Origin of the sequence: Enterococcus sp. DIV1279b (genome assembly GCF_050531515.1) — a bacterium.
Taxonomy (GTDB): Bacteria; Bacillota; Bacilli; order Lactobacillales; family Enterococcaceae; genus Enterococcus_D; species Enterococcus_D casseliflavus.
On the sequence record NZ_CP172891.1, the window covers coordinates 3091124 to 3206466 of the forward strand.

The window sequence follows — 115343 nt, forward strand, 5'->3', positions numbered from 1 at the left end:
GCAATCCCCCAACCGAAAATACTATTGGTAAAAGGCAGTGGAACATTCATGCCAAAGAAACTGGTGACGATGGAAGGCACAGTCAATAAGAGAGACCAAACGGTCAAAAACTTCATGGTATCATTCAAGTTATTGTTTAACAGATTATTATAGGTTCCAGATAGTTGCTCTAAAATTTGAAAAGCCAGCAACGTCATTTCCACTGCCTGTTTGGCTTCGATCAGGGCATCATCCAGCTGTTCCCGCTCGTCATCATCCATCAAGCGATAAATGGATAACGCTTTGATCTGCTCCAAGAGGACCGCATTTTGTTTCGTAGCAGACACTAAAAAGACTAAACCAACTTCCAAATCGGACATTTGCAGCAGGTTTTTATTGGTGGTTTTTTCCCGTAGTCGCTGATTCAAGCGAATCCGTTCACTATTGACTTCTTCGACTAGCGGAAAAAACGTGCCTGAAATCAAGAATAAGCTTTGAAACAAAAAGTGCAGCGGTGTTTGCTGCGGCTTTTGCAGGATCAAGCGCTCCATCATCGGAATCACATAACGGGTATCATGGGAGGCAAAAGTAAAGATCTGCTTCTTTTTTAAAATAAACGTCATTGGGCTGGTCTCAAAATGATTGTCTCGCTTTTCTTGCTGAGGTACGTTGAAAACCAGCAGCAATGCTTCTTCTTCGGCATCGTATTCGACTCGTGCGCGTTCGTTTTTATCTAGAGAATACGTAAGCATCTCATCCGAAAGATGATATTGTTTTTGTAGTGCCATCACGCTTTTTGCGTCTTGCTGGTCGACTTGAATCCATTCATAGTTTCCATCATAAAAGACATGTTTGTTTTCCACAGTCCATCCTCCACTCTTGCTTTCTTCTATTATAAAAGAAAACAGCCAGAAGCCCAATCAAAGGACTTTTCTGGCTGTATCGGCTATTGCTATTTGCGGGCGTCTTTCAAAGCATCTTCCACCATTGTTAAAACGGCCTGTGCCGCTTGCGGGTCTTCGACAAAATTGAATTGATCGCCATCGATCTGAATCTTTGGACTCTCATTGTACTCTTCGTACCATTGATCGTAGCGTTTGTTCAACTCTTTGTAGTAGTCGTATAACGAAGGATCAAAGGTCAATTGTTCGTATTCCCGCCCGCGTTTTTCAATACGCTCCAACATCGTTTCAAAAGAAACGCGAATATGCACCAAAAGATCTGGATGCTTTTTGTGGGCTGCATACGGCAGCTCTTCCAACATATTGGCTAACAATTCATCATAGACTTTGACCTCGGTATCGGTTGCTCGCCCAAGGTCCGCATTTAAATGGAACAACAGTGAATCCTCATAAATGGAACGGTCCAAGACGTTATTGTCGTCTTTCATAGCTTGCTTGATACTTTCAAATCGTTTATTTAAGAAATAGATTTGCAGTAAAAACGCATATTTATTTGGATCTGCATAAAATAATGGTAACACTTCATTGTCATCGATCGATTCATAAAAGGCTTGACTGCCAAAATGATTGGCGATCAATGCGGTCAAACTTGATTTACCGGCACCAATCGTTCCTGCTAATACGATCACGCTCATATCCCCCAACTCACTCATCACTAAATATTGTATGTTGCATTTGCGATATCAACTATACAATACTATATCTTGTGCCGTCAACTGAAACTTTTGAAGCACAGATCAAGAAGTTTTTCAATAAAAGTTTAAAGATTTTTGCTTTTTTTTGAAATCTCATACGGAATGCTTAACGAAAGAGCCTTCTTCTAGTAAAATAGGAAAGGATCTTTAATTAAATTGTGTTTTTGTCAGGAGATAGTTACAATTGACTGACAAACGATAAATGAATCATGTGGGGTAAGCTCCCTAGAGAAATGAGGAAAATAATGTCAATTGGTACTGGCATAGCTACAGGAAAAATCATCTTAATGGGTGAACATTCAGTTGTTTACGGTGAACCAGCAATTGCTTTCCCTTTTGCGGGAGCAAAAGTACAAGTCGAGATCACAGCAAATGAAACAAACACCTTGATTTCAAGTTACTATCACGGTCTGCTTGAAGAAGTCCCCAGCCACTTAAAAAATGTCAAAGACTTGCTGCATCGTCTGCAACAAGATTTCCACACGGGTCCTTTTGCAACCTCCATCGTCAGCACCATCCCTTCTGAACGGGGAATGGGTTCTAGCGCGGCGGTCGCTGTTGCACTGACTCGCGCTTTTTTTGATTGGATCAAAAAAGATTTTACAAAAGAAGAATTGATGACCTATGTCAACTTTTCTGAAAAAATCGCTCACGGCAATCCTAGCGGGATCGATGCTGCGGCAACCAGTGGGACGGATGCCATTTACTTCATCAAAGGGCATCCCATCACTTCGTTTCCCCTCACGATCGACGGTTATTTGCTCGTCGCTGATACTGGCATCAAAGGGCAAACGAGAGAAGCTGTCAAAAGTGTCGCCCATCTTTTTGAAACCAGCAAGCAGCTGGCTAGTCAAGCGATCCAGCGTTTAGGGATCGAAACCAAAAGAGCCAAAGAGGCCATCATAGCCAATCAATTAGAAGTATTAGGCGAAAGCATGAACAATGCCCATCAGGCACTGCAGCAGTTAGGAGTCAGCAATCAGCAACTGGATCAGTTGGTTTCCTCAGCATTGGCACACGGGGCTTATGGGGCGAAGCTGACCGGCGGGGGCCGAGGCGGCTGTATGATCGCACTAACCAAAACGAAGGAACAGGCTGAGAATATCAGCCGTATTTTATTGTCCGATGGCGCTCGTGCGGCATGGATACAAGGATTAGGAGTTTATGAACATGTATAAGGGAAAGGCTCGCGCCTACACGAATATCGCATTGATCAAGTATTGGGGAAAACAAGACGAAACTTTCATTTTACCGATGAACAATAGTTTGTCCCTGACCCTCGATGCTTTTTACACAGAAACAACGGTGGCTTTTTCACCCGATTTTACACAGGATCGCTTTACATTGGATGGTGTGGTGCAAACAGACGCTGCCACAAAAAAAGTTGCGGACTTTTTGGATCTGGTACGAAAAAAAGCGGACTGCCCGTGGTATGCCACGGTGGAAAGTCAAAACTTCGTCCCAACCGCTGCTGGACTTGCCTCTTCTGCCAGCGGATTAGCGGCATTGGCGGGTGCCTGTAGTGAAGCACTGGACTTAAACTTGTCGGAGCAAGAGTTATCCCGTTTGGCCCGTCGCGGTTCTGGTTCGGCTTGTCGGAGTATCTACGGCGGTTTTGCTGAATGGCATCAAGGCACCGATGAGACTTCTTTTGCCACCCAAGTGCCGTCGAATGGCTGGGAAGAAGAATTGAGTATGATTTTTATTTTGATCAACGCACAAGCCAAAGAAGTCTCCAGTCGTGAGGGGATGCGCCGAACCGTTGAAACCTCTAGCTTTTATCCAGGCTGGCTTTCTGCCACTGCGAGCGATCTCGTGAAAATGAAACAAGCGATTGCCGAAAAAGACTTTACTGCTTTAGGTGAAACGACCGAGGCCAACGCCTTGAAAATGCATGGAACGACCTTAGCCGCCGAACCACCTTTTACTTATTGGTCTTCTGAATCTTTGCGAGCCATGGAATGTGTCCGAATGCTGCGAAAAAAAGGATTGGCTTGCTATTTCACGATGGATGCTGGTCCCAATGTCAAAGTTTTATGCCAAAAACAAGAAGAACAAACGATTTTACGTGAATTAAGTGCTCACTTTGCCTCAGAACAATTAGTAACTGCTCATGCGGGCAAAGGATTAGCCTTTTTACCGGTGGAAGAATCTTCCCCTATCAACTAAGAAGCCATTAAGAAGCCATCGATTAGGAGTGTCGAAATGATTGAACTATCCGTTCCTGGAAAACTATTTATTGCTGGTGAATACGCCGTTGTCGAACCTGGTCATCCTGCAATCATCGTTGCCGTTGACCAATTTATCACGGTCACTGTTGAAGAGGCCCGTAAAAACGGCAGCATCCAGTCTGCCCAATACAGCGACCTGCCGATTCGCTGGACGCGTCGCAAAGGCGAATTAGTCTTAGACCACCGGGATAACCCGTTCCACTATATTTTGGCAGCCATTCGTCTGACGGAAAAATATGCCCAAGAAAAAGGCATCCCCCTTTCCTTTTACGATTTAAAAGTGACCAGTGAACTGGATAACTCGAATGGTCGCAAATATGGCCTCGGTTCCAGCGGTGCCGTGACTGTTGCCACGGTCAAAGCATTGAATCTGTACTATCAAATGGAAATGGATCGGTTGACCCAATTCAAAATTGCGGCTCTTGCCCATCTCGCTGTTCAAGGCAATGGGTCGTGCGGTGATATTGCGGCCTCTTGCTATGGCGGCTGGATCGCTTTTTCAACCTTCGATCACGACTGGGTCTTAGCCAAACAAAAAGACCATACCTTAACAGAATTGATCGCTTTCGATTGGCCAGGATTATCGATCCGTCCCTTGACGGTTCCGAAATCTCTTCGACTGCTGATTGGCTGGACAGGCTCTCCTGCCTCCACCTCTGATTTAGTGGATCAAGTCTATCAATCCAAAGAAGAAAAAGAAAACGCCTATGCTGCCTTTTTAGCAGCCAGCAAAGACTGCGTCAATCGATTGATCGACGGCTTCTTAAATGAAGACAGTCGCACGATCAAAAAAATGATCACGGAAAATCGAAAGCTCCTGCGAGAGTTGTCTGCACTAACTGGTGTACCGATTGAAACCCCCGCACTTAAAAAGCTTTGTGATCTAGCAGAAAATTATTGTGGCGCAGCCAAATCTTCTGGTGCCGGCGGTGGCGATTGCGGCATCGTGATCGTTGACCAGAAAACCGGTATTTTACCATTGATGAGTGCGTGGGAAAAAGCCGAGATCACCCCATTGCCGCTGCATGTTTACCATTACCGGGAGGACCTATCATGAATCGAAAAGATGAACATGTTTCCTTAGCAAAAGCGTTTCATAAAGAACACAGCAACGATTTTGATGCAGTTCGCTTGGTCCACCAGTCCTTTCCGCAAATTGACGTGGCTGATGTGGCAATTACGACGACTGTCTTTGACCGCTCATTTTCCAGCCCTTTTTTCATCAATGCCATGACAGGCGGCAGTGAAAAAACCTTAAAAATCAATCAAGAGTTAGCAGAGATCGCGCAAGCCTGTGATTTGATGATGGCAACCGGCTCCGTTTCGGCTGCCTTAAAAGACCCAAGTGTCGCCGATTCTTTCCGCATCGTCCGCAAAGCCAATCCTGACGGCTTCTTATTAGCCAATATTGGTGCGGGCAGTCCCGTTGAAAATGCACAACGGGCAGTAGAACTGTTTGGCGCCGACGCCTTGCAGATCCATCTTAATGCACCACAAGAATTAGTGATGCCCGAAGGCGATCGTCAATTTAGCCAATGGCTGTCCTTATTGGAAAAAACGATTGCTTCCGTTGCCGTTCCGGTTGTCATCAAAGAAGTCGGCTTTGGGATGTCCCGTGAAACGATCCAGCAGTTACTGGCGATCGGCGTACAAACGATTGATGTTGCTGGTAGCGGCGGCACAAGTTTTACGCAAATCGAAAATGCTCGTCGAAAAAAACGTGAATTGGCGTATCTTGATACCTTCGGCCAATCCACCGTGATTTCCTTGCTGGAAGCAAATGAGATCCAACAGCCCTTTACCCGCATCGCTTCAGGCGGCGTTCGGGATGCTTACGATATCTTCAAAGCACTTTGCCTTGGTGCGGATAGCGTAGGACTATCCGCCACGATCCTCGTGCTGCTTTTGTCAAAAGGCAAAGAAGAAACCATCGCCACCTTACAATCATGGAAGGAACAGCTGCAGCTGCTCTACACAATGGCAGGACAGACAAGCACTAAAGACCTCACCAAGGTTCAGCTGATTTTTTCTGGCGCTGTCAAAGAGTGGTGTGAAGCACGTCAAATTCCCTTAGCAAAGTATAGTTTGCGTTGAGAGATCCAATCGCTGACTACCACATCAAATAAGTAAAAGCAGTACAATTCGTTTTTTATTGTGCTGCTTTTTTTGTGTTCTTTTTTCTATAATAGTAAGTTTCCATTTATCATTTGGATAGTAGCGTTATTTAATCGCTACTTGATAATCACTTTCATTATCAGGTACGTTGTTTTTTTACCATCTTGTTTTCGAATGTGCTATGCTCAAGTTGAGGGAGGAACAATCGATTATTTCTTGAGAAAAGGATCGGTTTTTCATTCCTAGACTACATTCAAAAGGAGGCGTTTCTTATGAGTAAATCAGAATCGTCGGCTGTTTTTTCAACGATCGCTTGTTTGCTATTGATGGCAACTGGCTTTCTTATGGCATCTTTTTCCATTCCTTATAGCTTTGTCCCTTATCTGTTAGCGATTCTTGCTGGTGGTTGGAAACAAACCTGGGAAGGCACGCAAGAATTGGTGCACGACAAACGGTTAAACGTCGATCTATTGATGGCATTAGCCGCCATTGGTGCCTGTATCATTGGTCATTGGTTTGAAGGGGCGATGTTGACCTTTATCTTTTGTTTGAGCGGTGCCCTTGAGGAATATACGACCAACAAAAGTACGCGAGAAATTAGTTCATTAATGGCACTGCAACCAACGACTGCCTTAAAAATGATTGAAAGTGGAGAGCTCGTCGAAGTACCAGTGGAAGCCCTTCAGTTAAAAGATACGATTATGGTGGCAAAAGGCAGTGCGATCCCGATCGACGGTATCGTGATCCAAGGAAACAGCAGCGTTGATGAGGCGGCCATCAGTGGCGAATCCATTCCTGTCGAGAAACGTTTGGGCAGTGAAGTATTTGGCGGAACCATCAACCTCGGTCAGCCATTGTACATTGAAGTTACCCAAACGAGTGAAAACACCCGCTTTGCAAAAATCATTCAATTGGTGGAAGAAGCACAGCAAATGCCAAGTCAAACGGCGACCCTGATTGAAAAAATCGAACGGATCTATGTGCCGATCGTCTTGATCGCCGTCCCGCTAATGATCGTTTTGTGTACGTTTTTCACGAATTGGGGGTTCCAAGAAAGCTTTTATCGCGGCATGGTCTTACTGGTGGTGGCATCTCCTTGTGCCTTAGTCGCCTCTGCTACTCCTGCGACCTTAGCAGCCATTTCTCACGCTGCTCGTTTGGGCGTTTTATGCAAAGGCGGACAAGCCTTGGATGCCTTTGCCAATGTCAAAGCGATCGCTTTTGACAAAACCGGAACGCTGACTCGTGGCAAACCTGCTGTCACTGATGTCCATCTGTTGCTGGATGAACCCTTTATTCCCCAACTGATCGTCGGGATGGAAAAACAATCAAATCACCCATTGGCTGAAGCGATCTTGGCGTATTTTCACGATGAAAAGCCATTGGAATTAGCCGTGGAAGAACAAGCGGGGGTCGGTCTAGCCGCCACTTACCAAGCTGCCCATTGGACGATTGGAAAAGAAGTCGATCTAACATCTGTTGCTGCCAATGAGCAAACTCGCATCCACGAATTGAAAGCAGCTGGAAAAACCTTGATTTATATCAATCGTGACCGTGTGTTAGCAGGGTATTTAGCGCTATTGGATCAGCCCCGTCCTGAAGCTCGTGAGAGTCTTGCCTACTTCAATGAGCAGGGGATTCACACGACGATGCTGACGGGTGATCATTTAGGTACTGCTAAAGTGATCGCAGCAGAAATCGGCTTGTCTGACTACGAAAGTGATTGCCTGCCTGATGAGAAAACCACTCGGATCAAAGAAATGAAAGAAACCTACAAAATCAATGCGATGGTCGGTGATGGGATCAATGATGCCCCCGCCTTAGCGACCGCAAGTGTAGGAATCGCGATGGGCGAAGGAACTGACGTCGCAATGGATGTGGCGGACATCGTCTTGATGAAAAATGATTTGCTGCGCTTGGTCGACAGTCACCGTTTGGCTAAAAAATTACAGCGGATCATCAAACAAAACATCGTCTTTTCTATCAGTGTCATCTTGTTGCTGATTGCTTCAAACTTCCTTGAATTTCTCACGCTGCCTCTAGGGGTCGTGGGTCATGAAGGAAGCACGATCTTAGTCATCTTAAACGGGTTGCGTATGCTTTTGCCATTACACAAAGAAACACCCCAGCAAGCCAAACCAACTCGCAAAGATTGTGATGATTGCGTTTTGTATCAACAGTCTTTGCATACGTGATCACTACTTGCATTAGAAAAAACGCCCGTTGTTGGCACTTCACTAGAAGTCCATCAACGGGCGTTTTGCTGTTTTTTCCTATTTATGCGTGATTGGCAAGTTGTTCCGTGTAGAGTTTGCCATCGTACATCTTAAAGAATGGATAATAGCAGAGAATGGAAACCCCTAAGTTGATCAAAGCGATCAGGATGGCTCGGAAATCACCGCCAGTTCCTAAAAACGCCCCAATTCCGACTGGCGAGATCCAGGGAATGCCAGTAATGACTTTATCGACAAAGCCAAATGAGCTAGCAAAGTAAGCAATCGTGACGTTGATCAAAGGGGTTATGATAAAGGGGATGATCAAATACGGATTGTAGACGATCGGTGCCCCGAAGATCACTGGTTCATTGATATTAAAAAGCCCTGGTAAGATCGCTGCTTTTCCTAAGACTTTGAGCTGTTGTGATTTTGCCACAAACAGCATCAATAAAACCAATCCAAGCGTACTGCCTGCGCCGCCCATAAAAATATACATGTTCACGAAATCCCCAGCAAAAATATTATTGGCACCATCGATATTTTCCGTTAGAGCCACCAAAAGGATGGGATTGATGAAACTATTTTTAATAACAGCCGTCCCATGAACCCCCACTGCCCATAAGAGATGGATAAGGAGCATAATCACGATGATTCCTAACCAAGAACCCGTCAACTCTTTCACGAATTCAAATGGTTTGGACAGCAATCCGTGAAGATCCGTGTGGAAAACCGCCAGTACCCCGTTGATCGCCACCATCAAAAAGGCGATCAAAATCGCTGGGATCAATGACGCAAATGCTTTGCTGACTCCATCAGGAACCCCTTCAGGCATCTGGATGGTGATCTTTCTTCTTACACAAAAACGATAGACCGACGTAGCAAGCACTGCGGTGATAATCCCAATAAAGATGCCTACCCCGCTAAAGCGTGTGATCCAACCGCCTATGGCGATTCCATTGTAAACAATGGCAGTTTCGCTGTCTGACTGCAGCAATTGAGCTGCCCCATCGGTAATGTCGACTTGGACGATCGTCATTAAAAAGGCAAACAAACTTAATAACGCCCCTACAAAACTGCTCATAGTCAAATGATCTTCTTTATGATAAATCTCAGTTAAATAATACCCTGTTGCTAAACAATAAAAAACAGCAATCGAGCCGACAGACATCGTGGTCACGACACTATAAAGCGGTGAAAATCGTAAAATCGTTTGTTCGAAAAAGCCAGCCAGTGGTGGAATGATCTGCGGTAAATTATTGATGATCAAAAAGATCGATCCGACGATCGTAAAAGGGACCGTAATAATCCCTGCTTGCATGATTGCGCGAATAAAGCGTAAATTCGCCAACTTATTCAAAGGCGGCATCAAACGCGTTTCTAAAAAGGTAAAAACACTTGTCATCGTTACTCCTCCAACGAAGGGATCGCCCCTTCTTCAATCAGCTTTTGATACCAATAAAAGCTGTCTTTTCTCACTCGTTTTTGTTCTTTTTCCTGTGCATCATTGCGATCCACGTAAATAAAACCATACCGTTTTCGAATCCCCTCATGTACACTGATCAAATCAATGGCAGACCACGGACTGTATCCGATCAGATCCACCCCAGCATTGATCGCGGCTAAGCATTGGCTGATATGCTGCGACAAATAATCGATACGGTACGGATCATGAACCGTGCCATCTGCTTCTAGATGATCTTCTGCCCCTAAGCCGTTTTCGGTAATGATGATCGGCAAGTGGTAACGATCATAAAGAGTCTGCAACGTCGTTTTCAGTCCCAAGGGATCGATGGTCCAATTGAAGGCATTTTTCTTCAAGAACGTATTGGTGAACCCTTTGTAAAAACCACGTTCCATAATGTCTTCACTTTGCTGATCGCTGATGCCGTTTTTCATGTCCCCAGCTTCCGTCGGCTGCTCCACTGTCACCGTGGTGTAGAAGTTCATCGCGACAAAGTCAGGCAAAGCCCGTTTCATCAACGCCTCATCCTCCGGACCAAAGTCAATCGTGAGCCCGTTTTGGTTCAAATAATCTTGAAAGACCGTGTTGTAACGACCGAAGCAGGCAAAATCAAGGTAAGCCCAGTTCCGGACACTGTTGAAGTACAACGCTGATTGGTTGTCTTCTGGTCGACTAGTCGCCGCATAGACCAACGAAATATTTGGCACCGGTCCGATTTTGCCATTTGGAACGATTTCATGACACGCTTCGAAGGCATATTTTTCAGCGATCATCAGGTGATGAAATTGCTGGTATTTTTCTGATAATGGAATCTTTTTCCCTAATATTTTTTGATCCACCAGCAGCATGATATTTGGTTCATTGATCGTCAGCCAGTGCGTCACTCGATCCCCATAGGCCGTAAACAGCGTTTTGGCATATGCGGCAAATGCCTCAACGGTGCTGCGTTTTGTCCAGCCGCCTTCGTCTTCCAATGCTTGCGGCAAGTCAAAATGGTTCAACGTCACAAAGGGCTGAATCCCGTGTTTCAGCAATTCATCAATGAGATCGCTGTAATGATCCAATCCTTTTTGATTGACGGTACCGCGCCCTTCTGGAAAAATTCGCGACCAAGCGATCGAAAAGCGGAAAATTTTGATCCCCATTTCTGCTAACAAGGCGATATCCTCTTTGTACTGGTGGTAATGGTCGACAGCCACTGTAAAATCTGCGATCTCATGGTTGTCTCTTGGACGAGTATCTTGGACACTCAGCCCCTTACCGTCGGTTTGATACGCCCCTTCGGTTTGGTGCGCGGAAATCGATGCTCCCCACAAAAAATCGGTTGGAAATGTTTGTTTCATATCGTACTCCTTATCCTAAATAAGATGCGTTTGACATCTTAGAATTATTGCTTGCATAGCAAAGACAATATTCTGAATTATCTCTTATTTTTCGCGGTAACGCAAAAAATAACTCCTGTCAAGTAAGACCCTCTTGAAGAGCTGCTACTTAGACACAAAAAAAGCAAAGTCCAGTTTCCTAGACTTTGCTTATGATTTAGAAGTAGCAGCTTATTTTTTCTCTGCTTTGTCTTCGTTCAATAGTGCTTTTCTTGAAAGGTTCACACGACCTTGTTTGTCGATTTCTGTAACCTTCACTAAGATTTCGTCGCCTTCTTTGACAACGTCTTCCACTTTGTTGACCCGTTCGTTCGCAAGTTGTGAAATATGAACTAAGCCGTCTTTGCCTTTGATCAAGTTGACAAACGCACCGAATTTTTCAATACGGACAACTTTCCCAAGGTACACTTCGCCAACTTTTACTTCTTTCGTCAATTCTTCAATGATCTTGATGGCTTTTTGGATCATTTCTGCATCAGCAGAAGCAATCGAAACTTTTCCGTCTTGATCGATATCGATTTTCACGCCAGTTTCATCAATGATGCCATTGATGGTGTCGCCGCCTTTACCGATTACATCTTTGATCTTCGCAGGATCGATTTGGATCATTTCGATCTTCGGTGCGTATTGGCTTAACTCTTCACGAGGAGCAGCCAATGTTGATGTCAATTCATTTAAGATTTCCATCCGTGCTTTTTTCGCTTGATCTAATGCTTCTGTCAAGATTTGTTCAGTGATTCCTTGGATCTTGATATCCATTTGTAACGCAGTGATCCCATCTTTGGTTCCAGCAACTTTAAAGTCCATATCGCCAAGGTGATCTTCTAAGCCTTGGATATCCGTTAAGATCGTGTAGTTTTCACCATCAGATACAAGTCCCATTGCGATACCTGCAACTGGTGCTTTGATTGGCACCCCTGCATCCATCAATGCTAAGGTTCCTGCACAAATACTTGCTTGAGAAGAAGAACCATTTGATTCTAATACTTCTGCAACAAGACGGATTGTGTAAGGGAAGTCTGTTTCATCAGGAATCACTTGTGCTAAGGCACGTTCGCCTAATGCACCATGACCGATTTCACGACGCCCTGGTGAGCCAGCACGACCAGTCGAACCAACAGAAAATTGAGGGAAGTTGTAATGGTGGATGAATCGTTTTGATTCTTCAACCCCTAATCCATCAATGATTTGGTGTTCACCTAAAGGTGCCAACGTACAAGCAGACAATGCTTGAGTTTGTCCCCGAGTAAATAGACCAGAACCATGAACACGTGGCAATAAGCCAACTTCTGATGCCAATGGACGGATTTCGTCTAATTGACGGCCATCCGGACGAATCTTGTCGATGGTGATCAATTCGCGTACCACATCTTTTTCAAGATCTTCTGCGATTTGTTTCACTTCTTTCAAGAATTGTGCTTCCTCTTCATGTCCAGCAAATTTTTCTGCATATACTTCTTTCACTGTGTCTTTGACTTTATCGATCTCGTCTTCACGAGCCAATTTTTCTTCCGTCATAACAGCAGTTTTCATTGTTTGGTAGTAGCCGTCGAAAATTTCTTTTTTCAAGTCAGCATCTACTTGTAACAATTTGACTTCCATTTTTGGTTTGCCCACAGCTGCGACAACTTCTTCTTGGAAGGCAACCAATTCTTTGATAGCATCAAAACCGAATAATAACGCACCTAACATGTCTTCTTCAGAAACTTCTTTCGCTCCTGATTCAACCATGTTGATGGCTTTTTTCGTTCCAGCTACTGTCAATTCGATATCAGTTTGTTCTGCTTGTTCTACTGTTGGATTCAAGACATATTCGCCATTGACCCGACCGACATCGACACCAGCGATCGGTCCGTCAAACGGGATATCTGAAATAGATAACGCTAAAGAAGAACCTAACATTGCTGCCATTGCTGGCGTACAATCTTGTTCAACACTCATTACGATGTTTGTAACTTGTACTTCGTTACGGAAGCCTTCCGCAAACATTGGACGGATCGGACGGTCGATCAAGCGGGCAGTCAATGTTGCTTCCGTACTTGGACGTCCTTCACGTTTGATAAAGCCACCAGGTACTTTCCCTACGGCATACATTTTTTCTTCGTAATTGATCGTTAATGGGAAAAAGTCGGTATCTTTTGCTTCCTTAGATGCAACCGCTGCACTTAGGACAACCGTGTCGCCATAACGAACCAATACAGCTCCGTTTGCTTGCTTGGCTAATTGGCCAACTTCTACTTCTAATGGGCGGCCGCCCCAAGTTGTTTTGAATACTTGTTTTTCTGTCATGTTCTGCTCCTTTTCATCGGATCCCAGCAAGTCACTACTAAACAAATGAAAAAATCGGAATGTCGTTCCGCTGCTTTCATTTGGTTAGTAGGATGCTGCTTACAAGGACCCAAAATTCTTTTTGGCTGCGCTTTTTGATTCACCAGTCAAAAGGCCGCTATTTCGGTGTTTCACTTTTTAGATGGCTCGAGATCACCTGTCAGACTGCATCAGCTGTTTTAGCCGACAATGCAGTCGCAGTGATTCCGCTGCTTGGTTACTACGCTCGCTGCTCTCGCCTAGTAGGTTTCATCATCTGCTCTGTGCGGCTTACGCCGCCCAGTCGCAGTGATTCCGCTGCTTGGTCACTACGCTCGCTGCTCTCGCCTAGTACTATTCATCATCTGCTCTGTGCGGCTTGCGCCGCCCAGTCGCAGTGATTCATAGCAAAAAAGTGAGATTCGGGTTGAACCTCACTTTTCTTTGTTTGATTAACGACGTAATCCTAAAGCTTGGATTAATTCGCGGTAACGTTGTACGTCTTTTTGACGTAGGTAAGCCAATAAGTTACGACGATGTCCAACTTTTTTCATCAACCCACGGTATGAATGGTGGTCTTTTTTGTGCATACGTGCATGTTCGTTCAAATGGTTGATTTCTTCTGTTAAAACAGCGATTTGAACTTCTGGAGAACCAGTATCTCCTTCATGACGTGCAAATTTGTTGATGATTTCGTTTTTGCGTTCTTTTGAAATTGCCATGTTTTTCACCTCTTTTTCTTTTTCCCCTGCGACTGAGTAAAACGTTGGTGATTCGTTAAACCAAGTAACAGGTACTGTGCTTTTCACACGTAATTACTTTACTTGATTCTAAGTAAAAAAGCAAGTTTATCTACCTATTCTTTTCGTTTCTTTTGAAAGCTCCTCCAAAACTTATGTTATACTTAGGATACTACTCTATCTAAAGGAAGTGTAAGGATGAGCGTTCTTTCCCGAATCGAGAGCATGAAAAATGAATTATCGCTTTCTGAGAAGAAACTCTTCGCATTCATGGAGGCCAATCCTGAAAAAGTGCCGTCGATGACTGCGAGTCAATTAGCAGAAGCCACTGGGATCAGTGCACCAACCGTTGTCCGTTTTGCGAAAAAAACCGGCTTTGCTAGTTTGACAGATTTAAAAATACAATTATCTGCCGAATCCGGCTTGCGCCACAATGCCAATGAGCATTTAGGCTATGCCGATGTTGAATTAAACGAGCCCTTTCATGCCATCACCTCAAAATTGAGCCACAATGCCCAGGTGACTATGAATGAGACGGCTCAATTATTAGAAGAACAGCTGATGTTGGCTGCCGCTGAACTGATCGCGACTCGTGAACGCATCTTTGTCTGCGGGATCGGTGCTTCCTCATTGATCGCACAAGATATCCAACAAAAATGGACTCGTTTAGGCAAGATCGTCGTGTTTGAAAATGACTACAATCTCTTGTTGCCGCAACTTGTCAAAAACGAGAAAAAAAGTCTGGTCTGGGTCATTTCCAACAGTGGACACACGCCTGAGATGGTTCACTTAGCCGAAATCGCTAAAAATCTTGGCGTTCCGATCCTGTCACTCACCCGCTTTGGCAGCAACCCGTTGACGAAGTTGGCGGATGTTCCCCTACAAGTGTCCCGTTCCAAAGAAGCCAACCAGCGGAGTGCCGCTACCAATTCAATCATCGCCCACCTATTGGCGGTCGATGTCCTTTTCTATGTCTTTTTAAGTAAAAATGAAAAGTTGGCACGAAATATCTATGCGTCACGCCAAGCCATCGCTGATTTTCGTGAGAAGTATTTGTAAAATGTTCATACCCAAAAGAAATCCGCAGGAACATGTTCCTGCGGTATTTTTGCTTCTAATCGGACACTTTGATCAATCAATGGCATTTTTAGCAGCTACTTCTGCCAACCAAAAACTGGATGCTTTGGGATAACGCTCGAAGTTATTCTTCAAATCTACTCGATAAAAACCATAGCGGTTTTTATAAGCGTTCAACCAGCTCCAGCAATCCATAAAGGTCCACATATGGTAGCCGAAACAAGGTGACCCATCTTCGATCGCGCGATGCAGCTGACGCAAATGGTCTTCAACAAAGGTAATCCGGTACGTATCATTGACCTGTCCCGTGGCGTCCATGAACCGTTCTTCCTCTGACACCCCCATGCCATTTTCGGAAATAAACCATGGCATGTTTTGATAGTCATTCTTCAGACGCATCGCAATATCGTAGATCCCTTCTGGATAGATTTCCCAGCCACGATGAGGATTGATTTTTTTCTCTGGCCAATCGTACCCACGAAACAACTGACGCGGCTCAAAGGGATGGGATGCTGCATTCTGCGGAAGGGGCGCTTGGATCCGCAACGGTTGATAATAATTGCAACCGATAAAATCTACGGTATTTTCACGAAAAATTTCCGCATCTGCTGCCTCATATTCAGGGGTCAATTGATGCTCCTTGAACAAGCTCGTTAGTTTTTCAGGAAATTGTCCATAAACGACACAGTCCAAAAAACTGCGAATATACAAGAGGTCCGCCCATTCAGCGGCTTCTCGATCAGCCGCTTCTTGGCTTTTTGGATAAACAGGTGACAAATTCAAGATGATACAGATTTCTCCATCAGGAAGTGCGAGTTTACGAAACTCAGCAACTGCCTTCGCATGAGCTAGCAAAGTATGATACCCCACTTGGATCGCCCGCTTGAAATCACGCACTTGCGGCCAATGAGCATCTCCGTAATACCCACATTCAATATGCACCAATGGTTCATTAAAGGTCGCCCATTTTTTCACTAAATCGCCGAATTGTTCAAAAGCAGTTTTTGCATAAAATGCAAAATGGTCAACGGATTCCCTGGCTTCCCAGCCTCCTTTCTCCATCAGCCACCAAGGCATGTCAAAATGAAACAAATTAATGATCGGTTCGATGCCTTGATCCAGCATTTCCTGAAAATATGCCCGATAAAACTTTACTGCCGTCTGATTCAATGTTTTTCCGTCTGGTAATAAGCGGGTCCATGCAATCGATGTCCGATAGGAATTTAAGTTCATGGCCTTCATGTTTGCCACGTCTTCACGGTATTGATAGTAGGTATTTGAAGTGTCGCTTGGTCCGACACCATCGTAAAAGCGTGACGGCTCTAACTCAAACCATTTGTCCCATGTAGAGGGACTTTTGCCGTCAACAGCCGCAGCCCCCTCGGTTTGCGGTGCTGACGCGGCCGCTCCCCATAAAAAGTTTTTTGGAAAGTGAATCATTCTTTTGCTCCTTTCTGAGTTACCTGCCACGTACGGTCAGGGTTGGATCGTTGAAATAAAAATCGATACTGCTGACCTGCTGTTTCGACTTCCAGACAAAACGATGCAGTATCTTTCAAAGAAATTGCCAGCTGCTGCAATGATGCTTCATCGATCACGAGTTGAAAAGCTACTTGCCCTTGATTAGGCACCCATACTTTTTGAAAGCCACACAGGACTTTTTTTCTCGGCACATATGCTTTTGTGTACTCTTTTAGATAACATTGAATGACTTCTTTGCCAGAAACTGCAGAATGATTTTCGAGTGTGCCGCTAACGATAATGCCTTCACCTGCATATTCAGCCGAAACCGCGCTGCAAGTAAAAGAGGCATAACTAAGACCATAACCAAAAGAATATACTGGTGCGCCGTTTTGATCGAGGTAGTCTTTTTGAAACGCTGTGTTGCGATAATTATAACAGACTGGCAGCTGTCCAACCGTATCAGGAATAGAAACTGCTAATTTCCCACTAGGAACCGTTTCGCCAAAAAGAATCCGAGCAATCGCTTCCCCTCCATATTGGCCGGGATAGCCAGCGTAAAGCAGTCCATCGAATACTTCTTTCAACGGAGCTAAGCAATGCGGTCGTCCAGAAATCACGATCCCAATCAGCGGCTTTTTCCTCTTCTTCAACGCAAACAGTAAATCCAACTGGCATTGCGGCAAATCGAGGGTAGCTAAGTCGATGTTTTCTCCGCTGGTCATTTCCTGAGATCCCCTTAAGGCGGCGCCGTTCTTGTCAAAATCCGTTGTGAAATCACGGGCACTGGAGCCACCAATCGTCACTAAGATGACATCAGCGTCTTCTGCGATCTGACAAGCCTGCCGTCGTTGCGCCGTTGTTCCATTGGCGATTTCGCAGCCTTTTTCGTAGGCGAAATCCACTTGATGCGTATTTAATTTGGTCAACCCTTCCCAAAGAGTCATACACATTGCTTCCTCCTTAAATGGGGTATAATCCCCCAGCTGATGATACAGCTGTTTAACGTGAGGACCAATGACAGCAATTTTTTGTCGCGTTTTCTTCAAAGGCAAAATGCCATTGTTTTCTAGTAAGACGACGGATTCTTCTGCTAATTTTAAGGAAGCTTGTCGGGCCTTTTCTTTGTCTGGCAATGAAACGTGGGGCGTTGCTTCTTTAAACAAGCCAAGTTTTTCTTTCAAAAGAAGCACACGCCGGACCGCCTCGTCGATAACCGTTTCCGCAATCAATCCGTCAAGGACAGCTTCTTCCAATACAGGGAAAACTTCGTCCCATAAACTAACATCTACACCGCTGGTCAAGGATTTGGCGGCTGCTTGCGAGCGACTTCCCAGCCAGTCAGCAATCCGATCCAACCCACACCCATCAGCCATAACGATTCCCGCAAAGCCACTTTCTTCTCTTAAAACATCTTGCAGCAAATACGCATTGGCATGGCAAGGAACGCCATCTAGATCATTGTATGCAGCCATACACCCCAAAGCCCCAGCAGCAATCCCCGCTTTCATTGGTGGCAGATGAATTTCACGGAATTCCCGATCACCGATCGCCACTGGTCCTGCATTGTGCCCCCCCATTCCTGCACCTTGGGCAGCAAAATGCTTCAACACCGCTAAAACGTTCTGTTTTTCTATCGTTGTTTTTGATCCTTGCAATCCTCTGACGGCCGCTTTGGTAAAGCTGCTGGTTAAAAATGGATCTTCACTGAAACATTCTTCAGTTCGTCCCCAACGCGGATCTCTAGTAATGTCCAATGCGGAAACTAAGCCGACATGGGCCCCTTTTGCTCGAATCTCTTGAGCAGTGATAGTTTGGGCCGCTTGATACAGGTCGGGATTCCAACTAGAACCGACACTAAAATTGACCGGAAATGTCGTGGCTTCCAAACCTTGGTGCCCGTGGGGACACTCTTCACTGAGAAAGGCTGGAATCCCCAACCGAGTGTGCTCCTGCAAATAAGTTTGAATCATAAGGGATAGCTCATAGGACTCCGCGGTCGTCAGGCCTGTTTGCTGATTTCTACCTGACCAAGGATCAGCCCGAAACACGCCGTAGATCCAGCCAAGACTGCCAAAACGAGCTACTTCTTTTTTAAAGGTTTCAGTCAACATAATTTTTCCGTTAGTTTTTTCATAAACTTCCCAACCATACAGACGCTGATTCAGCTGGCCGATTTTTTCTTTCAACGTCATTTGCCGTAAAAGTGTCTCAATCATATGCTTCTCCATTTCTATTTAGTCTTCTAAATAAAGCATGATGGTCTGGATTTCAAATGGCTGGAAATGGATTGTGATGCTTTGGGCATCCAGCGGCTCGATCGGCAGTTCAGCGACGGTTTCTTCCAAAAGATTCGTTAAAACCGCTTTTTTGATTCTTTTTTGGCAACGCAATTGACAGGCGGTGGTTTGATTGTGATATTCGTACAACCGCACGATCAGTGCCTCTTCATCTTCGGCTTTTTTCACCGTATCCAGCAAGACATTCTTTTGATCGACTGCTAGAAAAGCTTCTGTTGATAGTTGTGGCACACCTGGAACGGTTAGAACGGGAACATTCAATGCCAAAGCTTCTTCCATCGTTTGCGCTTCTTGCCAAGTCCCTTCGTGGGCGTACAAGGAGTAGGTAAACTCATGAAAGTCTTGATCCGCTTCTGGATACGGATCGATCGGCGATTTGATCAAAGAAAGCCCGATCTTTTGATAATCCGTATTGAACCCATATTTCGAATCTGTCAAAATACTAACCCCATAATTTCCTTCTGAGAGATCAACCCATTTTTGACCACAGCTCTCAAAACGTGCTTGGTCCCATGTCGTGTTTTGATGCACAGGTCGTTTTACCTGCCCAAACTGAATATCAAATGTCGCTTCCAATGTGTTGACATCAATCGGCAGCAATGCCTTCAGCAGCAATTGATGCTGTTGCCAATCAACCGCTGTTTCAAAATCGATTCTTCCGGTGCCATGATAAAAATGTAGCCATTGGGTAATAAAAGAATCTTCAAACTGACGTTTGATTTTCAAGGTATCACGAATCTCACCTTGCTCAACGACCTCAGTTGAGAGAACTTGCTTCAAAGGATAAGGCTTCTTCTGGTAATAAATATCAATATCCCACGCATCATAATCCATCGGCAGATCTTCATAAGCCACTAACTGATTCAACCGCTCGCCTTTTGGTACGATCTCTCGTTGATACCGTTTGTCAAATAAAGAGATGATGTCAAAGTGTTCGTCAAAAATCACTTTAAAATCAACCGTTTCAAACGATTCCGTCAGCCGCATTGCCACTTGCTTTGATTGAGGCACAGCTGAGACAGGGGTCAGTGTTTTGCAGCTCAAGCCAGCCATGGCGGGAATTTTGACTAAAAGCCGGTCATCATGGGTCCGCTGAGTCGAGTAAGCTTCTTTGACCCCTGTTTGATCGTCTAAATAGACCAGACCCGTCCGCTCTTGTCCCAGCGGATTAAAGACATGCCATGGAGTAGCTTTGGGTGCTTGTGTTTCTGGAAGCAAAGCTTGGATCAGCTCGCAGCCTTTTTCAAAGAGCTGCCGATACTCTTGATCCGTCTGATCATAGACTTCTTTGATCGAGCTTCCCGGCAGAATATCGTGGAATTGATTGAACAGCAGCTGTTTCCAAAGTTGTTCTAATTCAGCTTGTGGATAGCGATTCATCCCACAGATACTATAAAGTTTTTCGATCGTCTGTAAGAAAAATTCTCCTTGGCGATTGGCCTTCTTGTTTTTGCCAATCGAAGTCAGTGTTCCACGATGGTATTCAAAGTACAATTCGCCGTACCAGACCGGGCCAGGTTTTTCCTTAAAAGAATCTGCCAGTCGATCAAAAAAGCCCCCCACATGATTGCCAGTAATCGTCGGCATATCTGGCAGTGTCTTTTGCAGCCGTTTCTGGACTTCTAGCATCTCTTTCGTCGGGCCTCCGCCACCGTCACCGTACCCATAGGCAATCAAAATTTCGTCGTGCTGATCTTTTTGCTGATAACGTTCAAAACTCCCCTTAATCGTATACGGATCTAGCAATCCATTATACGTCGTATAATAATCTCTTGGACTGTATCCTTCACTGATGGTGGTAATAAAATGCGTCAAAACGCGGCTGCCATCAATTCCTTGCCAATAGAAGGAATCATAAGGAATTTGATTGAACTGGTTCCATGACAGCTTCGTCGTCATAAAGTAGGGCGTATTTGTTTTGCGTAAAATTTGCGGCAAGGCGGCTGAATAACCAAAGACATCCGGTAGCCATAAGATGCGGCTATCGACTTGAAATTCCTCTTTCATAAACCGTTTGCCATAAAGGATCTGACGAACCAGCGATTCCCCTGAAGTCAAATTGCAATCGGCTTCTACCCACATCGCCCCGTCAACTTCCCATCTTCCTTCTCGAATTTTTGCTTTGATTGCAGCGTAAAGTTCAGGATAATGGGTTTTCATGGAGAGATACAGTTGTGGTTGGCTTTGAAAAAACGTGTAATCTGGATACTCCTCCATCAATTTCAAGACCGTCTGGAAACTGCGCTCGCCTTTTTCAATTGCTTGCTGCGCCGTCCAAAGCCACGCCAGATCGATGTGGGTATGGCCGACAGCCGTCACCTTTTGTTTTGGTGTATGCGCTGGTAGGTAACACGATGAAAGCAGCTGCTTTGCTTTTGTGAGACTTTCATAGAATGCCGTTGAGTAGGGGGTACGAAAATCCAAGACATTGGCGACTTGACCAAGGACTTGTTGATAAAATGCTTCGTCACCGCCAAACGCACGAATGGCACGCCAACTATCAAACAGCGTATAAAAATCATACCAGACATCATTAACTGCAGGATCCAACGCCAATAAATTGACCTGCAGCGGGAATGGTTTTTCGGATCGGCCGGAGAACAAATCGATCTTCAGTTTGACTTCTTTTTGTAGAAATTGTTTTGTCAATGTAATTTCTCGATGATTGACATCGATGGCTTGGACATAGGTATCGTCCAAATAGATTTTTATTTGGGGATTGGTGGTATTGTCCCACTCTGAAAGGCTTGAGTACACTTGCAGGACACAAAGATTTTCCACCCAGTCAGCGGGAACTTGAAGGCTACCTTGCAATTGGTAATAGGAATTTTTTTCTCCAAAATAGGTCCCTTGCTCATACGGTACCCAAGTCTCTCGTTTTAAAAAAAGTGGGGTTACCGGTTGCTGATGGCGTACGCGGTATTGTTTTAATTTGTATAAAATTTTTCGAATGCGTTCAAACTCATAAGGCTGCATAACTCTCATTTTTCTTTGGACTCCTCTAGCAGATTTTTGAAAAAAACGGGTTGAGATTGATCATCTCGGCCCGTTTTCCACTTATCACTTTATTTAGTTTGCTTTCCAACGGTCATAAGCCGCTTGGTAGACTTCGACGTATTCGTCAATGCCCATTGCTTCGATCGTTTTCACATAGTCGTCCCAATTATCTAACGGTTCGACACCTGTGATAAACTTGGCTTCCATTTGTTCTACATAAGTTGTCAAATCAGTGGCAGTTGCTGCTACCTTATCGTTTTCTTCAATCGTTAAATACAGTAGCGGAAATGGTACTTCAGCGATGTCTTCCATCTTCTCAGCTGTTTCTTTGGCAACCCAATCGTTGAAACGAGTATCCGGTTCTTCATTCGCCGTTTTACGGATATGGTATTCGCCGGTTGTATCGATAACAAGGTTTGGCGTTGTCAATCCGTATGCTGGTGTGATCTTGCCACGTTCGTCTTCGGTATTGTTGGTATCGATGCCGTCTGCATAGACACGAACTTTTTCACCGTCCGCATTTTCTTGGTACTCCCATAAAAACCCTTCTGGTCCTTGTTCGATATATTTTGAGCCTTCTTCTGAATAGAAGTAATCCACCCAGCGCATAGAAGCTTCTGGAGAAGGATTGACATTGGTCAAAGCAAAGGTCCCTCGTGAAATTCTTGGACTACCGGGAATCTTAGCTTCTGGAGCCCATTCAGAAGTCACTGGTTGGAACATTGGATCATTCATAGCCTCTTCCTCACTGCGACCAGTAGTAAAGAAGCTGAAATAGTCGGCAAAAAGCCCAAGTTGATTGTTTTCACCCTTCGCTTTTTTCTGTTCATCTGACTGTCCATAAACTTCTTTATCCAGCAAGCCTTCATCGTACAATGTATTCATATATTCCAAGAATGCTTTGTAGTTTTCTGAAGTCGGTGTGTAGGAGACCACATCATCATCCACTTGGATGCCGCGGGTCCGTAAGCCAAAGGCAGCCATCAACCAAACTCGTGTCGAGTTCATATCAACATCCGTCAATGGGATCTCGTCTGCTTGACCATTGCCGTTAGGGTCTTCGTTTTTAAAACGTGTCAGAAGCTCTTGCAATTCGTCTGTGGTTTTTGGCAGCTCTGATACACCTAAATTATCGAGCCACGTGCCGTTGTACCACATCGGACCTTGCCACCAGATCGATGTCGCATTCCGTGAGATCATCGGCAGAGAGTAGATGTGCCCATCCGGTGTTGTGATCGACTTCAAGATTGAGGGATCTTCTTGCGTCAGTGCATACAAGTTTGGCATGATTTCCGGCGTGATATACTCCTCTAAGGGAAGCAAGATCCCTTGTGAACCGTAATCGATCTCCATCGAAGCAGTCAATGCTTGCGAACCAGCACCGTAAACGATATCCGGTAAATCTCCAGAAGCAAAGGCTAAGTTCAGTTTCGTACTAAAGTCAGCGGATGGCGGTGTCGTATAGGTCAGTTTGATGCCAGTTTTTTCCTGATAATCCTGTAATGTCGGCATGTCTTCCCATTCCGCCAACCCTACACCAGGTGCCATGATATTCAGTGTCAGTTCTTCCCCTTCTTTGATGATCGGAAACTGACTGTCATGATTGATGGCCACTTCTTTCTTTTCCCCAGTACCTTCATCTGAAGAATTACCGCACGCACCTAAGACGAGCATACTGCACAAAGCAACACCTGCTATTCCTAAAAGTTTCTTTTTTACTCTCATTTTCTTCCTCCTTTAAGTTTTTTATCCTTTAATTGAACCAACCATCATGCCCTTGACAAAATACTTTTGTAAGAACGGATAGACGATAATTACCGGTAATGAAGAAACGATCATGACGCCGTACTTGATGACTTGAGCAAGTTGTTGTTTGCTATATAGCATATTCGCCATTTCTGAAGTCACATTATTGACGGTATTTGATGACATATCTTGAAGAATCAATATTTCTCTTAAAATCATTTGTAACGGATACATTGATCGATCAGAAAGATAGATCAATGCGCTAAAAAAGCTGTTCCAATGTCCGACGCCATAGAACAAAGCCATTACCGCAATGATCGGCGTTGATAGTGGTAAAACGATCTGCATGAATAGCCGAAAATCAGAACAACCATCCACAATTGCTGCTTCTTCCATCTCCCGTGGAATCGTGGATTGAAAAAATGTTCGCGTGACAACGACATTGTAAACCGAGACGGCTCCTGGAATCACTAGTGCCCAGACAGTATTCAGCATGCCTAAGCTGCGAATCAACAAGTAGCTGGGAATCAAGCCACCGGACAAGAACATGGTGACCAACATAAAATTGGTGAAGGCGCGTCGCCCATAAAAATCCTCTCGTGATAAGGCGTAAGCGCAAGGTAAGGTCACTAAGAGATTGATCGATGTCCCTAAAACCGTATAATAAATCGTGTTCAAATAGCCACGCCAGATACTGCTATTGCCTAGTAGTGTTCGATAGCCTTCAAAGGTGATTCCTTTTGGCAAAAGCCACATTTCACCAGAGTTTACCAGATGCGGATTTGAGATTGAAGCACTGATGATATAAATCAGTGGATACAAAACGATCAGCAAAGAAATTGCTAAAAACACATAAACAAAGATCAAAAAGATTTTATCAGCACGGGTATCTTTTATTAAAGACGTTGTTTTCACTTTTGGTCCTCCCTTCTACAATAAACTAGAGTTGCTTAAACGTTTGGCGATATGATTGACTACGATCAACAAGACTGAATTGATCAATGAGTTAAATAGGCCGACTGCCGCAGCAAAACTGTACTGCGCATCTAACAGCCCTTGCTGGTAAACAAAGGTCGCAATCACATTCGAGGATTGCATATTCAAAGGATTCTGCATCAAGATGATTTTTTCAAACCCAACTGACATCAAGCTGCCGAAGCTCATGATCAATAAGATCACCATCGTGGGCATGATCGTTGGAATATTGATATACCAAACGCGTTGCAGACGAGAAGCGCCATCGATCGTTGCCGCTTCGTGCAGTTGCGTATCAACTCCAGATAGGGCTGCCAGATAAATCACAGACCCCCATCCCGTTCCTTGCCAAACGCCCGACAGTACATAAATCGTTTTAAACCAGCGGGGATTGGTCATAAAGCTGATCCGCTCGAAACCCAAAAATTCTAATAGGTGATTGATGATCCCTGTTGAGGGAGATAAGAAAGCAATGACCATACCTACCATGACCACCACAGCAATAAAGTTTGGAGCATACGTGACTGTTTGGGTAATTTTTTTAAACGGGCCGTCTTTGATCTCATTCAAAGCCAATGCCAGGATGATCGGCAGCGGAAAACCGACAACCAATGAATAGATACTGATTCCTAAAGTATTTTTGATGAGTTCCCAAAAATAATAGGAATCGAAGAAACGTTGAAAATGTTTAAACCCAACCCAAGGACTGCCCATAATCCCTAATGAAGGCATATAATCCTTGAATGCAATAATGATTCCATACATCGGTCCATACGAGAAAATCAAAATAATCAAAAACGCTGGCAACACAAACAAGTACAATTGCCGATTTTTCTTGATCTTCATTTTTATATCTTGTTTCTTTGTTTTAGGTACTGAAACGGTTTGTCTGATTGGCGCTGTTTCCATTCTTCCTCCTCCTTGCTTGGTGTTAGCCTTATCATGAATTGTATTCGCTTTCAAATCAATGTGTATTTTTTTCCCTATGTGTCGAAACGCGAATCCCAACTGCCCCAACGTTCGGGTGACTGATATCCGACCATAAGAGATACGGTTCATCCGCATTTTTATAGACTGGTAACGGTTTTTTAGTGGCTAGATCAATTAGCTCGTCTTCTTCAGTTGCTCCGATCTCTGTTAAAGGAATCTGTTCGCAAGCGACTGCAGCGATACTGCGAAATGCAAAATGAGCCTTGCCGTCTTTTTGATAGGTCAAATACCATTCATTTTTCCAAGCTGTTGGTCTTGCCCGCGTTTCATAGATGCCTTCACCATATAGCGCCAACCAATGGCCGATTTCTTCTAAGCGTTGGGTCTCTTCGAATGTAAATTCGCCATCAGGTGTTGGTCCGACGCCTAAAATCAAATTCCCCCCTTTACTGACTACATCAATCAAGGTTTCCAGCAGTTCTTGGCTGCTCTTAAAAGTATCATTCGGCACATAGCCCCAATCATTTCCAATCGGGATATTGCTTTCCCAAACTTTTTTAGGAATTTCCGCTAATGCAGGAATTTTGCGTTCTGGTGTCACATAATTTTCATGACGGCCCCCCATCATCCGATCAACGATGATCAATTCCGGCTGTTTCTTACGCGCAATCTCAGCTAAACGATCCATTTGTAGGTCTTCTTTGCCTTGTCCGCACCAACCGGCATCTAACCAAAGAAAATCGACTTTTCCGTAATTGGAGGTAATCTCCGCAATCTGGCGATGCACAAACGACACATAGCGTGCCCAAATTTCTGGATGAAGATGGGTATCGTAACTGGCATGACGGCCTTTGACGGTATCATCATCCAACCAGTAAAAAGGAGAATACCAGTCAGCTTTAGAATAATAGGCTCCTGTGGCGATCCCTGCTTCTCGAAATGCCGTAAACACTTCTTGCAATATGTCGCGTTTAAAGGGACTTAATTTCCCGCCGATTTTAAACTCTGATTCCATTGTATTGAACATCGAAAACCCATCATGATGCTTTGTTGTGAATAAACAGTATTTAAACCCTGCATCCTTACAGATTTTTGCCCATTTGCGGGTATCCAGCTTCTTCGGTTCAAACTGATTGATCAACTGCCAATAATCCAAACGCAGTGCTTCGATGGTTTCTCGATAAGGGTGGTTTTCTCTAGCCCATTCATCTTTTTCAGATAATTGCCAAGACTCAACGATCCCCGCTTCGGCATACAGCCCATAATGGAAGATCACTCCGAATTTCAAGTCTTGAAACCATTCCAGACGTTGCTTGAGCATTTCTGTTTCTGGGACTAGTTCTTCTTGAACGTTCCCTTTGGCTTCTTCAATATCACCGCGAATCTTTGTCATTCATTTGCACTCCTTTCTTTGTTCTAAATGTAAGCGAAAAAAATGTCCTATAACAATATGTAAGTTTTTTCGCTATGTTAAAACGAGCAACTTCGTCTATAAAAGGTGCAAGGAATAAAGCTTGATTTCGATGAACGTTTTTGGAAAAATGTAGCGTTTCAAATACATTTGCTGTGTTTTTCTTGTTTTCGATGTGTGATTTTTCCATTTACTCCCACTCGCTATATATCAATGATACGATTAGAACAACAAATAAAGCGGATACAACAAAACTTGTATCCGTAAGAAAGTGAGGGGCTTATGAAACAAACGAATGGTATTTATCATGTTTCCTATCAAGTCGGCGATTGGTTACTTCATTGCCTGAAGTTGCAGTTACTCTGGTTTTATTGGGTATTTCGATACGGGATATTTTTAGGTATTTTTCCTGCCACCGCTACGATTATCCAAGCTTTTTTCGATAGCTTCCAAAAAAAGGAACGACCAGCGTCTTTGAAGACTTGGTTCAAAACTATCGTGAAAAAAAATTTCCGTCGTGCCAATCAATTAGGCGCCATGCAAGCGGGTTTGTTGTTGTTCTTATGGTTGGAATTACGTATCTCTAGTACTTTTATCCAAAATAGCTTGATTCACTTTTTTTTGCTGCTGCTATTTATCAGTGCCCTTTTGATCAGCTTGTACCTTCTGCCGGTCTATTTGCGTTATGATTTGACGCTTCTTCACTATTTTAAACAAGCAATATTACTAATGGTTATCAGTGTTCCCCAAACAATTGCGATGATTTTGGGAATCTTAGTGACTACTATCATTTTGACTTTTTTGCCAATCTTATTAGTCATCGGCTTTGTTCCCTTTTTCCTATTCCCCAGTAGCTGGTTCTCTTTTCAAGCGATTCAGCGCTCGGAATCACTGATGAAAGAAGGACGCTCGTGATGAAGGACATTTTTATCCAAAGTAATGAAAACCTCGATGATTTTTTTAGTCACGCACTGCAAGAACTAGAATTGAGGGAAACGCCGAATGGCCATCCCTTGCGCTTGATTCATCGACCCGGTTCCCTGAAAATTTGCCACGGCCCACTAGAAACGATCATTTACTATCAAGAAAAAGCGCATTTGTTTCGGGCATTAACTTTATGGGTGCATGAAGACCGCCCAGTCTATGTCTTAGAAGAACAGCCGCATTTTGAAGCAATTGGACCAATGATCGATCTGTCCCGCAATGCGGTGATGACCGTCAAAAAGCTGGAACGGTTCATTTTATTAACAAGTAAGATGGGTCTCAATCGCCTCATGCTCTATATGGAAGATACTTATGAAATTCCAGAGTACCCTTATTTCGGACATTTGCGCGGTCGTTATACCCAAGTAGAGTTAAAGGCTCTAGATACCTATGCCCAAGCCGTAGGAGTAACTTTGATTCCAGCGATTCAAACATTGGCACATTTGACGAATCCTTTAAAGTGGCAGTTCGCTGGAAATATTCGGGACACAGAAGATATTCTACTGGTGGGAGAAGAAGAAACGTATACTTTTTTGGAAGCAGCGATCCGTTCGATCCGTTCGTGTTTTGCAACTGATCAACTGCACATCGGTATGGATGAAGCACACCAATTGGGGAAAGGAAAGTATTTAGAAATACACGGGTTAAAAGACCGTTTCACGATTATGGCCGCACACCTAAAGCAGGTAGCTGCGCTTTGTCAAAACATAGGTTTTGAGCCGATGATGTGGAGCGATATGTTTTTTAGAATCGGTGCGCCTACGGGTGATTACTACGATTCAGACGTGTGTTTTCCGACAGAATTATTTTCTGACCTTCCTGCGGTCAAAATGGTTTACTGGGATTATTATCACCATGATCATGCCTCTTATCAGCGAATGTTTGCGAAACATCGGGAATTAAAACAGCCGATCGTCTTTGCTGGAGGTATCTGGACGTGGAACGGTTTGGCGCCGAACTACGGCAAAAGTTTCGCCACCATGCGTCACGCCTTGCAAGCCGCCAAAGAAAACGATGTCCAAGAAGTCTATGCCACACTTTGGGGCGACGACGGAGCTGAAACACCATTGATTGCTGCGCTACTAGGTTTGCAATATTTCAGTGAAGCGCAGTTTGGAAACGACCTTTCGTTAGAGAATTTAACTAAAAAATTTCAGCTTTTTCATCAATCAATAGCCAACGACTTTTTACTGCTTGATCGCTTTGATCAAACTACAGGTGTGCCAAAAAACAATCCTCACGGAGAAAACCCCAGCAAGCTGTTGCTCTACCAAGACTTGCTGTATGGCTTGTATCAAGAAAATTTAACTGATCTTTCTTTAGCATCCCACTATCAAACATTGGCTCAAGAGTTGGCTGCTGTGAAAACAACACGGGACACACAAACGATGTTTGCCTTTTATCAGCAGCTGGCTGATGTTTTGGCACAAAAAGCCTGTATTACCAACCAGATCACTAGTGCCTATAAAAGCAAAGATCGCACCGGACTGCACCAAGCAGTAGATAAGCTCAGTGTCTATAAATCCACCTTGCAATCCCTTTATGAAGCCCATCGTCAAGTCTGGTTTGACTGGAATCGACCTTTCGGTTTTGAAATTATCGATCTGCGATACGGCGCCTTGCTGATGCGCTGCGATACGACACTCTGGCGGCTTACTGCCTTCTTGGACGGGGAGCTCGATACGTTGGAAGAATTGACTCAACCGTCCTTACCAATGGTGACCCCTTTCAGCGGCAGTACTTCTGTGGGTCGCAATTTATTTCATGGAATCTATAGTGCGGGGAAAATTTCTGATGTTTAAAAGAAGGAGTGAGAACTTATGAAAACATCCTTGCTGCGCCGAACCGTCATCGTGAGTCTGCTGGCTATTGTTAGCCTATTCTTTCTCTATTTTCTAACAACCGATTCTTCTGCTCCAGTTCATGCCCAACCTTCAGAAAAACTGGAGATGACAGGCAATATTACAAATCAAGCAGCGGCGGAGGCTTGTTTGGCAGTGCTGAAAGAAAATTTACAAGCAGCCTCTGACCAAGACGCGACAGCCTATGCCGCAACGCTAGTGGCAGCGGCACGAGCAGAGACGACCCAAGAATTAGCTGATTTTTTTGCAGAAGAACAGCTGCAGCACACGCTGCTTTCTTTTGAAGTTGTTAAACAAGAGACAGGATCCATGCTGGTCGCGGCTCAACAGAAAACGATCAGCCCAAAAGACTCTTCTTACCGTGACCACATCACAGAGGCTTACCATACCTTTGTCAAGGAAGCAGATGGCTGGAAAATTCAAGAAACAGTCATGACGAATACAGAATTTCTTTAAGTGATTGAAAAAGGAGTTATTTTTAATGAGAACGTATAAAAATTGGCCTGCCGACTACCCTGACCCAAACTGGTTCCTCCATGATCGGTTTGGCTTATTCATCCATTTCGGCCTTTTCAGTATTGGCGCTCGACACGAATGGTTTATGACGACAGAAAAAATTGAACCCACCACCTATCGCGAGAACTATTTTTCTCAGTTTGATCCTGATCTTTTCAATGCAGAGGAATGGGCTCAAACCGCAAAGAAGGCCGGTTTTCAATACATGGTCTTCACGACGAAACATCATGAAGGCTTTGCCCTTTGGGATACCGCTCTCAGCGAATACAAAGTGACCAATACCCCCTTCAAGCGTGACCTCTTAGCAGAACTGCTGCCGGCATTTCGTAAGGTCGGCATTAAGATTGGGCTGTATCATTCGCTGATCGATTGGTATCATCCAGATTTCACGCTCGATGGGCTGCATCCGCAACGAGAGACTATTCAAGCCCGTCAGACGAATAACCAGCGTGACATGCGCCGCTATCAAGATTTTTTAGCTGGTCAAGTCACTGAACTATTGACTAACTATGGAACCATCGATTATATGTGGTTTGATTTTCCATATAGTCATCGAGATTGGGGATGGTCTAAAGGCAAAGGTGCCGCCGATTGGGATAGTAAGCGGATCGAAGAAATTTGTCGAAACCTGCAGCCGAACATGCTGCTGAATGACCGTCTGGATTTGGGCCGAGGGATTACCACCCCTGAGCAATTCCAACCAGACAAACCATTAGAAGCGGATGGATTGCCTTTGATATGGGAAGCGTGCCAAACGATGTACGAAACGTGGGGCTATGATCGTGATGCTCAGCACTGGAAATCCAGTGAAATGATGACCAAAATGCTGATTGACACAGTGGCAAAAGATGGGAACTTTCTTTTAAATATCGGCCCAAATGCTCGTGGAGAAATCAGCTTACCAACTCGCAGCCATTTAGAAGCCATCGGTTCATGGATGCATTATCATCAACAAGCGATTATCGGCTGTGGTACCAGCTCTTTTCAACCGCCTATTGACAGCCGCTACACCCAAAACGGGAATAAACTTTACTTGCACCTCTTTTCTTATCCATACAAATCCTTGCATCTTCCAGGGCTTGCAGGACGCGTAAAGCATATCCGTTTCTTACATGATGGCTCCGAATTGTTTTATCGAGGATTTGATCCCGAAGAAGTTCTCACTTCAACGGAAGCCATCATCAACAAAGAGGACCTTGTTCTCAGCTTACCCGTCTGCCCACCAGATGTGTTGGTACCAGTGGTCGAGATCACTTTAAGAGAAATGTAAGCACCCGTTGCACTGTCCTAAATGAAGAATTTATTTATATAAAGACGTTGCCCTTACTTTCTTTACAAAAAAATGACTAGAAGCGGATCGCTTTTAGTCATTTTTTATGGCTATTTGTTCAAGAACTCCTACAAATTTGCCTATACGAAAGTAGCCAACCAGCTTGTTGAACAGGTGATGAGAACATCCAAACGAGTTGCGTGCTTAATCCATTCTTAACGGTACTTACCACAGGAGGTTCAAAGTTCCTTAGACAAATAAAGAACAAGATCGTCATTGTTGCAGCAAGGCGCATTCATCGCACAATTCTGATTATTGAACCAAACACCAGATCCATCTGGAATATAGCCTTGTTTTACATACAGTCTCTGGGCCGATCCATAACCATTATGCAAGCCTACCCCCAATGTCATCACGGCAGCTATTTCTCGTGCCTTTCCTTCGGCTGCTTTTAAAAGCTGACTGCCTACCCCTTGTTTTTGATAGGATTCAAAAACATTAAAATCCACAATTTCTGGATACAAGCCTTTAAATGGTCCATGCTTTGCTAGAGGAACCAAGGTCAAATACCCGGCAGTTTTGTTGTTTATTTTGGCAAGCAAAACGCATCTCTCCCCCGCTTCTTGCTCGTTTAAATAATCAATCAAGAGCTGCTGGCGAGAAGGCCACCCTTGCTTTAAAAACATTTGATCCATTTCAAGGATATCTTTTCTCTTCAACGGTTGAATGTCTATGACCACTTATTTGCTCCATTTCTCCCCCTCACTCGGGGCTATGTTCATTCTATACAGTGTGTCGCTGGCATTGATTTGCCTTATCGTTAAACTTATTCATCATAAAAAAATAATAGGGATTATCAGCGATTGCTGCTTCACCCAATTCCTCTAGCAATCAGCTGAATGCCGCTTCCCACCCATCATAGAGCTTTTGTACTGTCTCTTTTGGCCGATTGGGTTCATTATAAACTTTTTGGCTAATAGCCGCTTGGAGCCAAAAAATCGCTTGGATCACTTCACGACTAGTCTGAGCCTCAGGCACATCCGCCCAGACGGATAAAGCGATCGCCTGTGTTTGGGCAAGCTGTTCCTGTGCAACTTGTTGTCCATTGGCAAACGTCGTCAACTGGAATTCATTGCTGATTTTTTCGTAGGTTGGATAAGTATAGCCTGCCGCTTCTCCTAAGACATAATAGAAAAAATTATCATTGTGATTGATCATGGTATAGCCTTTTTCAAAAAAGACATCTGCCGGCGCCATATTCTGGTTCCAACGGGTCCAATAGGAGATTTGGCAATTCTCCGTCAACGTTGTCTGCTCTTGGCGATTCAAGCGGTAAAACCCATCATTCCAGACCCGCACAACAAAGCCGAGACTTTCAACAAAGGCCGCCAGTTCATTGACATAATCAATAAAGACTTCGATTCCGCTAGCTTTTTCCCCATAGCGCTCGCGGGCTGCTTCAATCATTTGTGGAAAATTTTCTAAATGATCAAAATCAATAAACTCATCGGCACCAATATGAAAATAGGTGCTGTCTTCAAACAGTTGCGCATATTCCCGATAAACTTCCTGAATAAAAGCTACCGCTTCTGAATCCAAAATGTTCAGTGCTCGATCATCACGCGTGCCATCGGCTGTCGGTAATTGCCACTCGGGCTTTTGAGCCAACACTTGCCGCAAATGACCAGGAGAATCAAAATCAGGGATAATGGCAATTGCATGATTTCGAGCATACGCAATCAATTCACGAATTTCCTGCTTGGTCAAATATTCTTCCGAAACGATTTCTGGAAATTGCTGGGATTCAATCCGAAAGCCTTCGTTTTCCGAAAAATGAAGCTGCAGATGCGTAAATTGGAAGCAAGCCATACTGCGGACGATTACTTTCAAATCAGTTAGAGAATAAAATTTACGCCCGATATCGATCATCAGACAGCGTTCTTTAAGCGCTGCTAGATAGCTTTTCTGTGCTAATTGACCTGTCGCTTGATCTCGGCCATATTTGGTTAACGCGTAAAAGACGTGTTCTGGCGAGGACACACTGATTGTTTGGTTTTCAAATCGAAAATCAGCATCCAGCTGCGGATCAACCACTATTTGCGGGAGCGGATCCTTCGCCGACTGCCAACCTATCTCCTCAAAAAAGACGGCAGCTCGTTGCTGAGCTTCTTTCAAATCAACTGGTTTATTCATCTCATTCTTCCTCTTACTTTCAATAATTTCTCATTTTTTGGTTCATTTCACGGTATTGCCCTGGGGTCACACCCACTATTTTTCGGAACTTTCTCGTATAGTTGGAAACATCATAATACCCATTGTTACGAATAATTTCTTTGATCGGCAAATCTGTTTCAATCAGTTCTTCTTTGATTTTTTTCAGCCGTAATTCTTGAATATATTTGGAGAAGGTTTTGCCGCTTTCTTTTTTTACAAAACGGCTGACATAAGAGACAGATACACCCACTTCCTCTGCCACCGATTCTAGCGATAGCTGAGAGGAATGATAATTTTCTTGAATAAAACTGAAGATTTTCTCATTCATTTCCGACTCGTCATCCAGCGGCTGTTTCTGCACCTTTGTACAAATCTGCTGGGCAATCGTTAACAAGGCCGTCTGCAATTGGTTCAAGTTGTTGAAATCGGCACTTTCAGAAGCAGTATGCAGTACCTCTGCCCCCACCAATTCACCGCCGACTTGCGCGATCGTATTCAACAAGTAGTAGCCGTACATTTTTTGGACACGAGGCGAAGTCTGCTTGCTTTCGCCTTCTTCAATCAAACGTTGGATCGTTTCACTGGCAATCTCAATATTTCCTTGATTCAAGGCTTGGATCAATTTTAATTTTTGATTGTCTGGATAATTGATCGGTAAATGTTTGGTCTCTTGGGAAAGCTCCGCATAGTAGCTGATTTGCTTCCCTTGACTTCCTTGATTTTCCAGTGCCGCCAATCCTTCGATATACGATTCATTAATAGCCGTTAGTTGATCGACCGTCATCCCGACACCCATTGCGGGTGTTAGGGAGATCGCTTGGGTAATTTTTTCCGCGATAGCATCTACAATTTCTTTTTGTTCTTTGCCATCAACAAAGCCAACGGTCAATGCCAGCATTTCTGTGGACAAAATTTCAGTGGCATATGCCGTATAATCAGCTTCTTTGATTTCTTCGATATAATCAATTAAAAATTTCTTATCCCCTTGCTTGGCTTTGGTATCAACAGTTTTCGTATCAATGGCGATCACAAAGTAATTCGAGTTAGGAAAACAAACATGGACAGCTTCCAAAAGCAGAGCCAATTCTTGTTCTGATCGGAAACGTCCACTCATTAATTTGCGCAACACTTGCTCTCTGGCATGAGGTGTTTGCAGGCGGACTTCCTGATGCAGTTCTTGGTGCTCTACCAAAAATGCCGCTAGCGTATTATGGACATCATCCATCGAATGAAGAGTCATTTTTGGATCACGATGAAACTCCTGAACCAGATTTTCTATTTTGCGAATCGGCCGATAACTGCGTAAACCAAGCATCACGACTGCGGTGATACCCGTAAACAATATGGCGATAAATACTAGGACGAACTGTTCTTGCACACGGTTGACTGAAGCCAATGCTTGATTCGGATTGGCGACAGCTACGACCGAAATATTCAATTCTTTGTTGGCAATTGCTTGAACAAAATACGTCGATTGTTCAAACCGCATTCGTCCTGTTTGAATGCCTTTTTTATTCGCTCAGGATGATTTAAAAAGCGTGCTAACTCATCATTGGTGGTACTGGCTAATAACTGATACTCACCATTGATGATATAGGTATTGCTGAGCCCATCACTATTGCTTAAATCAAGGATTCTCTTCAAATTGTTTTCTTTGATTTCGTAGATTGCTGCGCCGTAAACGGTCATTTCTTCACTTTGAATTGGAACGATATAAAAGAAACGCGAATATCGCTGTTCTCCACCAGCACCTTCCAATGTCAGTAACGTCGGCGCTGGAGAGTCCAATTGTGCGACCAATTGAACTTGGTCCATATCGTTTTTTGGCAGTACCTTATTCAAGAATGTGTCGACTGACAGTGAGCCAACGGTTGAATAAAGGGTCGCCGGAGCTTCTTTATAATATAAATAGACTTCTTCGACTAGATCGTTAGTGATTTTATATGTCTGCATCGCTTCTTTTGCTTCTTTAGTCAAGTAAGGATGCTGTAGGTATTTCAATGAAACAACATGATCATTGGTCATTTTTTGGGTCAGATAATTCAATTGAATAAATGTATTTTCTAATGAATATTTCAATTGGATCAATTGATTTCTGGCCGTCAGCAGTACTTGTTCATTGATACTTTTGACAGAGGTATCATACCAAATCCATGACACGGCTAAAAAAGGCACTAAAAACACGATTAAATAAGAGCTGATGGCACGAATGATTCCCCTAAATAGTTTTTGACGATTCTGTTCCGTGTACTTTCTCACTTGCATCACCTATTCTCTGTTATTTCAAAAGCTCAAAAACGCTTTCATTTATCGGTACTTATTTAGGAGAAAAGAATGTATGATACTCTAATAAAATACGCTTTATTTTAATAAAAAACAATGCTTTTTTACAAGTTAGCTATCAGGCTTGTATTTTCTTAACCAGTTATAACAAGCGCCTAATAAATTTGATTCATTGCCAAAACGACAGGCACAAATGTTTGGCACGATAACAGTACTTGGAATCTGTTCAGCAATCACAGCCAATCGTGCGTTTACTTGAGGGATCAAGAAACGGCTAGCACTGATTCCACCACCAATCAAGATAATTTCCGGATCAATCATGTACTGTAGGCTATAGCAAGCTGCCGCCAGCTTATCGACAAAATCAGCGACCATTGGCAGACATCGCGGATCTTGTTCTTGAACCAGTGTATCAATGCGCTGCCCATTGATTGTGGGATCTCCGATACGCTCTGCTGTTTCTTCCACAAGAGTTCTGGTTGACCCTGCGATGCTCCAAAGTTCCCAATCCTTCGTTTCGGTCGGAAAAAGCATATAGCCAAACTCTCCTGCTAGTAAGTGTTTGCCGCGAACCAATTGATGGTTAATCATTAAGCCACCGCCAACGGATGTACCTAGGACAATTGTCGCAAAGGACGCACAATTTTGAGCGTGACCTAACCACTTTTCTGCCAATAACGCACAGTTGCCATCATTTTCGGCAGCCACTGGACATTGGTATGTGCTTCGCAAATGCCTAACCAGTCTTTTGCCAAATCCTTCATACAAAGGTGATGTCATCCCGATTTCTTGGCTTCGTGGATCAACCAGTCCCGTTGAGCTAATAGCAATACCATCAAATGTTGCAGCATAGAATGCATCGATGTGTCGACATATGCGTTGCGTGACTGTGGCATATTCCTTGTTCATAGGAAATTGAGTCAATTGTCTGCGTTCCCCTTGACTATTCACTAACCCACATTTAATAGCAGTACCGCCAATATCAATTGCTAAAATCCACATTTTCTTGACCTCACAAGGCTTTCTTTTATCTTGCATTTAGTATACGCAACCAATGTTTTCGGCGACCATATGTATTTCTTGCAACAGTGTGTCAAATCCGCCCAAGCCATAAAAAACCCCGCAACGAAAGATATCTTGCATTTAGAAAGAATATACGTTGTACAGAAAGTGATAGCTTATCTGCTTATTTTTAAAACACTAAAAAGATCAGGTTTAACGCTCAGCTTCACAAAACTGTTCATCCTGCAAAGCAAAAAAGAAATCCATTAGATACGGTGCCTGAGAATTTTGTCAGCAAAGGAAACAGCTACCCATTTTTTGAGATAAGCTATCTAGTTTATAAAACAAAAAACCGTCACGCATAAGACATCCTCTCATGCGTGATCGGCATTCTACTTAGTCATTGCTTTTTAGAAATAGATCGAACGATTTTTTAGAACTTAGTTGCTGACTCTGGGTGTCACAACAGAAAATCTATTAGCAATAAGCTAACTTTGTTCTGTTCTTACACTCTGGTCACTCATTGCTCATTTGAGTCATAAAACCTCAATAAACGCTTGTGCTCGTTCAATACAGTCCCTGCTCCAAATAATCCACCAACGGACCCAAGTACTTTTTATCTGTCCAATCACAATCTTGTCCGTTGGCTTCCATGAGTGCCTTCGTCTGTGGGTCATAGGTGTGCGGCGCTTTCTTAGCCGCAGCTTTTCTTAACATTTTCACTAAGTTTCGATCAAAGAAATTCATTTTGCTTTCCTGCCATTGTCCTCTGCCGTAAAAAAGGGGGATGTCCTTTATTGGACCCGTGAGATTCTGTTCTCTGAGTTTTTTCACAACATCTTCTTCAGGAGCAGAGGCTCCCACACAAAAGATAAGTATCTCTTTGTCTTTTAGCTGGTTGGTATTCTTTTTTAAAAAGGACAGTCCAGCAATACCCGATGCATAGATTCCCCCACAGAAGATAATTGTGTCATAATCCATTACTTCAGCTATTTTCGCTTTTGGGGTTTCTAGGCTGGAAAAACCTGTTGCATCTTGAAGCCAGTGGACATACTTTTTGACAGCGCCGTATTTCGATTGATAAACAATCATGCCGTTTTTCATGGGGGAACTCCTCTCTGCAGTTAGGACTGCACCTTATGGTTTTGTGCCAGCTATTGCTTGTTCTAAAAACGTTTCGTACGCTTTTTCCTGTTGTGCATAGATTTCATCTAGTGGAATACCAGGTGTCGTTACTGAGAAAATCGTACCGATTCCGATCGTGTAAATGAGCATATGCATGTGTAGCTGTTTGGCGGTTTCTATACTGATAGTCAAATCGGCGGCAATCCTTTGGGCTACTTGAGGATTCGTCTCCAACTGATACAGATCTTCTAATGACGAAACATTCGCTCTTTTTTGTAAGACAAAAATACTCAAAATATGGGGTTCTTCTTTCGCCAATTGCAAATACGCGTGTCCGGTACTGCGAAACAGATCCTGGGGGTCGCTATGGGCTTCTAGATACGCTTGTAAAAATTGCCGTGCTTTCTGCTCTACTTCTGTTCGCAGGCCCTCCATATTGGTGCAGTAACTATAGATGGGCTGGACTGAACAGCCTAACTTCTCGGCAATGTTCTTGACGATCACGTGCTCCATACCGCCTTTTCGAGCAATCTCAAAGGCGGCATCAACCACCATTTCCTTTGTTATTCGTTGTTTCGGCATTCATTGTCCTCCTTAAGCACAAGTTTCGTTATATAAACTCTTTATATAAATCGATTATATTCTTTTGTTCCTTCGAAGTCAATTGGATCCAAGCCACTATCCCTCGCTCTTTCTATTGAATAAAGAGCTGTCTATTTCTCAAAAATCATCGTTCATAGGTTGTAAATCTTCCGTTACTTTCCAATGATTGCTGGCTCTTTTATCCGCATAAAAAAGGTACAGCCCACAGAAAAAGGCTGTACCGTAGATAATACGTATGGGCTCTTTTACACTCGAAGCTGCTACACTTCTGGGGTGTCCTCTGGTGGCGCTTCGGGGATCGGTTCTTCCTCTTCATACAAGGAGGAAACCCGCGTATACCATTCAAACACATGGGTAATGACCACTTTAGCTGCCGCATACACAGGAATCCCTAAAATGACCCCAACAAGGCCAAACAGTTTTCCTGAAGTCAAGAGGACTAACAGGATCGTGACAGGATGAATCGACAACTCGTTTCCTAGAACTAATGGCGAAATCAAGCGGCCTTCAATGGTCTGCTCAATGACAAAGACGATCAGCACTTGGATCAGTAACACGGGTCCACCGACGATTCCTAAAAAGACCGCAGGGATCATGGCCAAAAAAGATCCTAAATAAGGGATCAAATTTAGAAATCCCGCTGCAATCCCCAGTGTGATGGCATAATCTAAGCCAATGATACTAAACCCGATCATAAACATCACTGCGACCGCAAACGCCACCGTCAGTTGTCCCCGAATATAGGAGGATACTTGATCGTTCATCTCTTTTAAGACGACCAGTGATGGCTGGCGCATTTTGGTTGGCAGAAATTTAACAAAATAAGGGGCTAGTTTACGGCCATCTTTCAGTAGGTAGAACAAAATAAATGGCATGGTAATGACCGCTAAAACGATCGTTGCAACGGCGCCGAAGAAACTGCCTAGATTTTGAATCGTGCTGCGGGAAAGGTTTTGGACGATATCCGTCAAAGAAGAAATCAACTTCTCATTGGAGGCTTCGATCTGCTCTTGGACTTGTGAGAAGATTGGATCAGAGAGGATCTCATTCACCTTATTCTCGATGATCGTCAAGTAGCCTGGCAAATTATCCGCAAAGCTCATGGATTGCTCTTGGATCTTAGGGATGATCACCACCACACCCCAGACGATCAGACCAACCACTAAAATAAAGAGACCGAAAATACTGTAGATTCGTTTGATTCCCTTGCGTTCTAAGTAGTCGACGGTGGGGTTCATCAAGTAATACAAGATCCCCGCCAAAATGATTGGCAATCCGACGATGGCTAAAAATTGCCAGACGGGTTCAAACAAATACGACACTTTCGTAAAGAGCAGCAAAATCAAGAGAATCAATAAAATGACCAGCAAGCTGGTCACTGCTTGATTGTTTAAAAACCATTTCCAAAACCAGGAATGCGGCTTTTTCTGCGTTTCTTTCATGACATTCTTTGCCTCCTAGTCGTACGTCACCTGCATGCCGACTTCTAGTTTCGGCAGAACAGTTGGCGTTAAATAAATCGCACTTGAAAGCTGATCTTCAGCCGGCACTTCGTCAAAGACAAAGGTCACATGCTGGATCGTTTGCAGGATTTGGTTTACGACCGTCCCTACATATTGGACTTGATAGGTCTGATCACCAAAAGTGATCTGGTCCCCTTTTGTGACGACTAACGCTTGCGAATCAGGAATCGTTTGGATGACTGAATATTCTCGCAGTGTGTCGGTCGCTTCTTCCCCAAAAAAGATGATCATTCTTTCTTGCGAATCGATCGCTTGTGGACCGATTTCTTTGATCGTCCCTTTTTTCATATGACAAACTCCCCTTTCTATCTTCTTGTTTATTATAACATAAAGAGTTTTTCTACCCGCCCAAAACCGCATTCTATGGTAGAATTAAATAGGAATGAAACTATTAGGAGGTTTTTTTATGTTGCAAACGATTTATTTAGGTACGTACACTCGTCGCGAAAGTAAAGGGATCTATTCGATCGCTTTAGATACGGAAAAAGGAACACTGACCGATTTGACCTTATGCGCGGAAGAAAAAAGTCCGACTTATCTTGCCCGCAGTAAAAAAGAAGCAGTTTACAGCGTCACAGAAGTAGATGGCAACGGCGGCGCAGCTGCTTATACCCCAGACTTTACCTTGCTGAATACCGCAACGGAAGAAGGCGCACCACTTTGCTATGTAGCAGTTGATGAAACCCGTCAGCTTTTATATGGTGCCAACTACCATAAAGGTGAAGTGAATGTTTATAAAATTCTAGAGGATGGCAGCATCGAAGCAACGGACAGCATCTACCATGATGAACCCGTCGGCTCTCATGAAAACCAAGACAAACCTCATGTCCACTATACTGACTTAACACCAGACCAACGTTTAGCAGTTTGTGACCTTGGAACAGACCGGGTCTATACTTATGATATTTCAGAAGATGGCAAACTGACAGAAGTTGCCGTTTACGTGGCAGAAGACGGAACTGGTCCACGTCATTTGGTCTTCCATCCAAATAACCAATACGCTTACTTAGTGGGCGAATTAGACAGCTCATTGACTGTTTTACGCTACAATGAAGCAGATGGCAGTTTTGAGAAAATCCAAAAGGTGCCAACGATCCCTGCGGACTTTACGGATTTCAACAGTGGCGCTGCGGTACGTATCTCGAACGATGGCCGTTTTGTTTACAGCTCAAATCGCGGCCATAATTCAATCGCTGTTTTTGAAGTAACCGATGAAGGCGCTGGCCTGACTTTTGTTCAATCAATCTCGACTGAAGGCGACTTCCCTCGCGATTTCGATTTGGACCCGACAAACGATTATCTCGTTTGTGCCAACCAAAATTCTGATAACCTAACGTTATACAAACGCGATGAAGCCACTGGCAAATTGACTGTCTTAGAAAAAGACATCTACGCACCAGAATGTGTCTGCGTCTTATTCAAAAAATAAAGTTTTGGAGGATTCCCCCATGTTTGATAAAACACCAAAGGAACTTGTGCTCAAAGATTTTTCTAATATCTACAATAAATGTCAATCAACCTTTGAACTAGTGACGAGCCGCAAATACAATGAATCATTGGTCCTATTAACGACTGCAGAAACGTATGCGATCGCTGAAAAAGCCTATATTCGCTGCGATACTGCCAAAGAGCTGCAAACAGCGGAAGTCATTGCTTTCTTTGATGCTTTTGAGATCTATTATTTTGAATTAAAACAAGTCCTTTTTCATGATGACGATGATTTTGTTTCTTTAAAAAATCGTTTAGAAAAAATGAAAGACACTTACGAAGCATTGACAGCCTCATTTCATTTGTTATGATGAAATCAAATCAAATGTGAAAAAGGTGACGTTATGAACCAAGAACAAGTGTTGGATCGTTTACGAGAAGAATTGGCCATGCCGTTTTTCGAAGCAAAACTAGAAGACAAAGAGTATTCCGAAGAAGACTATCAACAAGTCAAAGCGGATTTGGTAAAATACTTTGATGACTATGTACGCAATGTAGAAAATTAAGAAACAGCCTGCGATGATTCCTTCATCGCAGGCTGTTTTACTGTTATAACGTCACTAGAAAGTTTTGATTCGTCGTAGCTTCGATTTGAGGATGCTGTTTTAAATAGTCAGCAATCAGTTCCGTCATATCGACTTGAATCTCACGAACGATTTTTTCGGCAGAAAACATGGCGTAGTTGCCGCCACCTACTGCACGGTATTGGTTAATGACGATCTCTAATTCTTGATCCATCGCAATGGCTTTTTCTTCAAAGTCCAAGCGGGTGATTCGCTGACCGACGGGTTGACTAAGATCGATCGTATACTCGATGCCTTCATACATATCGTAGTTATAATATTGCGGTTTTGGCTCAATAAAAGCAGGATTGAAGACGATCTGACCGTCAACAACGGCTAAATAATCCGCCGTTTGTTCTAAAGCGGCTTTTAATTCGGCACCTGTTATTTTGACTACAGCTAACGTATTTGGGTAAATATAATTAGTGATCACATCTCGCATCGTGATGGTTGCGCCAAAGCCTTTGCCCTCATTGTTGAAAAGAGCAGTACCAGAAATTTTGGCGCCGCTGGCAGCCATCTGAACACGATTGATGAATTCAATATAAGGATGCTCTTTCAAGCGTGCCCCCATCGGATCGGTGATTCGCATATCCCCACTGACTTTGCCTAACGGCTGATCTAGCCAGGTTTGTAATTCTTCTTCGATGGGTGCTAACAAAGCCAACGTCTCTTGATCTGGGACAGCATCTGCAACAGGGATCAACGCAGCCGTACTGTTTGTGACATGAACCCCTGTCTGATTTTTTTCAACCGTCAATTCGATGGCGCCGATAAAGCTTCCACGATAACCGGGCTGTACAACGGGGACACCATTGATTTTTGTGGCGATCTCACGGTGCTGGTGTCCTGTGAAGAACGCATCGATTCCTGAGACTTCCTGCAATAATTGATAGCCCTCATTTTCACCAGTCAATAATTCGGTCGGTTCTCCAGTGACTAAATCACGCTCGAAGCCGCCATGGTAGCTGACGACAACGATATCGGCTTTTTCTCTTAAGTAAGGCACATAGTTTTTCGCTGTCTCAACGATGCTGACAAACTGCATCCCGCGAATCGTCGCAGGCTGTTCCCAATGAGGAATATATGGCGTCACCATTCCTAAGATCGCGATCTTTACCCCTTCTTTTTCAATGATGGTGTAAGCTTGGCCAAAGAATGGTTCTCCCGCTTCATTTAAAATATTCGCTGCGAGTACTGGTGTTTGGTAGCTGGCGATCGCTTCTTGCAAATAAGGCAGACCGTAGTTGAACTCATGATTGCCTAAGACATGGACATCAACGTCTAGGTGGTTGACGACAGCGGTCAATGCGGCAACGGAGTGCTGGCTTTTGGCGATGTAATAGCTTAAGGGCGAGCCTTGGATAAAGTCGCCATTTTCGATCGTTACGACCGGCCCGGAGGCTGCTTGACGTAGCTCTTTCATTTTGGTGGCAACTTTTGCCACGCCGAATCCTTGTTCCGTATCATCGGCAAAATTGGTTGGATAGACATAGCCATGCATATCGCTCGTTTCTAAAAACGTGATTTTCATTCAAAAGACTCCTTTTCCCCTCAATAGACCAAAAGGGCATGCGCATAAGTCGAAAACCCTCGAAAGCCAGCATTTTCTGCTTCCTTGTGTCTTCAAACCTTATGGCACAAACCCTTTTGTCTTTCATTCTCAGGTGTTTCCCTGATTATACCCTATTTTGACGAAGAAATTCAGAATTATTGGTTCCAAGCATCTTCTAATTGTGGTTTCGCGTTTTCAATCAATTGATCGACATCTTGATCTGTATTAGACAAAATGTTTTCCATGATTGAACGCATTTCATTGTAAGCAGGATCAGCATTTTCAATCACTGGGATCGAGAACAATTCTTTGGTTGCATCTTCTAATTTGGCAGCGACTTTTGTTTCAGGATTGTTTTTGTATTCATCGCTTTCCAAAACAGATTCAACAACTGGCATGTAGCCGGTATCGATCGCCCATGTTTTTTGCGCTTCTGGCGAAGTTAGGTATTTCATGTATTCAAAAGCAGCGGTGCGTTGCTCTGGTGTTGCGCTGTTGAACATATACAAGTCAGTTCCTTGTTGCAAGTTGATTGGTTCTGGACGAGCTGCTACGTCATATTCAAATTTGCCTTCGGTATCTTTTTTAACAAAGCCTTCCCCTGCGATTGAGCCGACATACATTGCGATTTGCTCGTTGGCAAATGGACCAGACAAGTATTTGTCAGAACCAGCGATTCGGAAGTAGCCGTCTTTAACACCATCTAGGTAGTAGTTGATGACTTCTTTTGATTCATCGCTGTCTAATTGCAAGTCTTTGTCAAAATCAACGCCTTGATTTTTCATTGCGATGGCATAGTAGTTGTTTAATGAGTCAAAACCAGCACCTACGACTTCACCGTTTGATTTTTCATAGATTTCTTGAGAAGCTTCTTTTAATTCTTCCAGGTTTGTTGGTACGTCAATACCATACTCGTCTAACATGTCTGCATTGTAAAACAGCATTTCTGTAGATTTGTTGAAAGGAATCCCGTATTGCACGCCGTCGATTTGTGCACCATCTAAAAGGGCACTGCGGATCTCTTCTTGGTCACCCCAACCGATAGTATCATCGTTGATGTATTCGCCAAGGTCAACTAGCATGTCATCTTGGGCAGCATTCCATAACCAACCAGGATATGCTTGGGTGATAGTTGGCAGATCTTTTGGTGAAGGCAAGGTTGAATTCACCTTTGCTTGCAAATCAGGATAGCTTGATTGGTTTTGCAATTCGATCTTGATGTTTGGATTTTCGTCCATGAATTGCTCGGTCAATTTCGTCAATGATTCTTCTTGCGCACCATTCATTGCATGCCAAAAGGTGACAGTCGTATCTTCGCTTAGCTCTGTAACGATTTCATCACTTTCCGTAGAACCAGATGAATCGTTGTTGTTTCCACAAGCCCCTAATACCAATGTCGCGGCTGCAGCTGCTGCAAATGCAAGTTTCTTTGTTTTCATTTTTTCCTCTCCTCTATCACTCTAAAATAATTTTTTCACCGCGTTGCGGCAATATTCTTTCACCATACGGATTCACCAGATTTTCTGGTTTCAGCGTATGGATTGGAACCAATCGTTGGGGCTCGATCCATGCAATGATCTGATCTAAATCAGCTGGTTTCGCATGTCCCGAGTTTGGCAAACGGACAAATTCGATGTCCAGTGCTGCCAATTGATCCAAAAAGACTTGATAAGCTGGATCAAAATCGCCTAACGGCTGCGCATCACTGTGAATATACAAACCACCCGTCTGCAAGTTTTCAAAATGCGCGACTGCTTGCCAAAGGTACTGGCTCGTGTCGGCACATAATGCCTGATAAGAAATGGCGAAGGCTGGATCGAGCGTCGCTGGTACTTGATCATCGATCGTATAGAACGGTACATCTTTATTGAAAATTTCTTTCAACAAAGCAGCTTGCGTCGCCTCTAAAACAACCGTCCGCGGCGCGGCTTCAACAAGCGCCATAAAGCGCTCGACATTGGCTGGATAGCCATTGAAAGTAATTTGTCGTTGGGGATTTTCTTTGACCAGACGCACGAAGGTCTCGATCAATTCTGTTTCACTTTCCACTGTGATCGCTTTGGGGTCCGGTTCTCTTTCTGGAAAGCTGATGCTGACCCCTTCCATCATCAATAGATCCGTGTGTTTGGCTAACTGACAGAATTCTTTGGTACGCTCTGGATGATAGCCATGCAAACGCAAATCACCGGTATAAGCGATAAAATGATCTGGCGTGCGAATCAACAAAGCTGCCGCACCGTACGCATCATGATCGACTGGAATGATCTCGACTTTGATTTCCCCGACCCGAATCACATCATGGGGTTCTAAGCCGATCAATTCACGGACAAAGCTTTTTTCTTCATGAGGAACGGGCAGCAAGAAGTCCCCTTTTTGATTCAACACTTCGAGGATCGCTTTGGTTTCCTTCAAGGTGTACATAGGAATATTTGGGTCTAAAAAGTTGATCATCTTGGAATGATCCAGATGGGCGTGGGAAAGAAAAACTGCTGTTTCTTGGTATTCTTTCGTTTCGCTTCCTTGGTACGTGTAGTCTAAGCGTGGATCGTAGACATTTTTCAGTTCTGGTATCCAGCGATGCGCAACTAACGTTTGTAATTCTTCATCTGGTAAGGGTGTTTCTGGATGATACTCCGAACCGAAGTCAAAAAAGATATGGGCATCTTTGTACGCAACTTCGATGACGGTCCCTCCAATCGTTAAGATCCCGCTATGAAAGGTAATCGTCGTTTTATCCTTTGATGCCATCTTTAGCCACTCCTTTGATAATTTCTTTTCTAAAGATCAAGTAAATGATCAGAATTGGAATGACGGTCAAGGTCGCTGCCGCCATCTGTAAATGAACATCGCTGCCGCTTTCTGTGGTAAAGGCAGCCAACCCATTATTTAAGAGGCGGTATTTTTTCTCATTGGTTACTAGCAACGGCCATAAGAAGGAATTCCAGCTAGAGATGAAAGTCAAGATCCCGACTGTCACTAAGGCTGGTTTTGACATGGGGATCAAAATCCGCCGAATGTAAGCCAAATCGCTAGCACCGTCGATTTTGGCCGCTTTGTAAAAGGTATTGGAAATACTTTGCAAATAACCATTTAAATAATAGATGTAAAAAATACTGGTCAGAAAGGGAATGATCAACGCACTATACGTATTCAATAAGCCCATTCGCGCAATCGTATTGTAATTGGTGAAAATGATCGATTCATAAGGAACCATCAATAACGAGATCATCAATCCGATAACTAACCGTTTGTATTTGAATTCAAGACTAGTCAATGCAAAGGCAGCTAGAATCGCAGTGATCAGCGTCGCGATAGTCGTCACCGCGGAAACGAAGACCGTATTAAAGAAGTAGCGTAAAAACGGTGCTCGGGTAAAAACTTCCCCGTAGTTGCTCCACTGGAAAGACTCTGGCATGATCGTCGGTGGAATACTGGTTGCTTCACTGTAGGTCATTAGACCAGCTAAAATCATATAGACAAAGGGAAACAGCGTGATCACTGCTAAAATTGCTAAAAACAGCATCGAAACAATCGTGACAATTTTTTTCATTCGTTTATTCGCCCACTTTCTTCAAAAGTTTATTTTGGATAAAGGTGACGAGCAAAATAATGATGAACAAGATCACGGTTGCCGCCATTGCAATCCCCGGACGTCCGGCGATATGGAATTTGTCATAAATATAAAAGACTGCCGTGGTTGCACTGCGGGCGATCCCTGGCTGTCCGCCAAACAAGGCATATACTTGAGTATAGACTTTAAAGGCACTGATCAGATTGACCGTTAACAAGAAGGCAAAAGTCGGGATCAACTGCGGAAAGGTGATTTTCCGAAAAATCTCGCCATCGGTGGCGCCAAACATTTTTGCGATTTTGTAGTGTTCTTTGTCGATGTTGCGCATTCCTGCCAACAAGATAATAATGTTGAAGGCAAGGCTCGTCCAAACGCCAAAGATGATCAAGGTCGTCATACTCATATTGACATTATCCAGCCAGTTGACTGGTGGAATGCCGACAAGACTCAACAAATAGTTGATGATCCCGTAAGAGCCATTGAAAAAGTAGCGAAACACGATCCCGATGGCAATCGTACTCGTGACATAAGGCATAAAGAAGATCGTTTCAAAAAAACTTTTATATTTGACTTTTTCAAAAATGATCCACGCAATCGCTAAAGAAAGGATCAACGCGATCGGTACGACCGCAAAAGCAAAGAGCGCCGTATTTTGCAGTGCTCGAAAGAAGACTGGGTCCGTTAAAACCCTTTGATAGTTCTCAAGCCCAGCATACTGTTGGTTAATCAAGGTTCCTTTTTGGAAACTCATGATGAAGGAACGAAACAGCGGATATACACTGAATAAGAAAATAATGACCAGTGAAGGCAGTAAAAACAGCCATGCTTTCGGTTGGTTCTCAGGGTTATAATTTTTTTTGAACATTAGTAGACCCGCTCTCCTTTTTCATCAAAGATAAAGGCTTTTTTGTAATGAAAATCAAATGACACTTGCGCGCCTTCTTCAATGATTTCTTCAATACTAACGATCGATTTCATATGTTTGTCAGCCAGATCAAAGTTCAAGATTCGTTCTCGTCCGATCAGCTCCACACTCTTGACTTCCGTTTGGAACAAACCTGCTTGCAAGGTGGTCAGCACATCTTCTGGACGAATGCCTAACGTGTATTGGCCGTCTGTTAATGGTTTCTTGAAGCGAAGGTCAGTAAAACGGTCAACTGGTACAGTGAAGGCAGGATGGATCATTTGGCCATCTTTGACTTCTACTGGCAAGATGTTGATGATTGGATTACCGATGAATTTCGCTACAAAAAGATTGTTTGGTTCTAAGTAAAGGTTTTGCGGATCATCATTTTGTTGAATGATCCCCTCGTTCATCAAGATGATCTTATCACTGATAGAAAGAGCTTCTTCTTGGTCATGAGTCACGAAGATCGTGGTGATGCCCACTTCTTTGACTAACCGACGGATCTCTTCACGGATCTTCAAGCGCAAACGGGCATCTAAGTTACTCAATGGTTCATCCAGTAGTAAGACTTCTGGACTTTGCACCAAGGCACGCGTGATCGCTACCCGTTGCTGCTGTCCGCCAGAAAGGGTTCCTGGTTTTTTCTGACTTAACTCTTCAATATTGGTCAGTTTCATGAACTTTTCAGCAATTTTCTGTGCTTCGTTTTTCTTGATCTTTTTCTCTCCGACTGTCAGTGGAAACATGACATTTTCTAAAACAGTCATATGGGGATAAAGGGCATAATTCTGAAAAACAAACCCGATATTGCGGTCTTTTGGCTCGGTCTTAACAACGGAAGAACCATTAAAGCGGATATCGCCATCGGTGGGACTCAACAACCCCGCGATCAAATTCAATATCGTCGATTTCCCACAACCACTTGGTCCCAACAAACAAACCAAATCGCCTTTTTCTATTGTAAAATCTACTGCTTTCAAGGCTTCAAACTTATTATCGAAAACCTTCTTCAACCCGACTACTTCTATCAAAACTGCCCCTCCATTTTCTCTTTTTCCTCCGAATAGTTGACTGGCATTTCAAGTCACAAAAAAAACGAACTCTTGATGTTTCGGTCAAACGCTCAAAGAAATTCGATTTTAATCATAACAAACGAATGTTTTTATTCGATACCATTATTGTAAATGTTTTGTAAAAATCATTGGGAATTATGAAAGAATTTTTAATTAATTTACCTTTTAATGAGAAAACAATGAGCCAAACAACGCAGTTTCTAGCCAGTAAACACGAACATTTTACTGTTTTTAGAAAATTTTCATGAAAAACGGGTAAAAATTTTCAATCCTTTAGTATCCATTGATGTTAACACTATTTTTACGCGACTTTTTGTCCAAAAGCACCTTTAGTAATTGTTTACTAAGACCATCAGTATTTCTTCTTTTAAAATAACAAAAAAAGGATGATTATTAAAAAAACAATCATCCTTTTTCATTCTCTCCTTCGCCTCAGTCACCCGTCAGCGTCAGCAATTTCGTTGAAACTTGCTCAAGAAAATAACGGTCGTGTTCAATGATCAGCATAGAAGGCTCCACCAAATGGATCACTTCCTCTAATTGCTTCTGATTGAAGACGTCCAAATAATTTAGCGGTTCATCCCAGATAAACAATTCTGCTGGTGTCGCTAATGATTTGGCTAGTTCCACGCGTTTACGCTGCCCCATGCTCATTTGCTGGATCGGCGTTTGAAAGACAGCTCTTTCCAAGCCAAGCTTTTTTAAATTATTTAGCAGATCTTGATAATTCAAGCCATGCTCTTGGGCAAATTCTGTCAGCATCCCACAGTTGTCCTCGTAGTTTTGTCGGACATAACTGATGGTGATCCCATGGGCTGTTTTGATCGTCCCTGTCTGCTGTCCATCGAAAGTACCTAAAATACTCGCAATCAAACTGGACTTGCCAGATCCGTTGGCCCCTTGAATCCCCAAGCGCTCTTTTTGACGGATCGCAAACGTCAGCGGTTTAAACAAAGGCTGCTCATAGCCGAGCTGAAAATGCTCTGCTTCCAGCAACACATCATGATGGCTAACAAGCGGAGTCATTTTCAGAGGATCAATCCACTCAATGTCTTTTAACAACGCAGACTTGTCTTGAATTTGATCTTCCATCCGTTTAACGATCGCTTTCGAGCGCTTCATGGTCCGTGCCGCTCGGGCACCGATCGCCCCCGTATCATAGATTGCCCCGCTGCCTTTTTTGGTCGGCGACCCTAATTTGTCCCGTTCGCGTCCTCGGGACCACTCCGCTTTCTCGGCTGCCGTCTGCTTCAAACGACCGATTTCTTTTTTCAACTTGCTGTTTTGTTCTTGCTCATACGCATCTTTTTGCTGCTTTTGCAGCTCATAGACTGAATAATTCCCTTTGTACAGCACCAAGCGGCTTTTTTCGATCGCCAATACATGATCGACGACGTCATCGACAAACTGTCGATCATGGCTCACAACGATAAACCCGGTTTTTTGCTGCAAATAGCGGGCAACATGTTCGCGAGCGGTCACATCCAAATGGTTGGTTGGTTCATCGATCAAAGGAAAATTCTCTTCATCAACGAACAACCGCGCCAACAGGACTTTCGTTTGCTCGCCGCCAGATAAAGTGGCAAAGGGCCGCCAAAGAACTTCTGGATCAAGCTGCAGCAGGTTCAATTCCCGTTCCAAACGCCACTGCTCAAATTCGCCAGATTCCTGTAAAACAAAAAGCGTCAGTTGCTGATCGTCAGCGACGGTTAAGGGAAAATAAACGAATTGCTGCTCATGGGTGATCGAGCCGCTATAAGGCAATTCATTGAGCAGCAGACGCAGCAAGGTCGTTTTGCCGCGACCATTTCTGCCAATCAACCCTAATTTCCATTGTGTATCAAGGTTCAAGTTGGCATCCTCAAAAAGCAACCGTTCTTGGCTGTCAAAGCCAAAAGTTAAATGATTAATACTGATATTCGACATAAATATACCTCGTCTCTATTCACGGAATAGAGTAGACCTAAAGCTATTTTCAGAATCAGTTTTTAGAGGTACACAAAAAGATCCCCCATCGAAAAAGTCAACCAATCCTGAAAATCTGCAGACTATCCCCTTGGAGGAACAGTTTCATGCAGCTTTCAACAAATTGGTTAATTTTTCAATGGAGGATCCCTCATTTCGTTTAATAGTGCCCTAAGTATAGCATTGATCGGCAAAAAAGCGCAAGTTCAGTACCCCCTGCTGCTTTTCCTTTATATTTTATTCACAAACTAAACCCGTTATCGCTGGAAACGTTTCATAAAAAAACACTTGAAACACAAAAAAACCATCAGGTTGGTTAGTCCTGATGGCAAAAGGAGTAAAATGAAAAATAAAAAGGTTGTTGGTTGTGAATTCATTATACCTCCGATAAAAAAACTTTACATGTGAAAAACATAACAGTTAAATTAAATAACTCTTGTTTAACTTGAATGTTTATCATTTTTTTAACAATAAAGCCGTCATCCGTTGAATGGCAAAAGAAATTTCGTCGGTTGCTTCATCTTGTTTGGCTTCTGCCGCATCAAAGGCCTCTTGGTCGATTTTGTTATCGAGACTCAAAATCATCTCATCACAGCCAGCAACATATTTCATATACGCCCGTTCAAATTTTTTATGGATCCCCATTACATTCGCTGGGGGACGCAATTTGCTGATTTTTTCCAGCATCAAGCGGTATTTGTCCGTGCCTTCTTTAAAAATTCTAGTAATCTCAGCTAGCCGCTCAGGTGTTACCTCGGCTTCTTTCTTCTCGTCGATCGCTTTGCGGATCTCTTCATAATTGGGATTCATTTTCTCCCCGATCGCTTCTGTTTCTTTGACAAGATCGTTGATTGTTTGTACATAAAAACCTAAGTTTGGTCGCACAGTGGGTCCCCTACTTTCTTTGTTATTATCTCCTATTTTACCGTTTCTTACTGCAAATGAAAAGGTCAAGTAACAGCCGCAGGGTTTATCGAAAATAAGCCAGCAAAAAAAGGCCTGCTGCCCAGGGAGAAGGACAGCAGACCATTGATTGATTTTCCGTTTATTTTTGGCTTATTTGCGTCCCATTGCTCGTTGGATCGCTTTGACGATCTCAACGACTGGAATGATCGCAAAGGAGGCGCCTAAAACGATGCCCCATTGATACAAGTCAAGGTGTGCAACACGGAAGATATCATTTAATCCTGGCACGATGAAGATCACCAGCATCAACGCAAAGGACAACAGGATCGCCCAGTTGAAGGCTTTGTTTCTAAATGCCCCTACTTTAAAGAGCGACTGATGGATCGATTTGACGTTGAAGGCATGGAACAACTGCATCAATCCTAACGTGGCAAAGGCCATCGTTAAGGCATCGGCATGGATCGCATCGTACGTATTGTGAACGGGCCATTGGATCGCTGACCAATAAACGAACAGCACGGTTGCCGCTTCTAAGATCCCTTGGTAGATGATACTGCTCATCACACCACCAGAGAAGAAGTTGGAACTGCGTCCCCGCGGTGCATGTTTCATTAGATCTTTTTCAGCAGGCTCCATTCCTAAAGCAATTGCTGGGAATGTATCCGTTACTAGGTTGATCCAAAGCAAGTGGATCGGCAATAGCGAGTCCCAACCCCACAAGGTTGCTAAGAACAAGGTCAAAACTTCCCCTAGGTTAGCGGCTAGCAAGTATTGAATCGCTTTTTGAATATTGGAGAAGACTTTTCGTCCTTCTTCCACTGCTACGACGATCGTAGCGAAGTTGTCATCTGCTAGGACCATATCGGAAGCACCTTTAGAAACTTCGGTACCTGTGATCCCCATGCCGACACCAATATCGGCTTGCTTCAGTGACGGTGCATCGTTGACCCCGTCACCAGTCATGGCAACGACTTTGCCTTCTTGTTGCCAAGCTTTGACGATCCGAACTTTATGTTCAGGTGATACCCGTGCATAGACTGAGTAGTTCGCTACCTTTTGGGCAAACTCTTCTTCGCTCATTTTATTGAGTTCAGCGCCAGTCAAGACGGCATCATCATCGCCCGGTTTGATGATCCCTAAACGTCCCGCAATGGCTTCAGCTGTATCGCGGTGGTCTCCGGTGATCATGATTGGACGAATCCCAGCTTCTTTGGCTAAACGTACCGCATCGGCTGCTTCTGCCCGTTCTGGGTCGATCATTCCGACTAAGCCAGCAAAGACCAAATCATTTTCGACGATTTCTGATTCTAAGTTTTCTGGTACTTGGTCTACATATTTGTAGGCCATCCCCAATACCCGCAGTGCTTGTTTTGCCATATCGGTATTGTTGAATAAGATTTTTTCTTTTTCTTCATTGGTCATCGGCAGCTCTTGGCCGTCCAGTAGTACTTTTGAGGTTCTGCCTAGCAAGACATCTGGTGCGCCTTTGACAGCAACTAAATAGCGACCGTCTTCTTGTTGGTGGATCGTACTCATAAGTTTTCGGTCAGAATCAAATGGCAGATCTGCTACCCGTGGTTCTTGATTGACAAGATCTCGCACATGGAATCCTTGATCCATCCCGAATTGCACCAATGCGGTCTCAGTCGGATCACCGATCAAGTTGCCTTCTTCACCAAATTTTGTATCATTGGCAAAGTTCATGACTTTTAATGCCATGTTGTCTAACGGAATATCTTCTGAAGCAGCATGTTGCTTGTCATTGACATACAATTTTTCCACGGTCATTTGATTCAACGTCAACGTACCAGTTTTATCAGAAGCGATAATATCGGTTGCCCCAAGGGTTTCAACCGCTGGCAATTTACGGATCACTGCATTTCGTTTCGCCATTACTTGCGTACCTAAGGCTAAGATGATCGTTACGATCGCTGGTAGCCCTTCTGGGATCGCCGCTACTGCTAATGAGATCGACGTCAATAGCATGTCGACCCATGACGTATTGTTAAAGATCGTTCCAACAAAGAACATGATCACTGCAATGATAATGATGGCGATCGTCAGGAATTTTCCTAATTCATTTAAGTTACGCTTCAATGGTGTTTCGGTTTCTTGGGCGCTAGCCAGCATGCCAGCGATTTTCCCAACTTCAGTTCCCATCCCTGTATTGACCACGACCCCTTTGCCGCGTCCATAGGTCACATTACTGTTTGAATATGCCATATTGACGCGATCGCCGATCCCGACATCCGTCCCTTCGATGACGGTCAATTCTTTTTCGACTGGTACGGACTCACCGGTCAAAGCAGCTTCTTCAATTTTTAAAGAACTTGCTTCTAAAAGGCGTAAATCTGCCGGTACGACATCGCCAGCTTCTAATAGGACAATATCCCCCGGCACCAATTCATCGCTCTTGATGGTGACGGTATGACCATTACGCAACACATTGGCATTTGGTGTAGACATTTCTCTTAGTGCTTCGATCGCCTGCTCCGCCTTCGCCTCTTGAACGACACCCATGATCGCGTTGATAATGACAACTGCTAAAATAATAATTGAGTCCACGACTTCATGGGAAACGACTGCTGAGATAATCGCCGCCGCTAGCAAAACAATGATCATCAAATCTTTGAATTGTTCAAAGAATTTTTGTACCATCGATTTCTTTTTGCCTTCTTCTAATTCGTTGGGACCGTACTCAGATAAGCGTTTTTGTGCTTCATCGTTCGTTAATCCATTGGCATCTGTTTGCATTTCTTCCAGAACATGCTGCGCTTCTTGCGCATAAAACGCCTGCGATAGCTGTTCCTTTTTGTTTTCTTCTGACATGTTTCTCCTCCTTTTATATTTACTCTTCCTTTATTGTACATGATATGAAAAAAAATAGACTTATGTATGCACTGTCTAAGCATACATAAGTCTCACTGTTTAAGACAGCACCAGAAATTTCTTTCAGGATGGTGATACTGCCGCAGATAAAATCCGCCAATTACTCCCTCATGTTCATGTCAATAACCTACATTATACAAAAACTTTTCAGGTCTGGCAATTTTATTTTTGCTGAAACTAGCAGAAGGATTTCTCCTATGAATCAGGCGATGATCGAGCCGTTTGGCATGCCTTTTGGTGCTTCCACGATTTGCAGACGACCGTCATTGTCTTCTGCTGAAAGGATCATTCCTTGGCTGACTTGTCCCCGCATTTTCCGCGGTTTCAAGTTAGCAACGATCACGACTTTTTTACCGATCAAATCTTGCGGTTCTGGATAAAATTCAGCGATCCCCGATAAAATTTGACGATCTTGATCATCTCCCGCAGCTAAGCGGAATTGCAGCAACTTGTCGGCGCCTTTGACTTTTTGACAGTCAACGACTTCTGCCACTTTTAATTCGATCTTGTCAAAGTCTTCGTATTTGATCTCGGCTTTTTCGGATTGCAATGTGGTTTCTTCTGGATTCCATTTGACTGTTTCTTCTGGACTTTGCGTCCCTTCAGCCATTTTCTTTTGGATGTAGGCTACTTCTGTTTCAAGTTCCAAACGAGGGAAAATCGGTGTGCCTTTGGCAACGACTTTCGTACCGCTTGGAAATTCACCAAAGCGTAAATCTTTCAGATCCATGGCAACAGAAGCCAATCCTAATTGTTGGAAAATATTGGCTGGTGTTTCTGTCATCACCGGTTGCAATAAGATCGCAACGATGCGTAAGCTTTCCGCTAAATGAACCATTACACTGTTTAATTCAGCACGCTTTTCTTCTTCTTTGGCTAATACCCATGGTTGAGTTTCGTCAATGTATTTGTTGGCACGGGAGATCAATGTCCAAACTTCTGACAATGCCGTACTGAATTCCATTTTATCCATGGCTTCATGGTAACGACCAACCACATTGGCCGCAGTCGTTGACAGCTCGCTATCAAAAGGCGTCACTTTTGAGGCATAATCTGGGACTAAGCCATCACAATATTTATTGATCATAGCGATCGTCCGATTCAACAGGTTGCCTAAGTCATTGGCTAGATCGTAGTTCAAACGAGAAACGAAATCTTCTGGTGTAAATACACCATCGCTACCAAAAGGAACCGCCCGTAATAGATAATAACGCAACGCATCTAAACTGTAGCGCTCCACTAACATTTCTGGATAAACGACATTGCCTTTAGATTTCGACATCTTGCCGTCTTTCATCATCAACCAGCCATGACCAAAGATTTTTTTCGGCAATGGCAAGTCTAATGCCATCAGCATGATTGGCCAATAGATTGTATGGAAACGCACGATTTCTTTCCCAACCATATGCACGTCAGCTGGCCAGTATTTTTGGAACAAGGAATCGTCGTCTGAGCCATAGCCTAATGCCGTAATATAGTTGGATAACGCATCGATCCACACATACACCACGTGTTCAGGACTAGCAGTGACTGGGATGCCCCATTTAAAGGTCGTTCTGGAAACAGCCAGGTCTTCTAAGCCTGGTTTGATGAAATTATTCAGCATTTCATTTTTACGTGATTCTGGTTGAATGAACTCGGGGTGCTCATCATAGTATTCAACCAAACGATCGGCATATTTGCTCATGCGGAAGAAATAAGAAGATTCCTTCACCAATTCTACCTCATGACCGCTTGGCGCTTTACCGCCGATGACTTTGCCCTCTTCATCTCGGTAAACTTCTGCTAATTGCGTTTCAGTAAAGTATTCTTCATCAGAAACGGAATACCACCCTTCATATTCACCAAGATAGATATCTCCTTGATCAAGCAATTGCTGGAAGATTTTTTGAACGGCTTTTTTATGGTAATCATCCGTTGTGCGGATAAATTTATCGTAACTGATGTCTAGTGTGTTCCATAGTTTCTTGACGTCAGCTGCCATTTTATCGACGTATTCTTGCGGATCTACGCCAAGTTCTTCTGCTTTTTTCTCAATTTTTTGACCGTGCTCATCGACACCCGTCAAATAAAAGACATCAAAGCCCATCAATCGTTTGTATCGTGCTACCGCATCACAAGCGATCGTCGTGTAAGAATTCCCGATATGCAGTTTGCCGCTTGGATAATAAATTGGCGTCGTAATATAGAATGTTTCTTTTTCAGCCATGGACGCAAGTCCTCCTTTTCACTAGTAAAGTGTATACTTAGGTAGTATACAGTTCGCAACCCAAAAATGCTATAATTTTAATCAAAAAAGCGGATAACCTAAGACCTTTTTCCATGGTCTACAAGGAACAAAGGAATCGTTTTGGTCCTTAACACGCAGCAAATAAACCAGCAGATTTGAGCATTTCTTTTCTACTAGTTATCATAGCGCAGATAGCCGTTCACTTCAATGTTCTAGGGGAAGAATCTTGCTTAGATACAAAGAGTGCTAGTGAGGGAGTTGCTTCTTTTTTCTGATCGTTTTGTGTCTTCCAAGCGGCAACTAGCGATTATTCGATCATAAATTCTATCATCAGCGTTTGTGGTCCCTCTTCTTCAATGGTCACTTCTTTGATCAAGCGATAGGTTCCTTTCGGCAAGGTGCCAAAATACTCCGGCCAATTGATTAGTAAAGTTGTTTGACTGTGGACAGAGGCATAAAGACCGATGTCTTGAAAAACCACGTCTTCTTTAAAAAGGAGTTCCCGCCATTCATCCCCCTCGAAAACATCCACTGCAAAATAGTTGTCGTAGATCACCCTCTGATCGGAATGATTGTACAGTTTGAAGCGTCCGGATGTTGCTGTGCTGGTTTCCACTTCCAGACGAAGGGTTGCTTGTTGAGGGAATGGGGGCCCCATAAACGTATCGGCAGGGACTCGATTGACACTTTGCCCAACCATCAAATCCGTCGGCTGCTCTTGCAGCTGACGGAAACGGGTACAGCCACTAATGATCAACAACAGCAATAGAAAAACGAGAAACTTGATCGTCTTCACCTCTTTTCCCCCTCTCGAAAGAATTCTCTGCGGCTCGCCTTCTTTCCTCTAGTATACCTATTTCGTGCCTTTTCAGCAGCATTTCTAGTCATTTATTGCTTTTTTTGAGAAAAAGGATCTGAAAAAGCTTCTTGCAGACGGGCTTTGATTAACAGGTGCTTCTTTTGCTATAATGAGGAAGACTTCACTTATAGAAAGGAACGCTATGACTCGAAAAAACAAACAGCATTTTTTGCTTTTAACTGTGCTTTCTGTGGGACACTTGCTTTTTTCAACCACAAGTTACCCCTTTTTGTTTGCGTACTTCAATAGCCATGATTATGCTGCGCTCTTTGCAACAGCGATGGCAGTCCTCCGTGTGCTTTTTTTGCTCTGGATCGCTCTTTGGGGCTATTCAGCACTCAAGGAACACCCGCCGTCTTCTTGGCTTTATCTCGTATTATTTTTCCTTAATTTGATCGTTCCTTATTTTTTCCGTTAAGGAAAACCGTCGCGTTCAGCTACTTACTTTATCTAAGGCAGGAGAAACCAATGAAAGAATTTACCTCAAAATCAGCTGAAAAACACTACTATGAAAAAGAAGCGTCAGAAGCAGAGTTTCTTACATGGTATCAGGCGCAAGATCAGCCGAAATACGAGAAACCTTCCGTAACCGTCGATATGGTTTTGATGTGTTACAACAAAGAAGAAGAACAATTAAAAATTGCGCTGATCCAAAGAAAAGGCCACCCTTTCCGTAATTCTTGGGCATTGCCGGGAGGCTTCGTCAATCCCAATGAATCGACGGGGCAAAGTGTGATCCGTGAGACGCAAGAAGAGATCGGGGTCACCATCTCCAAACAAAACATCGAACAGCTGCATACCTTCAGCACCCCAGATCGCGATCCTCGCGGTTGGGTGATCACCGTCAGCTATTTGGCTTTTATCGGTGAAGAACCCTTAAGTGCCGGTGACGATGCGAACCAAGTACGCTGGTTCTCTTTAGAAAGAAAAGCCAATCAAATTTATTTGACCAGCGGCGAGATCGAGATCATTCTTGACCTAGTGACTGGCGCCTCTGTTGGAAAAGATACGTTGGCTTTTGACCACAGCGCGATCATCCTCAAAGCTTTCAAACGGGTTGCCAACAAGATGGAACACGAGCCACAAGTGCTGCTCGTGTTAGGCAAAGACTTTACGATCACGGAAGCCCGTAAAGTATTCGCCAAGTTTTTAGGGATCGATTTTAAAATGATCGATCATTCCAACTTTAAAAAATCCATGCTCCAATATTTTACGGAAGTTGGCGAAAAGCCCGTCGGCATCGGGCGTCCCTCAAAGATCTATCGCTTAAATGACGCATTTTTAGGTGACAAAATGTAAAAAAATACAACCCCCTGTCAGACCATAGTTTGGCAGGGGGTTGCTGGTTAATCATAATTAGTGAACGTGGTTCCTAGAAACAAAAATCAGAAAGATTTTTTCTATACCCTAGGCGATCCCTGGCGTTCCTTCCAGTTCAAGCGGCTCAGCTGCTCATTTCGCCTGAGAGCCGTTCTAGCTTCTGTTGGTCCTGCGTATCCAACGTGACAAACTGCAGTTCTTTGCCGTACCACTGCGCTTTGTACTGGATTTTGCGAACGAATTGATGCCAATCACTGATGCTGTAATGACCAGCTTTTAAAACCGTATCTTCTGCGATTTGTTCCAAATAGATCGTATCGTACTGTTTTACGAGATGGTAGCTGACTTGATCGATGAATTCCCGCTTTTGACAGCAGTGAAAACGATAAAGGCGAGCGACCTTTCCTTTTAGCTTCTGATAATTTCGCGCCTGGGTCAAAAGGATTTTTTTCCGTTTGACCGCCGTCGCTTTCACCTGAAGCTTGCGTTCTGCTCGCGTCAGCTTTTGCTTCGTTTGGATGGCATGTTCACAGGTGATGGGTATCGGCTGGTTGGCTTTGACCAACTGCTGCGGATCATAAACAACAGCGACAGAGGCTTGCTGCTTCGGCAATGGCGGGATCTCTTCCAAGCAAAGGATCGAGATGTAAAACTCTTCGTTGTTTTTTGCTGAGATCGTTGCCGATTTGATCTTCCCTTTGATCGCCCGATGCTTTTTTACGGGAACCAATGTTTTAAGCTTTGGCAGCTTGATTTGATCGTCTTCAAAATAAATGGTGTGCTGCTGATTATTGGTGGTATACGATTGCCAGATACTTTTTTTGGTTTTCATTTTTGGAAAGCCAGCCCGCTTTTGAAAGTAATTTCGAAACGCTCGGTCCAGATTCCGTTGTGCATTCGCCAATGCCAAACTATCGGTCTCCTTCAAAAAAGGATACTCCTTTTTTAGTTTGGCTGGCGTCAACCCTTGCTTTGCTTCATTGTTGGCCAGCTCCTCCATCTTTGCCTCCAGCAGTTGATTGTACGTAAAACGTACACAGCCGAAGGTTTCGATGAAAAACTGTCTTTGCTGTCCATTAGGATAGATCCGAAATTTGTATGCTTTTAAAACACCCAGTTTCATCTCCTCCTAACACTCCCTATACCTTTGACGCTAGTTCCCCTTTTTTTGTGCTAACTTTTCTTGATAGATCTTGGCTTCTTTTTTCGTGGCATAAACGAAATGTCCTGGTGCGATCTCTTCCATTGCTCGCTCTTGGTTATCGTTTGGTTCGCTGACGTATTTGATCCGTTTGCGTTGACGCTCATGGTCAGGATCTGGCAGCGGAATCGCTGATAAAAGACTTTCAGTATACGGATGGACCCCGTAATGATAGATTTCATCGCTGGTGCCTACTTCTAGCAGTTTGCCGTTGTGCATCACGCCGATCCGATCGCTGATGTGTTTGACCATCGATAAATCATGGGCGATAAACAAGTACGTCAATTTATGTTCTTCTTGCAGATCTTGCAACAAGTTGACGACTTGGGCTTGGATCGAAACATCCAATGCCGAGATCGGTTCATCACAGATGATGAATTTTGGATCGACAGCTAACGCGCGGGCGATCCCGATCCGCTGACGTTGTCCACCTGAAAATTCATGAGGATAACGGGTCCCGTGACTTGGGTTTAGTCCGACGGTTCGCAAAAGTTCATCCACCCGATCATTGCGTTCTTTTTCATTTTTGGCTAGTCCGTTGATATCGATCCCTTCGGCAATAATGTCCCGAACTTTCATCCGTGGATTCAAGGAAGCATAAGGATCTTGGAAGACCATTTGAACTTCTCGACGAAAATCAGCCAGTGGTTTCTTGCCTTTGATTTTCATAACATCTTGTCCATCAAAAAGAACTTCGCCTCCGGTAGGGTTATTCAAACGAATCACTGTCCGTCCAGTAGTCGATTTTCCGCTTCCGGATTCACCGACTAGACCAAAGGTTTCCCCTTCATAGATTTGGAAGGAGATATCATCGACGGCTTTGACTTCGTCTTTGCGGCCAACGTTAAAATATTGTTTGAGATTCTTTACTTCAAGTAAAACTTTTTCCAACCGTTTCTCCTCCTTTAGACAGATGCCTGAGTATTTTTTTCTTGGAATTTTTTCCAGCGAATCAAGATCTCATCCGGCGGAGTCACTTTCGGTGCTTGTGGCGCTAACAGCCAAGTGGCCGCTTTGTGCGTCGGTGAGACGTCAAAGAATGGCGGTTGCTGTTCAGCATCGATCTGCAAGGCAAACTCGTTCCGTGGATAAAAAGCATCACCTGTTGGCGGATCTAACAAATCTGGAGGTGAACCAGGAATCGCGTACAAGCGATCGCCTGTTCCTTCTAACGTCGGCATCGAACCTAACAAGCCCCAAGTGTATGGATGTTGTGGGTTATAGAAGATCTCTTCTGCGGTCCCCACTTCGACGATTTTCCCACCGTACATCACGGCCACCCGATCCGCCACATTGGCAACGACCCCTAAGTCATGGGTAATGAAGACGATGGACGAATTGATTTTCTTCTGGATATCTTTTAATAACTCTAAGATTTGTGCTTGGATCGTTACATCCAATGCAGTCGTTGGTTCATCTGCAATCAAGATCTGCGGGTAACAGATCAACGCGATCGCAATGACGATCCGCTGCCGCTGACCACCAGAAAATTGATGCGGATAATTTTTCAAGCGTTTCTCAGCATTCGGGATGCCGACAAGGTTCAATAGTTCCAACGCTTGTCGCAAGCCTTCTTTTTTACTGATTTTGTTGTGCTTCATCAATGATTCTGCTACTTGCTTGCCAATCGGCATCGTTGGGTCCAATGAAGTCATTGGATCTTGGAAAATCATGGCGATTTCCTTGCCACGGATTTTTTGCAGTTCTTTTTCGGATTTTTTCAAAATGTCCGTCCCATTGAAGAGGATCTGGCCATTATCGACATTGGCATTGCTGGCTAACAACCCCATGATACTGCGGGTCGTCACGGACTTGCCGCTCCCAGATTCGCCCACGATCGCCAAGGTTTCTCCTTTGTATAGATCGAAACTGACATCGCGGATCGCTTGGACTTTCCCAGCAAAGGTGTCAAAAGAAATTTCTAAGTTTTTCACTTCTAAGACTTTTTTCATAGCAATCACTCTTTCATTTTCGGATCAAAGGCATCACGCAAACCGTCTGCCAGCAAGTTGAACCCAATCATAATCACAGACAAGGTCACAGCTGGTACCCACATTTGGTAAGGCAGGAACAAGAAGGTTTTGTAGCCATCGCTTAGTAACATCCCTAAAGATGCTGAAGGTGGTTTTAATCCTAGCCCAATAAAGCTTAGGAAGGCCTCGAAGAAAATCGCCGAGGGGATACTGAACATCATTTGTACGATGATCACGCTGGAAATATTCGGTAATACGTGTTTCATCGCAATCTTGAGGCGACTTTCCCCCAGCGTCGTTGCGGCTAAAACGAATTCTTGATCTTTTAGTTTCATCGTTTGGGCCCGTACGATCCGCGCCATTGGAATCCAGTTAGTGATCGCCATTGCTGCCACGATCGAGAAGATCCCAGGTTCAAAAACCACCAACATCAAGATCATTACCACTAAGTTGGGAATACCAGATAAGATTTCTAGAAAACGTTGCATCACATTATCGATCCGTCCACCTAAAAGACCAGAGATCAGGCCATAGGTTACACCAAAGATAATGTCAAGCATTGCCGCGATAAACGCGATCAACAAGGAAATACGTGTTCCTACAAATAGACGACTCAATAGGTCACGCCCCAAGCCATCCGTTCCTAAAAGGAAATACGTCCCGTCAGGAACATTGGCAGCTGCATACTTATCTACTAGCTCGCCTCCCACCATCGCATAGCCGTTTAAGCCATTGATGTTGATACCAGGAATTTTCGGCGGCAGATTTGTAAAGGTCACATTTTGCGCAGTTGGATCATGTGGCGAGACAAAAATCGTAATGATTGAGATCGCGATAATGATCAGCAACAAAATGATTGAGAAGACCGCGGCTTTGTTCTTTTTCAAACGACGCCATGAATCTTGGAAAAACGTTAATGAAGGGGTTGCGATCGCTTCACGCTCTTCATTGGTATTTTTTTGTAACGGTTGAAATTTGGCTGCATCGATGGCAGCAACATCATTTGCTGTGTAAGGTTTCTCTGCCATTAGCCACGACTCCCTTCTGAAACTCGGATCCGCGGATCAACGATTCCATATAAAATATCAACAACAAGAATAACAAAGACCAACATTGCGGAATAAAGAATTGTTACCGCCATGATCGTTGGATAGTCATTGGTCATGATTGATTTTACGAACTGTTCACCGATACCTGGGATCGCAAAAATATTTTCTACGACAAGAGAACCCGTCATCAAACCGACAGCTAGCGGCCCTAACAGCGTTAATAACGGAATCAAACTATTCCGCAAACCATGCTTGAAGGCAATTTCCCAGCGGCTTAACCCTTTTGCTCGTGCCAACTCGACATAATCACTATGCAGCACTTCCACCATCTCGGTTCGAATAAACCTGGCGGAATCCGCTAATGGCGACATCGCCAAGGCGACGGTCGGTAGGATCGTGCTGGCAAAAGTCTCCCACTTAGCAATCGGTAAGATCCCTAGTTTGATGGCAAAAATGTATTGCAGCAACACGGCAAAGACAAAGTTAGGGATCGAACGTCCTAAGATCGCCACTAAGGTAGACGTTGTATCGATCCAAGTATTTTGTTTCATCGCAGAGATCGTTCCTAAAATGATCCCAAAGAACGTACCAAAGATGATCGCTTGTAGCCCTAGTTGCAGTGAAGGTCCGATTCTTCCTGATAATAAATTCGCTACTGGCTGGTTTTTAAATTGGAAAGAGATCCCAAAGTCACCTTTTAGTAAATTGGTCAAATAAAGCCAATATTGGGTAATGATCGGTTTGTCCAATCCTGCTTGCTCATTTAGCAAGGCAATTTGTTCTGGACTTAATTTTTCAGCATTCGTATATGGTGTTCCTGGCAAAAATTGCATCAAGAAAAAGGTGATCGTGGCAATCAGCCATAATGTTAAGACCATGTAGAACACTCGTTTCAATAAATATTTCAAAAAGCTGTTCACGCAGTTTCCCCCTTAAGTATTTTGACTTCTATTCAATAATTATGTAAATTAACATAGTACGAATCATTAAAAAGGAGTCAGATCATGAAAATAAAAAAAAGTAGTGGGCTCATACCCCTCCTATGCCTCGCAATTTCTGGCGGATGGTTAGCCATAAAAAATGAATTTTCCATAGCAGCTCTTTCAGATGCCCTTTTCTTGTGGGCGCTGTTCTTTTTGATCATTGGCGGTTTTTTATGGGTATTTGCTTCTGGTTTCTTTGACCATTTTCAATACTCCATGAAGAAAGCTTTTTCCAAAAATAAAACAGATTATCTGAAATTATCCCAAGTCGGCAAACAGAGCTACGCCTTTTGGTTATGGCCTGGTGTCTTCTTGTTATTCCTTTCATTGCTCTTTTTAATGATTGCTACTAGTTAATTTCATTCTTATAGTTTTACTCATTGAAATGAGAAGCAAAAGGCTGAGACAAGAAATTGTCCCAGCCTTTTCTTCGGCATTTCAAGTCAACTACTCGTGATTATTCGATTGATGTCCACTTGTAGTCGTATTGTGCGCCCGCTGCGTGAGCAACAACACCTTTGACTTTTGTTGCACGTAAGTGTGCTTCCGCTTTTTGATAAACTGGAATGACACCTTGTTCATTCATAATGATTTTTTCTGCATTGACTAGATCTTCCCAACGTTTGTCAGGGTCATTGGCATTGGTCGTACCCGCTGCTTCAACTGCTGCATCGTATTCTTCGTTGCTCCATTGCCCACGGTTGTATGAGTTGCCTGTCGTAAACAAGTCAGTAAAGCTACTTGCATCGGCATAGTCAGCACCCCAACCGCCCATTACTGTATCAAAATCACCAGCGTTTGAACGATCCAAACGAACAGAGAATGGTACTGGACTTAACGTGACTTTCACACCGTCCAATGTTTTTTCGATCGTATCTTGCAAGTACTCAATGATTTTCTTCGTTGAGTCTGTATCAGAAGCTAAGATATCAAATTCTAATGAATCGATCCCTAATGCTTCTTTTGCTTTTTCCCAATGTTCTTTGGCTTGCTCTTCATTGTATTCAATGACGCTGCCAGCTGCTTCCGTGAAGTCCGTATGATCGCCAGGGCTGAAGGTCATACCTTCTGGTACCAACCCAGTTGAAGCAATCGAACCATCCCCTAAGATCGATGTCACTAAGGCATCACGGTCGATCGCATAAGAGATCGCTTTACGTAAGTTTTCGTTACGGAAAGGTGAATCTTCATCACGTTGGTTCAATTCTAGGTAAGAAGTCGTTGCTTCTGGTTGAGAAACGAAGGCTTCATCGTTAGCCATTTGTTGCGCTAATTCACCTGTTAGGATGACATCATCTGCTTGACCATCTTGGAAAAGGTTCAAGGCAGTTGAGGATTCTTTCACGACGCTTACGTTGATCGTTTGTAATTTAACAGTATCTTTGTCCCAATATTGGTCGTTCTTTTCATAAGCCCATTCCGTATCCGTTCCTGGTCCATCAAACCCAGTCAAGACAAACGGTCCATTATAGACAGCATTGTCGCTAGTTGACGCATATTGATCACCATTTTCTTCTACCACTTTTTGATTTTGTGGGAAGAAGGATGGGAATGCTAATAAGTAGTCAAAGTAAGGTGTTGCTTTTGCTAGGGTGATTTCTAATTCATAATCCCCCACTGCTTTGATGCCTAGCTCTGATGGATCCGTATCGCCTGCTGTGATGGCATCTGCGTTCTTAACTGGTGAAAATAGATACGCGTATTCTGATGCTGTTTCAGGTTTGACTGTCCGTTGCCAACCATAGACGTAATCTGCTGCTGTAACAGGGTCACCATTTGACCATTTCGCATCTTCACGTAATTTGATCTTGTAAGTCAGTCCATCCTCGCTGACTTCAGCTGCTTCAGCTGCACCAGCAGGTTGTGGTGTACTGTCAGCATCCAAACGATACAGTCCTTCATATACATTGTTCAATGCACTGAAGCTGATCGTATCGGTTGCTAATGAGAGATCCGCACTTGGCATTTCTTGTGAAACCACTACGTTAAACACTTGTTCTGCACTGCTGTCGCCGCTTGCTGCTGTGTCATTGCTTGAACTACTTGTTCCGCCCGTTGTACAACCGGCTAACGCCACGCCACACACAGCCACTAAACCATAGGCCCATTTATTCTTCATCCTGTCCTACCCCTTAATTGAATTAATTTTCAGAATAATCATGCGATTTCTGAAGTTAGATAAGATTTTAATTAATAATTATTAAAAAAGCAATCCTTTTTTCGATAAAAAACACCTCTGGCAGAAAGTTTTCTTGGTATTTACTTACCTTACTCTCATCAAACATTCGTTAAATGCTATTTTTCCTTTCTTTATTTATAAGAAACAAAGCAAAAAAAATAATAAAAAAACATGGTTAAATGTAAATTACATTCGTTTTCTGTCTTTCTTTTTCATTTGATCCGTCAAAATGAGAAATGTCTGATAGAAGGGTAAACATACAGAAATCGCCAATGATTTTTATCAAAACAGGCCAAAAAAAGACCTGATCGCATGCTTGCTGATCAGGTCTTCTCGCCTTAAAGACATTTGTTTCATCCCCGAAAGGATGTCCTCTTTAATGATTAATGGATCGCGCCGCCAATTGCTTTTAGATCTTCTTTGTCGGCATAATCAACGATGGCTTCCACCGCTGCAGTCAATCCTTTGGCGATGTCTTCGATGCTCATTGCAGGCTGTCCTGCTTTATCGACGACTTGCTGAGGAATAAACGGTACGTGGATAAAACCACCCTTCATTTCAGGGTATTTTGTATCGATCATGTATTGTACTTGATACATGATGTGGTTGCAGACGAAGGTTCCAGCAGTATTAGAAACGGCTGCAGGTATTCCTGCTTTTTTCATGTTTTCTACCATTGCTTTGATCGGCAGTTGTGTGAAGTAAGCAGGCTTCCCTTCTGTTTGGATCGCTTCATCGACGGGTTGATTGCCTTCGTTATCAGGAATCCGGGCATCATCCACATTGATCGCCACTCGTTCTGGTGAGATGGCAAACCGTCCACCCGCTTGGCCAATGTTTAAAACGACATCTGGGTGGATCTCTTCAATTTTCTCTGCGACGATCGCTGCTGATTTCCCAAATACAGTGGGGATCTCTGCTTTCACGATCTGTGCACCATGAATTGTATCTGGCAGTAATTTCACTGCTTCTAAGGCAGGATTGATTGCTTCTCCGCCAAATGGATCAAATCCAGTAATTAATAGTTTCATTTCCATCATCCTTCCCTCTTTGTTTTACCACTAAAATGCCCAAAAGTACATTAAAGCGATGTGGATCACTAACAATAATAAAGCAATTGGGGCTTGTGCTTTAATGACACCATTGGGGTCTTTCATCTCTAACAAGGCCACTGGCAGTGCATTGAAATTGGCTGCCATCGGAGTCAGCAATGTGCCACAAAAACCAGCGGTCATTGCCAATGCACCAGCAACGACTGGGTCGCCGCCTTGCGCCATCACAAAAGGTACACCGATGCCTGCAGTAATAACGGTAAATGCCGCAAAACCATTTCCCATAATCATAGTAAAGATCATCATTCCTAAACAGTAAGCCACGACACCGATAAAACGATTGCCTTCTGGCACGACACCAGAGATTCCTTGAGAAATCACATCACCGACACCAGCAGCGTTAAAAATGACACCTAATGCTGCTAATAACTGCGGCAAGATACCGGCAGTTCCGACTTGACGAAGCATTCGATCGGAATCGTCTAGCACTGTTTTTGGTTTAGCGGAAGTCAACACGACTGCCAACAAGAGTGCTAAGATCGATGCGATCCCGATCCCAACTTGGCCCCCTAATGGCGTATAAGAAATCACTACAGCGATCAATGCTAAACTGATACATGGCACGAAGATCGTACTACCGATCCGTTTAGCCGATGCTTCTGCTTTTTCATCATCCACGTCCACGATTTTACCGATCTGTACTTGTTTGAAGAAGGTCAAACAGCCCATCAAAACGATCAAAATCCCGTCCACAAGATACGGCAAGAAATTCCCGAAAGCAAAGACGACCCCTAGCAGTAACCAAAAGGCAGAAGTGCCTAATCGGGTGGGATGATCCGCTTCACGAAAAACCCGTACAGCCGTCATGATCGACAGCAATCCGATCAAGATATAAAAGAATTCCAGTAATCCGTTAACGATTCCTTCCATCTATTTGTCCTCCTTCTTGCCATATTTTTTTGCTAATTTACGATCAAAGAGCAGGTTCGACAATGTAGCAATGACTAAGACGATCAATGCGATCGGCAATGAGGCTTGCGCGATCGAACTAGCTGCCACATCGTAGCCAAGAGATTGCAATGTTCCTACGATCAATAGCACACCAGAAGCAGCCACGAAGGTATTTTGCGCAAAGAAATTCCCGAAGTTTTCGTTAGCGGCAGCCCGAGCTTTGATTTTTTCCTGATCTTTTTCATCCAGTTCCCCAAATTTGTTTTCCCCAGCAGCTTGCGCCATCGGGTTAACGATCGGGCGGATAAATTGTGTATGTCCTTGGATCCGAATAGAGAAAAAGCCAGCAAGTTCTCGAATAAACAAGTACAAGCTCAAGAACTTCCCTGGTGTTAAGCCTTTGATCTTTTCAATCAATATGACTGCCTGCTGCTTCAAGCCAAAACGTTCTGACAAGCCGACCATCGGTAGTGTCAGTAAGAACAATGTAACGAGTCGATTATTGACAAACGCTTCTCCTAACATTGTTAAAAAATCAACAACAGAAATCCCCGACACAAGCGCGGTGACAAAACCAGCAACGATTACGACAGCAATAGTATCTAGCTTCAGCAAAAAGCCGACTAAAATAACTAGAATACCAATTAATTTAATCCATTCCATCAAATCATCCTTTCACGATAAGTTATTTTTAATGGATACCAGCTTTTAGTATAATCTATTTTTTTCTTGTAAAACAATGTTTTTTGAATTTTCTTTCGAGGAATACGCTTTCTTTAATGTGTTTTTTAATTACTTTGATAGTAAATAACAAAAAGAAGAACTGCGCTTGTGCAGTCCTTCTTTTGCTTTTTACGTTTAAGAAGCGGAGGCTTCTTTTTTCATTTGTTTGCTTCGCAGCTGTCCGCAAGCTGCGTCGATATCTGTCCCATGTTCTTTACGAATCACGCAATTGATGCCGTTTTTCTTTAAAATGTCATAAAAGGCTAACACATCCGCTTTTTTACTTCGAGCGTATTGGTCATGTTCATTCACTGGGTTATATGGGATCAAGTTGACGTAGGACAATTTCTTTTTATCCTTCAATAAAGCTGCCAACTGACGGGCATGTTCTGGCCGGTCATTGACATGATCCAGCATGATGTACTCAAACGTGATCCGACGATTGGTTTTTTCTAAATAATAATCGACTGCTGCCATCAGCTTTTCAATCGGGAAACTCCGATTGATCCGCATCATGGAGGTTCTGACTTCGTTATTTGGGGCATGCAGCGAAATCGCTAGGTTCACTTGCAAGCCGTTCTCCGCAAACTCTCTAATTTTATGCGCTAAGCCGCTGGTTGACACAGTAATATGCCGCGCGCCGATCGCTAAGCCTTTCGGGTCATTGATGATCTGTAAGAAATGCATCACATTGTCATAGTTATCAAAGGGTTCGCCGATCCCCATGACCACCACGTGAGAGACTCGTTCCCCCTCATTGCGTTCATCAAAATAGTGTTGTACTAACATGATTTGAGCCACGATCTCGCCTGCCGTTAAGTCTCGTTGCTTCTTTAATAACCCACTGGCACAAAACGTACAGCCGATGTTGCAGCCGACTTGGGTCGTCACACAAACGGACATGCCATATTCTTGACGCATCAAGACCGTTTCAATCATGTGATTGTCTGGCAATTGGAATAAATACTTGACGGTTCCGTCACTGGCTTCTTGTACCACCATCTGTTTCAGAGGATTGATCACAAAGGCTGCCGACAGTTTCTCAATCAAAGGTTTCGGTAGGTTGGTCATTTCTTCAAAGCTGGTTACTCGTTTTTCATAGAGCCACTCCCACACTTGGTTGGCACGGAATTTCTTTTCATTTTGTTCAGTTATCCACAAAGATAGATCTGATTTGGTAAGTCCATAAATCGATGGGTTCACTTTTTTCCCTCTTTTCAAACTAGTCGCTACATACTATAACTGAATTCTTTGTGAAAAGCAACCGTACATTACCTGATCTTCAAAGCATTCTAGCCGCACGCTTTTGTGGTATTCCTCTTTTTTGAAGATGCTCTTTCTTCCATTCATTGAATCTGAATCCATAGGAAACCTCTCACAAAGACCTGCATGAAAAAAACAAGCAGTGGCAGAACCTGCTCCGATGTACGAAACGGAGCGGCTCTTTCCTGCTTGTTTTCATGAGGGGGCTGTTTCCTGGTGCGCGTTACTTTCATTACATGATCACATTTCAAAAGAAAGTACTTTGCCTTCTTTGGCAGTCAACATGCCCCGTTGCGGCGGCTGCAGTTGCAAATAAAGTTGTAACGACATTTCTAGTATCAGCTCTTTGTCTCCCTGCTGAAAAACGCCGTAATAATGTGTCTGTTCCCGCTTTTCTTCATATGTATGACTGACAAGGTAATACCCTTGTTCCATGGTTTCGTTGCGCTTTTTGGTTTCTGAAAGAAAACGGCGAATATGTTTATAAGTAAAGAGAATCAATAAAATGACAACTACTATTAATACTACATACCCCATTGCTTGTTTTACACCTCGATCGTTGATGTAGCAAAGGTCGGCTCCACACCAATACTGATCATCAAAGCAGCATCGACTTCACACATCACTTTATCGTCTAAATGACAAACTTTTTCTTTCAACCGACTTTTGTCGATCGTGCGGATCTGTTCCATCAAAATGACGGAGTCTTTGCCAATCCCTGTGCAAGAAGCGGAAATTCCAATGTGGGTTGGTAATTTCGGCTTCGCCATTTTTGCCGTGATCGCCGCAATGATCACGGTGGGACTGAAGTGATTGCCCAAGTCATTTTGAATGATCAAGACCGGTCGTATTCCGCCTTGCTCCGATCCAACGACTGGTGAAAGATCGGCAAAATAAATATCTCCCCTTTTTACCATAGGACCACCCTAACTTTTATATTCTCGCGGAACCCTTGCTGAGAGGGTGCACGCTACTTCATAGTGAATCGTTTCTAACTGGTCTGCAACATCCTGCATCGTAATTCGTTTCCCATGATTCTCACCAATCAACGTGACCGTTGTACCGACAGCAAATGCTCGCGGCAAACGAATCATCAGTTGATCCATACACACCCGACCGACGATTTCACAAGGTTCGCCTTCTACTAAGAGTGAGAAGCCTTGCATTTTTCGTAACCAGCCATCCGCATAACCGATAGGCACAGTGCCGATCCATTCCTGACGGGGCGTGATATATGTCTCACCATAGCCAATCCCCGCTCCTTTTTCAAGTAATTTCACTTGGATCAGTTCAGAAACAAGTGAAAGGGCTGGTTTTAAGGAAAATGGTTCCTTCAATGCATGACCTGACGGATTCAATCCATACATCGCGATCCCAAAACGGACCATATTCCCAACGGCCTCTTTGTGCCACAAGGAGGTCGCGCTATTGCCTGTATGTATATATGTCGGCAAATAAGGCAAAACAGTTAAGACTTCTTTAAACCGCTGGTGCTGTGTTTCCCAATAAGTTGTATCAGCTTGATCGGCTGTGGAGAAATGGGTAAAGATTCCTTCCCAATCAAAAGAGGGGTGATCTTCTAACCAAAGAACGGCTTGGCGCACTTCTTCGGCAGTCAAAAAGCCGATTCTCCCCATACCAGTATCCACCTTGATATGCACTTTAAGCGGCTTATTTAGAGGGTTCTCCTCTAAATAAGCGCCTGCTTCTATCAACCAGTCCATCGAAGCGACTGGAAATGACAAATCATAGGTCGTCAGCAAGGAAATATCACACACGTTCACGACACCTAAGATCAAAATCGGGTCAGTGATCCCTGCTTCTCTCAATTCGATCGCTTCATCGATCGTCGCAACGCAAAAACCATCTGCGCCGCCTTCTTTGGCTGCAAGAGCGGTTTGAACCGCTCCGTGTCCGTAACCATTCGCTTTGACCACCGCAAAAAGAAATGTCTCGCTTGGTAAGTGAGCAATCTCATGTTTGATGTTTTCGGTAATCGCAGTTGTATCAATTATCGCTTTCGTTGGTCTATGGTAAGCAACCACCATTTCCAGTTCCTTCTTTCTACTAGTGCTTGATCAGATGAACAAATTAAGTTGGTTTTATGTAGTCGGCTGTTCGTCCATGAAGTATCAAAGTCTTCTTGACTGACAGACTACTTCAACTTGGTTTATTCACTATCTAGTACTTCTAAAATAATTTGTGCAAAAGCAGTATCATTTGTATGGGTGATACTGACAAACGTTTTTTCTAAAGGATGCGGTGCTTTAGTAACGATCGGTGCACCGAATTCATTGGTCAAGACTTCAATATCATGAAAAGAAACTTTGCCGATCCCTGTCCCCCAAGCTTTCGAGAACGCTTCTTTGCAGGCATAGCGCCCACCAAGGAACTCTACCTGACGTTTCAGAGGCAAACGTGCAAATAATTTTGCTTCCTTCTCTGTTAAAATACGCGTTATAAACTGAGGTTTTTTTTCAATTAATTCTTTCATTCGAGGCAGCTCGACTGCATCGATCCCGATTCCTTTGATCATTCTTTTCTCTACCTTCACCTAAGATAGGGTTTTCCAAATTGGAAATACCCCTTGTTCAGCTAGTTACCATTCTACCAAAAAAATGGCGAATTACCATTCAAATCTGACGAGTTTATACGGAGATTAAGATTTTCAATCGCTCATATTTGTTTTTTATATAAAAAAGACCTTGCAAGTTTCCTTACAAGGTCCACAAACTTAATTAGTCTTGGTTATTTCTGATTACGAAACCGCGTTTTTTGTCGTTGCTACGGCGATTGTTTTTACGGGCACCATCTTTTGAATAGTTACCACGGGCTTTATTGCCGTTGCCGCCGCCACGGTTCCCACCGTTTTCTTTACGGTTACGATTGCCGCCATTGCTGTTATTGCTGCGACGTCCGTTTTTATTGAATGATTTTTTTCCTTGAGGTAATGGGCGTTCTGGTGTGATTTTGACTGGTTCTAAATCAGCTGGATCTTTCGCCATTGTTTTTAGAAGCAGTGCTGCTAAATCTTGTGCAGAATAACGTTCCAAAAGATCGTCGGCTGCTTGCAAGTATTTATCCAAACCATTTTCATCCAATTTTGTTTCAACGGCTTCGATTGCGGCACCTAATTGACCTTTAAATGCTTCTTTTTCGGTTGGTGGGCGCATTGGTGTCATCCGTTTTTTCGTTAAGTTTTCAATGACATGCAAGTAGCTCATTTCGTTTGGTGTAACGAAAGTCACTGACATTCCGCCTTTTCCGGCACGACCTGTACGTCCGATCCGGTGAACATAGCTTTCAGGATCTTGAGGGATATCGTAGTTGTAAACGTGTGTAACACCAGAAATATCTAATCCGCGAGCTGCTACGTCTGTGGCAACTAAGATATCTAATTGACCACTCTTAAATGAACGCAAAACGCTCATCCGTTTTTGTTGAGAAAGGTCCCCGTGAATGCCTTCAGCTTTGTAGCCACGGGCTTCTAAACCACGTGCCAATTCATCAACGCGACGTTTCGTACGACCGAAAACGATCGTCAATTCAGGTGATTGCACATCCAACAAACGAGTCATGACATCGAATTTTTCGTAATCTTTTGAGCGAACATAGTATTGATCAATCAAATCAGCGGTCATTTCTTTGGCTTTGATTTGAACATGTTCAGGCTCTTTCATGAATTTCACGCCGATATTTTTGATTGCTGGCGGCATTGTTGCTGAAAATAGCAACGTTTGACGAACATCTGGCACTTGGCTGATGATTTTTTCAATATCTTCCAAGAAGCCCATGTTCAACATTTCGTCTGCTTCATCTAATACAAGCGTTTCAACCGTACCTAATTTTAAGGTGTGGCGGTTGATATGGTCTAACATACGTCCTGGCGTACCAACTACGATATGGGGACGATCTTTTAATTGACGGATTTGACGGCCGATATCGGCTCCACCGTAAACTGCTTGAACGCGAATTTTTTTGTCTTTACCAAGACGATACAATTCTTCTTGGGTTTGGATCGCTAATTCACGGGTTGGGGCAATCACTAATCCTTGTAGTTGATGGTTCGCTGGGTCGATTTTTTCTAACATTGGCAAACCAAATGCGGCGGTTTTACCAGTACCGGTCTGTGCTTGACCGATCACGTCTTTGCCTGCTAAGGCTAATGGAATCGTTGCTTCTTGGATGGGTGTTGCTTCTTCAAAGCCGGCACGCTCAACAGAAGTCAATAATTCGTTGGATAATTCTAGATCTTTAAATTTCAAATGGATCCTCCTAGGCTGGTCATCTTTTCGATGCCTGTTTTTCTATCATCGAAGCGTAGGTTAGTTCTTCAGAAACACAAGAGTAGTCCCATTTACTCTTATCTTTCTCTCGGTACCGAAAAACCGCTTCACGAAGGCATTATAAAAGGCTAAAACAAGTGTTGTTTGTCTCAGCCATCATTTTATCTCAAAACGTCAATGTTTTTTACAGTAATCATTCTGTGCTTCATCTTTCGGCGTTAGATAAGTATAACACGTTTTGAAAGTTTCAGCAAGATTTCAACTCCGCTTTACATTCCTTTTAGTGCATCAACGACTTCACTCAGGCCCATGCCATTGCTGCCTTTGATCACTAGGCTATCGGAAGGTTCTAAAGTTTCTATTAAGGAGGCGATCAGCTGTGGTTTTTCATCAATCGCAAAATAGCGCACCTTGTCAGCAAGGGCAGTGTTCGCTAGTCGTTTTTGCAATGCCTGCATTTCTTTGCCATAAAGGAAAACTAGCTGGAACGAGTCATCCAAGTGTGCGGCCATCTGCTCATGCATTTGTGCAGAATCTGGTCCTAATTCAAGCATATCTGCCAATACGGCGATCCGTCGTCCTGCTAAAGGCAATTTGCGGAAGCTATCCAATACAAGACCCATGGCCGTCGGATTGGCATTGTAAATATCGCTCAAAATCGCTGCCCCATTACCAGCAGTCACCCATTGGGTCCGATTTTTCGTCAATTGAAAATGCGCCAAGCCTTCCTTGATCGCTTCATCTGCTACACCAAAATGACGTCCTATCCCAATCGCGATCAAGGCATTTTTGACATTATAGCCGCCTAAGACCGGTAAGGTAAAGGTGGTACCTGCAACCGTAAAAATCGTCTGATCTTGCGATTCCTCCACGATATCTCCTTGTAGATCTCCCTCAGTTAAGCCAAAAGTTTCAATGGTCTGCATTAAATTGGGAACAAAGGGCTCTAACAATGGTTCATCAGCTGGCAGCATAAAGAAGCCGTCTTTTTTCAATCCTGCGGTGATCTCCATTTTGGCTTTGGCGATCCCTTCTCTGGACCCTAAGTTTTCAATGTGGGCTTCGCCAATCAACGTGATAGCGGCAGCGTCAGGTTCTGCTAAGCGTGAAAGGACTTCGATTTCACCTGCATGATCCATTCCCATTTCTAAAATCAATACTTGGGTATCTTCTGGCGCATGCAAGATAGTCAAAGGCACGCCTAGTTCATTGTTGTGGTTGCCTTGGGTTTTATAGGTCTGGTACTTTTGGGCCATGACCGCTTCCACCATATCTTTGGTGGTCGTTTTCCCGTTACTTCCAGTAATACCGATGATTTTCGGTGCAAGCTTTTCTTTATACGCTCGTGCCAATTGTTGGAACGCTTTGACGTTATCCGTGACAGGAATCACAAGGATGTCTTGCGGCGGTTCGATCGTAGGGTGGCTCCACAGTGTGGCGATCGCCCCATTGTCTTTGGCTTGTTGGGCAAATTCATGTCCGTCACGGGTACCCGCTAAGGGAACAAAGAGACTGTTTTCTTTGATCAGACGGCTGTCGAATTCCACAGAGGCAAGTGGCGTTTCATTTTCAATTTGCTGACCAAATACGGCAGCGGCTTCTTTTACAGTAAAATTCATCAGGTTCGCTCCTTTTTCCTAAAAAAAGAAAGCACAAGATCGCTTCAAGTATTTTCCTTGAGTTGAGCTGGCTTTCTTCCTGCTATTTATTCTGCTTCGTTTTCTGTTGCTTCTACATTGGTCAAGAACGAACGTCTTTGATTGAAACGATTCATCCCTAATTGGATCAATTCTTCGATCAAATCCCCATAAGGCAAGCCGGTCTTCTCCCATAGCAGTGGGTACATGCTGAATTCAGTGAACCCTGGCATCGTGTTCAGCTCATTTAAAAAGAGCTCATTTTTATTGGTCAAAAAGAAATCACAACGGCTCAATCCGCTGCCGCCTAACATCGTATAGGCTTTTTTCGCAAACTCTTGAGCTTTGGCTTGTGTTTCTTCTGGAATTTGTGCAGGAATCTGCATCTCGATTCGGTTGTCAATGTATTTGGAATTGTAATCATAAAAGGCAACATCTTTTACGATTTCTCCCGGCATTGTGGTCCGAACGTCTTCGTTTCCAAGAACGGCTACTTCGATCTCACGGGCTTCGATTCCTTGTTCAACGATCGCTCGGGTATCGTAGCGATACGCTTCTTGTAGCGCATTTTGCAGTTCTTCACGGTTCTCGGCTTTCGAGATACCGACACTTGAGCCCATGTTGGCAGGTTTGACAAACATTGGATAAAGCAGACTACCTTCACATTGATCGAAAATCTTTTTCGGATTTTCTTTCCACGCATTTTTCAAGACTGGTACATAGGGAACTTGCGGAATCCCCGCAGCTTGCAAGATATACTTGGTCATGATTTTGTCCATCCCACAGGCACTAGTCAAGACACCGGCTCCGACATAAGGCATTCCGATGGTTTCTAAAAACCCTTGGATCGTGCCGTCTTCGCCATTTGGTCCGTGAAGTAAAGGAAAGACGATCGCGTCTTCTTCGTAGATTGCCCCAGGTGAAATTTCTTCCCCTTTGGTTTCTTCATTGGTCAATGCCAAAGTAACTGGAGACGTTGGCGCCTCAGTCAATAATGGGCCTTTTAACCAGCGTCCTTCTTTGGTGATCATTACTAATTGAACTTGGTAGTAATTATAATATACAGCATTAACAACTGAAAAAGCGGATAACAGTGATACCTCATGTTCTGCACTGCGTCCCCCGTATAATAAAATGATTTTCAAAAGAATTTCCTCCTGTATTCATTGATTCTACCAAACTAAGTCTTCCACATTTTAGCACAAAATCGACCAACCGGCATTAAATCTTGCAGAAATTTCTTTAAGCTTACACAGTCGTTAGTTGAATGTTTTTCATTTTGTCAGTACTATGAATATATCACGGCACGTTTAAAGAGGTGGGACCTATGACAGAACAAACCGCTCCTTCTAGAAAAGGACGATTAAAACAAATCGTTCAAGTCTTTTTGAAATACAAAGTCGTTCAAAATATCAGCAAACAGCAGCACCCCGAAATGGTGCGTCAAGCGTTTGAAGAATTAGGACCAACATTTATCAAAATCGGGCAGATGCTTTCGGTCCGCAATGATCTGCTTTCCAGCACCTTTGTCGATGAATTCAAGCAGCTGCAGGACAATGTCAAAAGCGATCCATTTCCCAAGGTCAAAGCACTGCTGGAAACAGAACTGCAGCAGCCGCTAACGGAAGTTTTTTCCGCTTTTGATGAAATTCCGGTCGCCTCAGCTTCCATCGGACAAGCCCATCGAGCAAACTTGCTCAGCGGCAAAGAAGTGATCGTCAAAGTGCAGCATCCAGGGATCATTGCGGCAATTCAAGTGGATCTCGATCTTTTTGAAAAAGCCCTGCCGTTGGTTCGCGCAATTCCAGAAGCCAATGTGGTGGATTTAAAAAGCGTGCTAAGCGAAGTCCGACGATCACTTGCCAATGAAACAAATTTTTTACAAGAGATGAAAAACGCACAGGAATTCTACCGCAACAATCACCAAGACCCGCAGTTGGCATTGCCAAAAGTTTATCCCGAATGGTGTACCCAAAAAGTATTAGTCATGGATTACATGGCAGGTGAAAGCTTGAATTGCTTACTGACCCGCAAAAATCAAGACATCGTTTATGACAATCAGTCCGTTAAAGCAGTGAAAAAACAAGTGGGGACGCTATTAGTCGAAAACTTTATGAAACAAGTCTTTGAAGATGGCTTCTTTCACGCTGATCCACATCCTGGCAATCTTTTCTTGCATGTCTTCACGGATCAAGCCAACCGCCCACAACCATTTCAAGTCAAGCAGCGCGTCGGTGTCCTCGGCGGGGTCGATTATTCGTTGAAATGGCAAGAAGAAGCTGTCATGCCGCCTTACCAAGTGATTTTCTTGGACTTTGGGATGATGGGTCATTTGGATCAGTCTTTACGCAGCCGTTTAGCCGATGCGTTGATTGCTCTTTATACCCAAGACACCCAAGAAGTCGGCAAAGCCGTCTTGCGGTTGTGCAACAGCAGCGGCAGTTCCTTTGACGAAGTCGCCTTCTACCAAGATCTGCAAAAATTTGTTGAAAACTACTATAATATGCCGCTAAAGGATATCGACTTGCAAAAAGTGATGGCGGAAGTCATCACGATCTGCCATGATAACCAACTGCAGATGCATCGAGACATCACCTTGCTGATCAAGGCTTTTGGTACCTTGGAAGGTGTGATCAAAGCCTTAGATCCCGAATTATCAATGATGGAAGTCACTCAGCCTTTTGCACAAAAATATTTCCTGCAGCAGCTGAGTATTGAAGACGAGGTGAAAAAAAGCGCCTTGGCAACCGCAAAAAGCTTGCGGGCACTTAGCCATCTTCCCGATCGGACCTTGGCTGTCTTAGACACTTTTGCGACTGGTAAACACCGACTGAATCTAGAGATCCGCGAACAAAAGCAGCTATTGGACCGCTTTGATCAGATGGTCAATCGACTGGTGATCGGTATTATTCTAGCTGCGGTCATCCTTGGCTCTTCCTTATTGGTGGTCGCCAGCCCGCAACAAGGAGCCTTCGTCCATCAGATGGGAATCTTCGGATATACCTTAGCATTTTTCGCGATCGTGGCTTTAGTCAGCAAATACTTCTATGATCGTTTTCGCAAGAAATAAATAAGCACCTTCAATTCCCGTGGTTCATGCAGAAGCTGGGTCTTGAGGGTGCTTATTTTGCAAGAGTCTGTCGCAATTCGTTTTCAAAGATTCGTTTGAAGGCTTCCCGATCCTCTTTCGTAAAGGGCTTCGGTCCTTTTGTACGCTTGCCTGCTTTACGCATCTGCGCACCTAAGTAGCGTTGTCCAAGTAAAAAATCGATCGTTTCTGGCAAATACTCTGTGCCGTTATGGTGAAAAACCCGCGCTTTTTTCGGCAAGACCAAAGAGGCTAACCCATAATCTTGGGTAACGAGAAAATCACCGGGCTCTATTTCCTTCACGATTTCATAATCCGCACGATCCGAGCCTTTGTCGACATAGACAAAGTGAACATGGGCAGGATAATCTTTGGTCGTGTAATGATCGACACTGGTGACGATCACCACCGGCAGCTGATATTGCTGAGCCAGCTCGATCACTTCGTTTTTCACTGGCGATCCATCGCCGTCAATAAAAAGTCGCATCTTTACACTCCCCTCACAAGTTTCTTCGTTTACAATTACTTCTATTGTAAGAGGAGCAAGGCGAAGATGCAAGCAGACTTTACAGCCGTTTCCTTGAGGATGTATTTAAAGCCTCAAGAAGAGCAACTGCCTCCGCCCTAATAACTAGCAGCTACCCTAAGCAAAGCTTATCCTTCAACTTTAGAAAATGCTCGCTCTTTTAGCTCATAAACGACATCGCAAGCCTTGGCTACTTCTTGCTCATGGGTCACTAAGATAATACATTTTTTTTGCTCATGAGCAATTTCTTGAAATAGTTTGACGATCTCTTTGGACGTCGTTTCATCCAAGTTTCCAGTCGGTTCATCGGCTACGATCAGCTCATGCTCACAGCACAATGCGCGAACGATCGCCACCCGCTGCTGTTGCCCACCCGATAATTGGGTCACTTTTTTCAGTGCCAGCTCTTCCGTGATGCCAACTTTGGCTAAGTTGGCTAAAGCATAGGCCTTTTTATCGGCTTGCTGCGACTTCGCGATCGCCATCGCTGTGATCACATTGTCCAGTGCCGACATATAAGGCAATAGATTATACGCTTGGAACACGATGGAAACATCTTTGCGGCGGTATTCTCGCAATCCGATTTTTGCTAACGTTTCTTCATTGTAGAAAATCTTTCCTTCTTTCGGTGTATCTAGGCCCGTGATCAGTGACAGGAAAGTTGTTTTCCCCGATCCGCTAGAACCTAAGATCGCATACATCTTGCCAGGTTCAAAGGTCAAATCAACGTCACGAAACAGCGCTTCTGCTTCGCTTTGATACCAATATCCTAATTGTTCTGTTCGTAATGTCATGTCGTTCCTCCTAAGAAACCAAGATTTTTTTCGGATTCAACCGCAAAATGCCCGCGGAAGAGAGTAAGATCGAGCCAAAACTGATCCCTAGACCGAGTAATGCCAATAAACCAATTTGTTGAGGGGAAACGGTGATTTCTAAGGACTCCACTTCTGCTGATTGGGTGAAGGATGGGAAAGAACCACCACGATTTCCGCCCATTTGCGGCATCTCCCCGCCTCCAGGACCAGCGTTTTCAGTGGCTGCTTGATCAGTCGTTGTCTCTGTTTGTTGTGCCAATAATTGCTCTCCGACGGCATTCCCGACAAGATTGCCGCTAGCGGCCGCGATCCCTAAAGCAAATACCATACAGACAAAAATCTCTGTGAAAAACTGTAGGATCACTTTAGCCCGTGACTCGCCTAAAGAGAGCAATACACCAATCTCATAACGACGTTCCCGAATCGACATCATCACGATCAACGTCAAAATAATGATACCGGCAGCAGCAACTAACACAATAATATTTTTTGCAAAGCTAGCGACATTATTTAATGGTGTCAGCATCGACTGATACATTTGATCGTTGGTTTGAATGCTGTAGGTTTCTGTATCGATCAACCCTTCCGCTTCTTCCACGAATGCTGTCATCTCAGACGGATCACTCAAGGTATAGGTTGCCGAGTCAATGGTGTCCTCATTGCCGCTCAACGTATTGGCAAGGGTATAAGAAGCAAAGATCGTGTTGGCTGGATTGAGAAAGTTGAACATTTGGCTCATGCTGTTGCCTACTTCACTCGTTTCATAGATTCCCTTGATCGTCACTTCGACTTCATTGTCCTCTGCATCAGTAATCGAAAACGTATCTCCGACTGCCAAATCATTTGCTTCGGCTAGTGAGGATTCGATCAGGACTTGGTTCGTACCTTCATCCTCAGAAGTAATGCCTTCTCCATCCGTGATTGTCGCTGTTCCTTCCGAAAAAGTCGTATACGCCGCACTGCTTGATACACCAGTGATTTGGAAATCACCCGTACTCATATTCCCGCCAGGCATTCCTCCTGGCATACCGTCCATTTGCCCCGTCTCGCTGCTATCGGTTGCTTCTGACTCTGTCGATGAGTCACTGCTGGAGATCGGTTCGATCCCGCTGACGGCATCAGCAGAGGTGCTGACTTCAAAACTATATGAGGCAACCCCGTCTAAATCGGCGATCGCTTGGGCATCAGTAATCGCTACTGGTGTCGATTGAAAACTCCCTGGATCTGGTCGGGTGCTTTGGTCATCGCTGTCAGAAGAAGAGCTCCTTTGCTGAAAAGCCTGCTCGCGGTTTGCTTGCAACGTCACAGTTGCGCCAACACTTTTCTGGGCATTTTCAGTCGCTACTAGTGCCGCACTGCGAATCGTCAGACCCGCCAATACAAAAATCAAGATTGCAGAAAACACGGCGATCAGCAACAGGCTCCGGCCTTTTTTCGCCCATAAACTTTGGAGACCTCGTTTCAAAAAATTCATCTTTGTTCCTCCTGAATGGCAAATTATTGTATTTCGACTATAAGAACCTTAGCTTAAATTGAACTTAAATCTTCCCCTGATTTTTCAAAACGTTGGAACAGACCGCAGCTGTCTTCTGCGATCTGCACGTTTTATTGATGACCCCAAGGGAATGATCGAGGAACCTTCAACTAACGGCCAAAGCCGCCGCCCATTTGATTGGTTGTCGCTGTAGCTCCTGATTGGGTCAAGTTGGCGATCGTTTCCGTGACGGGCAACGTTCCTAATTCCGTCCCATCACTAAGGGTCCCACCAGCATAATAACCAGAAACAGCTTGCGCATCATTCGTTCCCCCACTGACCAATGTATAGCTGCTATCCGTCAAATCTGGGCTAGAAAGAACCACATGTTGGTAGCTTTTACTTGGTGCATAGGACAAGATCGTCTGTCCTTGACTATCCTTTAAGGTCATAAGGGTCTCTGCTGCTTGGGTTTGATCGAAACTGATCCCGATCGACTGTTGACTTCCCCCACTGACATTCATGGCCATATCGGTCGTACCAGCAGCTAACAAGACACCGCCAGTGATTTCAAACGTCCCGTTATAATCCAAAGCGCCATTGCCACCGGTCGTTGGACCATTTACGATGACGACCCCATCACTCATAGTGACATTGCCGTTACTGTCCAGGCCATCACCTTCGGCATCGACCACCAACGTCCCGCCAGTGATTGTGATTTGTTTGCTGTCATCTGCGGTATCGCCACCGCCAGGACCGCCACCAAAGCTGTCTTGCCCAAATTGGCCAGTGGTTTCCTCTGTATCACTGCCGCCACCGGCATTGATCCCGTCATCGCTAGCCACGACGTGTGTCGTACCACCAGCAATCGTGATCACACTTGCTTCTAGTCCTTCATAGGATTCTTCGATAGCAATCGTCCCATCGGAGATCGTCAATTCATTGTCCGCATGTATGCCGTCGTCACCACTGTTGGCAGTGATCGTACCACCTGTGATGTTGATGGTATCATTGGCATGCAGGCTATCATCTGCACTATCGATCGCAAAGGTACCGCTGCTGATGGTCATCACACCGCCAGCTTTCAATCCTTTGTAGCTTTCATCCGTCACTAGCGACTGACTTTGTGCCCCGTCAGCCGTTTTGATCGTGAGATCGGCTGATTGGATGCTTAAATTTGTTTCTGCTTGGATGCCATCACGCCCACTTTGGATCGTAAAGGTACCGCCATCGATCGCAACGTAGCCTTTTTCCGCATCTTCCGAATTATTCGCTTGGATGCCATCTCCTTCAGTGGTGTTCAGCGTGTAGTTCCCTGCCAAGATCGACACGGAATCTTTTCCTTTGATGGCATTGTTTTTCGCTGTGATCTCAATCGTGCCACCAGCTAAAACCAAATCATCTTTGCTGCGCAGCCCGTTGCTGTAATTTCCTGTGATCACCAACGTTCCATCACCGTTGATGGACAAATCTTCTTTACTATAAAAAGCGGCATCTGGTTCCGTCTCACCTTCCGCCAAGGTGTAGCTGCTGCCATCTATCAGAGTATTTGTCGTATCACTGGCTAAGGTCGTGATGACTTTTTCTGCTTGTTCGATGACGACTGCCGCCCCATCTTCATTGGTGATCGTGACACCCGCAAAGATCAGATGGACTTTTTCTTCTTTATTGACGTTGACAACCAGTTGACCATTACTTAAGGAACCGCTGACGACATAGGTACCAGCTTGCGTGATCGTCACCGTTTGGTCTTCCACTGCAACGCCATCAACAGCCGTCGTATCGCCGTCATTCAATTCAAGTTGCGTGGCGGTCGCCTCATCGTAGGAGGCATCCACGTCTTCTTCTTCGTAACTGCCATAATAGTCCGTAGCATCATCAAGAGTCGTTGCAACGTTGGTCACTGCGGCAGAACCTGAAACAGCCGCTGCAGAACTGGAGCTGCTGCTCGTGCTACTACTATCGGTTTGCCCACAAGCGCCTAGGAGCAGCGATGAGAGTAAGAGCGGATAAATGAGTTTTTTCATAAGAGGTTCCTCCTTCTACAGCTCATCGCGGTTAGCGGTGAGCTTGCCTAAAACAACGGGTAAATTGCCATTACGAACCCGAACTTCATCAATGATTTGTTTTTCTTGCGCTTGGTCTTTTAACAGCAACTGATAACGCAACTCATATAAGCTCCCCATCGTGGTCGTTCGAACCGATGTCAGTTTGGCAGAATGCGTATATTTTTCAAAGAGATCATCGAATAGTTGCGGATAATCCAAATCTTCTGGAATCGTGACTTTCAGTTCTCGTTCACTCGTGGCTTGTCGATCGCCAAAGGGCACCGTGTATAAAAGGGTCAAGAAAAGCGCCACGATGATGGAAAAAATCACGACATAGCCGACATAGCCCATCCCAGTTGCCAGACCGATCCCCATCGACCAAAAGACGCTGGTGATCTCTCTAGACCCTCCTGGAACCGAGCGGAAACGAATCAAACTGAAGGCGCCTAAGATCGCCACACCTGTGCCAAGATTGCCGTTGACTAGCATGATCACGGATTGAACGAGGATCGGTAAAACAGCCAAGGTAATGACGAAGTTTTTTGTGTAGACATTGCGGATCATATGGATCGCAGCTACCAATATTCCTAAAAGCAATGAGGCGGCGATACAGATCAATAAGCTACGCCATTCAAGGGTGCTCGTATCGCCAGAAAACAGACTAGATAACATGTAACCATTCCTCCTTCTTGAACAAATGCCGTTGATACGTTTGGGCATATTTCGAAAAGCTACCTTTGCGCACGCTGTATTTGTTCAACAGCTCCACAAACCATAACGGATAAGCACCGAGGGCTTTCACTTCCATCAACACCCCGATTTCAGGTGCTACCAGCGCCCCCTCACTGCCAGAACCGAACATAAGATCATAGGTGCGAAAGCGAATGTTTTGGTCGAATGTCACGCGAAATTCACTATCATCATCAATAAACAGCGACAAGCGATCATAGGCAATCAACACTTTCGGCAGCAAGTCTGGGTTTTGCTTAAATAGCCAGTGGATCTCTGCAGCGATTTGCGGTGCTTCTGCCATTGACGGCAAGACCCCTGTTTGCAACCAGCCGCAATAGTCAGCATAGGGCAGCGGGATTCGGCGTTTGTAGACCACGCCATTGACTTTCTTTTTGATCTCTAAAAAAATCAACTGCTGCTCTGTCGGTATGCCATAGCTGCGGACCCGAAATTTTTCTTTGTATTTCGGTTTGTCCATCGAATGACGAATAAAGCGGTAATCGTGGGTATCGTAATACAAGGACATAATCGTGTGCTGCCCATATTCATCGATCGCCATTCTTTGCTGAAGCTCAGCAAGAAATGCAGGAAATTGCTCCTTGGCTATTAAATATTTTGTCTCTTTTCTTTGAAAGACTTTTTTCAATTTCATAAAAATGTTCCTCCCTTGAAATCCATGCACTGAATTTACGGCAGCTATCTTAAATGCAGCTTAAGGCAAAACAGTTTTTTTAAGCATTTTTTATGCTATTCGTGCTATTCTTATCCTTAAAGAGGTGGGAACATGATTAAACTATTAGTGATCGAAGATGACAAAACATTATCTGATAATATGAAAGAAATCGTCAGCGAGATCGGTGACGTCACACAAGCCTATGATGGCAGTGAAGGCTTATACGAGGCAGAAACGGGGATCTATGATTTGATTATTCTCGACTTGATGATGCCAGAGATGAACGGTTATGAGGTGCTTTCTGCCCTAAGAAAAAAAGGACTCCAAACACCCGTCCTGATTTTAACAGCCAAAGACGGCTTAGAAGACAAAGTGACCGGTTTTCAAAAAGGGGCAGATGATTATTTGACCAAGCCTTTTTATCGGGAAGAATTATTGATGCGGATCAAAGCGTTGCTAAAACGCTCCTTAGGTTTGTTCAATGAAAATACCCTGGAATATAACGGATTGCTGTGCAACCTTGGCACCAATGAGGTCAGTTACCAAGGGCAGCTTTTGCCGATCCAAGGGAAAGAATTTGAGCTGCTGCTTTATTTTCTACAAAATAGAAACATTATTTTGACTAAGGAACAGATTTTTGATCGCATCTGGGGATTTGATTCAGAAACGACCTTGACTGTCGTCGAAGTCTATATGAGCAATCTGCGGAAACACTTGCGCCAGACAGGGATCGACAAAGAGATCCGTACGTTGCGAAATGTCGGCTATATTATGCAAGGAGCCTAGTCTATGAATAAAGAACGCTCTAAGAGACAACGACTGCACTCCTTTCTCCTAAATGTCAGTGCCTTTGCGTTGGTTTTCTTACTTTTAGGAACCATCGTCCTCCAATTGTTCAACCAATCGGCTTATCGGCAAACCGACATTTCTTTGGAACAAGCAGTCAAAGATACCCGCTTGATCCAAGCAGAGATCAACGCTTCGCAATCCAATCTAGAGGTATTGCCACCAGATAGTGCCATGCCAAAGATCCCTGGGACCAATCGCTTCAATACCCAGTTGATTCTCTGGTCTGAAGACGGTGAGATATTAAACAAGCAGACCTTGGGCGGCCGCTTTTCACAACTGGCAAGTTTATCTTTAGATACAAGCCACTTAGACAGTATCACATCTTTTTCAGTGGTGGATCAGTCCTTGTCAGAGGAAGAAGAGACCCTTTTGTTTCGTTCGATCACCACCAAAGCACCAACAAATGATGCTGGTGTCGGCTATATCCAAGTCTTGGCGAACACTAACCAAATCAAAAATGCGATGAACAATTTCCAAACGATTTTGATTTTATCGATGATCTTTTTCTGGATTCTTTCGATCGGGATCAGCTATTTGCTTTCCAGCTTGAACATGCGCCCCATTTTAGCCTCCTGGAAAAAACAGCAGGAATTTGTCGAAAATGCATCCCATGAGCTGCGCACACCATTGACGATCATTCAAAACAGTCTGGAACGCCTGTTTACCAAGCCCAATCATACGATCATTGAAGAATCTGAAAGCATCGCGCAAGCGTTAGCGGAAACTCGGCGGCTGACTGGATTAACGGCGGATTTGCTGACGATCGCCCGCAGTGATTCCAATCAATTGCTTTTGACAAAAGAAACCATCGAGCTAGCTCCTTTTATCGATGACTTAGTCAAACCTTTCAAAGAAATTGCCGAATTGGATCAAAAACACTTTGTTGTCGAAAACTTTGCCAAAACGACCGCTTGCTTTGACCAAAAGAAAATCCATCAAGTCCTCGTGATCCTCCTAGATAATGCCTTAAAATATACCAGCAGTGGTGATAAAATCACCCTCTTATCGGAGATTTCTAACAAGCAATGGCTGATCGAGGTCAAAAACACAGGACCAGCCATTTCCGATGAAGAAAAAGCCCGTATCTTTGACCGCTTCTACCGCGAGGATCGTTCCCGCTCCAAAGAGACCGGCGGCTATGGTTTAGGCTTAGCGATCGCCAAGCAAATCGTTGAAGAGCACAAGGGACAAATCCAGGTCAAAGATTTGCAGCCACGAGGGGTTATTTTTCAGATTCGTTTACCTAAAGAAGGATAAAGGAGAAAAACAAATGCAGGTCATCACCCTTAAAGAACACCCTGACTACTTAGCAGAAGCCATTCGTTACTTCCAAAAACAGTGGGCTGGTCCCGACTCCCTCATGGTTTATGAGGATAGCCTGACCCATAGTTTTTCAGCAAATCCTTTGCCGCAATGGCTGCTGCTGGTCAACGAAGAAATCGCAGCAGACGGACGTTATCAAATCATCGGCTGCGGCGGCTTGATCCCCAACGACTTCATCAGTCGGATGGATTTGACCCCTTGGCTTTGCGCCTTGTATGTGGACCCTTTGTGGCGTGGCCAAGGCGGTGCCCGCCTTTTGATCGAAACAGCCAAGCAACGTGCTGCTGGAGCTGGTTTTGATTCTTTGTATCTATGTACGGATCTTTCTACTTTTTATGAGAAATTTGCTTTTGAACCGATCGGGACGGGCTACCATCCTTGGGGAGAGTCTTCCACCATCTATCGCTGTTCTCTCACCTAAATGAACAAAAAAAAGCTGTGAACAAAAATGTTCACAGCTTTCTTTACTCACAGTACTATTGCTAGTAGAATACCCTATCTCCACAAAAGGAATATTCCGACACCCTACAAATCCGGTAGGTTGCTTACGCGGTGTGCCTCTGCTATCAATCTGGTCAGCTAATGCTAGACCTTCTCGACTCGTCGCATGAGGATTACTTTACCATAAAACTAGTCGGAATACTACTGTTTTTTATAAAATTAAAACTGCTGATAAGCATTTCTCAAGAAAGAGTGCCTATCAGCAGTTTTTCATGAATCAATTGTTACTTTTCAAATAGAAACATTCCAATTGATGGATAAAAAAACTTAGGATAAGAAGGTCGCTACTTTGGTCGTAATCAAATCGATGGCTACGTGGTTTTCGCCGCCTTCTGGTACGATGACATCGGCATACCGTTTGGTCGGTTCGATGAATTGATGATACATCGGTTTTACCACCGTCAAGTATTGTTCGATCACAGAATCCAATGTCCGGCCACGTTCTTCCATGTCACGTTTGATTCGGCGAATGATTCGAATATCATCGTCTGTATCAACATAAAGTTTAATATCCATTAAATTACGCAATCGCTCATCTTCTAGAATCAAGATCCCTTCCAAGATAATGACTTCTTTGGGTTCTTGAATGATCGTTGCTTCGCTGCGGGTATGCGCGACATAATCATAGACGGGTTTTTCGATCGTTTGATATGCAAGCAGCTGTTGCAAGTGATCGATCAACAAATCAGTATCAAATGCAAAAGGATGGTCATAGTTGGTGTTCAACCGTTCTTCAAAGCTCAGATCACTTTGGTCTTTATAGTAGGAGTCTTGTTCAAGCATCATAATAGAATGATTGGGGAAATGATTAAAGATCGCCCGACTCACGCTTGTTTTTCCACTACCTGATCCACCTGTCACACCAATAATAATGGGCTTGCCATTCGTCATTCAATTAACCTCTTTCATCTTAAAAAATTCACACTGGTTCTATTATAGCGAAAATTCGGCAAATTACTACTGTTTCTGTAGAATCAGTGCTGCAATAAAGGAAGTAATTGCTGCAAACGTTCGATCACATAAGTAGGCTGAATCTCACCACTGTTTTTTTTCTTTGGATTGAACCAAATCGTATCGATCCCTGCCAGTTGTCCGCCTAAGATATCTGAAGTCAGTGAATCGCCAATGATGACTGTTTCTTGTTTTTTAACGTTTGGTATGCGAGCAAACACATAGTCAAAATATTCTTTCATTGGTTTTTGATACCCTGTATCTTCTGAAACAAAAATATCAAGGAAATACGGCTTTAATTTGGCATCTTCCAAGCGGCGATATTGGGTTTCAGAAACCCCGTTCGTCACCACGTATAGGTCAAAATGCTGCGCCAACTCCGCTAAGATCTCATCACTGTTGTCTAACAGTTTATGTCCTTTATTTAGAAATTCCCGATAGGCCAATTCAACTGCTGGACTATCGACCTGAATGCCTTGCGTTTCAAAAAACAAACCGAAACGCTCATTGATGACTTGGTCTCTCGTGATTTTCCCTTGCTCAAACTGCTGCCACAAATCATGATTGATCGTTTGATAGCTTTGTTTGCGCTCTGGGGTCATTTCCAAGCCATGAGCTTCAAATAGTGCTTTTAAGGCTTGATCTTCGGTATCTTGAAAGTCGAGGATCGTGTCATCGACATCAAATAATAATGTTTTATACTTCATTTTCTCCCTCTTTCTCAGCGGAAATGCGCCGCCAGTCCTTTTAATTCTTCTTGCGTCAGCGAGCGATAACTCCCCACTGCTAAATCATCTGGTAGAACCAGCGAACCCATCGCTGTTCGTTTCAGCTGAATGACTTTTTTCCCTCGGGCTAAAAACATCTTTTTCACTTGATGGAACTTGCCTTCAGCAATTTCTAACGAAACAAAGGAACGAGCCGCTCGGGCATCGATGATCGTTAGGGCAGCTGGTTTGCAAGTGACACCACCATGAAAGGTGATCCCTGTGGCAAATGCCGCCACATCTTCAGGAGTCACCAAGTCATTGACCACCACTTCATATCGCTTGGTCACCTTTTTGGTGGGATGTAGCAAGTCATAGCCTAACTGACCATTCGTCGTAACTAATACCAACCCTTCCGTGTCCCGATCCAATCGACCGACGGCATAAAGATCTGGGTGCTGGTCCTTTGGTGCAATCAAATCGATCACTGTCTGGTGCTGTTGATCAACATTCGCTGTAACGACACCATTGGGCTTGTTGACGATATAATAGCGTTCCTGCGTCTCCAACTGACGACCCGCAACCATGATTTGATGGATGGCGCTATCGACATTGCGCTCAGGTCGCCCTTCAATCCTTTGATCCACGAGGACTTTTCCTTGCTGAAACAACCGTTTCATCTCTTTACGAGAAGTATTCAATTGTTGCTCGATCACTTTATCTAAACGCATAAATTTTTCTCCATAGTGGCTATTATAGCTCAGGATCTAGCGAAAGGAAACTGCCAGGATTTCAAATGATTTGACTTTCTTTGTCTTTTTGCGTAAGGTTAAAGAGTAAAGTAAATATAGTTTCTCATACACAGCGTTATGACCTGGTGGAGAAAAGTTGAACCAAAACTTTCTGGGGCAGTTGTGTACACAACTGCCCTTTTGCGTGTTTTCACTCACGTACCACTTAATGTGCAGAGTTAACAAAATTTGCTTAAAAAATCTCGTTATTAACGAGAAAATTTTAGGAGGAATTGAGTTATGTCAGTATCATTAGAAGTTACGAAAAGAGAAGTTCGCCCACGTTCTTTACGGAACAAGTTGCGCCACGAAGGAAAAGTACCTGCAATTGTCAATGGGTACAAAGTAGAAAGCACACCGATTGCTGTCAATGCAGCAGAATTAGAAAAAATCTTGCGTGAAAATGGATTGAATACCGTAATCACGATCAATTTAGAAGGCAAAAAAGTCAATACACTGATCAAAGAGTATCAATCAGATACCTTCACACGCAATTTAACCCACGTTGAATTCCTATCTGTCGATATGAATGAAGAAACAGAAGTAGAAGCAGAAGTAACCTTAATTGGCGAATCTGCTGGTGTCAAAGCTGGTGGTGTTCTAGCACAAAACTTGTATACAGTCGTTGTATCAGCAACACCAGACAAATTGCCTGAACGTGTTGAGATCGATGTAACGTCATTAGAGATCGGCGATTCATTAACAGTGGCTGATCTGCCTAAGAACGACGAGTACACGATCGTGACCGATCCAGAAGAACAAATCGTTGCGGTTACTGAACCACAAGAAATCACTGAAGATGAAGAAGCTGGCGAAGCTGCTGAACCAGCAGTTATCGGTGAAGACGAAGAATAATCATAGAACATCGTTCTTAAGATCGCGTCTTCAATCAACAGACACTTCTAAGAAATACAAGACTCTTGAAGGGCTTTTCCTTTAAGAGTCTTTTTCATTCTTACGAAGGGCTGGTGAGCTGCAACTGACTATTTTCCACTGAAAGACGTCATGGGAAAGCTTGGTCCAGCCAACCCATCAAATTTTTAAGAAAATAGTTAAAATGCGTCGCTGACCAAAAAGAAAAGCAGAAGTAGTTGCATTTTTGACGGTTCTTCATTATGATAAATAGACAAATTTGATGTTATTGGCAAGCCTACTTGAAGGAGGGATTTTTATGTTTGAAACATTTGATGATCACCGCAGCCGCTACGCTTCTGGCGGGATTGTTCAAACACTGCCTGGCGAACTGATCGATAGTATTTGGTTAATCATCGATCTCGATTTAAAAGGGTTTATTCCGTTGACAAATCTGCTCACCTTTGAAGTCCAAAACAATCACGGTCGTGTCACACTGCTTTTTTCTCAAGCACAAAGTCAAATCGAACTCGGCGTTGATCTGCCTTACCGTTATTCCGACCTCTATCCCCAAAAAGTCTATGTGTATGACGATGGGCAGCGGCAAACGATTTTATTGCCTAGCGAGACTCGTTAACAGCGCTTCGTGTTTCTCTTTTTATAACGATACTTACAAAAAAAACCACCCTTTTTATTTTAAAAGGTGGTTTTTTTTGATTCCTTCCTCTCATTTAATTCCATATTATAAAGGGTTCGAGCAAGCAACCAATGAATCCCCCGTTTTTTATTACGTTTTATTGACTATTTTTTGCATGTTAAAATAACGTGTGAAGTTCCCTTATAATAAGGACAGTTGCAAAATTCAGCTGAAAGAGGTGCCTAGTTTTGAAAAATATCCTTGAAAAAGATATTATGCAAATGCTGCGTCTGTCCACGATGCTCTTGAGCGAAAATCCCCTTCCTTTGAATAAAGCTGCTGCCGACCAAAATCTTTCCGTCAAAACGATCCGTCGGCTACTGTCCAGTTGTTTAAACGAGGACCCTTCCTTCCATTATGATGTGCAGCAAGGACACATTCGTGCCTTTCATGATTTGCAGCAGCCCCTAGCCAGCAAAAACTTCTCCCATACAGAAATGCTTGCTGCATTGTTTAATAAAAGTACAAACTATCAGTTGCTCTTGTTACTGTTAAAAATGCCGACCATTTCCTTTGCAGACCTCCACAAGCGGTATTACCTGAGCCCCTCCAGTTTGCATCGGCGCTTTTTGTCCTTTTCCTTTTTTTTGGCACCTTATCATCTAAGGATCGACCGTCGCAGTTTTCCTTTGATTACTGGCAATGAACGGCAACTGCGCTATGTGATTTTTCGACTCACCCTCTTAGCAAGCCCGACGCTTTCTTCTAATCAAGCGTTTCAAGAACTGAAGCAGATTCATCAGTTGCGGGCAAACGCTTTTTATCCCAACACCCCCGCCACGTTTACTCAGCAAGTTTATCCAACATGTTTTGTGCCGCGTTTTTATTTAGTTGGTGAACGCAGCTATTTATTTTTGTGGCAACAGCTGCTAACACTGGAGCCTTTTTATGTGCCAACAGAAGAAGCCTTCCTTTTGCGACGAATCATCACGCCGATTTTGTCGGAGCATCCGCTCCAGCAACCATTAGAAGTGCTTTTGTCGAAAATTTTCCAAGCCCATCTTTTGGGCGCCTTACTGGAAGGCAATTTATTTGTCTATCCGCCACTAAATCCTTGCCTATCTGAACGTTCCCAACGCTTGGTCCAGGCTTTTTTGACTCAGCTTCCCCATTACGAAAAACTCTTAAAAAAGCATCCCGAGTTGCCCTTACTCTATGAATGCATTTGGCAAGAGCTCTCTTTTTTCCAACCAATCATTGCCTTTCCGCAAAAAAAAGAGCGTCCGCTTAAGTAGCGACACGCTCTTTTGAAGTTCATTTAATTGGCAGTGAATTATTTTGCGTCAGCATCAACGATTTTCACTGAACCTTGCCATTGTTCTTCCACAAAGTCTTTGATTTCGTCTGAATGCAGCACTTCGATCAATTTCTTGATTTTGTCGCTATCTTCGTCACCACTGCGGACAGCGATCACGTTGACATAAGGCGAATTATCGGCTTCTAATAAAACAGAATCATCCGCTGGGTTCAAATCGATCCCGAATGCGAAGTTCGCATTGATGGCAATTAGGTCTGCTTCGTCGTTTTGATAAGCAGTCGCCAAAAGAGATGGATCGACGTCATGTTTAAATTCTAAGTTTTTCGGATTTTCAGCAATATCATCAAAGGTTGCCGTTTCTGTATCAACGCCGTCTTTTAAAGTGATCAAGTCAGCATCTTGTAAAATCGTTAGGATACGACCCCAGTCAGATTCAGAAGTGGAAGTAAGAACCGTTGCACCATCTTCTAGTTCTGAAATATCAGAGATTCGTTTTGAGTAAAGCCCCATTGGCTCGATATGGATCGCACCAGCATTGACAAAATCATAGCCATTGTCTGCGATTTGTTTGTTCAAGTAAGGAATGTGTTGGAAGTAATTGGCATCGATATCCCCATTTTCCAATGCTTTGTTTGGCAACACATAATCATCGAAGGTTTTGATTTCAAGATCAATGCCTTCTTCTGCTAGTAAAGGTTTGGCTTGTTCTAAAATTTCCGCATGAGGCGTAACTGATGCACCGATCACTAATTTTGTTGATTCTCCCTCAGCCGCAGATGAGTCAGAGCTTCCTGAATTTGAGCCTGTGCCACAAGCAGCTAAAGCGGCAGTTAACAATAAGGTTGTTGCAATACCAAAAATCTTTTTCATATCCATTTCCTCCCATATTTTCCACTTTTTGTTCTTCGTTTCATTTACCGTTTATCGGTGGCTTTCGCAAGGAAATCGCCGATTCCTTGGATAATGAAAACGATAATTAAAATAATCACTGTTGCAACAAGCGTAACAGTGTAATTTCCACGTTGAAATCCTTCTTGCCAAGCCAAAGCGCCTAGCCCGCCGGCACCGATCGCGCCTGCCATGGCAGTATAACCAATCATTGAAATCGTTGTGACCGTCAGTCCTGAAATCAATGCTGGAACACTTTCGGGAATCACGATCTTGTAGATGATCTCCCAGTAACTAGCACCCATCGCTTCCGCTGCTTCAATCACACCAGGATTGACTTCACGAAAAGCAATTTCCACCATCCGAGCATAAAACGGTGCCGCCGATAAAACTAATGCTGGGATCGCTGCTTTTGCCCCTAGGAATGAACCGACTAATAATGTTGTAAACGGAATGATCAAGACCATCAAAATCATGAATGGCGTTGAACGAAAGGCGTTACTGATGATGGAAACCACGTTATAGAAAATGTTGGCTCCCGCTGTTTGTTTACGCCCTAGTGAATAAAGCGCCAATCCTAGAAGCAAACCGATCACGACCACTAAAACCATGGAGAAGAAAGTCATAAACAAGGTGTCTAGGGTTGCTTGCTGCATATTGGTCCAGTCGACTTTTTCAAAATTAAAATAGGTTTCTACAAATGACTTATCCAAGCTCAATCACCTCCACGCCCACTTGCTGCTCTTTGAAAAAGGCGATCGCTTTTTCGACCTCACTTGCTTCACCTGTCAATAAGACCGTCAAGCCGCCAAAGGATCCTTCATTGGTTTGTTGGATCTTTCCGTAAACGACATTGACATCGATCTGAAAGCGGCGGATCGCTTGTGAAATGACTGGTTCATTGGCGTTGTCTTGTGTAAAGGTCAAGGTCACTAAATGCCCTTGCGGATTTTCTCGTAAGAAGGCTTGCCGTAGTTCTTCAACATCTTCTTCTGGTTCCAAATCTTGCTGAACAAAACGTTTGGTCACTTCTTGCTGCGGGTTACGGAAAACCGATTGTACTGATCCTTCTTCAACGATCTGCCCATGCTCCATCACCGCGACCTTGTTGCAGATTTTGCGAATGACGTTCATTTCATGGGTAATCAGCACGATCGTCAAATGCAATTTTTTATTGATGGAAAGCAAGAGATCTAGCACTTCTTCTGTTGTTTGTGGATCTAACGCACTCGTTGCTTCATCACACAGCAAAATTTCTGGTTCATTCGCTAATGCACGAGCAATCCCGACTCTTTGCTTTTGCCCGCCAGACAATTGTGCCGGATAGGCAGTTTCCCGTCCTTCCAACCCAACTAATTTAATCAGCTCTTGCGCTCGTTGACGTCGTTTTGCTTTTTCAACGCCAGCCAACTCCAATGGCAATTCGATGTTCTCCGCCACCGTTCGAGACCATAATAGATTAAAGTGCTGAAAAATCATGCCGATTTTTTTGCGGAAGTTTCTCAATTCTTTGTTTTTCAATGCCAAAATATTTTGACCGTTAATGACTACATCTCCTGCTGTCGGCAATTCTAAGCCGTTCAACAAACGAACTAATGTACTTTTCCCAGCACCAGAGTAGCCGACGATTCCATAGATATCGCCTTTTTCCACTTGCAATGAAACATCATTGACGGCGTGGACAGCCGTTTGCTTTTTGCCGAATGACTTTTTCACATGCGACAATTCGATTAATGCCATGTTATTCCCATCTTTCCTCTTTGGTTGGTTAAACACAAAAAAAGCTCTCATCCTCTGTACATTATACTGTTACAAAGGACGAAAGCACAACTTCCGCGTTACCACCTTGATTTACTGTCGATTCGCATCAACAGCCTCGCTCAGTACTTGAATTACTTCGCATACTGCTGCACTGTAACGGGTGCCTCCCGTGATAGGCTTGTTTCCACTCACCTATCATGCTCAAAGACCATCTTCCATCCTCTCTCCGTTGCCCATTTGCACCAAACAGGGCTCTCTGTGTACGTTAAGAACATGTACTCTTCTTTTCAAAGCATTCATTTATTGAGCAAATTATAGCAACGTCTTATCCGACTGTCAATTCTTTTTGAAAAAATAGTCGTTTTTACAGATTTGACTTACAAGGCTTCAAATTGGCTTGGGTCAACCTCTTTGAAGCTGACCAGCCAAGCGTTCATTTCGTCTTCATCATTTAAGGTATCAATCGATTGATCGATTTTTTCATTTACGGAAGAAATCACGCCCGTCAATGGACTTGGAAATTCACTGACTGCTTTTTCCGCTTCCAGCTCAACAAGGGTCTCTCCTTGTTTTAAAGCAGTTCCTGCTTTTTGAATCGAAGCAAACGTGACCGCACCAAGTTCTTCTTGCGCTTCTTTTGTTAAACCGACACAATATTCTTTCCCGTTAAACAAAACCCACAAATTATCTTTTTTTCTTAAGCATTTCTTTTCCATGATTCTAGTAAGACTCCTTCATATTCATTTTCTTTAAATCCATTAATCAAAAAGCGGTCGCCGCTAACCAGCAGTGGGCGCTTGATCAACATACCATCGGTTGCCAGCACATCGGCTGCGTCTTGGGCAGTCATGGTCGGCACTTTTTCTTTTAATTGCAATTCACGGTATTTCATGCCGCTTGTGTTAAAGAAACGGGTTAACGGTGCTTCGCTTGATTGGATCCAAGCCAGCAATTGTTCCGGTTGAGGCGGTGTAGCTACCATATCGATCGCTTCAAAGGGAATCTCGTGCTCTTCTAACCAACGCTTCGCATTTCGGCATGTACTGCATTTTGGGTACCAATAAAATGTAATCATGTGAACTCCTTAAAGTGTTTTTGGTGCGGTCTCAGCTTGATAGCGCATCGATAAAATCAAACCGATCCCAATCATATTGCTTAATAGGGCAGATCCTCCTTGGCTGATAAACGGCAGTGGAATCCCCGTCAACGGTAAGAGACCGATGTTTGCGCCAATGTTTTCAAACACATGGAAGAGAATCATCATAATGATCCCAGTTGCCAAGTAGGCATAAAATTCATTGTTGGTATCGAAACATACGCGGATCATTCGGTAAATCAAAATAAAATACAATAAAATGACAAACGCGCTGCCAATAAACCCAAAATTCTCACCGATCACCGAAAAAATCATATCGGATTCTCGGACTGGTACATACACATCGCTGACATTAAATCCTTTCCCGAACATCCCGCCAGAGGCGATCGCCATCAGAGCATACGCCAATTGGAAGGATTGCCCTTGGGTATCATGAAAAGGATCTAGCCACGAATCGATACGGGCGAATTGGTATTCTTTAAAGATTCCTGTATTGTACAGAAACTCGCGACCAACATCGGTAGTCACTAAGAAAATCGTTCCACCGCCGAGAATCACAAATGCCGCAATCACTGGCACGATGATTCGCCATGAGATTCCTGACATCAAGAAGACCCCACCGAAAATCGCCAGAAAGACCAACATCGTACCAAAGTCGTTTTGTAAGGTGATCAGGATCAGGACTGGGATCGTGACGGCTAACATTTTTGCAATCAGTAACCCATCTGTTTTCAGATCCCGTTCCCGATGCTTGACATTGTGCTGCGTGACGACTAACGCCAACATCATGATATAGGCGATCTTCATCAATTCTGAAGGCTGCAAGGTAAAAGGACCAAAACGGAACCAGTTTTTCGACCCTGTCGAGTCAGCCATTGTCCGATCATAAAATTTCAGCAGCGCCAACATAACGACAAGCCCAGCTCCATAAATATAGGGCGTCAATTTCCAGAGCCATTTTGATTTGATCTGCATGATAATGATCACGGCTACAATGCCTAACACATACCATAAAGCTTGAAACCCTAACGTTCGCAGCATATTCGGATTATTTGGATCGTGTGTCAGCGCCACATACAGGGACGCCAAACCAATCAGACATAATAAAAATACGGGTAGAATCACACCGTAGTCAATTCGATTATCGTTCGTTTTTATTCGTGAATTTTCCATGTCCACACTCTCTTCTGTAGAATCTTTATCCATTATAGTGATAATTGAGGAGAAAAGAAAGGATTGTCCATGAGCATTCACAAAAAATTTAGAAACTTTAATGATTTTCGGGAAAAGAGGGTTAAAAATGAAGTGCAATTCGTTTTTCTGCTTCTTAAAATTATGAAATAAATGCCATAGAACATTATGTCATAATAATATCTGGCTATCTTTTAGAACCATATACTTTCTGATTGATTTTTCTCCTAAAAACACACTCTCTGTTTTCAAATAAAACAAAAAACCACCACGTCATAGGTTGTCTATGAGGTGATGGTTTTGGTTATGCCAGCTGCAGGATTCGAACCTGTGACCTACGCGTTACGAGTGCGTTGCTCTACCAACTGAGCTAAGCTGGCGTTGTATGGCACAAAGAAAATTATATGCAAAAACGGTTGTTTTGTAAAGAGGTCTGCTGAAAAAAATCTACTTACTGAAATTTTCCGAAAATTGTGATATAATAGAAGTATCAAGGAGGTTTTTACATGGCAACATTTGGTAAATTCGAAACAACAATTGTCCCGTCACAAGAAGGTTCAACGTTTGAGGTCGCTACTCCTGTCATGTTCACGTTCCATGGGAAGAAACAAACTGGTACCATCACAAAGCAGTTGAAAAACTCTGCGGTGGTCGAGCTGAACGAAACCCCAGAAAACCAGAAATTAGTTTCGCAAAGTAATGGTGTATTGATCATCAATTACAAACAATTAACCAAACTATAACCCGTTTAATGCAAGGAGAAAATCAGTTGATTTTCTCCTTTTTTCATTGTCTGATTTTATGAAAAGCTCAAAAAAAGCCATGGATAACCGATCGAACCGTTTTGGCTGTCGATCTTCTTCCATGGCATCATTGACGAGGCAAAACTTCAGTTGCCTTTGTCTTATTTGTATTGATTTATTTTGTACCGAATAGACGGTCACCGGCATCGCCCAAACCAGGAACGATATAGCCGTGTTCATTTAGGCGTTCATCAAGATTTGCAGTGTAGATGTCAACATCTGGATGGGCATCTTGCAATGCTTTCACGCCTTCTGGTGCAGCAACTAAGCAGACGAATTTCATGTTTGAAGCGCCGCGTTTTTTCAGTGCATCGATCGCCATGATCGCTGAACCGCCCGTAGCTAACATTGGGTCAACGATAAATAATTGACGTTCATCGATGTCTTCAGGTAATTTTACGAAGTATTCGTGTGGTTCTAGCGTTTCTTCATCACGGTACATCCCGATATGACCAACTTTTGCGGCTGGGATCAATTCAAGGATACCATCAACCATGCCTAGACCTGCACGCAGGATCGGAATGATCGCTACCTTTTTACCAGATAGTGTTTTTTGTGTTGATTCTTCAATTGGTGTTTCAATCACTAGATCTTCAAGCGGCATGTCGCGAGACACTTCATACGCCATCAACATTGCGATTTCATTAACAACTTCACGGAAAACCTTTGTTCCACAGTTCTTGTCGCGGATCATTGTTAATTTGTGTTGGATCAGCGGGTGATCGATTACTTGAAATTTACCCATTTAAAAAAATCTCCTTTGGTTTTTCTCTTATTTTAAAGCAAATCGGCTCTTGTTACAACCATCTGCCACAGGCAATACTGCTTTTCCTCAAAAAAAGGATTGTGTTAGAAGGAAGGAGACAAGACGGCATGTAACACGCCTCTGCGTTCATTCTAGCCCCTTTCTCACTTTCGGTGATCAAAGAGCTATAGCGCAGGAAAAACGCGTGAGACGTCTTGTCTGACCTTAACTTCTGTCACAGTCCCCTTTTATTTATTTTTATAAAGTGGATAGTTGTCCGTCAATTCTTTGACTTGCGCCGTGACTTCTGCCAAAACGGCTTCATCATTTGGTTTTTCTAAAACTTTGACGATCAATTTCGCCACTTCGACACAATCTTCTTCTTTAAAGCCACGACTAGTGATCGCTGGTGTCCCCACGCGAATCCCACTCGTTTTGAAAGGACTTAGTGATTCGAAAGGAATCGAGTTTTTATTGACGGTGATATTGACTTGATCCAGCAAAGCTTCTGCTTCTTTGCCGTTCAAATCAAAGCCGCGCACATCGATCAATAATAGGTGATTGTCTGTTGCACCAGAGACCAAGCGGGCTTGTGGTGCTTGGTTGAAGACTTTCGCCATTGCTTGTGCATTGCGGATGACTTGCTCAGAGTACTCTTTGAACGACTCATCTTGTGCTTCTTTAAAAGCAACAGCTTTCGCTGCGATAACGTGCTCTAATGGGCCGCCTTGGATACCAGGGAAAACGGCACTATTGATTTTTTTCGCTAAGTCTTCATCATTTGTTAAAATCAAGCCGCCTCGAGGGCCGCGTAATGTTTTATGGGTCGTAGAAGTCGTGATGTCCGCATAAGGAACTGGGTTTGGATGAAGACCAGCCGCTACTAAACCAGCGATATGCGCCATATCCACCATCAATTTTGCGCCAACTTCATCAGCGATTTCACGGAACTTCGCAAAATCGATCGTACGTGAGTAAGCACTGGCACCAGCAACGATCAGTTTCGGTTGATGCTTACGCGCCAAAATACGAACGACATTGTAGTCGATGACTTCTGTTGCAGGATCAACACCATAACTAACAAAATTATAGGTCTTGCCGCTGAAATTCACTGGTGAGCCATGAGTCAAATGACCGCCTGCGGAAAGATCCATCCCTAATACTGTATCGCCTGTTTCGATCAACGCTAAATAAGCTGCTGTGTTGGCTTGAGAACCAGAATGCGGTTGAACATTGGCATATGCCGCACCGAAAATACTTTTCGCCCGTTCAATTGCTAAGTTTTCTACCACATCAACAAATTCACAACCGCCATAGTAACGACGACCTGGATAACCCTCAGCGTATTTATTTGTCAAAATACTACCTTGCGCAGCCATTACACCTTCTGAAACGATATTTTCAGACGCAATCAATTCCAAATTGTTTTGTTGACGATTCGTTTCTTTTTCGATCGCTTGCCACAATTCGGGATCAAACTTTTGATAATCCATGCTTACAACACCCCTTTACCTTAATGGTAGCATTGTATCACATTTCTTCATAAGCTACCTATAATGAATTCTGGTTTTTTGCTAATTTTCTTGAAAGAAACTTTGATTTGCAGCTTTTTTCAACCGATTCATATAAGCAGCCCCTAAGCCGCTTTCTGGAAACGTGGGTGCAAATAAGACATCTAACTCAGCAATCGATTCATCTAACGCCCGTAAACCAGCAAACAGCCCTTTTGTCGCGGCTTCCACACTGTCATCAAAAAATAAATAGATGGCTGCAGCTTCAAAGCGGACTTGCTCGGCGATCGTTGGTCCAGCTAAAACCCCTACCTTAAACTGCTGTTCTTTTGCCCAAGCCATGGCTGCCGGCCAATCTTGATCATTGACCATCATGACGTTGGTATTCGGTGCATAGTGCTTGTATTTCATGCCAGGCGCTTTGGGTGCTTCACTTTCTGTTACTAAGTGCTGATCGACGAGGACTTTTGTTTGTAAAACTGCTTCAAGCTGTTCTTTAGAGATCGCACCAGGACGTAAGATGATCGGCGGCGCCGTTGGGTCACTCAAATCTAAGACCGTTGATTCGACACCGATCTGCGTCACCCCATCATCCAAGATGCCAGCGATTTTGCCTGCCAGATCATGCTGAACATGCGCAGCTGATGTTGGGCTTGGTTTACCAGAAGTATTCGCGCTAGGGCCAACCAATGGTTGTTGGGCTTGTTTGATCAACGCTAACGTCTTGGTGTTGTTTGGCATCCGAAAAGCCGCTGTGGATAAGCCGCCAGTAACAATGCTAGGTAAACTGTCTTTTTTGATCGAAAAGATCAAGGTTAAGGGCCCAGGCCAGAAAGTTTCCATCAATTTATCAGCAAAAGGATGCTTGTTATCCACAAACGGTTCCAACTGCTCTGGCTCGGCAATATGAACGATCAAAGGGTTGTCACTAGGTCGCCCTTTGACTTGATATACTTGCGCAACAGCCGTGGGCAAAAGCGCGCTAGCCCCAAGTCCATAGACGGTTTCCGTCGGGAACGCCACCAATCCCCCCTCAGCTAAAATAGCTGCGGCTTCGTTCAACTGTGTTTGATCAAAAATTTTTGTTTCCACAATTTATCCACATCCTTTTTTGAGAAGTTTCCACACTTATCAACATTTTCTCGTTTCTTTTCCACATTTTGTGGATAAGTCGTTTGTCAAGTGTGGATAACCCTGTTTATAACTCGGTTTATTTAGAAGTCGTTTATTTCATAAGGTTTTTACAATTTTTCTGTAGAAAAAAAATTTATTTATCCACATCTTGTGGATGACTGACGAACACCATCCGGTCTTGACCCGCAAGATCTTTTGCTACGGTAACTTCTTTGTTGGGAAAAGCGGCTGCAAAAAGCTGTTGAACAGCTAGTCCTTGCTGAAAGCCGATTTCTAGCGCCATTTGCCCGTTAGGCGCCAAACAATTCGGTGCTTGCTGTGCCAATTGCTTATAGATCGCCAATCCTTGTTCTTGAGCAAAAAGCGCCATTTTAGGCTCTTTTTCTCTTACGCTGATATCCATCAGCGGCCACTCTTCAGCGCTGATATACGGCGGGTTGGAAACGATCAGATCCCATTGCTGATCTGCCACAGGCTCTAAGGTATCTCCTTGGAAAAAGCGGATCTCCGCGCCTAAGGCTGCCGCATTTTCTTTAGCAACGGCTAATGCCTCTGCTGAAAGATCCACGGCACTTACGGCCCACTGGGGACGTGCTAATTTCAAGGCAATGGCGATCGCTCCAGTACCTGTGCCGATGTCTACGACTTGCAGCGGCTGATCTGCTGGTAGTTTTGTCAGACAGTTTTCCACCAGCTCTTCGGTTTCTGGACGCGGGATCAAGGTTGCAGGGGTCACTTTTAAGCGATGCCCATAAAATTCTTCATACCCTAATAAATATTGCGGTGGTTCATGCTGCAGCAGCTGCTCAAGATCTGCTGCGATCTGTGCCTCATCTTCCCTTAAGATGGGTTGGTCCATCTGCAGCAGCCAATCGAGTTGCTGCCACTTTTTTCGCTGTAAAAACAGGTATTGGATCGCATACCCGTCCAGCCCTTTCGTTTCTAAAAAAGAAGAAGCCCGTGAAAGGACTTCTCGATAGGTTTTAGCCATTTTGCATCTCATCTAATTTTGATGTTTGATCGTAAACGATCAGTGCATCAACAATTTCATCGAGTTTTCCAGCTAAAATTTGATCCAATTTTTGAATAGTCAACCCGATGCGGTGATCTGTTACGCGGTTTTGCGGGAAGTTATAGGTGCGAATCCGTTCAGAACGATCGCCAGTACCCACTGCTGATTTACGGTTTGCATCGTATTCGCTTTGTGCTTCTTGCTGCATTTGGTCATAGACCCGTGCCCGCAAGACTTTCATCGCTTTCTCACGGTTTTTCAGCTGTGAACGCTCATCTTGCATCGCAACAGCGATCCCTGTTGGCAAGTGAGTCAGACGAACAGCAGAAGCTGTTTTGTTGACGTGCTGACCACCAGCACCAGAGGCATGGTAAATATCGGTCCGAATATCTTTGTCTGCGATATCGATTTCGACTTCTTCAGCTTCAGGCATAACCACGACCGTTGCCGTAGACGTATGGATTCGGCCTTGTGATTCGGTAGACGGTACCCGCTGCACTCGGTGGGCGCCACTCTCATATTTCAATTTTGAAAAGACGTTGTCGCCAGTGATCATCATGATGACTTCTTTGTAGCCGCCGATCCCAGTGACGTTGGCATCCATGACTTCGACTTTCCAGCCTTGGTTTTCCGCATATTTTTGATACATATTGAAAAGATCGCCAGCAAATAAGGCTGCTTCATCGCCGCCCGCTGCACCACGGATCTCCATGATGATGTTTTTGTCATCATTCGGATCTTTGGGCAATAACAAAATTTTGATGCGTTCTTCTAAAACGTCTTTTTCTTTTTTCAAGTCAGAGAGTTCTTCTTTGGCCATCTCTGCCATTTCCGCATCAAGGTTTTCCCCAAGCATTTCTTCGGTATCCTTGATTCCTTCAACGACTTCTTTGTAACGGCGGTAGACTTCCACCGTTTCCCGTGTATTGGCTTCTTCTTTTGAAAGCTGCATGAAGCGTTTGGTGTCAGAGATCACGGCTGGATCACTTAGTAATTCGCCTAATTCTTCGTAACGGTCTTCGATTGCTTGTAACTGATCGTACATTGATTATTCTCCTTCTTTTTTCATTCCCGGGTGAAAGTAATGTTTGCGGCAAACAGGATAATACGCTTCGTTACCGCCGATTTGTACTTGATCGCCCTCGTAAACGGGTTTTCCGTCGATATAGTGCAAGTTCATGGTTGCTTTTTTATGACAGAACCAGCAGATGGTTTTCATCTCTTCGATTTTATCTGCGTAAAGCAGCAAGTATTTTGAGCCTTCAAATAATTCATTACGGAAATCATTTTTCAAACCAAAGGCCATCACAGGGATACCTAGCTCATCCACGATTTTGGTGAAAGCCAGCACGTGATGCTTCTTTAGGAACTGTGCTTCGTCGATCAAAATACAATAAGGTTTGTAACCGAGGTCTTTGATCAAATGGAACAGATCCGTTTCATCAAAAATCGGGATCGCGTCTCGTTCTAAGCCGATGCGGCTTGAAACATTTCCCACACCGCTTCTGGTGTCCAATCCACTTGTCATGATCACGACTGGTTTGTCTTGTTCTTCATAGTTGTGAGCAACTTTCAATATCTCGATCGTTTTCCCACTATTCATTGCGCCATATTTAAAAAAAAGCTGTGCCATCTCGCCCATCCTTCCTCATACTCCTTTGGTATTATACTTGAAAAAGGAGAATTTTTACAGACTTAAATTCGACACCTGCCGCCTTTTACGCAAGAGTTTTACGAAAAATTAACGGATTTTTTGCCGCCGCCATCTCTTACTCGTTTCTGGCTTTTTGAGCAACTTCTGCCAATACTTGACAAGCCAGCGGATATTCTGGATTTTCATTCCTATTGATATCCGTTGCAATGATCACAAATCCGAGCTGCTGATAGAGCGTGATTGCTGCGTGGCTCCAGGTTTGCGTATGAAGATACATCGGCTCGTTGGCTGCCTCCAAGACAGAAACGACTTGCGTGACCAAGCCGCGAGCAATCCCTTGACGTTGAGCTTGCGGCATTACTGCTACCCAATGGACTAGTGGAACCGGTGTGCCGTCTTGCTTGGCTTTTTTCCAAGCGGTAGCCGTACCGACCGGTGTACCTGATTGATCAAGGGCAAAAAACATTCGTTGGCCTAGCTGTGCTTGCTCGGGCATAAATTCCTTTTCAAAATACGCCAATGCCTCTGCCTCATTGTCAAACTCTCCGACGGATGTTTCGATCCGTGCCCAGTGCCCTTCGTCTCCTGTTTGGTAGCTGCGTAGCGAATAGTTATCGGATTGAAGGGGCTGGATCGGTGTGCTTTTGTGCGCTCGTTTCATCCAGATTTCTGCATATGGAATTGATTTATCTAACATTGGTTGTGCCTCTCTTTCTCATTTTGTTTTCTCGTAAAGAACTCATTTTCTGCTTTTTTCCTTCTTACAAGCATATCTCTTGTTTTTCTCTACTAGAAGCATACCATAGAAGCAAAGGAGGAATACCTATGAAAGATACGGCAATTTTTGCTGGCGGTTGTTTTTGGTGCATGGTGAAACCTTTTGACTCGCAGCCAGGCATCCTCAAAGTGGTTTCTGGCTTTACTGGCGGCCATGTGCCTAACCCAACCTACCAACAAGTAACGACAGGAACCACCGGTCACACCGAAGCAGTTGAGATCACCTTTGATCCTGAGGTCATCTCTTATGAAGAATTGGTTGCCATCTATTGGCAGCAGACAGACCCCACGGATGCGTTTGGTCAGTTTGCCGACCGTGGTGATTCCTATCGTCCAGTGATTTTTTACAATAGTGAAGAACAAAAAGCGATTGCAGAAAAATCAAAGGCGCAGTTGCAAGCTAGCGGCCGCTTTGACCGTCCGATCGTAACGAAGATCGAACCAGCAGAACCTTTTTATCCTGCAGAAGACTACCATCAAGATTTTTACAAGAAAAATGCAGCCCATTACAATGCTTATAGCGAAGGCTCCGGTCGAGCTGGCTTTATTCGCCAAAACTGGGCCTAACATTTTTGGAGCATGCCTCCCGATTCATCATTAACAGCCGATTTGCTCTCAAGGCAGATCGGCTGTTTTCTGTTTCTTTTGCCAAAAGGAAATTGACAGTCAGGGCATTTTCGCGATACACTGATTAGAAAATTCTGACGATTATAAAGGAGTGTTTGTTTGATGTTAGCCAATGAAGTCCGTCCAGGTCCTAATCGGTATATTACTGGCGATGGGGTCTTAGCTGATTTGCCAGAGTATTTAAGTGAGTTCCAAGAAGTTGCTGTGATCACTGGGGAGCAGTCATTCGATGTGTTTTCGAACTATTACCCTCATTCATTTGACTACCCGATCTACCGCTACGATGGATCATCGAGTTATGAAAATGCACAAGCCTTAGCTGAAGCAATCCAGCAAGCGGATGCCGTGGTGGCAATCGGCGGCGGCAAGGTCGCTGATACAGCAAAAATCACCGCCCAAACCCTTGGCGCAGAATTGATCGTGATCCCTACATTGGTTTCCAACTGTGCACCCTTCACCCCGGTGATCGTCGCCTATTACCCCAATCATACGATTTGTAAAATCGACTATGCCAAAAAAGGTGCCTACATGACGATCGTCGACACCCGTTTTTTACTAGCCACACCCGTTGATTACTTTATCGCAGGGATCGCTGATACGTTAGCCAAATATTATGAAATGGAAGCCATCGTCCGCAACATGGCAGAAGACGACAAGACTGCCTTAGTACGGCTAGGTTTCCAAAGCGCTCTTTTGATCAAAAACTTGTTGATTGCCGATGCGATCCAAGCCGTCAAAGACCTAGAAGTCGGGCAGCTGACCCCCGCGTTTGCCCGTATCACCGATGCGATCATTGCTTTGGCAGGCGAAGTTGGTGGTTTTGCAGTCGAATTTGGCCGCACGTCTGGTGCGCATGCGCTGCATGACGGCTTGTCTTATTTGAGTGAGACCCATAGCGTCTTGCACGGCAACAAAGTCGCCTACTGCATTTGGGTCCAGCTTGCCTATACCAATGATTTTGATGTGATTGAAGAATTACGGCCATTTTACGAAGCTTTGCACTTGCCAATGAAGTTGAAGGATCTCCACGTGACGCGCCTTGATCGGGATTACTTCGCCTCGGTTCTGACCTATGCTGTCAAAGAAGAAGAAACCTTTATTTTGATCGATCCTGCGATCACACCTGAAAAAGTCTATCAGGCGATCGAAGCGGTGGAGGCGCTGTAAACCGTACACATTGCTAAACAACTTTATATCAAAAAAACTGTTTCCCTAATACATTTCGGAAACAGTTTTTTTATTTGATCCAATAGACACGCAGTAGCGATCCTAGCTGCGCATATTCTTAGCGGGCGACAGCAACTGGCGCATTGCCCATCACTGCACGACTTCACCCAGCAGCCCGTTTTCTAAGCAGTAATGATAAATGCCTTCCTCGGCTACGTGACCGATCACTTCATCGGCGATTGCTTTTAACTCATCCGAAGCATTGGCCATTGCGAGACCCCAGCCGACTGCCTCTAGCATCTCAATGTCATTGTTGCCATCGCCAAAGGCAATGGCTTCAGATTTATCCAAGCCATAGTAAGCCAGCATTTTGGCAATGCCGCTTCCTTTCCCACTGCTGGCTGGAATAATATCGACTGCGCGATCCCACCAGGCGGTGATTTTCGCCTCCGTGGTATTTGCCATCACTTTGGCGTAGTCTTCTTTCCCTGAGCCAAGCATCACTTGGAAAATGTCTTGCTGCTGGATCACCTCATCAAAATCTTCTGCCACGATCACTTCTTGGTGGGCAAAGGAAAAATACTCAACTAAGTCAGCATCTTTGCCATTGGCAACCGTTCGGTCCTTCGTTGCGATCGCTACTGGACGCTTGAGGACCGTGGCATTTTCAATGATTTGCTGAACATCATTTTTAGGAATGGGGTTTTGGTGGATCCCCTCGGCTTGATTAAAACAATACGATCCGTTAAAGGTCAAAAACGCATCGAAGGTCACGCCTTCAAATTGCGGCAACGCGATGGGACTTCTGCCAGTCGCAATGCACAACAGGATTCCTTGCTTCTTCAAGGCTTTTAATGTGGCTAACATTCTTTTAGAGATTTGCTTTTTGCTCATGTCGATCAGTGTGCCATCAACATCGAAAAAAATAATTTTTACGTCTTTCATGATACTCCCCATTTCCGTCTCGATTTTCAAAAAATTTGATGCGCTTTTTTTGTCCGCTTTCTCGCTATTGTTCCGTGCGGATCGTCGCCGTTATCTTTTATTTCTTTTATCTTCTCATAAATTGCCAGCGTTTTCTTCTGAAATCGTGAAATCCTTACTGATTTGCTTCGAGTTTTTAAGTTTCTTAAGCAATCAAGCTGCCGCAAGAACCACAGCCTGATCGTGTCCTCTAACCCAACGACACTTTCCAAAAGCTTTTCCTTGCACAATTTCTGCTGCTCATGAATTCTATCCTGCTTTCTTTCAAATCTACTTGGTTCTTTGGTATACTGGGGATAGTTTATTTAGTGAGGGGTTTTTTGTAATGAACTTTACCCGCTTTGCCCGCTTGACGCAGCGCAGGAGCAAGACGTTTATTTCCCAGAACGTGTCTTCAATCCAAGTGATTGTTTTTTATTATATCGTGATGACGGTGGTCTCTTTGGGGCTTTTTTCACTCCCCTTCTTTCGAGAACCCGGCTCTCATGTCGCGTTTATCGATCTGTTCTTTATGGCGGTCAGCACGGTCAGTGTCACTGGGCTGACTACTTTTCCGATCAATGACGTGTTTAACGACCACGGGGTCATCTTATTGGAAGTCCTCTTTCAAGTCGGCGGTTTAGGGATCATGATGATCTCGACCTTTTTTGCGATCGTCTCACGGCGCAAAATCAGTTTAAAGCAGCGCCAGTTGATCATGACGGATATGAATCAGCCAAAGCTTAGTGGGATCGTTCGGATGATTCGAACGACGTTTACCATTATCTTGCTTTGTCAGGTGGTAGCAGGCACGATCTTCGCTGTGTATTTTCATCTTTACGGCTATTATGACAATTGGCGAGATGCGATCTTTTATGGATTTTATCAAGCGATCTCTGCTGTGACCAACTCAGGGTTTGATGTGACGGGCAATTCCATCTTGCCGTTTTCCCATGATTATTTCTTCCTGACGTGTATCATGATTTTGATTTTTATCGGGGGGATCGGATTTCCAGTGATCATGGACTTTCGGGAATGGGTCCTTTTTAAAATGAAAAAACAACGCCGCCGCTTGCCGTTTCGCTTTTCTTTATTCACAAAAATTGCTGTTTTGGCTTTCGTGATCCTCTTTGTCGGCGGTACATTAGCGATCTTTTTCCTTGAGAAAGATTATTTGTTCAAAGATTACAGCTTTAGCGGTATGTGGATGAACAGCATGTTTTATTCCATGACAACGCGGAATGCTGGCCTGCAGATCCATGACTTAGGCAACTTTCAAACCACGACGTTGATCGTTTTCTCCTTGCTGATGTTTATTGGTTGTAGTCCCAGCTCTGTTGGTGGGGGGATTCGGACGACGACCATTGCCATCATTGGGCTGTACCTCTATGCCTTCTTGAAAAGTGAGGACAATATCAATATCTTCGGTCGCCGGATCGATCAAGATGACGTCCGCAAATCAGTGGTGGTCTTTATGCTTTCGATGGGCATGTGCTTCTTTTGTGTCTTATTCTTGACCGCCATCGAGGATATCCCTTTGATCGCCATCATTGTTGAAGTTTCCTCGGCATTTGGAACCACAGGGCTTTCTTTAGGAATCACGGGTGATTTATCAACTATCGGCAAACTCGTGATTGCTCTTTTGATGTTTATCGGCCGTGTCGGTATGCTGTACACCTTGATGTTATTCGTACCAAAAGAAACACGTGACTTAGGCTACGAGTACCCAACGGAAAAAATCATTATCGGTTAAAGCAGCAGCAAACCTGGCAGAAGGTTTGCTGTTTTGCTTTTCAAGCCTTTGATCATCGCAAGTAAAAGAGCCATTTATCAGAATGGTCTTTGCAGAAATTTAAAGAATCGCAAAAGCAATTTAACCTTTTTCTTGGTATATGGTATGATAAATTGAATTTGCACAATGAAAGCATTCGCTCTAATGGAGGGTTACATTATGGGAATACGAAGTCATCTGGCTGTTTCAGTCGGTAAGACCTCTCAATGGGTATTAAAGAACTTTTTCAAAGGCGGCTCAAGCCTGCCTGGTAAATTGGCATTAAAAGTTGATCCACATATATTAGATCATTTGGCGAAAGATTACCAAGTCGTCGTGATCACAGGCACCAACGGCAAAACATTGACGACTGCCTTGACTGTCAATATTTTGCGCCAAGAATTTGATGAAGTATTGACGAACCCCACCGGCGCCAATATGGTCCAAGGGATCGTTTCAACCTTTCTATCGGCACGCCCTAAAAAAGGCAAAAAATTCGCGGTTTTAGAAATCGATGAAGCCAGTCTCAGCAAAGTAACGAAGTACATCAAACCGGAATTGTTCGTTTTCACTAATATTTTCCGCGATCAAATGGACCGTTATGGCGAGATCTATACGACCTATAAAATGATCGTTGAAGGTGCCGCAAACTCACCAGAAGCTACGATCCTCTGCAATGGGGATTCGCCACTGTTCAATTCGGTAGCAACTGTCAATCCGCGGAAATACTATGGATTTGATCATTTGCCAGATGAAGAGCAGATGGCCCATTACAATACGGATGGCGTGTTGTGTCCTGAGTGTCATCACATTTTGCATTATAAAATGATCACCTATGCCAATCTTGGGAAATACTACTGCCCAAATTGCGGCTTCCATCGACCAGAATTGGATTATAAACTGACGGAAATGAGTGCAATGGACAACACCTCTGCTGATTTTGTGATCGATGGCAATGACTATCGCATCGAAGTTGGTGGGATGTACAATGTCTACAATGCGCTGGCGGCAACTGCGGTTGCGGAATATTATGGCGTAGCACCTGAAAAAATCAAATCTGGTTTGGCCTATGACGAAAAAGTCTTTGGCCGCCAAGAAGTGATCCGCATCGGGGACAAAGAATGTACGTTAGTTTTAGTTAAAAACCCTGTTGGTTTGAACCAAGTCATCGATATGATCGGCCTGTCGCCCTATCCTTTCTCACTAGTCAGCTTGTTGAATGCCAACTACGCAGATGGGATCGACGTCAGCTGGATTTGGGATGGCGACCATGAAGCGTTTGCCGATATGGGGATTCCTCAAGTGATCGCTGGTGGTGATCGTCACAAAGATATGGCGTTGCGGTTAAAAGTTGCGGGGATCCCTGAAGAGAAAATCATTGAAACCCCTGAACTTGATGACGTCATCAAGCAAATTGCAGACTTACCAACAGAAAAAGTCTATATTTTAGCGACTTACACTGCAGTCCTGCAGCTACGCAAAAAGCTTGCGGAAAAAGGCTATATCAAAGGAGGAATGAGTCGTGACTAAGTATCAACTGAATGTTGCCCACTTGTATGGAAATCTTTTGAATACTTACGGCGACAACGGCAATCTCTTGATGCTGCGCTACGTGGCCGAAAAACTAGGCGTGACCTTCAACGCAGAAGTCGTCAGCATTCACGAGCCCTTCGATCCTGAAAAATATGATCTCGTCTTCTTCGGTGGCGGGCAAGATTTTGAACAAGTGATCGTTTCACAAGATATCCAATCAAAAAAAGAAGCCCTGACCAGCTATATCGAAAATGATGGCGTCATGCTGGCGATCTGCGGCGGCTATCAATTACTGGGTCATTACTACATCGGTGCCAACGGCGAAAAAATCAAGGGGATCGGTGCCTTGGATCATTACACCTTAAGCCAAGAAAACAACCGGTTCATCGGTGACATCGTGATCCACAATGAAGAATTCGATGAGACCTATTATGGCTTTGAAAACCATAATGGCCGTACTTTCTTAGGTAGAGGGGAAAAACCATTGGGGAAAGTCATCCAAGGACAAGGAAACAATGGCGAAGACCAAACCGAAGGCGTGGTTTACCGCAATGTGTTCGGCTCTTACTTCCACGGACCGCTCCTTGCAAGAAATGAGCATTTGGCAGAGCGCTTGATCCGCACCGCCCTTGCCAATCGTTATGGCAACGTCGAAATTTAAATACACGTACGTAGCAAACAAACCTGTGTTTCGCAGGTTTGTTTTTTTATGGGAAATTTCCCCGCCGTTGCAACTTCTTCTCTTTGTTTGCTTCTACGTTCCTATGCTGCCTCGCTTTATTGTAACCGCTATCTTTCTTTTCTATACTGGGGTTGTAGTAAAAATTGAAAGGAGATGTTAAGAAATTATGATGGAAAAAGTTCAGCGGTTTGGCGGTGCGATGTTTACCCCGGTCCTCTTGTTTTCCTTTTCAGGGATCATGGTCGCGCTGTGTATTATCTTTAAAAATCCGATGCTTGTGGGGAGCATCGCCACTGAAGGCTCTACTTGGTACAACATTTGGACGATCATTGAAAACGGTGCGTGGACGGTCTTCAACCAAATGGAATTATTATTTGTCATTGGATTACCGATCGGTCTCGCAAAAAAAGCCAATGCGCGAGCGGCAATGGAAGCCTTTGTCGTCTATATTACTTGTAATTATTTTATTTCTGGCATGATCGAATACTTTGGTAACTTCTTCGGTGTCAACTTTGCAGCTGATCCCGGCGGTGAGAGTGGTTTGAAAATGATCGCTGGCATCAAAACATTAGATACTGGTATTATCGGAGCAATTTTTATTTCGGCGATCGTCGTCTATCTTCACAACAAGTTTTTCGATACGAAGCTGCCTGATTTTCTCGGAATCTTCCAAGGCTCTTCCTTTGTCGTGATCCTCGGTTTCTTTTTAATGCTGCCAGTTGCTTTCTTGATCGCATTGATTTGGCCGAAAGTCCAAGCTGGCATTGGGTCCATGCAAGGGTTTCTAGCAAGTGCTGGGGTCTTTGGGGTCTGGCTCTATACTTTCTTAGAGCGAATATTGATTCCCACAGGTCTCCATCATTTCGTGTATACCCCCTTTGTTTTTGGTCCCGCTGTCGTCGAAGAAGGAATCTCCAAATACTGGATGGCACATTTACAAGAATTTGCCCAATCCACCAGACCATTGAAAGAGCTTTTCCCTGAAGGGGGCTTTGCTTTACATGGCAATTCTAAGATCTTTGCTGCACCAGGGATCGCTGCTGCTTTTTATTTCACAGCCAAGCCTGAGAACAAAAAGAAGGTCTTAGCGATTTTGATCCCTGCCACTTTAACTGCCGTTTTAGCTGGTATCACTGAGCCATTGGAATTCACCTTCCTCTTTATCTCACCACCCCTCTTTGCGGTGCACGCTGTTTTAGCAGCGACCATGGCGGCAACGATGTTTGCCTTCGGGGTCGTTGGAGATATGGGAGGCGGCTTGATCGATCTGTTGGCGAAGGTCTGGATTCCGCTATTTCAAAATCATCGCAGTATGATCTTCACGCAGCTGGTGATCGGGTTAGCCTTTACTGCCCTTTATTTCCTTGTTTTCCGCTTCTTGATCCTCAAATTTAAGTTAGCCACACCAGGACGGGAAGAAAACAATAGCGAAGTCAAACTGTACACCAAAAAAGATTATAAAGAAAAACAAGCCAACACTGGAACGCCAGTGATTGCTGGTGCCAATCGCTACACCGAACAAGCCGCAGTCTACTTAGAAGGGTTTGGCGGTCGCGACAACATTGATAAAGTCACTAATTGTGCCACTCGCCTAAGAATCACCGTCAAAGATCAAGACCAAGTGCTGCCAGATGACATCTTTAAAGGCGCTGGTGCCCATGGTGTTGTTCGCAACGGCAACGCCTTCCAAGTGATCGTTGGTCTGGATGTGCCACAAGTGAGAGAACAATTCGAAAAATTATTAGCTGTATC

At 43.9% G+C, this 115343-nt stretch carries 103 protein-coding genes, 1 tRNA gene and 1 other annotated feature (2 of these 105 running past the window's edge); of the genes, 30 read left to right on the forward strand and 74 right to left on the reverse strand.

From position 1 onward, the window contains the following. A protein-coding gene (locus IGI71_RS14655) for a magnesium transporter CorA family protein (protein ID WP_060791518.1) crosses the window boundary here: on the reverse strand, positions 1 to 842 show its 5' portion. The gene continues 64 nt to the left of window position 1, outside the view; 842 of the gene's 906 nt are visible here — the first part of the coding sequence; it begins with the start codon at positions 840 to 842; its stop codon lies beyond the left edge, outside the window. A gap of 89 nt (positions 843 to 931) precedes the next feature. Next, positions 932 to 1576 carry a deoxynucleoside kinase gene (locus IGI71_RS14660; protein ID WP_010749130.1) on the reverse strand — a complete coding sequence of 215 codons (645 nt, stop codon included), beginning with the start codon at positions 1574 to 1576 and terminating at the stop codon, positions 932 to 934. 305 nt (positions 1577 to 1881) lie between these two features. Between IGI71_RS14660 and mvk the strand changes: the two genes are divergently transcribed. From mvk to IGI71_RS14685, 5 genes are all read left to right on the forward strand, one after another. Next, positions 1882 to 2814, forward strand: coding sequence for a mevalonate kinase (mvk, locus tag IGI71_RS14665; RefSeq protein WP_206617834.1), 933 nt, complete (start codon positions 1882 to 1884; stop codon positions 2812 to 2814). After that, entirely contained in the window at positions 2807 to 3805 is a 999-nt protein-coding gene (gene mvaD / locus IGI71_RS14670; protein ID WP_060791519.1) for a diphosphomevalonate decarboxylase, read from the forward strand. The genes mvk and mvaD overlap by 8 nt, the downstream gene beginning before the upstream one ends. Before the next feature lie 36 nt (positions 3806 to 3841). Then, positions 3842 to 4924, forward strand: a complete 1083-nt coding sequence (locus tag IGI71_RS14675; RefSeq protein ID WP_016609860.1) for a phosphomevalonate kinase — start codon at positions 3842 to 3844, stop codon at positions 4922 to 4924. After that, a complete protein-coding gene (fni, locus tag IGI71_RS14680) occupies positions 4921 to 5961 on the forward strand; it encodes a type 2 isopentenyl-diphosphate Delta-isomerase (protein WP_060791520.1) in 1041 nt (346 codons plus the stop codon). Before IGI71_RS14675 ends, fni begins: the two co-directional genes overlap by 4 nt. 293 nt (positions 5962 to 6254) lie before the next feature. Continuing rightward, complete coding sequence (locus tag IGI71_RS14685) at positions 6255 to 8177, forward strand: heavy metal translocating P-type ATPase (RefSeq protein ID WP_060791521.1); 1923 nt, start codon at positions 6255 to 6257, stop codon at positions 8175 to 8177. Positions 8178 to 8259: 82 nt separating this feature from the next. Here the strand turns inward: IGI71_RS14685 and celB are convergent, their stop codons facing one another. The 4 genes from celB to rpsO form a co-directional block, all read right to left on the reverse strand. Next, the gene (gene celB, locus IGI71_RS14690; RefSeq protein WP_060791522.1) at positions 8260 to 9600 is read right to left on the reverse strand and encodes a PTS cellobiose transporter subunit IIC; all 1341 of its coding nucleotides are present in this window, start codon (positions 9598 to 9600) and stop codon (positions 8260 to 8262) included. A gap of 2 nt (positions 9601 to 9602) precedes the next feature. After that, a complete protein-coding gene (locus IGI71_RS14695; RefSeq protein ID WP_060791523.1) occupies positions 9603 to 11003 on the reverse strand; it encodes a glycoside hydrolase family 1 protein in 1401 nt (466 codons plus the stop codon). Between the two features lie 210 nt (positions 11004 to 11213). Next, positions 11214 to 13331, reverse strand: a complete 2118-nt coding sequence (gene pnp / locus IGI71_RS14700) for a polyribonucleotide nucleotidyltransferase (protein WP_005231801.1) — start codon at positions 13329 to 13331, stop codon at positions 11214 to 11216. Between the two features lie 470 nt (positions 13332 to 13801). Then, a complete protein-coding gene (rpsO, locus tag IGI71_RS14705; RefSeq protein WP_005228072.1) occupies positions 13802 to 14071 on the reverse strand; it encodes a 30S ribosomal protein S15 in 270 nt (89 codons plus the stop codon). A 216-nt stretch (positions 14072 to 14287) separates the two neighbouring features. Here rpsO and IGI71_RS14710 point away from each other — a divergent pair, with 216 nt between their 5' ends. Continuing rightward, positions 14288 to 15148 carry a MurR/RpiR family transcriptional regulator gene (locus IGI71_RS14710; protein ID WP_005228070.1) on the forward strand — a complete coding sequence of 287 codons (861 nt, stop codon included), beginning with the start codon at positions 14288 to 14290 and terminating at the stop codon, positions 15146 to 15148. Positions 15149 to 15220: 72 nt separating this feature from the next. Here the strand turns inward: IGI71_RS14710 and IGI71_RS14715 are convergent, their stop codons facing one another. The 7 genes from IGI71_RS14715 to IGI71_RS14745 all read right to left on the reverse strand — a co-directional run bounded on the left by IGI71_RS14715 (position 15221) and on the right by IGI71_RS14745 (position 26968). Continuing rightward, positions 15221 to 16606, reverse strand: a complete 1386-nt coding sequence (locus IGI71_RS14715; RefSeq protein WP_086295747.1) for a glycoside hydrolase family 1 protein — start codon at positions 16604 to 16606, stop codon at positions 15221 to 15223. After that, positions 16603 to 18858 carry a glycoside hydrolase family 3 N-terminal domain-containing protein gene (locus tag IGI71_RS14720; protein WP_060791526.1) on the reverse strand — a complete coding sequence of 752 codons (2256 nt, stop codon included), beginning with the start codon at positions 18856 to 18858 and terminating at the stop codon, positions 16603 to 16605. Before IGI71_RS14720 ends, IGI71_RS14715 begins: the two co-directional genes overlap by 4 nt. A gap of 6 nt (positions 18859 to 18864) precedes the next feature. Then, positions 18865 to 21912, reverse strand: coding sequence for an alpha-mannosidase (locus tag IGI71_RS14725; RefSeq protein ID WP_121260720.1), 3048 nt, complete (start codon positions 21910 to 21912; stop codon positions 18865 to 18867). Positions 21913 to 21996: 84 nt separating this feature from the next. After that, positions 21997 to 23649, reverse strand: a complete 1653-nt coding sequence (locus IGI71_RS14730; RefSeq protein ID WP_015510400.1) for an extracellular solute-binding protein — start codon at positions 23647 to 23649, stop codon at positions 21997 to 21999. A gap of 21 nt (positions 23650 to 23670) precedes the next feature. Continuing rightward, the gene (locus IGI71_RS14735) at positions 23671 to 24585 is read right to left on the reverse strand and encodes a carbohydrate ABC transporter permease (protein ID WP_015510401.1); all 915 of its coding nucleotides are present in this window, start codon (positions 24583 to 24585) and stop codon (positions 23671 to 23673) included. 15 nt (positions 24586 to 24600) lie between these two features. After that, a complete protein-coding gene (locus IGI71_RS14740; RefSeq protein WP_005228058.1) occupies positions 24601 to 25554 on the reverse strand; it encodes an ABC transporter permease in 954 nt (317 codons plus the stop codon). A 55-nt stretch (positions 25555 to 25609) separates the two neighbouring features. Beyond that, entirely contained in the window at positions 25610 to 26968 is a 1359-nt protein-coding gene (locus tag IGI71_RS14745; RefSeq protein ID WP_333718757.1) for an alpha-L-fucosidase, read from the reverse strand. A gap of 300 nt (positions 26969 to 27268) precedes the next feature. Between IGI71_RS14745 and IGI71_RS14750 the strand changes: the two genes are divergently transcribed. From IGI71_RS14750 to IGI71_RS14765, 4 genes are read left to right on the forward strand one after another with little or no spacing between them, the layout of a single operon-like run. Beyond that, complete coding sequence (locus IGI71_RS14750; RefSeq protein WP_015510403.1) at positions 27269 to 27901, forward strand: DUF624 domain-containing protein; 633 nt, start codon at positions 27269 to 27271, stop codon at positions 27899 to 27901. Continuing rightward, positions 27901 to 29772, forward strand: a complete 1872-nt coding sequence (locus tag IGI71_RS14755; RefSeq protein WP_333718758.1) for a beta-N-acetylhexosaminidase — start codon at positions 27901 to 27903, stop codon at positions 29770 to 29772. The genes IGI71_RS14750 and IGI71_RS14755 overlap by 1 nt, the downstream gene beginning before the upstream one ends. An 18-nt stretch (positions 29773 to 29790) precedes the next feature. Continuing rightward, complete coding sequence (locus IGI71_RS14760) at positions 29791 to 30288, forward strand: hypothetical protein (RefSeq protein WP_060791531.1); 498 nt, start codon at positions 29791 to 29793, stop codon at positions 30286 to 30288. Between the two features lie 25 nt (positions 30289 to 30313). Beyond that, positions 30314 to 31618, forward strand: coding sequence for an alpha-L-fucosidase (locus IGI71_RS14765; RefSeq protein WP_086295751.1), 1305 nt, complete (start codon positions 30314 to 30316; stop codon positions 31616 to 31618). Positions 31619 to 31857: 239 nt separating this feature from the next. Here IGI71_RS14765 and IGI71_RS14770 read toward each other — a convergent pair whose 3' ends face one another. From IGI71_RS14770 to IGI71_RS14810, 9 genes are all read right to left on the reverse strand, one after another. Further along, positions 31858 to 32358: a GNAT family N-acetyltransferase gene (locus tag IGI71_RS14770; protein ID WP_086295752.1), complete on the reverse strand. Its 501-nt coding sequence runs from the start codon at positions 32356 to 32358 to the stop codon at positions 31858 to 31860. A gap of 151 nt (positions 32359 to 32509) precedes the next feature. Next, positions 32510 to 33811, reverse strand: coding sequence for a family 20 glycosylhydrolase (locus IGI71_RS14775; protein WP_086295753.1), 1302 nt, complete (start codon positions 33809 to 33811; stop codon positions 32510 to 32512). A 19-nt stretch (positions 33812 to 33830) separates the two neighbouring features. Beyond that, positions 33831 to 35321 (reverse strand): helix-turn-helix domain-containing protein, encoded by a 1491-nt coding sequence (locus tag IGI71_RS14780; protein ID WP_430615862.1) that lies wholly within the window; start codon positions 35319 to 35321, stop codon positions 33831 to 33833. Further along, on the reverse strand, positions 35267 to 36097 hold the full coding sequence (locus tag IGI71_RS14785; protein WP_430615863.1) for a hypothetical protein: 831 nt from the start codon (positions 36095 to 36097) through the stop codon (positions 35267 to 35269). Before IGI71_RS14785 ends, IGI71_RS14780 begins: the two co-directional genes overlap by 55 nt. Positions 36098 to 36226: 129 nt before the next feature. Further along, on the reverse strand, positions 36227 to 37153 hold the full coding sequence (locus IGI71_RS14790) for an ROK family protein (RefSeq protein WP_060791536.1): 927 nt from the start codon (positions 37151 to 37153) through the stop codon (positions 36227 to 36229). 531 nt (positions 37154 to 37684) lie between these two features. After that, on the reverse strand, positions 37685 to 38221 hold the full coding sequence (locus tag IGI71_RS14795; protein WP_060791537.1) for a flavodoxin domain-containing protein: 537 nt from the start codon (positions 38219 to 38221) through the stop codon (positions 37685 to 37687). A 33-nt stretch (positions 38222 to 38254) separates the two neighbouring features. Beyond that, positions 38255 to 38824, reverse strand: coding sequence for a TetR/AcrR family transcriptional regulator (locus tag IGI71_RS14800; protein ID WP_010749120.1), 570 nt, complete (start codon positions 38822 to 38824; stop codon positions 38255 to 38257). A gap of 281 nt (positions 38825 to 39105) precedes the next feature. Then, positions 39106 to 40287 (reverse strand): AI-2E family transporter, encoded by a 1182-nt coding sequence (locus IGI71_RS14805; RefSeq protein ID WP_005228027.1) that lies wholly within the window; start codon positions 40285 to 40287, stop codon positions 39106 to 39108. Positions 40288 to 40302: 15 nt separating this feature from the next. After that, positions 40303 to 40656, reverse strand: coding sequence for a PTS glucitol/sorbitol transporter subunit IIA (locus IGI71_RS14810; protein ID WP_005228025.1), 354 nt, complete (start codon positions 40654 to 40656; stop codon positions 40303 to 40305). Between the two features lie 118 nt (positions 40657 to 40774). On the opposite strand from IGI71_RS14810, the gene IGI71_RS14815 reads away from it, so the two are divergent. From IGI71_RS14815 to IGI71_RS14825, 3 genes are read left to right on the forward strand one after another with little or no spacing between them, the layout of a single operon-like run. Beyond that, positions 40775 to 41797, forward strand: a complete 1023-nt coding sequence (locus IGI71_RS14815; protein ID WP_005228024.1) for a lactonase family protein — start codon at positions 40775 to 40777, stop codon at positions 41795 to 41797. Between the two features lie 19 nt (positions 41798 to 41816). Next, on the forward strand, positions 41817 to 42167 hold the full coding sequence (locus IGI71_RS14820; RefSeq protein ID WP_005233740.1) for a hypothetical protein: 351 nt from the start codon (positions 41817 to 41819) through the stop codon (positions 42165 to 42167). 33 nt (positions 42168 to 42200) lie between these two features. Next, the gene (locus IGI71_RS14825) at positions 42201 to 42362 is read left to right on the forward strand and encodes a hypothetical protein (protein WP_005228019.1); all 162 of its coding nucleotides are present in this window, start codon (positions 42201 to 42203) and stop codon (positions 42360 to 42362) included. A 43-nt stretch (positions 42363 to 42405) separates the two neighbouring features. On the opposite strand, the gene IGI71_RS14830 is transcribed toward IGI71_RS14825, so the two are convergent. The 11 genes from IGI71_RS14830 to IGI71_RS14880 all read right to left on the reverse strand — a co-directional run bounded on the left by IGI71_RS14830 (position 42406) and on the right by IGI71_RS14880 (position 58311). After that, complete coding sequence (locus IGI71_RS14830; protein ID WP_333718762.1) at positions 42406 to 43953, reverse strand: bifunctional metallophosphatase/5'-nucleotidase; 1548 nt, start codon at positions 43951 to 43953, stop codon at positions 42406 to 42408. A 176-nt stretch (positions 43954 to 44129) separates the two neighbouring features. Then, positions 44130 to 45413 carry an ABC transporter substrate-binding protein gene (locus IGI71_RS14835; RefSeq protein WP_016609876.1) on the reverse strand — a complete coding sequence of 428 codons (1284 nt, stop codon included), beginning with the start codon at positions 45411 to 45413 and terminating at the stop codon, positions 44130 to 44132. Between the two features lie 16 nt (positions 45414 to 45429). Next, positions 45430 to 46722, reverse strand: coding sequence for an MBL fold metallo-hydrolase (locus tag IGI71_RS14840; protein ID WP_086295757.1), 1293 nt, complete (start codon positions 46720 to 46722; stop codon positions 45430 to 45432). Further along, complete coding sequence (locus IGI71_RS14845) at positions 46706 to 47524, reverse strand: carbohydrate ABC transporter permease (RefSeq protein ID WP_005228015.1); 819 nt, start codon at positions 47522 to 47524, stop codon at positions 46706 to 46708. Before IGI71_RS14845 ends, IGI71_RS14840 begins: the two co-directional genes overlap by 17 nt. A gap of 4 nt (positions 47525 to 47528) precedes the next feature. Further along, on the reverse strand, positions 47529 to 48410 hold the full coding sequence (locus IGI71_RS14850; RefSeq protein WP_005228014.1) for a carbohydrate ABC transporter permease: 882 nt from the start codon (positions 48408 to 48410) through the stop codon (positions 47529 to 47531). Further along, complete coding sequence (locus IGI71_RS14855; protein WP_005228012.1) at positions 48410 to 49483, reverse strand: ABC transporter ATP-binding protein; 1074 nt, start codon at positions 49481 to 49483, stop codon at positions 48410 to 48412. The genes IGI71_RS14850 and IGI71_RS14855 overlap by 1 nt, the downstream gene beginning before the upstream one ends. A 474-nt stretch (positions 49484 to 49957) precedes the next feature. Then, positions 49958 to 51451: a ribosomal protection-like ABC-F family protein gene (abc-f, locus tag IGI71_RS14860; protein WP_086295758.1), complete on the reverse strand. Its 1494-nt coding sequence runs from the start codon at positions 51449 to 51451 to the stop codon at positions 49958 to 49960. Between the two features lie 495 nt (positions 51452 to 51946). Further along, the gene (locus IGI71_RS14865) at positions 51947 to 52375 is read right to left on the reverse strand and encodes a hypothetical protein (RefSeq protein ID WP_005228008.1); all 429 of its coding nucleotides are present in this window, start codon (positions 52373 to 52375) and stop codon (positions 51947 to 51949) included. A 171-nt stretch (positions 52376 to 52546) separates the two neighbouring features. Beyond that, positions 52547 to 55225, reverse strand: coding sequence for a cation-translocating P-type ATPase (locus IGI71_RS14870; protein ID WP_005228006.1), 2679 nt, complete (start codon positions 55223 to 55225; stop codon positions 52547 to 52549). A gap of 262 nt (positions 55226 to 55487) precedes the next feature. Continuing rightward, positions 55488 to 57494: a methionine--tRNA ligase gene (metG, locus tag IGI71_RS14875; RefSeq protein WP_005228005.1), complete on the reverse strand. Its 2007-nt coding sequence runs from the start codon at positions 57492 to 57494 to the stop codon at positions 55488 to 55490. 328 nt (positions 57495 to 57822) lie between these two features. Further along, a complete protein-coding gene (locus IGI71_RS14880) occupies positions 57823 to 58311 on the reverse strand; it encodes an immunoglobulin-like domain-containing protein (protein WP_333718764.1) in 489 nt (162 codons plus the stop codon). A gap of 205 nt (positions 58312 to 58516) precedes the next feature. Here IGI71_RS14880 and IGI71_RS14885 point away from each other — a divergent pair, with 205 nt between their 5' ends. Further along, positions 58517 to 58792 (forward strand): hypothetical protein, encoded by a 276-nt coding sequence (locus tag IGI71_RS14885; protein ID WP_430615865.1) that lies wholly within the window; start codon positions 58517 to 58519, stop codon positions 58790 to 58792. A 50-nt stretch (positions 58793 to 58842) separates the two neighbouring features. Continuing rightward, complete coding sequence (locus IGI71_RS14890) at positions 58843 to 59673, forward strand: NUDIX domain-containing protein (protein WP_005228002.1); 831 nt, start codon at positions 58843 to 58845, stop codon at positions 59671 to 59673. 145 nt (positions 59674 to 59818) lie between these two features. On the opposite strand, the gene IGI71_RS14895 is transcribed toward IGI71_RS14890, so the two are convergent. The 5 genes from IGI71_RS14895 to opp3b are packed head-to-tail and all read right to left on the reverse strand — an operon-like array spanning position 59819 to position 64837. Further along, positions 59819 to 60817: an RNA-guided endonuclease TnpB family protein gene (locus IGI71_RS14895; protein WP_430615867.1), complete on the reverse strand. Its 999-nt coding sequence runs from the start codon at positions 60815 to 60817 to the stop codon at positions 59819 to 59821. A gap of 30 nt (positions 60818 to 60847) precedes the next feature. Further along, positions 60848 to 61786, reverse strand: coding sequence for an ABC transporter ATP-binding protein (locus tag IGI71_RS14900; RefSeq protein WP_005227998.1), 939 nt, complete (start codon positions 61784 to 61786; stop codon positions 60848 to 60850). A gap of 14 nt (positions 61787 to 61800) precedes the next feature. Continuing rightward, entirely contained in the window at positions 61801 to 62853 is a 1053-nt protein-coding gene (locus IGI71_RS14905; protein WP_216593164.1) for an ABC transporter ATP-binding protein, read from the reverse strand. Continuing rightward, the gene (locus tag IGI71_RS14910) at positions 62853 to 63896 is read right to left on the reverse strand and encodes an ABC transporter permease (protein WP_005227994.1); all 1044 of its coding nucleotides are present in this window, start codon (positions 63894 to 63896) and stop codon (positions 62853 to 62855) included. Before IGI71_RS14910 ends, IGI71_RS14905 begins: the two co-directional genes overlap by 1 nt. After that, the gene (gene opp3b / locus IGI71_RS14915; protein ID WP_005227991.1) at positions 63896 to 64837 is read right to left on the reverse strand and encodes an oligopeptide ABC transporter permease; all 942 of its coding nucleotides are present in this window, start codon (positions 64835 to 64837) and stop codon (positions 63896 to 63898) included. Before opp3b ends, IGI71_RS14910 begins: the two co-directional genes overlap by 1 nt. A gap of 84 nt (positions 64838 to 64921) precedes the next feature. Here opp3b and IGI71_RS14920 point away from each other — a divergent pair, with 84 nt between their 5' ends. Beyond that, on the forward strand, positions 64922 to 65257 hold the full coding sequence (locus tag IGI71_RS14920; protein WP_005227990.1) for a DUF3899 domain-containing protein: 336 nt from the start codon (positions 64922 to 64924) through the stop codon (positions 65255 to 65257). 100 nt (positions 65258 to 65357) lie between these two features. Here IGI71_RS14920 and IGI71_RS14925 read toward each other — a convergent pair whose 3' ends face one another. The 12 genes from IGI71_RS14925 to IGI71_RS14980 form a co-directional block, all read right to left on the reverse strand. After that, positions 65358 to 67019, reverse strand: a complete 1662-nt coding sequence (locus IGI71_RS14925) for a peptide ABC transporter substrate-binding protein (RefSeq protein ID WP_333718767.1) — start codon at positions 67017 to 67019, stop codon at positions 65358 to 65360. 443 nt (positions 67020 to 67462) lie between these two features. Beyond that, a complete protein-coding gene (pcp, locus tag IGI71_RS14930; RefSeq protein ID WP_005227979.1) occupies positions 67463 to 68110 on the reverse strand; it encodes a pyroglutamyl-peptidase I in 648 nt (215 codons plus the stop codon). A gap of 30 nt (positions 68111 to 68140) precedes the next feature. Next, positions 68141 to 69061 carry a DUF979 domain-containing protein gene (locus IGI71_RS14935; RefSeq protein ID WP_005233677.1) on the reverse strand — a complete coding sequence of 307 codons (921 nt, stop codon included), beginning with the start codon at positions 69059 to 69061 and terminating at the stop codon, positions 68141 to 68143. Then, entirely contained in the window at positions 69062 to 69745 is a 684-nt protein-coding gene (locus IGI71_RS14940; protein WP_010749105.1) for a DUF969 domain-containing protein, read from the reverse strand. It abuts the gene before it with no gap. 195 nt (positions 69746 to 69940) lie between these two features. Beyond that, positions 69941 to 71008 (reverse strand): 23S rRNA (adenine(2503)-C(2))-methyltransferase RlmN, encoded by a 1068-nt coding sequence (rlmN, locus tag IGI71_RS14945; protein ID WP_275853967.1) that lies wholly within the window; start codon positions 71006 to 71008, stop codon positions 69941 to 69943. A 300-nt stretch (positions 71009 to 71308) separates the two neighbouring features. Beyond that, positions 71309 to 71605 carry a hypothetical protein gene (locus IGI71_RS14950; protein ID WP_121260681.1) on the reverse strand — a complete coding sequence of 99 codons (297 nt, stop codon included), beginning with the start codon at positions 71603 to 71605 and terminating at the stop codon, positions 71309 to 71311. Positions 71606 to 71613: 8 nt separating this feature from the next. Next, the gene (locus IGI71_RS14955; protein WP_005227961.1) at positions 71614 to 71985 is read right to left on the reverse strand and encodes a type II toxin-antitoxin system PemK/MazF family toxin; all 372 of its coding nucleotides are present in this window, start codon (positions 71983 to 71985) and stop codon (positions 71614 to 71616) included. A gap of 9 nt (positions 71986 to 71994) precedes the next feature. Next, positions 71995 to 73116, reverse strand: coding sequence for an alanine racemase (alr, locus tag IGI71_RS14960; RefSeq protein ID WP_121260679.1), 1122 nt, complete (start codon positions 73114 to 73116; stop codon positions 71995 to 71997). Between the two features lie 122 nt (positions 73117 to 73238). Next, on the reverse strand, positions 73239 to 73604 hold the full coding sequence (acpS, locus tag IGI71_RS14965; protein ID WP_015510424.1) for a holo-ACP synthase: 366 nt from the start codon (positions 73602 to 73604) through the stop codon (positions 73239 to 73241). 202 nt (positions 73605 to 73806) lie between these two features. Next, positions 73807 to 75333 (reverse strand): degradosome RNA helicase CshA, encoded by a 1527-nt coding sequence (cshA, locus tag IGI71_RS14970; RefSeq protein ID WP_121260677.1) that lies wholly within the window; start codon positions 75331 to 75333, stop codon positions 73807 to 73809. A 290-nt stretch (positions 75334 to 75623) separates the two neighbouring features. Continuing rightward, complete coding sequence (locus IGI71_RS14975) at positions 75624 to 76973, reverse strand: UDP-N-acetylmuramoyl-tripeptide--D-alanyl-D-alanine ligase (RefSeq protein WP_333718769.1); 1350 nt, start codon at positions 76971 to 76973, stop codon at positions 75624 to 75626. Between the two features lie 86 nt (positions 76974 to 77059). Next, positions 77060 to 78136 (reverse strand): D-alanine--D-alanine ligase, encoded by a 1077-nt coding sequence (locus IGI71_RS14980; protein ID WP_333718770.1) that lies wholly within the window; start codon positions 78134 to 78136, stop codon positions 77060 to 77062. Between the two features lie 182 nt (positions 78137 to 78318). On the opposite strand from IGI71_RS14980, the gene IGI71_RS14985 reads away from it, so the two are divergent. Further along, positions 78319 to 80061 carry an ABC1 kinase family protein gene (locus IGI71_RS14985; protein ID WP_081116884.1) on the forward strand — a complete coding sequence of 581 codons (1743 nt, stop codon included), beginning with the start codon at positions 78319 to 78321 and terminating at the stop codon, positions 80059 to 80061. A 52-nt stretch (positions 80062 to 80113) separates the two neighbouring features. Here the strand turns inward: IGI71_RS14985 and IGI71_RS14990 are convergent, their stop codons facing one another. The 6 genes from IGI71_RS14990 to IGI71_RS15015 form a co-directional block, all read right to left on the reverse strand. Next, a complete protein-coding gene (locus IGI71_RS14990; protein ID WP_015510428.1) occupies positions 80114 to 80566 on the reverse strand; it encodes a YaiI/YqxD family protein in 453 nt (150 codons plus the stop codon). A gap of 167 nt (positions 80567 to 80733) precedes the next feature. Then, a complete protein-coding gene (locus IGI71_RS14995) occupies positions 80734 to 81399 on the reverse strand; it encodes an ABC transporter ATP-binding protein (RefSeq protein ID WP_333718771.1) in 666 nt (221 codons plus the stop codon). Positions 81400 to 81409: 10 nt separating this feature from the next. After that, the gene (locus IGI71_RS15000; protein ID WP_201691558.1) at positions 81410 to 82894 is read right to left on the reverse strand and encodes an ABC transporter permease; all 1485 of its coding nucleotides are present in this window, start codon (positions 82892 to 82894) and stop codon (positions 81410 to 81412) included. A gap of 170 nt (positions 82895 to 83064) precedes the next feature. Beyond that, positions 83065 to 84921, reverse strand: coding sequence for a carbohydrate-binding domain-containing protein (locus IGI71_RS15005; protein WP_123834479.1), 1857 nt, complete (start codon positions 84919 to 84921; stop codon positions 83065 to 83067). Between the two features lie 15 nt (positions 84922 to 84936). After that, positions 84937 to 85614, reverse strand: coding sequence for a DUF4956 domain-containing protein (locus IGI71_RS15010; RefSeq protein ID WP_005227945.1), 678 nt, complete (start codon positions 85612 to 85614; stop codon positions 84937 to 84939). Continuing rightward, positions 85604 to 86326 (reverse strand): polyphosphate polymerase domain-containing protein, encoded by a 723-nt coding sequence (locus tag IGI71_RS15015; RefSeq protein ID WP_034869049.1) that lies wholly within the window; start codon positions 86324 to 86326, stop codon positions 85604 to 85606. The genes IGI71_RS15010 and IGI71_RS15015 overlap by 11 nt, the downstream gene beginning before the upstream one ends. 132 nt (positions 86327 to 86458) lie before the next feature. Here IGI71_RS15015 and IGI71_RS15020 point away from each other — a divergent pair, with 132 nt between their 5' ends. The 3 genes from IGI71_RS15020 to IGI71_RS15030 are packed head-to-tail and all read left to right on the forward strand — an operon-like array spanning position 86459 to position 88940. Continuing rightward, complete coding sequence (locus tag IGI71_RS15020) at positions 86459 to 87133, forward strand: response regulator transcription factor (RefSeq protein WP_005227933.1); 675 nt, start codon at positions 86459 to 86461, stop codon at positions 87131 to 87133. A gap of 3 nt (positions 87134 to 87136) precedes the next feature. Continuing rightward, complete coding sequence (locus IGI71_RS15025) at positions 87137 to 88453, forward strand: sensor histidine kinase (protein WP_333718773.1); 1317 nt, start codon at positions 87137 to 87139, stop codon at positions 88451 to 88453. Between the two features lie 13 nt (positions 88454 to 88466). Next, on the forward strand, positions 88467 to 88940 hold the full coding sequence (locus IGI71_RS15030; RefSeq protein WP_005227930.1) for a GNAT family N-acetyltransferase: 474 nt from the start codon (positions 88467 to 88469) through the stop codon (positions 88938 to 88940). 347 nt (positions 88941 to 89287) lie between these two features. Here the strand turns inward: IGI71_RS15030 and udk are convergent, their stop codons facing one another. From udk to IGI71_RS15045, 3 genes are all read right to left on the reverse strand, one after another. Then, complete coding sequence (udk, locus tag IGI71_RS15035; RefSeq protein ID WP_005227927.1) at positions 89288 to 89911, reverse strand: uridine kinase; 624 nt, start codon at positions 89909 to 89911, stop codon at positions 89288 to 89290. 83 nt (positions 89912 to 89994) lie between these two features. Next, complete coding sequence (locus IGI71_RS15040) at positions 89995 to 90678, reverse strand: YjjG family noncanonical pyrimidine nucleotidase (protein ID WP_333718774.1); 684 nt, start codon at positions 90676 to 90678, stop codon at positions 89995 to 89997. Positions 90679 to 90692: 14 nt separating this feature from the next. Further along, complete coding sequence (locus IGI71_RS15045; protein ID WP_128488035.1) at positions 90693 to 91409, reverse strand: 16S rRNA pseudouridine(516) synthase; 717 nt, start codon at positions 91407 to 91409, stop codon at positions 90693 to 90695. A gap of 300 nt (positions 91410 to 91709) precedes the next feature. Between IGI71_RS15045 and IGI71_RS15050 the strand changes: the two genes are divergently transcribed. The 3 genes from IGI71_RS15050 to IGI71_RS15060 all read left to right on the forward strand — a co-directional run bounded on the left by IGI71_RS15050 (position 91710) and on the right by IGI71_RS15060 (position 94253). Beyond that, positions 91710 to 92324, forward strand: a complete 615-nt coding sequence (locus IGI71_RS15050; RefSeq protein WP_430615871.1) for a 50S ribosomal protein L25/general stress protein Ctc — start codon at positions 91710 to 91712, stop codon at positions 92322 to 92324. Between the two features lie 316 nt (positions 92325 to 92640). Further along, positions 92641 to 92958, forward strand: coding sequence for a DUF960 domain-containing protein (locus tag IGI71_RS15055; RefSeq protein ID WP_005227922.1), 318 nt, complete (start codon positions 92641 to 92643; stop codon positions 92956 to 92958). A 248-nt stretch (positions 92959 to 93206) separates the two neighbouring features. Beyond that, positions 93207 to 94253, forward strand: coding sequence for a helix-turn-helix domain-containing protein (locus IGI71_RS15060; RefSeq protein WP_194193480.1), 1047 nt, complete (start codon positions 93207 to 93209; stop codon positions 94251 to 94253). A gap of 38 nt (positions 94254 to 94291) precedes the next feature. Here the strand turns inward: IGI71_RS15060 and IGI71_RS15065 are convergent, their stop codons facing one another. The 7 genes from IGI71_RS15065 to IGI71_RS15095 all read right to left on the reverse strand — a co-directional run bounded on the left by IGI71_RS15065 (position 94292) and on the right by IGI71_RS15095 (position 99592). After that, positions 94292 to 95146 (reverse strand): MetQ/NlpA family ABC transporter substrate-binding protein, encoded by an 855-nt coding sequence (locus IGI71_RS15065; RefSeq protein ID WP_010749087.1) that lies wholly within the window; start codon positions 95144 to 95146, stop codon positions 94292 to 94294. A gap of 44 nt (positions 95147 to 95190) precedes the next feature. After that, positions 95191 to 95877, reverse strand: coding sequence for a methionine ABC transporter permease (locus IGI71_RS15070; RefSeq protein WP_081116877.1), 687 nt, complete (start codon positions 95875 to 95877; stop codon positions 95191 to 95193). After that, positions 95870 to 96904, reverse strand: a complete 1035-nt coding sequence (locus tag IGI71_RS15075) for a methionine ABC transporter ATP-binding protein (RefSeq protein ID WP_333718776.1) — start codon at positions 96902 to 96904, stop codon at positions 95870 to 95872. The genes IGI71_RS15070 and IGI71_RS15075 overlap by 8 nt, the downstream gene beginning before the upstream one ends. Before the next feature lie 71 nt (positions 96905 to 96975). Continuing rightward, positions 96976 to 97225: a binding site (T-box leader), on the reverse strand. 77 nt (positions 97226 to 97302) lie between these two features. Then, positions 97303 to 97641: a glycine cleavage system protein H gene (locus IGI71_RS15080; protein WP_010749086.1), complete on the reverse strand. Its 339-nt coding sequence runs from the start codon at positions 97639 to 97641 to the stop codon at positions 97303 to 97305. Next, a complete protein-coding gene (locus IGI71_RS15085; RefSeq protein WP_010749085.1) occupies positions 97623 to 98000 on the reverse strand; it encodes an arsenate reductase family protein in 378 nt (125 codons plus the stop codon). Before IGI71_RS15085 ends, IGI71_RS15080 begins: the two co-directional genes overlap by 19 nt. Before the next feature lie 9 nt (positions 98001 to 98009). Continuing rightward, positions 98010 to 99194: an FtsW/RodA/SpoVE family cell cycle protein gene (locus tag IGI71_RS15090; RefSeq protein WP_333718777.1), complete on the reverse strand. Its 1185-nt coding sequence runs from the start codon at positions 99192 to 99194 to the stop codon at positions 98010 to 98012. Positions 99195 to 99519: 325 nt separating this feature from the next. Then, positions 99520 to 99592, reverse strand: a tRNA-Thr gene (locus tag IGI71_RS15095). A 126-nt stretch (positions 99593 to 99718) separates the two neighbouring features. On the opposite strand from IGI71_RS15095, the gene IGI71_RS15100 reads away from it, so the two are divergent. Then, the gene (locus tag IGI71_RS15100; protein ID WP_005227896.1) at positions 99719 to 99955 is read left to right on the forward strand and encodes a hypothetical protein; all 237 of its coding nucleotides are present in this window, start codon (positions 99719 to 99721) and stop codon (positions 99953 to 99955) included. Positions 99956 to 100130: 175 nt separating this feature from the next. On the opposite strand, the gene upp is transcribed toward IGI71_RS15100, so the two are convergent. From upp to IGI71_RS15135, 7 genes are all read right to left on the reverse strand, one after another. Continuing rightward, the gene (gene upp / locus IGI71_RS15105; protein WP_005227894.1) at positions 100131 to 100760 is read right to left on the reverse strand and encodes a uracil phosphoribosyltransferase; all 630 of its coding nucleotides are present in this window, start codon (positions 100758 to 100760) and stop codon (positions 100131 to 100133) included. A gap of 248 nt (positions 100761 to 101008) precedes the next feature. After that, a complete protein-coding gene (gene glyA / locus IGI71_RS15110; protein WP_430615872.1) occupies positions 101009 to 102253 on the reverse strand; it encodes a serine hydroxymethyltransferase in 1245 nt (414 codons plus the stop codon). Between the two features lie 81 nt (positions 102254 to 102334). Next, positions 102335 to 103363 (reverse strand): L-threonylcarbamoyladenylate synthase, encoded by a 1029-nt coding sequence (locus IGI71_RS15115; protein ID WP_016609911.1) that lies wholly within the window; start codon positions 103361 to 103363, stop codon positions 102335 to 102337. Between the two features lie 175 nt (positions 103364 to 103538). After that, positions 103539 to 104396 carry a peptide chain release factor N(5)-glutamine methyltransferase gene (gene prmC, locus IGI71_RS15120; protein WP_333718778.1) on the reverse strand — a complete coding sequence of 286 codons (858 nt, stop codon included), beginning with the start codon at positions 104394 to 104396 and terminating at the stop codon, positions 103539 to 103541. Next, positions 104389 to 105462, reverse strand: a complete 1074-nt coding sequence (gene prfA / locus IGI71_RS15125; RefSeq protein ID WP_005227884.1) for a peptide chain release factor 1 — start codon at positions 105460 to 105462, stop codon at positions 104389 to 104391. The genes prmC and prfA overlap by 8 nt, the downstream gene beginning before the upstream one ends. A 3-nt stretch (positions 105463 to 105465) precedes the next feature. Further along, on the reverse strand, positions 105466 to 106050 hold the full coding sequence (locus IGI71_RS15130; RefSeq protein ID WP_005227882.1) for a thymidine kinase: 585 nt from the start codon (positions 106048 to 106050) through the stop codon (positions 105466 to 105468). A gap of 136 nt (positions 106051 to 106186) precedes the next feature. Next, on the reverse strand, positions 106187 to 106768 hold the full coding sequence (locus IGI71_RS15135) for a GNAT family N-acetyltransferase (RefSeq protein ID WP_333718779.1): 582 nt from the start codon (positions 106766 to 106768) through the stop codon (positions 106187 to 106189). Positions 106769 to 106896: 128 nt separating this feature from the next. Here IGI71_RS15135 and msrA point away from each other — a divergent pair, with 128 nt between their 5' ends. Next, positions 106897 to 107415 carry a peptide-methionine (S)-S-oxide reductase MsrA gene (gene msrA, locus IGI71_RS15140; protein ID WP_016609916.1) on the forward strand — a complete coding sequence of 173 codons (519 nt, stop codon included), beginning with the start codon at positions 106897 to 106899 and terminating at the stop codon, positions 107413 to 107415. Between the two features lie 162 nt (positions 107416 to 107577). Beyond that, complete coding sequence (locus IGI71_RS15145; RefSeq protein ID WP_151195747.1) at positions 107578 to 108642, forward strand: iron-containing alcohol dehydrogenase family protein; 1065 nt, start codon at positions 107578 to 107580, stop codon at positions 108640 to 108642. A 150-nt stretch (positions 108643 to 108792) separates the two neighbouring features. On the opposite strand, the gene IGI71_RS15150 is transcribed toward IGI71_RS15145, so the two are convergent. Beyond that, entirely contained in the window at positions 108793 to 109587 is a 795-nt protein-coding gene (locus IGI71_RS15150; RefSeq protein ID WP_430615874.1) for an HAD family hydrolase, read from the reverse strand. A 313-nt stretch (positions 109588 to 109900) separates the two neighbouring features. Between IGI71_RS15150 and IGI71_RS15155 the strand changes: the two genes are divergently transcribed. The 4 genes from IGI71_RS15155 to IGI71_RS15170 all read left to right on the forward strand — a co-directional run. After that, the gene (locus IGI71_RS15155) at positions 109901 to 111358 is read left to right on the forward strand and encodes a TrkH family potassium uptake protein (RefSeq protein WP_223597487.1); all 1458 of its coding nucleotides are present in this window, start codon (positions 109901 to 109903) and stop codon (positions 111356 to 111358) included. Positions 111359 to 111556: 198 nt separating this feature from the next. After that, positions 111557 to 112906, forward strand: a complete 1350-nt coding sequence (locus IGI71_RS15160) for a Mur ligase family protein (RefSeq protein WP_201690350.1) — start codon at positions 111557 to 111559, stop codon at positions 112904 to 112906. After that, entirely contained in the window at positions 112899 to 113570 is a 672-nt protein-coding gene (locus IGI71_RS15165; protein WP_201690352.1) for a type 1 glutamine amidotransferase, read from the forward strand. The genes IGI71_RS15160 and IGI71_RS15165 overlap by 8 nt, the downstream gene beginning before the upstream one ends. A gap of 187 nt (positions 113571 to 113757) precedes the next feature. Then, a protein-coding gene (locus IGI71_RS15170) for an alpha-glucoside-specific PTS transporter subunit IIBC (RefSeq protein ID WP_016609922.1) crosses the window boundary here: on the forward strand, positions 113758 to 115343 show its 5' portion. It continues 7 nt past the right edge of the window; the window shows 1586 of its 1593 coding nt (coding positions 1–1586); it begins with the start codon at positions 113758 to 113760; its stop codon lies beyond the right edge, outside the window.

What these genes read in the sequence shown, in the direction of transcription:
- IGI71_RS14660 (WP_010749130.1), bottom strand. Translation starts at nt 1,576, where the DNA reads ATGAGCGTGATCGTATTAGCAGGAACGATTGGTGCCGGTAAATCAAGT.
- mvk (WP_206617834.1), top strand. Translation starts at nt 1,882, where the DNA reads ATGTCAATTGGTACTGGCATAGCTACAGGAAAAATCATCTTAATGGGT.
- mvaD (WP_060791519.1), top strand. Translation starts at nt 2,807, where the DNA reads ATGTATAAGGGAAAGGCTCGCGCCTACACGAATATCGCATTGATCAAG.
- IGI71_RS14675 (WP_016609860.1), top strand. Translation starts at nt 3,842, where the DNA reads ATGATTGAACTATCCGTTCCTGGAAAACTATTTATTGCTGGTGAATAC.
- fni (WP_060791520.1), top strand. Translation starts at nt 4,921, where the DNA reads ATGAATCGAAAAGATGAACATGTTTCCTTAGCAAAAGCGTTTCATAAA.
- IGI71_RS14685 (WP_060791521.1), top strand. Translation starts at nt 6,255, where the DNA reads ATGAGTAAATCAGAATCGTCGGCTGTTTTTTCAACGATCGCTTGTTTG.
- celB (WP_060791522.1), bottom strand. Translation starts at nt 9,600, where the DNA reads ATGACAAGTGTTTTTACCTTTTTAGAAACGCGTTTGATGCCGCCTTTG.
- IGI71_RS14695 (WP_060791523.1), bottom strand. Translation starts at nt 11,003, where the DNA reads ATGAAACAAACATTTCCAACCGATTTTTTGTGGGGAGCATCGATTTCC.
- pnp (WP_005231801.1), bottom strand. Translation starts at nt 13,331, where the DNA reads ATGACAGAAAAACAAGTATTCAAAACAACTTGGGGCGGCCGCCCATTA.
- rpsO (WP_005228072.1), bottom strand. Translation starts at nt 14,071, where the DNA reads ATGGCAATTTCAAAAGAACGCAAAAACGAAATCATCAACAAATTTGCA.
- IGI71_RS14710 (WP_005228070.1), top strand. Translation starts at nt 14,288, where the DNA reads ATGAGCGTTCTTTCCCGAATCGAGAGCATGAAAAATGAATTATCGCTT.
- IGI71_RS14715 (WP_086295747.1), bottom strand. Translation starts at nt 16,606, where the DNA reads ATGATTCACTTTCCAAAAAACTTTTTATGGGGAGCGGCCGCGTCAGCA.
- IGI71_RS14720 (WP_060791526.1), bottom strand. Translation starts at nt 18,858, where the DNA reads ATGGAGAAGCATATGATTGAGACACTTTTACGGCAAATGACGTTGAAA.
- IGI71_RS14725 (WP_121260720.1), bottom strand. Translation starts at nt 21,912, where the DNA reads ATGAGAGTTATGCAGCCTTATGAGTTTGAACGCATTCGAAAAATTTTA.
- IGI71_RS14730 (WP_015510400.1), bottom strand. Translation starts at nt 23,649, where the DNA reads ATGAGAGTAAAAAAGAAACTTTTAGGAATAGCAGGTGTTGCTTTGTGC.
- IGI71_RS14740 (WP_005228058.1), bottom strand. Translation starts at nt 25,554, where the DNA reads ATGGAAACAGCGCCAATCAGACAAACCGTTTCAGTACCTAAAACAAAG.
- IGI71_RS14745 (WP_333718757.1), bottom strand. Translation starts at nt 26,968, where the DNA reads ATGACAAAGATTCGCGGTGATATTGAAGAAGCCAAAGGGAACGTTCAA.
- IGI71_RS14750 (WP_015510403.1), top strand. Translation starts at nt 27,269, where the DNA reads ATGAAACAAACGAATGGTATTTATCATGTTTCCTATCAAGTCGGCGAT.
- IGI71_RS14755 (WP_333718758.1), top strand. Translation starts at nt 27,901, where the DNA reads ATGAAGGACATTTTTATCCAAAGTAATGAAAACCTCGATGATTTTTTT.
- IGI71_RS14760 (WP_060791531.1), top strand. Translation starts at nt 29,791, where the DNA reads ATGAAAACATCCTTGCTGCGCCGAACCGTCATCGTGAGTCTGCTGGCT.
- IGI71_RS14765 (WP_086295751.1), top strand. Translation starts at nt 30,314, where the DNA reads ATGAGAACGTATAAAAATTGGCCTGCCGACTACCCTGACCCAAACTGG.
- IGI71_RS14775 (WP_086295753.1), bottom strand. Translation starts at nt 33,811, where the DNA reads ATGAATAAACCAGTTGATTTGAAAGAAGCTCAGCAACGAGCTGCCGTC.
- IGI71_RS14780 (WP_430615862.1), bottom strand. Translation starts at nt 35,321, where the DNA reads ATGCGGTTTGAACAATCGACGTATTTTGTTCAAGCAATTGCCAACAAA.
- IGI71_RS14785 (WP_430615863.1), bottom strand. Translation starts at nt 36,097, where the DNA reads ATGCAAGTGAGAAAGTACACGGAACAGAATCGTCAAAAACTATTTAGG.
- IGI71_RS14790 (WP_060791536.1), bottom strand. Translation starts at nt 37,153, where the DNA reads ATGCAAGATAAAAGAAAGCCTTGTGAGGTCAAGAAAATGTGGATTTTA.
- IGI71_RS14795 (WP_060791537.1), bottom strand. Translation starts at nt 38,221, where the DNA reads ATGAAAAACGGCATGATTGTTTATCAATCGAAATACGGCGCTGTCAAA.
- IGI71_RS14800 (WP_010749120.1), bottom strand. Translation starts at nt 38,824, where the DNA reads ATGCCGAAACAACGAATAACAAAGGAAATGGTGGTTGATGCCGCCTTT.
- IGI71_RS14805 (WP_005228027.1), bottom strand. Translation starts at nt 40,287, where the DNA reads ATGAAAGAAACGCAGAAAAAGCCGCATTCCTGGTTTTGGAAATGGTTT.
- IGI71_RS14810 (WP_005228025.1), bottom strand. Translation starts at nt 40,656, where the DNA reads ATGAAAAAAGGGACGATCAAAGAAATCGGTCCACAAGCGATCGATTCG.
- IGI71_RS14815 (WP_005228024.1), top strand. Translation starts at nt 40,775, where the DNA reads ATGTTGCAAACGATTTATTTAGGTACGTACACTCGTCGCGAAAGTAAA.
- IGI71_RS14820 (WP_005233740.1), top strand. Translation starts at nt 41,817, where the DNA reads ATGTTTGATAAAACACCAAAGGAACTTGTGCTCAAAGATTTTTCTAAT.
- IGI71_RS14825 (WP_005228019.1), top strand. Translation starts at nt 42,201, where the DNA reads ATGAACCAAGAACAAGTGTTGGATCGTTTACGAGAAGAATTGGCCATG.
- IGI71_RS14830 (WP_333718762.1), bottom strand. Translation starts at nt 43,953, where the DNA reads ATGAAAATCACGTTTTTAGAAACGAGCGATATGCATGGCTATGTCTAT.
- IGI71_RS14835 (WP_016609876.1), bottom strand. Translation starts at nt 45,413, where the DNA reads ATGAAAACAAAGAAACTTGCATTTGCAGCAGCTGCAGCCGCGACATTG.
- IGI71_RS14840 (WP_086295757.1), bottom strand. Translation starts at nt 46,722, where the DNA reads ATGGCATCAAAGGATAAAACGACGATTACCTTTCATAGCGGGATCTTA.
- IGI71_RS14845 (WP_005228015.1), bottom strand. Translation starts at nt 47,524, where the DNA reads ATGAAAAAAATTGTCACGATTGTTTCGATGCTGTTTTTAGCAATTTTA.
- IGI71_RS14850 (WP_005228014.1), bottom strand. Translation starts at nt 48,410, where the DNA reads ATGTTCAAAAAAAATTATAACCCTGAGAACCAACCGAAAGCATGGCTG.
- abc-f (WP_086295758.1), bottom strand. Translation starts at nt 51,451, where the DNA reads ATGTCGAATATCAGTATTAATCATTTAACTTTTGGCTTTGACAGCCAA.
- IGI71_RS14870 (WP_005228006.1), bottom strand. Translation starts at nt 55,225, where the DNA reads ATGTCAGAAGAAAACAAAAAGGAACAGCTATCGCAGGCGTTTTATGCG.
- metG (WP_005228005.1), bottom strand. Translation starts at nt 57,494, where the DNA reads ATGGCTGAAAAAGAAACATTCTATATTACGACGCCAATTTATTATCCA.
- IGI71_RS14885 (WP_430615865.1), top strand. Translation starts at nt 58,517, where the DNA reads ATGACTCGAAAAAACAAACAGCATTTTTTGCTTTTAACTGTGCTTTCT.
- IGI71_RS14890 (WP_005228002.1), top strand. Translation starts at nt 58,843, where the DNA reads ATGAAAGAATTTACCTCAAAATCAGCTGAAAAACACTACTATGAAAAA.
- IGI71_RS14895 (WP_430615867.1), bottom strand. Translation starts at nt 60,817, where the DNA reads ATGAAACTGGGTGTTTTAAAAGCATACAAATTTCGGATCTATCCTAAT.
- IGI71_RS14910 (WP_005227994.1), bottom strand. Translation starts at nt 63,896, where the DNA reads ATGGCAGAGAAACCTTACACAGCAAATGATGTTGCTGCCATCGATGCA.
- IGI71_RS14920 (WP_005227990.1), top strand. Translation starts at nt 64,922, where the DNA reads ATGAAAATAAAAAAAAGTAGTGGGCTCATACCCCTCCTATGCCTCGCA.
- IGI71_RS14925 (WP_333718767.1), bottom strand. Translation starts at nt 67,019, where the DNA reads ATGAAGAATAAATGGGCCTATGGTTTAGTGGCTGTGTGTGGCGTGGCG.
- pcp (WP_005227979.1), bottom strand. Translation starts at nt 68,110, where the DNA reads ATGAAACTATTAATTACTGGATTTGATCCATTTGGCGGAGAAGCAATC.
- IGI71_RS14935 (WP_005233677.1), bottom strand. Translation starts at nt 69,061, where the DNA reads ATGGAAGGAATCGTTAACGGATTACTGGAATTCTTTTATATCTTGATC.
- IGI71_RS14940 (WP_010749105.1), bottom strand. Translation starts at nt 69,745, where the DNA reads ATGGAATGGATTAAATTAATTGGTATTCTAGTTATTTTAGTCGGCTTT.
- IGI71_RS14950 (WP_121260681.1), bottom strand. Translation starts at nt 71,605, where the DNA reads ATGGGGTATGTAGTATTAATAGTAGTTGTCATTTTATTGATTCTCTTT.
- IGI71_RS14955 (WP_005227961.1), bottom strand. Translation starts at nt 71,985, where the DNA reads ATGGTAAAAAGGGGAGATATTTATTTTGCCGATCTTTCACCAGTCGTT.
- alr (WP_121260679.1), bottom strand. Translation starts at nt 73,116, where the DNA reads ATGGTGGTTGCTTACCATAGACCAACGAAAGCGATAATTGATACAACT.
- acpS (WP_015510424.1), bottom strand. Translation starts at nt 73,604, where the DNA reads ATGATCAAAGGAATCGGGATCGATGCAGTCGAGCTGCCTCGAATGAAA.
- IGI71_RS14975 (WP_333718769.1), bottom strand. Translation starts at nt 76,973, where the DNA reads ATGAATTTTACTGTAAAAGAAGCCGCTGCCGTATTTGGTCAGCAAATT.
- IGI71_RS14985 (WP_081116884.1), top strand. Translation starts at nt 78,319, where the DNA reads ATGACAGAACAAACCGCTCCTTCTAGAAAAGGACGATTAAAACAAATC.
- IGI71_RS14990 (WP_015510428.1), bottom strand. Translation starts at nt 80,566, where the DNA reads ATGCGACTTTTTATTGACGGCGATGGATCGCCAGTGAAAAACGAAGTG.
- IGI71_RS14995 (WP_333718771.1), bottom strand. Translation starts at nt 81,399, where the DNA reads ATGACATTACGAACAGAACAATTAGGATATTGGTATCAAAGCGAAGCA.
- IGI71_RS15000 (WP_201691558.1), bottom strand. Translation starts at nt 82,894, where the DNA reads ATGAATTTTTTGAAACGAGGTCTCCAAAGTTTATGGGCGAAAAAAGGC.
- IGI71_RS15005 (WP_123834479.1), bottom strand. Translation starts at nt 84,921, where the DNA reads ATGAAAAAACTCATTTATCCGCTCTTACTCTCATCGCTGCTCCTAGGC.
- IGI71_RS15010 (WP_005227945.1), bottom strand. Translation starts at nt 85,614, where the DNA reads ATGTTATCTAGTCTGTTTTCTGGCGATACGAGCACCCTTGAATGGCGT.
- IGI71_RS15015 (WP_034869049.1), bottom strand. Translation starts at nt 86,326, where the DNA reads ATGAAATTGAAAAAAGTCTTTCAAAGAAAAGAGACAAAATATTTAATA.
- IGI71_RS15020 (WP_005227933.1), top strand. Translation starts at nt 86,459, where the DNA reads ATGATTAAACTATTAGTGATCGAAGATGACAAAACATTATCTGATAAT.
- IGI71_RS15025 (WP_333718773.1), top strand. Translation starts at nt 87,137, where the DNA reads ATGAATAAAGAACGCTCTAAGAGACAACGACTGCACTCCTTTCTCCTA.
- IGI71_RS15030 (WP_005227930.1), top strand. Translation starts at nt 88,467, where the DNA reads ATGCAGGTCATCACCCTTAAAGAACACCCTGACTACTTAGCAGAAGCC.
- udk (WP_005227927.1), bottom strand. Translation starts at nt 89,911, where the DNA reads ATGACGAATGGCAAGCCCATTATTATTGGTGTGACAGGTGGATCAGGT.
- IGI71_RS15040 (WP_333718774.1), bottom strand. Translation starts at nt 90,678, where the DNA reads ATGAAGTATAAAACATTATTATTTGATGTCGATGACACGATCCTCGAC.
- IGI71_RS15045 (WP_128488035.1), bottom strand. Translation starts at nt 91,409, where the DNA reads ATGCGTTTAGATAAAGTGATCGAGCAACAATTGAATACTTCTCGTAAA.
- IGI71_RS15050 (WP_430615871.1), top strand. Translation starts at nt 91,710, where the DNA reads ATGTCAGTATCATTAGAAGTTACGAAAAGAGAAGTTCGCCCACGTTCT.
- IGI71_RS15055 (WP_005227922.1), top strand. Translation starts at nt 92,641, where the DNA reads ATGTTTGAAACATTTGATGATCACCGCAGCCGCTACGCTTCTGGCGGG.
- IGI71_RS15065 (WP_010749087.1), bottom strand. Translation starts at nt 95,146, where the DNA reads ATGAAAAAGATTTTTGGTATTGCAACAACCTTATTGTTAACTGCCGCT.
- IGI71_RS15075 (WP_333718776.1), bottom strand. Translation starts at nt 96,904, where the DNA reads ATGGCATTAATCGAATTGTCGCATGTGAAAAAGTCATTCGGCAAAAAG.
- IGI71_RS15080 (WP_010749086.1), bottom strand. Translation starts at nt 97,641, where the DNA reads ATGGAAAAGAAATGCTTAAGAAAAAAAGATAATTTGTGGGTTTTGTTT.
- IGI71_RS15085 (WP_010749085.1), bottom strand. Translation starts at nt 98,000, where the DNA reads ATGATTACATTTTATTGGTACCCAAAATGCAGTACATGCCGAAATGCG.
- IGI71_RS15090 (WP_333718777.1), bottom strand. Translation starts at nt 99,194, where the DNA reads ATGGAAAATTCACGAATAAAAACGAACGATAATCGAATTGACTACGGT.
- IGI71_RS15100 (WP_005227896.1), top strand. Translation starts at nt 99,719, where the DNA reads ATGGCAACATTTGGTAAATTCGAAACAACAATTGTCCCGTCACAAGAA.
- upp (WP_005227894.1), bottom strand. Translation starts at nt 100,760, where the DNA reads ATGGGTAAATTTCAAGTAATCGATCACCCGCTGATCCAACACAAATTA.
- glyA (WP_430615872.1), bottom strand. Translation starts at nt 102,253, where the DNA reads ATGGATTATCAAAAGTTTGATCCCGAATTGTGGCAAGCGATCGAAAAA.
- prmC (WP_333718778.1), bottom strand. Translation starts at nt 104,396, where the DNA reads ATGGCTAAAACCTATCGAGAAGTCCTTTCACGGGCTTCTTCTTTTTTA.
- prfA (WP_005227884.1), bottom strand. Translation starts at nt 105,462, where the DNA reads ATGTACGATCAGTTACAAGCAATCGAAGACCGTTACGAAGAATTAGGC.
- IGI71_RS15130 (WP_005227882.1), bottom strand. Translation starts at nt 106,050, where the DNA reads ATGGCACAGCTTTTTTTTAAATATGGCGCAATGAATAGTGGGAAAACG.
- IGI71_RS15135 (WP_333718779.1), bottom strand. Translation starts at nt 106,768, where the DNA reads ATGTTAGATAAATCAATTCCATATGCAGAAATCTGGATGAAACGAGCG.
- msrA (WP_016609916.1), top strand. Translation starts at nt 106,897, where the DNA reads ATGAAAGATACGGCAATTTTTGCTGGCGGTTGTTTTTGGTGCATGGTG.
- IGI71_RS15145 (WP_151195747.1), top strand. Translation starts at nt 107,578, where the DNA reads ATGTTAGCCAATGAAGTCCGTCCAGGTCCTAATCGGTATATTACTGGC.
- IGI71_RS15150 (WP_430615874.1), bottom strand. Translation starts at nt 109,587, where the DNA reads ATGAAAGACGTAAAAATTATTTTTTTCGATGTTGATGGCACACTGATC.
- IGI71_RS15160 (WP_201690350.1), top strand. Translation starts at nt 111,557, where the DNA reads ATGGGAATACGAAGTCATCTGGCTGTTTCAGTCGGTAAGACCTCTCAA.